The following is a 115,343-nucleotide window of genomic DNA, read 5'->3' on the forward strand; positions in this document are numbered from 1 at the left end:
TACCAGCTGGAAGGCATCAACGCCTCGCTGCGGCTGGTATCGGAACTGCCGTCCGTGAAGACCTGATTTGCAGCAACCAGACCTTGTTTTGTTTGAAAGCGGTGGAGAGAGACAATGCCAATGAAGATTGATGGTTTTCTGAAGGTTCCCGATATCAAGGGCCCAAGCACCCGCGACGGCCACTCGGACGAAATCGAAATCCATGGCGTCGATTACAAGATGGTCGCACCCTATGACCCGAACTCGCTCTCACGCCGCGGGCGCGTGTCCATGGGCATGATCAAGTTCATCAAACATTACGACAAATCCTCGCCCTATCTGAAAAAGGCACTGTTCGAGAACAAGGCGCTCGATGAAGTGGTGTTCTCCGCACGGCGGACCATCGATGGCGAGACCAAGGACTATCTGGTCGTCACGCTCACCGATGCCTCGATCATGGAATACGACATGTCGCAGGCCGAAGATGAGGAAGACCTGATCCAGGAAGAGGTCAGCTTCGCCTACAAGAAGATCAAGTTCGTCTATGACGGCAATGATGAAGCCGAAATGGATGTCTATGTCGGCAAGTGAGGTTCGGCGGCCCGGCGCGGGCAAGCAACAGATCGCGGGCAGCCTGCGGGCGAAAAGCGAGGCGGTCCAGCCGTCGCTGTGGGATCGCCTCGTCAACGACCTGCCGGGCCTGACCTCGGAGATAGACGGGCTGCGCCATGTCCTGCTGGACGAGCTTGGCGCGGACCGTCTCGACACCCTCGTTGCCGGCAGTGCACGGACCATCGACGCCGATGCGGAGCTGACGCCCGATCAGAAACGGCGTCTGCATCGCCTGGCCTTTCAGACCCAGCACCGCGTCGAGATCGAAAGCCGCGGCGTGGTGGTATCGGCCCGCGTGCTCAGGGAAGCGGTGCGGCGCGACATCGAGGCTCTGTTCAACACCGAGCGCTTCGAGGCCACGCCGCTGCTTTCCGACCTGGAAAACGAGCAGATGGCGGACAATCCACCGTCGCTCGCCGATTTTCCGGAGGTGCGTCGAAGCGTGGTCAATTACGGCGTGCCGTCCTTCTCGGGCCGGTCGTCCCGCGACTTCGACCGCGACGTGCTGGCGCGCGAAATCCGCTCGGTACTCGCCACCTTCGAGCCCCGCCTCAAGGAAAGCGCGACGAAGGTTACCGTCACCCTGGGCGACAAGACCGTGGGCCTGAAGATCGAGATCGATGCCGTGCTGATCATGACGCCCACACCGGAACGCATGCGCCTGCGCACCACGATCAATCTCGACAACGGCTTGGCGCGGACCGAAATTAGGGACGCCTGAGATGGATCGGGTCTTCGTCGAATATTACGAGGAGGAACTGACCCATATCCGGGGCCTTGCGGCGGAATTTGCCGACATGCATCCGGCGGTGGCGCGCAACCTTTCCCTCGATACGGTGCCCTGCCCGGATCCCTATGTCGAACGGCTGCTGGACGGCGTCGCCTTCCTCGCCGCGCGCACCCGGCTGAAAGTCGACGCCGAGCGCTCGCGATTTTCGCGCAGCGTGCTCGATGTCCTCTATCCCGATCTGGTCACGCCGGCGCCGGCAACGGCGATGGCCGTGCTGAAACCCGGCCAGCAGGTGCAGACCATGCCCGCCGGCCACGTCGTCAAGCGCAACACGCGGCTGGTGTCCAGCCTGCAACCCGGCCTGTCGACGCGCTGCACTTTCTCCACCGCGCAGGACATGACCCTGTGGCCGATAGCAATCACTTCGGTCAGCTATTTTCAAGATCGCAGTGCGCTGGCGGCGGCCGGCATAGGGCCGATCGGCGGCACCGGCGGCGAGGCGGCGCTGCGTTTGGCGCTGACGCGGACCGGAAAAGGCAAACTCGACGAATTGGCGCTCGACCAGCTTGACCTCTATTTTGCCGGGCGCACCAAGGCGCCGCTTCTGTTCGACGCGATCTTCGGCGCCTGCGTGGCCATTGGCGCACGACCGGAAGGCAAGACCAACCGGCTGTCGCCCCTGCCGGCTCCCGAAATGGTCGGCATCAGCGACGACGAGGCCCTGATGCCGCGCACCCGCCCGACATTCGAAGGGTACCGCCTGCTGCGCGAATACTTCGTCATGCCGGAGCGCTTTCACTATGTGCGGGTCCTGGGGCTGCAGCCGATGGTGCGCAAATGCGAGGCCGGACTGGAGATCATCTTCCTGTTCCGCCGCCCGACGCCCGAACTCGCCGACCTGACGCCGGCGGATTTCGAACTTTTCGCGACGCCGATCATCAATCTGTTCGAGCGTGAGTGCAACGTCGTCGAACTCGATCAGCGCAAGACGCGGCAGGTGCTGCACGCCGACCGCACGCGGGCGCGCGACTTCGAGATCTATCGTGTCCTGCGCGTCGAGGATGCCGACAGTGAAGGCAGCGACGCCGAGATACCGGAGCTGTTCAGCCTCGGGCAGAACCGCGGCAGCGGCTGGGTCTATTCGACGGAACGGCGCCCACGCCGGGCAACGGAGGATGAACGCGGCGACGGCCTGACCCGCACCTCATACACCGGGGACGATGTTTTCCTGGCCGTATCCCGGCCGCTCGCAAATCCGGCGAACCGGCCGTTGAAGCGTCTCGACATCATGGCGCTTTGCACCAACCGTGATCTGCCGATCCTCGATGACAATCCGACCTTGACGCTCGAAGCCGGTGACCCGGTCGAATCGGTCCGGCTGCTCGGTGCGTTGCGTCCGCCGCAGCCGGCCATCCCCGCCGCACTGCCCACCGGGGCCGATGGCGAATCCCGGGCCGACGATCTCGCCTGGCGGCTGGTGGCGCAGTTGGCGCTCAATTTCTTGAGCCTCGCCAAGGAAGGCCGCGGCGTCGACCCTCTGCATGCCCTGCTCGATCTCTACGCCGACCGCGGCGATCCGAGCCTTGCCCGCAACGTGCATTCGATCGTGCGCATCGACTCGCGGTCGGTGATCGAACGGCTGCAGATCGACGGGCCGATGTGCTTCGGGCGTGGCACGGAAGTGACGTTGCATGTCGATCAGTCGGTGCTGGCCGGGCAAAGCACCTTGCTGCTTTCGGCCTTGCTGGCGCGGCTGTTTGCCCGTCATGCCGGAATAAACGGCTTCGTGCGAACCCGCACGCGGCTGCTGCAGAAGCAGGAGGATGTGCCATGGCCGATGACGCCCGGCAATCGCTACCTGATCTAGACAAGGCACCTGATCTAGACAAGGCCAGCCCGGACCGGGCCGAAGGTCTGTCCGAAGCGTTCGACTTTTTCGAACTGCTGCGCCGTCTCGAACAGCGGAGCGGTCTGTTCGGCCATTCCGGACGCCCCGACCGCGAGCCGGCAAGGCTTGGCCAGCATGTTCGCCTCGCCTTTTCCGCGCGGGACCTGGTGCAATTCCGCGAAGCCAGCGACAAGGCGCCGGCTCGGGTCACGGTTGCAAATCTTGGTCTGTTGGGACCTGAGGGCCCGATGCCGCTGCATCTGACGCGCTGGGTGCTCGACCGCCTGTCGCAGCGCTGGTTCGCCGGCGCCGACGCACAGCAGACCAGCGACACGACATTCGTCGACTTCGTCAACATCCTTCAGCACCGCATGATTGCCCTCTACTACCGGGCCTGGGCGGATGCGCATCCGGCGGTCCAGGTCGAGCGCGCGGTCGGTGGCCGCGTCCGCGCCATGCTTGAAGCGATGGCGGGGATCGGGCTTCCCGGCACCCAAAATCCTGATCTCGACACTGTCAAGCTTCGCCAGGCCGCGTCGCTCGCCAGCCAGGTCGACGGCCCGGAACGGCTGACGCTGTTCCTGGCGGAAGCGTTCAAGGTGCCGGTTCAAATCAAGGAGTTCATCGCTGCCTGGATAACCATACCAACCGGACTCCAGACCCGCCTCGCAAAAGCCCATGCGGGGCTCGGCCGGGGGGCGACGATAGGCCCGCGCGTTTTCAACCGCCAAAGCAGGATCGAGCTGCGCGTCGGCCCTCTCGGTTTCGAGGAGTTCAAGGCGTTCCTGCCGGGCGGTCCGCGCCTCAAACTGTTCAAGCAAGCCGTTCGCGACATGGTCGGGGAGACGCTCGACGTCGATTTGCGCATCGTTCTGGCGCGTAAAGCCGTGCCGCCGCCCCGCATCGGAGCGGTCCAGCTTGGCCGGACCTCCTGGCTTGCGCGGCCCGCCGAAAGGGGCGATGCTGACGATCTGCGGCTGCGGACAATTGTCGGATGGCGGCCGGAAATGGCGGGGGTCGCGGCATGAGCCTGCTGCTGACGCTGGAGCAAGGGCCACGCACCCAGGCGGTACGGCAGACCCGGCTGGACGAAGGCGAGCTGGTGATCGGCCGCAGTGCGGATGCGGGCTGGCAGATCAACGATCCCGACATGTTCGTTTCCCGCGCCCATTGCAGGATTTCGGGCGGGCGAGATGGATATTTCGTCACCGACACGTCGAGCAGCGGGCTGTACATAAACGACTCCGACAGCCCGCTCGGTGCCGGCCAGTCGACGCGCCTTCAAAGCGGCATGCGGCTGAGACTTGGCGACTATGTCGTCTATGTCGACCTGCAGACGCCAACCGCCCAGGCACAAGCAGCCAGCCAGCCGGTTCCGGAACGCCTGCCGCCGGGATCGCGGGCGCCGCTGAACATCGGCAGTGACGACTTCTTTTCCGCCAAGGTCAAGGAAGAGCCGCGACGGCCGCGTCCGGCCGATCTGCCGAACCCGTTCGAGCAGCCGGTTGCGGGCGCGTTCGAGCGTGCCGCCTCCAGCCAGCGCAGCTCGCCTGCTTTCGATGATCCGTTCAGCCTCGACCCGGTTTCGACACCTGTGTCGACGGGTGTTGCCCCTTATCCCGAACCTGGCGCGCCAAGCTTCGCGGACCCGTTCAGCCTCGACTCGGTACCTCCCCTCAACGGGTCCACCGAACCTGCCGCCGGAAAGCCATCCGAATTCAAGGACGACTTTGGCTTCGGGCCAGCCGCGGCACCCAGTTCGGCAAACGGCGCCGGCGCGACCGGTCAGCGCGAACGAGCCCCCCTAAGGCCGCAATCCGCCAATCCCTGGGATCTGCCTGTGCAGGCAGCGGATGCTCCTCCTCCAATGCGGACGGGCGCTGCTCCCAAACCCGCCCGCCCGCCGGCAGCGGCGCGGCCGGGAGACATGGCGCTTCGCTCCGCATTCCTGCACGGCATGGGCGTCGAGGAAGCCGATTTCCCCGGGCGCGACAGCATCGCGGAAATGGAGAAGTTCGGCCGCGAATACCGGCTGATGATGGAAGGCCTGATGCAGCTTCTGCGCAAGCGCGCCGAGGAAAAGGGAAACGCGCGCGTCGCCCAGACCATGGTCGGGGCTTCCGAAGTCAATCCGCTCAAGTTCCTGCCGACGGTCGACGATGCCATCGTCACGCTTATCGCCGAGCGCAGCCCCGGATTTCTCGCCGGCGAAGCGGCTATCGCCGACGCGGTCCGCGATCTCGCGCAACACCACGTGCGCGCCTGGCGCGGCGTGCAGGCCGCCTTGCGTCGGATGGTCGACCGTTTTGATCCGGCAGTGATCGAGGCAGAGCTGAAATCGAATTCGGCGATCGGCACCCTGTTTTCGGGCGGGCGCGGCGCCAAGCTGTGGGAGCTCTACCAGAAACGCCATCGTGAAATCGCCGAGAGCGCGGAGAAAAGCTTTCTCGGCGAAATCGGCGCCGATTTTCGGGACGCATATGAGGAGGAGTGAGACATGATCGACCGACGCGAATTTATCGTTGCCCTGGGCGCGACCGGGCTGCTTACGGCTTGCCAGAGCGGCCCGCCAAAACCATCGGTGATCACGGTCAACGTGACCGGTGGGGCCGGCATGAACCCGGGACCAGGCGGCGGCGACCGGCCGGTGACAGTTCTCGTGATGCGGTTGCGCAGCACCGGCAAATTCAATTCCGCCGACTATTTTGCCCTGCAGGGCGATGCCGGCTCCGCGCTGGGCGGCGATCTCATCGGATCCGACCAGATCGCTGTAGGGCCGGGAAAATCCGCGTCCAAGACCATCACCGTCGAGCCGGACGCCACGGCGCTGGGCTTCGTTGCGCTGATCCGCGAGCCGACCGGCAAGAACTGGCGGACGACCAAGTCGGTGTCGCCGGGATCAAAGTTCACGATCAATGTCACGCTTGGCAGCGGCGGTATTTCCGCCTAGCGGCCGGGGCAAGGGGAGCTCAATGCAGAGAGTAGCGGCATGAGCGATGCAAACAGGGTGCTGTGGTCCGAAGGCCTTTTCCTGCGGACCCAGCATTTCCAGCAGCAGGATCGCTTTTTCGAGGCGACGGTGCGCGGCGCGTTGCAGGCCGGGCAGTTGCATACGTTCGGCTTCCAACAGCTGACGCTGGACCAGGCGTTGCTCGATGCCGGCCAGGTCGCGATCCTGTCCGCTCGTGGCATCTTCCCGGACGGGACACCTTTCGCCATTCCCGAGATGATGGACGCGCCGCGACCGTTGCCGGTTACGCCAGACATGGGCGCCGGACCGGTGCTGGTCGCCTTGCCGCTGGAGCCTCCCGGTGGTGTCGGCTTCGATCCCGCACACGCCGCCGCCTCGGGAGCGCGCTATCATGGGCGGATCGTTTCGGTGCGCGACGCCGTCCAGGGCGGTTCAGACCCGGAAGAAATCGAAATCGCCCGTCCGCAGGCGCTGCTGCTGGCGCCCGGCAGGTCGGTCGGCGGCTACACGGCCTTGCCGATCGCCGACCTCAAGGGGGTTCGAGCCGATGGTGGCGTCTCGCTGGACGAGACCTTCCTGCCGCCGACGCTGGTGACCGGCGCTGTGGCCTGGTACCGGCAATTGCTTCTGGAAGTCGTCACGGGGCTCGACCAGATCGCCGAGGCGCATGGCAAGATGGTCATGGGCGGGCCGGGGCGCAGCGTCGAAGACCTGCTGATGCTCAACCTCGCCAATGCGGCGCGGCCGCGGCTGGCCCACATGCTGGCGCAGGATGTCTTCCATCCGGCCGAGCTTTACCTGGAGCTTGCCGGGCTCGCCGGTTCGATGGCGACCTACGGATCGAGCGCGCGGCGGCTGGGCGAATTGCCCGCCTACGATCACATGGCGCCGGGACCTGCATACATGGCGCTGGCGGATGCGCTGCGCTCGCTCATCCTCAGCTTGCGCTACATCGAGCCGAAATCGCGTGCGCTGCCGGTCATGCGGCATTCGACCAATGTCTGGAAAATCCGCATCGACAATCCGAAGCTGCTGGTGGCCAGCCGCATCGTCATCCGGGTCGGTTCGGAGCTGTCGGAAGACGCGCTGCGCAAGATATTCGTCAACCAGGCGACTGTTGGCTCGGCTGACCAGTTCGAGGGCTTGTGGAAATCGCGCTTGCCCGGCATTCCGCTGAAACCGCTTCATTCCCAGCCGCGCGAAATCCCTTACGACGGCGATCGGCTATGCCTCGAGCTGGACCAGAAAAGCGAGCACTGGGCGTCGCTGCTCGATGCCCCCGGCTTCGTCATCGGCGTTTCGGGCGTGTTGCCAAGCGAGCCGCAGGTGGACTGCTACTCGGTGAACAGGTGAGATGATGAGCCGCGATGATCCTTTCGGACTGTCGGAGGATCGCGAACGCACCCGCATACGGCTGACCGGCGCGCCGACGCCGCGGCCGATGGCGCCGCTCTTGCCGGGCGCGGCGGTAAAGCGGTCTCGCACCCACCCGAACGCGCTCGTCAACGCATTCGCGCCCTTGCTCGAATTCGCGCCCGAGCTTGAAAGCGCGCTGGCGCCGGAGAACCCGGAAGCGCTGCGCACCCGTCTGCTTGAAGAACTGGTTCGGGCACGCGACACGGCAATGTCGACGGGGTCCTCCATGGAGCGGGCCGATCAGGCGGCCTGGGTGGTGGCGGCGTTGCTCGACGATCTCGCCCTGAACACGCCCTGGGGCGGGGCCAGCGCCTGGCCGCGCCAGCCGCTTGTGGTGATGCTGCGCGGCGATGTCGATGCCGGCACGCAGTTCTTCACGCGCCTCGACGAACTGGAACGCCATCCCAACCGCGATCGGGAATTGCTGGAACTGCAATATGATTGCATGGCGCTCGGCTTCCGCGGCAAATATCGCGTGCCTGGCCGCTCAGGCGACCGCTCGCTCAACGCCGTTCGCGTCGCGGCGGCACGCTTCCTGCGCGATGCCGACGCTGAAGGCGCGCCACTGTCGCCAAACTGGAAGGGCGTGATCGCCTCCGACGAGCCGCAGCGCTTCATCGTGCCGATCTGGGTCATGGCGCTCGGCGCGGCAGTCATCGCCACCGCAATCCATGTCGGGCTGTCGATGGGACTGAGCAGCCAGGCGGTCGAGCTTTCTGCCCTCGTGCGCGCATTGCCGCCGCCTGAACGCGGCGATGTCAGCCGGACCTCGCCCAAGGTCGACGCCCCGCCGCCGGAAAAAGTGGATTTTGCGCTGTTGCCGGAATTCCAGGCCGGCGCGCCGGCCGGCCTCAAATCCGCCCTCAGCGGCACCGAGAGCGTTTCGCTGGCCAAGCTGATCATCCAGGCTTCCAATCCCGAACTGTTCCAGTCGTCGCGGCCACAACTGACCGACGGCTTCGAGCCCCTGATCGCTTCGATCGCCAAGGTGATCCTCGCCAATCAGGAGCTGATCGGGAACATCACGGTGATCGGTCATACGGACGGCGTTCCCCTGCAGAAGACCAACCCGCTGTCGACCAACCAGCGGCTGTCGGAGGCGCGCGCCCAGACGATCGCCGACATGCTGGTCCAGAACGGCGTGCCGCAGGATCGCGTCCATTCCGAGGGCCGCGCGGCCACGGACCCGGTGGCCAGCGACAGCACGCGCGAGGGGCGAGCCTTGAACCGCCGCGTCGAGGTGCTCGTCGAAAAGAGGCTGTGAGATGTTCATCCTGCGCTTCCTCTGGGCGGTTCTGACATCGCGCTGGCTGTGGACGCTGATCGGCATCACGCTGCTTTCCCTGGTCATCTGGGTGTTCGGTCCGATCGTCAGGGTCGGTCCCTACGAACCCTTCGCTTCGGAAAATGTGCGCATCGTCATCATCGCGCTGCTGGTCATCTTCTGGCTGATCTGGCTGATCGTCGCCCAACGCCGGGCGATCCGCGCCAACCGCATGTTCGTCGCCGAGATTGCAGCGCCCGTGGCGGAAAAGCCGCTCAGTCCCGGCGAAGAGAACGTCGCCGCCGTGGGTGCCAAATTCGCCGAGGTGATGGCCGAACTGAAGCGCCGCAAGCTCGGCGGACGCAAGTTCCTGCGCGAGATGCCATGGTACGTGATCGTCGGCCCGCCGGCCACCGGCAAGACCACGGCCTTGCGGCAGTCCGGACTGAATTTTCCGATCGACCTCACCGACGATCTGCAAGGGGTCGGCGGCACGCGCAACTGCGACTGGTTCTTTTCCGAGAACGCGGTTCTGATCGACACCGCCGGCCGCTATGTCCAGCAGGAGAGCCAGCCTGACGTCGACGCGGCGGAATGGCTGGGCTTCCTCGACCTTCTGAAGAAGCATCGCGGCCGCCGCGCGCTCAACGGCGTGATCGTCGCGCTTTCGATCGACGTGCTTTCGGAGGGCGACGAAGCGATAAAGGCGCATGGCCGCAAGATCCGCCGCCGGCTGGCCGAGCTCAACGACCGGCTCGAAATCCGCCTTCCGGTCTATCTGATGCTGACCAAGGCCGATCTGATCAAGGGTTTCGAGGCTTTCTTCGGCGGCCTGTCGACCGCCTCGCGCGAACAGGTCTGGGGAACGACCTTCGCGCTGGATGCGCGTGTCGATGCCAAGACCATCGAACGCGAAATTTCGACGCTGGCGACGGAACTGGAGCGGCGGCTGGTGCCGCGCCTGGAGGACGAAGACAAGCTCGCCGCCCGCGCCGAGATCTTCAGGTTTCCAGCCCAGCTGTCCAGCCTGTCCGAACCGATCCAGGTGCTGGTCGAGGCGATGTTCGGCGAAAGCCGCTATGAGGAGGCCGCCTGGCTGCGTGGCCTCTATCTGACATCGGCGACGCAGGAAGGGGCGCCCATCGACCGGCTGACCGCGGCGCTGTCGTCGTCCTTCGGCCTGCCGCCACGGCGAGCCCTGCCCGCGCCAAGGGTCGAGAAACGCAGCTTCTTCCTGAAGAACCTGCTCACCGACGTCATCTTCAGGGAAGCCGGCCTCGGCACGTTCGATCCGCTGGCGCAGCGTCGCCGCGCCTGGATCTGGCGCGGTGCCGCGGCTGCATGCGCTGTGGTGGCCTTGCTGGCCGGCGGGCTGTTCACGTGGTCTTATTTTGACAACCGTAACGCGATCACGGCCCAGGCAGGCCAGTTCGAAGCGCTGCAGACGCCGCTGACCGCCGTTGCCGCCAGCCCGGCATCGGTGCAGCAGCCCGCCATCGACAGCGCGCTCGAAGCGATGGACGCGGTCGCGAATGCCCGGACAGCATCGCCGGGCGCCCCCCAGGATCTGCTGGGACCATCGGCCTCGGCGGAACTGGTGCGGGCGCAGACCGACACCTACGACCACGCCCTGCGCAACGTGCTCGAGCCACGGATGGTCGCGCTGCTCGAGGCGACCATGTGGCGGCAGATCCGCGATCCGGATTTCATGCTCGGAGCGCTCAAGACCTATCGCATGATGACCGGCCTGTCGCAGATGGATGCCGATTTCGCCCAGAACTGGTGGGTCAACAGCCTGCCGGAATTCGCGGCAGCGGCACCCTTTCCGACCGCCGATGCCGAGGAGCATCAGCTTGCCGCCATCCGCCGCATGGCGGTCGACGAAAGCTATGTCGCGCCCGACCAGGCCCTGGTCGCCGAAGCGCTGAAAACCGTGTGCACGATCTCTTTGCCGGCACGCGCCTACAAGCAGTTGCTGGCCGATCCTGAGGTGGCCGGGCTCAAGGAGTGGATCCCGGCCAATTTCGCCGGTCCCAATGGCGGCAAGGTGTTTGCGCGGCGTTCCGACAAGACGCTTCGCGTCGGCATTGCCGGAGCCTTCACCTACGCCGGCTTCCACGACGCCATTCTCGACCGCATCGACGATGTCGCCGCCCAGGCGGCGCTCGATCGTGCGGTTTTCGCCGGCGGCTGCTCGGAGAATTCCGAGACCTCGGTCTCGGCGCTGTCCGAGGACATTCTGAAGCTCTACTATGACGACTACATCGCACAATGGGACAGCTTCCTGCGAGACATGCGGCTCGCGCCACTGACCGATCTCAATGTCGCCAGTGAAAACCTGAAGGACCTCTCGAGTGCCGATTCAGCGCTGAAACGGCTGCTGACGGCGATCGTACAGGAGACCGAACTGACGCGCTCCGACGAGGCGCCCGCTGACGACAAGGCGGCGGCCAAGGGCGCCTCGAAACTGCTCGGCAAGCTGGGAAAACTCGGCAAGCTGGCGACAAGCGGTGCGAAGCTGCTTCCCCGCGCCGGGTCAGCCAGCGAGGTGGACCTGACCGGCAATCTGGTAGCCGAACATTTCAAGCCGCTGAAGAGCACCATTGCCGAGGTCGACGGCCAGCCGCCGGCACTGGATGCCGCCGTTGTCGCGCTGACCGCGCTGTCGAACGTGCTGCAGACGGTCACCGCGAACCCCAATCCGCAGGATGCCATCAAGAAGCAGGGCGGCCTTGCCGAGTTGACCGGCGCGGTCGCCAGGCAAGCACAGATCCTGCCCGACCCGATCAACGCCTGGCTCGGTGGCATTGCCGGTGACACCAGCAATTTGACGCAGAAGGCGGTCACTTCGGAGCTCAACGCCATCTGGCGGGCGGACATACTGCCGTTCTGCCAGGCCGCGCTGAACGACCGCTATCCATTCAGCGCCGACAGCGCGGTGGACGTCAATGTGCGTGATTTCGCCCGCCTGTTCGGACCGGCCGGGCTGATCGACGGTTTCATCAACGACCACCTGATCAACTATGTCGACACCACCAGCCAGCCGTGGAAATGGCGCGCCGATTTCGGCCTCGATCCTTCGGCGCTGGCGGCGTTCGAGCAGGCCAGGCATATCCGCGACGATCTCTTTCCCGGCGGTACCGGACCGGTGATGAGCTTCACGCTCGAACCGAAGGATCTGTCTCCCAACGTCACGCGCGTCACGCTCAATCTCGATGGCCAGACCCTCGTCTACTTCAACAACGCGACGCGGCCGCAACCGATGACCTGGCCCGGCAAGGATGGCACCGGCGTCATTTCGCTCGCCTTCCAGCCCATCGACGGATCGCCCGAAATCATGCTCAACGAGACCGGCAGTTGGGCTTGGCTGAGGATGCTGCGCAGCGGCCGTTTCGCCGGTACAGCGCTCTCCGATGTCTACAGCCTGCGACTGGGCACGAAAGGCATGTATGCCGATTTCGAGCTCAAGGCGGCCAGCGTCGAGAACCCCTACAATCTGCAGATGTTCAAGAAATTCTCATGTCCGCCGCAGATATGATCTTACCCGGCTTCTACGGCAAAATGCCCGCCACCGGCGATTTCGTGACGCGGCGGCTGTCGGGCGACTTTGTTCGCGGCTGGGACCGCTGGCTGGCGCAGCATCTCGTGCCGCTGTTTGGCTCGGAATTTTGGCCGAGCACAACCGCGCTGCGCTTTCTGGCTGGCCCGGCTTCCTTCGGCGCATCGGCAGGCATCATTGTGCAAAGCGCCGACAGGGTCGGCAGGAAGTTCCCTCTGAGTGTCGTTGCGCTGCTTTCTGAAGCTCCCGTTTTGCTGGCTGACGCCGAAGCGTGGTTTTCCCGGATCGAAGAAGTGGCCATCGCCGCCCAGAACGGCGCGCTGACGCCCGACGAACTGGATGCCGCGCTGGCCGGACTGCCGGTGCCATCCGTCGAGCCGGGCGAAGAGGTCATCAGCGGCATGGTGATGTGGACGGCCCGTTCGGACATTTTCGACCTCGATCCGCAATCGCCGCAAACGACGCTGGAACAAATCCTCGCCGCCAGTTGGGAGACCAGCTGATGCGGATCTGGAACCAGTTGGGTTACCAGCACGAGTTCAGCGTCAGCGCGGACACGACCGGGCGTGATTGGGTCGTCGTGGTGGTCAAGGGCACGTTCGACTTTCCCGTGACGGCTGGCGGGTTGGTGCAAAGATCAGCAGAACAGGTGCCGCTGGTATTTGCCGACACACATACCGGTGAACCCGGCTACTCCGCCACACTATGGGAAACCGATTTCGCCTTCCGCAAACCGCGCTGCGACGTGATCGCAAATGGCTACGCCTACGCGCCGGGCGGGCGCCCGGCCGAGCGCGTGCCGGTCGGCATCAAGGTTGGCAATTGGTCAAAACTGTTCGAGGTCGTCGGCCACCGCGAATGGCGCGCCATCGGTCCGGTTTTTACCGCCACATCGCCGCAACCCTTCCTGAAACTGCCCATCTCCTATGACGTCGCCTGGGGTGGCGTCGACAGGCTGGATGCGGAGGACAAGCTCCCCGCCAGCTACAAATACAACCCGGTCGGAACCGGGTGGTCGCGCACCAGGAACCAGCGCCTCATCCCCGGCCTGCGTCTACCGAACACGCAAGCTGTCGGCGAAGAGATCCGCTCACCGTTCGGCGACTACAAGCCGATGAGCTTTGGCCCGATGGGCCGCGGTTGGCCGGGCCGCATCGAATATGGCGGCACCTATGACGACAACTGGGCCAACAACATTTTCCCGTTTCTGCCGCCGGACTTCGACGAACGCTACTTTCAGGTGGCCCCGTCCGACCAGCAAATCGATCCGCCGCGCGGTGGCGAGGAAATGCAGCTCATCAATTTGACGCCAAGCGGGCGCGAACATTTTAGAATGCCAGCCACGGCCATCAAAGTTGCAATGTTCAAGGGCTACACCAAGGCATTCGAGGCCGATATTCATCCGGACACTGTTTTGTTCGACACCGAAAATCGGCGCTTTTCATTGGTCTGGCGCGTGTCGCAACGCCTCCAGCGCACGATCCTCGACTTTACAGAATGCTGGGTCGGGCCGCCGACGCCAGGCATGCTCCACGCCAAAGCCGTCAAGAAGCCCTACGTGCGGCCGATCGCGGAGCCGATTCAGCGGGAGGCAGAGGACGCATGACGGCTGCGCTCGACATCGTGGCGACCGGGATGGTGACGGCTGTCGGCCTTGATGCGCCGTCGTCTTGTGCGGCGCTCCGCGCCCGCCTGGACGGCTTCAAGGAGACTCAGTACGCCGACGATGAAGGCGAGTGGCTGCTTGGCTCCCCTGTCACCATGCCACGAAAATGGATCGGCCAGAAGCGTATGACCCATATGCTGGCGGCTGCGATAAGCGAGATATGCACCGCGGTGCCACAAGCACGCGAACGGACGCCGATGTTGTTGTGCCTTCCGGAGGCGTCGCGGCCTGGTTCACCCGTCCAGGATGCCTCTGCGTTCTTGCGGAATGTATGTGCTATCCTTGAGATGGCCGTCGACCCACGATCGCGCACCATATCGCATGGCCGGCCATCCGGTCTGGTAGCACTTGAGCAGGCGCGCCGGCTGCTGGCCGAAGGGGGAACGTCAGCAGTCATTGTTGCAGGGGTAGACAGCTACCTCACTCCCGAAGCGATAGGCTTCTATCTGGCGAACCGTCGCTTGCTGGCCACCAACAATCCGAACGGTTTTATTCCCGGCGAGGCCGCGGCCGCTGTGCTGTGCACCCATGCTGGTCATGGATCCGGACTAAGGCTGCACGGTCTGGGCCTCGCCCGAGAGAATGCATACATCTACAATGAGGCTGACGAACCGCTGCGCGGGGACGGATTGACGACCGCCTATCGGCACGCGCTGAAGGAGGCCGGCATCGAGATGAACCAGTTGGGGTTCCGTATTTCGGACCTTATCGGCGAGCAGTACTGGTTCAAGCAAACGGCCCTGGCAAGCCTTCGGCTCGTGCGGGGTGCCCACGACTTTCAGGACCTGTGGTCGCCGGGTGAATCGCTTGGAAATATCGGAGCGGCGGCGGTGCCCGTGATGATCGGCATGGCGTTTGCGGCGGCAAGGAAGGGCTACGCGGCGGGCAATCCGGTCCTGATCGAGGCGTCCGAAGACTCCGGCGCGTGCGGCGCAGCCATCTTTGCTGCGAGGGCCGCATAGATGACAGTCTACGCCAACAGTCTCGAAGTCGCATGCAAGGCGCAGGGCAACAAGGTCATAGCGGCCTTTCCTGATGTCTGCTTCACGCCGCCGGAGAATCCGGCAACGCCCCCTGGCGTTCCGATTCCCTATCCTTCTTTCGGCTTCGACAGCGACACGGACAAGGGCACCAGCACCGTCAAGATCGGCGGCCAGACGATCACGCAGAAAAACAAATCCTACTACACCAAGACAAGCGGCACTGAAGCGGGCTGCGCGACCAAGAAAGGCATCATCACATCGAAGAATACCGGCAAGGAATACGCCGTCGCCTGGTCGAGCAATGTCAAGGCCGACGGCGAGCCCGTCAACCGGATGACGGACCTGTCGACCAACAATCATGCTTCACCGCAGGGAAATACGCTGACCTTTCCGAAACTGGCCACCGGCGCCGGAGTCATCTACAGCACGGAAAAATGCCTGATTGGCTCTTATGACGCGATCGCCGCGGTCTGCAACGACAATGGCGGCGAGGCACATCATATCGTACCGGACAAGTGTTTCCGAACGGGCAGTCGGGCGGACGCGGATGTTGCATCGACGCGCATCGCCAATGCTCCGACGCTCGGAGAGGGGGTATGCATCTGTCTCAGTCCTGATGATCACGAACGGATTCATGAGGCTGACCGTGAGCAGATCGTTACGCTGGGCCGACCCGGTCTGGCCAAACTCAAAGGCAAAAAACTAGCGGATGCGAAAGCTAAGTTGAAAACCCAGGGCAAACTCGGCGTTGCGCCGATGAGCAAGATTACCGAAGCAACCATTTCATGTCTCGACGACCTTCAGGATCTCAATGCGAATTGCATCAAGAAGGCAAAGGAAGCGGTGGAGGCGCAGCAAAGCGCATTCGGGGCCAGCCAGAAGGGTAGAACCTCCAACCCATTGCCCGGCAAGGAAGCCAAGAAGACGATGAAGCCGCCAAAGCCCAGAAAATAGACCGACACACCAGGAGTACGCAGATGAAGATTCGAGCGTCGGGCTACATTGCTCCAGATCTTATCGCCGCGGTCCCAACCGAGCTTGACGACGAGGATCCGTATTCGCGTTTCCTCATGTTTCAGGACACGACAGAGCAACAGGTCGCGGATGTCGACATCCCTCGAACAGTCGTTTCCGTTTGCGCCTACCCATTCGAGAGCGACAACGAGAATGTGTTCGTCGCTCTAACCAATGAGGGCGACCTCTACTTTCTTACCGAGGACGTGGACTACGAAAAGATCCCCGGTGCCGGCGTCCTCAGCGAGGATGCCGAGGATCTTGGTTCGACGCTTGGCATCACCCAAAAAGCGGGCATCCTCTATGTTTGCGGCGACGGTTCCCAAGTCTATTTTAGACCCAGGAAGGATGAATGGGTCCGGATTTGTGAGCGTGACGTCGATGGGATGGCAAACAATTTCTTGGAGGGCATCGCCGCGATCAGCCCGAACAAACTGGCGGTCTGCGGATACACCCACAGCCGCCCCAAGCATGCCGCGCGAGGTTGCCTTTACTTCTACAACGATGGGGAATGGGGCCAGGCAGAACTCCCAAACAATCAGTCCTTGTATGATCTTGTCTTTGTGGACGCATCGCGTCTCGTTGCCGTGGGCGGCGGCGGTACTATTGTTACGGGAACAGGACCTGGCACGATGGAGGACGCCTCCGTCGAAGGTTTGCTCGAGAAGTTCCTCCGTATCCGCTTGGACAGATCGAAACTCTATGTGTTGGGTAAGACGGCAATCTTCGTATTCGACACGAAGCTGACCCTGTTGGACACCATACCCCTGCCCGCCGAGTATCGCAGCCCGAAGAACATCGAGGTCAAGGAAGGCATCATCTGGTACTTCGATCGTGAAGGCTTGGCTCGTCACGACGGCATAGGCTGGACTCTCATGCCTGTGCCTCCCGAACTCCTCGAAAGATCGGAATAGTCTGCCTCGGAACGTTACTTGTAGAGGGTCGCCTCAGGCTTTTCCCAAATTGACTTCGATAAAGCGCTGCACCTTGGCAAGATCAAGGTCGATGATGCGGATCGGCTTTTGAGCGGAGAGCATCTGAACCACGAACAGTTCTCCCGCTTCCGGGAACTCTTCGAAGCGCTGTTGCGCGATCTTTCGGCCGGCCTCACCCGCGACCCTGGCTCCATCAAGAAAAGCTTCAAGGCGCTCTATCAACCTCGCAAGGCGCTCATCATCCATGTCCGGGTTTTCATCAGGATGCAGCAAATGGTAATGGTACACGGTCCACAGGAACGCTGCCTGTTCAACATGCTGGCGCACGATCTCGTACAGGATTGGCGCCGGCATCAGTTCAGGTTCACGGAGCCGCCGCGGATTCGATTGGCCGCGCTGGCGTGGCTGGTGACATAGGTTCCTCGGATGGTGATGTGGCCATCCTTCTCCATGATAATTACGGACTTGCCGCAACGCAGTTCGATGCGCTCATTGCCGACAATATGGACCAACTCACCGTCGCGCACGATCTGCTGCGCGTGAGCCCGACGTGAAGGCTCCACAAGTTTACCCACGATCAGCGGGTGCAAGGGATCGCCCTCCTGAAAGAGCAGCGCAACTTCGGCGCCGATCATGCTGGCGTCGAGTTTGGTCAGGCTTCGCGCGGCGATCGCTGTCTCGACAGGGTTTCCAGGAAAGACCACCAGCGGCGATGTGTCGTCAAATCCCAGGAAAATGCCGATTACGACACCATCGATGCGATCACGAACTTCGGCCATGCTTCGTCCCTCTAATTCTGGTGGATCTTGCTACCCTTGAATTTGATATCGCTGGATGCCTTGCCGCTGATCTTTCCGGAAGCATCAATGGAAATATCCTTGCCTTTGATGTCGATCGTCCCATCCTTCTTCATGATGATCTCCGCACTTCCGCACTTCAGCGTGATCGAGTCCTTCGCCTCAAGCGTATAATTCTTGCCTACGTTGAAGGCCGAGTCGTCGGCGATCTGGACCAGGCTCTTTTTTCCGACCTTCAGCTCATGTGCGCCCGCCACCTGTGTGCTGTCGTCGGCGCCTATCTCTGTCTTGCGGGTCTTGGTGATCTCGGCCATCTGGGCACCGCCAATTTTTATGCCCTGGTCCGCGCCGATCTCGATGCTCTGGCTGGCGGATATGTTCCAGCTGTCGCTGGCCCCGATCGTATGGCTCTGCGCCGCGCCGACCGTGACCGACCGTGTCGCACCGATTGTATTCTCTTGCGGGCCGCCAACGCTTCGTGTCTCGGACGCCCCGACCGTATCAATGCGAGCCGCGCCAACAGTCACCGTCTGGACAATCCCCACCGTCTGCGAGTGGTTGGAGCCGATCGTCTCCGTCGAGTTCGAACCGATACCTATCGTTTCATTCGCCCCCACCGTCAGTGAGCGGTTCTTGCCCACCGTCTCGGTGTCGTTCGAGCCGATATTCGTGGTCTGGTCGACGCCGACCTTGACCGTCTTGTTGTTGCCGACGTCCTCGTCGAGGTTGTGGCCGACGGAATGCTTGGCGTCGTGGTCGATGCGGTCGGACTGGTCGTGCTGGACGAGCTTGGTGCGGTCGTGCTTGATCAGAAGGTTGTGGTCCTTCTGCGCCTGGAAATTGACCAGCTCGGAGCCGGCCTTGTCCTCGAACATCAGCTCGTTGTAACCGCCGCCGCCTTTCGAGGAGTTGGATTTCCAGCCCGATTGCGTTGCGTTGCCCGGCAGGCCGTAGGGCGGCATCTGTGAGGCATTGTAGACCCTGCCGGTGATGATCGGCAGGTCAGGGTCACCTTCGAGGAAGTCGACGATCACCTCCTGGCCGATGCGCGGTATCTGGATAAAGCCCCAGCCGCTGCCGGCCCAGGTCTGCGAGACACGCACGAAGCAGGAACTGTTTTCGTTCTTCTTGCCCAGGCGGTCCCAGTGGAACTGCACCTTCACCCGGGCATATTTGTCGGTGAATATCTCCTCGCCGGAAGGGCCGACCACCGTCGCCGTCTGCGGCCCGCGCATGATCGGCCGTGCCGTGATCCGCGGCGGGCGATAGGGCAAGGCAGTCGGCGCGACACCCAGAACGATCTTGTAATTCTCGATGTGGGCCTCGTTCTGGGTTCGGTAGCCCGGATCGAACAGCCGATATTCGGCGCTGACCACCAGATATTCCTGGTTCTGGTCGTCGCGCGGAAAGCTTTCCAGCTTGAAAGTACAGCCGGAATGGAGGCCGCGCACGGTGCCAACGGCCGTGATGCGCTGGTGCACGGCCTGGAGTTCCTCGCGCCGGATGCCGGCCAGGGTGTCGCCGCGCCCGACATCGAGATGCGCCCCAGGCTGGCGATAATTCTCGCCGGAGGCTTCCTTGTGGCCGAACGGCTGGGCGGACTTCGCCATCAGGTCAGCGCCAGGCTTCTGGAAATCATAGTCGGTATGGGCATAGGCCCCCGGCCGCACCGAACTGCCCGGAATCCATTCGGTGATGTACTCGACGTCGCGCCGCGAGCCCTGTCCCTCGAAATTATAGAGTATCTTCTCGTAGCCCGGCGCCGGCTTCAGCTTGCTCATCGCGTCGCACAGCACCAGCGTGTGCTTGCCCTCGTCATGCTCGAAGAAATAGAAGATGCCTTCGTGCTCGAGCAGGCGCTGCACAAAATCCAGGTCGCTCTCGTCGTACTGCACGCAGTATTCGCGCGAGGGGTACGACCCTTGCAGCCGCTTCTCGAATTTCGCCGTACCGTATTTCGAGAAGATTTTTTCGACGATCTCGACAGCGGTCATGTTCTGAAAGATCCGGCAATCGGTGGTGTTGCCGAGAAACCAGAGCCACGGCCTGACGACCGCTTCGTAGTAGGCCAGCCGGTCCTCGATGCGGGTCAGGCGAAACTCCGACACCAGGCCGCTGAACCATCGTTTCGGATCGGATTCCCCTTCGACCGAAACCGCGCCCCCCAGCATCTTCGCCGGATCGATGTCGGAGCTGGGTCCGACGAACCCGACCGTATAGGCAAAGCAGCGGCTGATCTCGTCGCGCCCGACAAGATGCGTGAAGGTCAGTTCGGCGCCGACCGGCGTCTGCACAACCGTGGCACGTTCGTTCGGCATGGGTCGAGCCCCTCCTGGACGCGGCCGCCGGCGCGGTGGATTTGAAGTTCCCGCCATCTCATAGGAACTTTTCGACCCGCCGCACCAGGCCATGTTGAGCCTACCACATGTTGTCCCGCCGACCAAAGAGGAGGCACGGCGGAAAAACCTTGCCCTGCCGATGCATCGGCACGAAACGCTGCTGTCCTGTTGCATGTGCAAACTGCTAGAATGTGGAGTATCGGTCAGTGTTCGACGGCGATCCTGGATGTACATCAGTCTGCAAATCAACAATGTCGACGCCTTACCTCCAGGCATCTCGACCGGTTACGCGGCGCGGGATCGCAGCTTCGAAATCGGACGCGATGCTTGCGACTGGACCTTGTCGGACCCCGACAAGTTCATCTCGGGCCGGCATTGCGAGGTCCGCTACGAGGCAGGCGCGTTCTGGCTGCACGATGTCTCGCGCAACGGAACCTATATCAACGGATCAAACCAGCGCATGACCGGCCCGCATCGGATGGCCAACGGCGACCGGATGCTGATCGGCCGCTATGTCATCTTCGTGTCGATCGACGAGGAGCGCGTCGCGACCGGCCATCCCAGTCACGGTTCGACGCAGCGAGAAATGCCCGTCGCGACAAGCCGGTCGCTGGAATTCGGAGATGGGCCGTTCTTCGACCCCGCGGGGCAACGGTCCGGGCAGCGAGGCCCAGCATCGACGTTCCCGTCGCAACCGTCCCTGCCGTCGACAAGAGATGAAGTGCTGCGGGAAATCGCGATCGCGGCCGGCATCTCGCCGGAATTGCTGCAATCGCGCGACCCACATGAAGTTGCCGCCGAAATCGGCACTGTCCTGCGGACGGTGGTCGAGGAACTGACCGTGCTGCTGAAGGCGCGCGCGGCGGCGAAAATGCTGGCCAAGAGCACACAGCGAACGATGATCAGCGTCGCCGACAACAATCCCCTGAAGTTCGTTCCAGGAACCGACGACATCCTCGAAATCATGTTCGCACGGCGCCGGGCCGGCTATCTCGATGCCAGGCGCAGCATCGAGGATGCATTCCGCGATCTCAAGACGCACGAATTCGCCACCTATGCCGCCATGCAGGCCGCGCTTTCGCGGCTGCTTGACGACCTGTCTCCCGAAGCGATCGGAAGAAAGCTTCCGCCGACGTCGTTCTCGTCGAAAAAGAACCAGGCTTGGGACGCTTTTGTCGCGACCTGGCGAACCATGGAGGAAGCACACGAGAACGGCATGTTGGACATATTCCTGGCCTATTTCAGCGAAGCCTATGCCAAGGCCGACAAGCAGAAATAGGCGCTTCAGGGGAGCGTTGCAGCCGACGAAGATACCTCTTCGGTGCGCGGCATCCGGTTCCAATCGAGAGTTTCTGAGATTACGATCGCATACGACAATTCGCCAAGCGGGTAAGGCTGATCGACCTGGGGGTCTGCGGCAAATGTCATCTTACGGCGGGATAGCAAGATATAGCCGACCTTCCTCAAGACACTGCCCTGCCCCGCAGGGCTCGCCTTTGCTTTACCTGGCCGCGAAAAGCTTTGCGCCTGCCCGGCAAGAACGCGGGCGTCAGGCGCGGACGGACGATCGGCCATGAACTCGAAGGACGATCCTTTCGGCCCGGTGGGCAAGACCGTCATTCGCGCCACGCCAAGACGTGAGCGAAAGCCGGCCCCGGTCGCTCAGGAGCCCGTCGCGGAGGGCGGACAATCCGCTCAGGTCAAGGATTCGACCGTGTTCGACCCCGGCGTCGGCCGGCATACACCGCCGGGCTGGACATCCGGCACCGTGATTTATCAAGGGACTCCTCCCGCGGCGGCGCCGACGTCGGCTCTGCGGCAGGAGGCCCTGCTCAATGTCACGGACAGTGTCCGATATTCCGCGGCAAACCCGATCCTTGCCGCGGCCGCACCGTTGCTGATGCTGTTCGGCCAGCTCAGGCTTATCCCGGTCGAGAGACAGGCGGAGCCGTTGGCCGAATATATCACTGAGGCGATCGACAAGTTCGACAGGGCACTGGAGAAAGCAGGCGTTGCCGAAGAGGATGCGCGGATTGCGAAATTTGTCCTGTGCGAAACCACCGACGATCTCGTCGGCAACCTGCCTTGGCCACGCAAAGACGCCTGGGCGCAGCACAGCATGCTGTCGCAGTTCTTCCACGTCGAGCCCGACGGCACGGGCTTTTTCGAAGCGCTGAACAAGGTCCTGGCCAGTCCGGAGGCACATTACGACCTGCTTGAACTGATGCATGCCTGCCTGTCGCTGGGGTTCGAGGGCCAGTATCGCGGCCTGATACGAGAAGACACCAATCTCGAACGCGTTCGGCGCGACGTCTACGAAACGCTTCGCTATTTCAAGCCTCGCGCCGACGAGGACATCTCGCCTCGCTGGCAGGGCCTGGCGGCGACGGTGACGCAGTCGTCGACACGCCTGCCGCTCTGGGTCGTCGCGGCAGCCGCGTCTGCACTGCTGACGGCGGCATTCTTCGCGTTGCGGGTCTTCATCACCAATGAAGGCGATGCCACCGCCGGCGAATTGCTGGCGCTCAACCCGTCGACGCCGATCGCCATCGAACGGGCCAGCGTGGCGCCGTTGGCGGAGCCGGTGAAAGTCACCCCGCCCGCAGCCACGACCACGCAGATCGATCGCATCCGCTCGGCACTGGCCAAGGACGTCGAAGCCGGCGGGCTGACCGTGGGCACGAAGGGCGACTTCATCGTGGTGGAAATCAACAATCTCCTGCTGTTCCAGTCCGGCAGGGCCGACGCGAAACCAGAGTTCCAGCCCATAGCCGCAGATATCGCAGCCGCCCTGGAATCCGAGCGCGGACCGATCAGGATCGTCGGCCATACCGACAATGTGAAGCCGCGAAAATCGAGCCCGTTCAAGTCCAACTTCGACCTTTCCGTCGCCCGGGCGAAGGCCGTCGAAACAATGATGGCGCCGAAGTTCAGCGATCCTTCGCGGCTGACGGTCGACGGCAAGGGCGAGGACGAGCCGATCGCCGACAATGCGACAGCGGAAGGCCGCGCCAAGAACCGCCGTGTCGATGTGATGATCGCCAAGGAGGGAACATTGTGAGCACGGCCGGTTGGAAGCGGCCATGACGCGTTGGCTGCTGCGGATATTCAGCATGATCGCGCTGGCCGGTTTTTCGGCGGCAGTGTGGTTTGCCGGACCTTTGATCCGCTTCGCCGACGCCCGTCCTCTCGGGCCTGCCTGGCCGCGCGCGGCAATCATCGCTGTGATCGTGGCGGCCGTGGCGCTCTTCTATGGATTGCGTTTCTGGCGGATGCGCAAGGCGCAAAAGGCGCTGGAGACCGCCGTTGCCCGCAACGACGACAGGGATGACGACTCGCAGGTGCTCGAGGCGCGCATGAACGAGGCGATCGCCGCGCTCAAACGGTCGAGCGGCAAGCGCAATTTCCTCTATGAGATCCCCTGGTACATCATCATCGGTCCGCCCGGCGCGGGCAAGACAACGGCACTGGTCAATTCCGGCCTGAATTTTCCGCTGGCCGGTTCGGGCGATGCCCAGCCGGTCGCCGGTGTTGGCGGAACACGCGCCTGCGACTGGTGGTTTACCGACGAGGCCGTGCTGATCGACACCGCCGGACGCTACACGACGCAGGATTCCAATGCCGAGAGCGACAGTAAGAGCTGGCTGGCCTTCCTGACGCTGCTCAAGAAATACCGCACACGGCAACCAATCAACGGCGTCATCCTGGCCATCAGCCTTGCCGATCTCATCGGCCTTGACGATCAGCAGCTTGACGCCCACGTCGTCGAGATACGCAGCCGTCTGCGGGAAATCCACGAGACGCTGAAAATCCAGTTTCCGGTGTATCTGCTTTTCACCAAGGCCGATCTTGTTTCCGGCTTCATGGATTATTTCGGTGGTTTCGACGAGCCGCGCCGGCGCAAGGTCTGGGGCGCGACATTCCAGACCAGCGATCGCACCAAGAACATGGCGGCCGAGGCTCCGGCCGAATTCGATGCACTGGCAAGACGCCTGGTCGAGGAGATGCCCGACCGGCTTCAAGAAGAGGCTGATCCGGTCGCGCGCATATCCGTCTTTGGCTTCCCGGCGCAGTTTGGCGCGCTGAAGGGCCGAATTGCGAATTTCATCGCCAGCCTGTTCGATCCGGGCCGCAGCCAGGTGAATGTCAGCCTGCGGGGGCTTTATTTCTCGTCAGGCACGCAAGAGGGGACGCCAATCGATCAGGTGTTGGGTGCGATCGGCCGCAGCTTCGGCAGCAATTCCCGCGCCCATCTTTCCGGAACCGGCAAAAGCTTCTTCTTGCATGATCTGCTGACCGGCGTCATCTTTGCCGAATCCGGATGGGTCTCGTATGACAAGTCGGCGGCAAGGCATGCGGCGATCGCCAGGTTTGCCGGGCTTAGCGCCATCGCGTTGATCGCCGCGGCGGCTCTCGGAACGCTCGCCCTGAGCTTCACGGCCAACAGGTCGCTGATCGCCTCGACCACGCAGGCCATGAGCCAGTATCGCACGACGGCGGATGCGCTGCTCAAAAGCACCGAGGTCACCGATGTCGACCTCGAAAATGTCATTGGTCCGCTCGACCAGTTGCGCGATCTGCCCGCCGGTTTCGAAACCAGCGACGTGCCGACACCGATCGAGGAGACGTTCGGTCTCAGCCAGCGCGAGAGACTGCTTTCGGCGTCCAGGACGGCCTACCGGCAAGCGCTGGAACGCATGTTCCGATCGCGCCTGCTGATCCAGGCCGAGCGGACGATCCAGACCAAGATGGCCGATCCCGCCGCGCTCTACGAGCCGTTGAAAATCTATCTGATGCTTGGCGGCAAGGCGCCGAAGGTCGACGACGCGTTGATCGTTTCGTGGATGAAGCAGGATTGGGAGCAAAACCGCTATCCAGGCGAAAACAACCGCGCAGGACGCGAGCAGCTCGAAAAGCACCTGCGCGCCATGCTTGCCCTGGACGATGCCTATGACCCGGTTTTCGAACTGAACCAGCCGCTCATCGAAGCCGCCCAACGCTCGCTCGGGCGCATGAGCCTTGCCGACCGCGCCTCCGCATTGATCAAGTCGGCCGTATATGCGGCAGCGCTGGATGATTTTTCTGTTTCCGTCAAAGGCGGCCCGGAAGCGCAGCTGCTGTTCGAGCGTGTCGACGGCGGCGATCTGTCAGGTCTGCGTGTTCCCGGCCTCTATAGCTGGGCCGGCTTCAACCATTTCTATCTCGGACAACTCTCGCATATTGCGCAGATGCTCGTCGACGACCAGTGGGTTCTCGGCGGCGGAGGCGAGCAAGGCGGCATCGATCAGGAACTGCTCAAGCTCGGCCCCGAACTTCTCGACCGTTATGGCAAGGAGTTCGCAACAGCTTGGAACAGCGTTCTCGACGCGTTGAAATTCAAAGCGATGCTGAAGGACAAGCCGCACTATGTCGTGCTTTCCGCCGTCGCCTCGCCCAGTTCGCCGATCGAACAGCTGTTTACGGCAATCGCCGACGAAACAGCCCTGACGCGGGACGCTGCTTCCGGCAAGGAGCCAGGTACCGGGGTTGAAGGAGGCACGGTTGAAGGCCAGTCGGAGGACGCAGCAAAGATGGCCAAGGGTCTGGCTCGCATCGGCATACAAATCGCCACCGGAAAATCGCAAAGCCGCGCCGGAACGGGATCCGCGGCAGCGCAAAACCAGGGCCCCGGGGCTAACATCGAAGCGCAGTTCAGGTCGTTCCAGGCCCTGGTGAGCGGTCCTGTCGGACGCCGACCGATCGATGCCTTGACCCAGAATTTCCGCGACATCTACCAGAGCCTGCAACTGGCGACCGACATGCCGTCGCAGACGGAACGCGTCAACGCCAATCTGCAGCTGCAGATAGCCACCCTTCGCGCCAATGCCTCGCGACTGCCCAAGCAGCTCGCCAGAATGATCGATGCGACGGCGAACGAGTTTGAAGGCAACGTCACCGAGACTTCGGTGGCGAATTTGAACCAGATGCTCGATAAGGCGGTCACGGCTCCTTGCGAGGCGGCGGTCAACGGCCGTTATCCCTTCGCTGCCAATGGCACCGAGGACATGGCGATGGCGGATTTCGCGAAACTGTTCGCTCCGGGTGGGCTGCTGGACCGGTTCTTCGCGCAAAACCTCGCATCGCTGATCGACATGAGCGGTCAGGACTGGAGCTGGAAACAGGATGCGCGCTTCGGCCGCGACCTGTCGAAATCGACGCTGAAAAACTTCCAGCTGGCGGCCGAAATCCGCAGCGCCTTCTTTCCCCAGGGCGGTTCGGCACCTTCGGTCAGCATCACCTTCACGCCGTTCTCACTGCATGGCGATGCCGATGCGGCGGTGCTCGATGTCGATGGTCAGACGGTCCAGAGCAACCAGGCGAGCAACGCGCCGAGCATAGTGACCTGGCCGAGCGGAGCAGCCTCCGGGTCCGCCAGTCTGAGCCTGACGCCGGAGATGCCGGGCCGTGAATCCAGCATCAAGTTCGAAGGGCCATGGGCGCTGAAGCGGCTCATGGACAAGGCGACCATCACCGGCACCGACAGCAATGTCCAGGCGCGCTTCGTGATCGGCGGGCGCGACGTCACCTATACGATCCAGACCGGCTCCGGCCCCAGCCCCTTCCTGCTCCCGGCACTTTACAATTTCAGCTGTCCGAAGGCGTTTTGAGATGGGCGTCGCGCTTTTCAATGCGTTGACACCCAGTAGTGGCCGCAGGCGTCCGGACCTTAATTTCGATACTTTAATGGCCGAGCCTGTGGCAGACTGGCACGAGCGAGCGCCCGGGAGTGCGCCGCAGAGGACGCTTGAGAAGCGTTTGGTGGCAAGGTGAGCGATGTCGCCCTTCCCTTTGACAGCTTTGGCGTGAGCCACAAGGGCTGTGTCCGCGAGGTCAACGAAGACAACTATCTGCTCGAGCCACGAACCGGGCTTTGGGTGGTGGCCGACGGAATGGGCGGGCATGACGCCGGAGAGGTCGCCTCGGCCAGCATTGTCGACCACCTGGCCACGATCGGCATCGCAAGCTCGGCTCCGGATCTGCGGGCGCGCTTCGAGGACAGGCTGAGTCGGGCCAATGCCGAAATCCGCCGGATATCGGAATCGCGCGGCATCACCATCGGCTCCACGGTCGCCGCCCTGTTGGCGATGGACGGACGGTTTGCCTGCCTGTGGGCGGGCGACAGCCGGGTCTACCTGATCCGCAACGCCGCGATCTCGCAGATTTCGAAGGACCACACCGAGGTGCAGGAACTCTTGGACCGAGGCATGATCAGCGCGGCCGAGGCACTCACCTGGCCACGCCGCAATGTCATCACGCATGCGGTCGGCGTCAGCGACGACTTCGTCATCGATTTCCAGCAGGGCGAACTGATACCGGGGGACATTTTCGTGCTGGCCACCGACGGGCTGACGGCACATGTCACCGACGCGGAGATCGAGGCCGCGGTGGTGTCGGCAACGCCTCAGGCGGCCTGCGAAAATCTTTTGGAAACGGTGCTGGCGCGAGGCGGAACCGACAATGTCACCATTGTGCTGGTGAAGATCGCAAACGAGCGCAATGGACAGTCGCTCCACCCTGATCTGTCCAGAGCGGAGGGCCGAGGCTGATGAGCGCCGACGACAAGACGCGAATATCGCCGCAGGTGGCCAACACCGCCGTGGGCACGCAGCTCAGCGGCATCTACGAACTTGACGAGCGCATCGCATTCGGCGGCATGGGCGAGGTCTACCGTGGCCATAACATCCAGACCGGAGACCACGTCGCCATCAAGATCGTGCTGCCCGAGTTTGCCCGTGACCAGACGATCCTGTCCTTGTTCCGCAAGGAGGCCTCGATCCTCAATCATTTGTCGCATGACGCGGTCGTGCGATACCACGTCTTCACCATCGACCCCGGGATCGGCCGGCCCTACCTCGCCATGGAGTTCGTCGACGGCGAGTCGCTATTCGATATCATGCGACGTGGGCCGATGCCGACGGAAGCGGTGCGCAAGCTCTGTCATCGCCTCGCATCCGGCCTGAGCGCCGTGCATCAGGCGGGAGCAATCCATCGTGACCTGTCGCCCGACAACATCATCCTGCCGGGAGGCCGGGTCGACCGCGCAAAGATCATCGATTTCGGCATCGCGCGATCGGCGACCGTGGGCGGGGAGACGCTGATCGGCGGAAAGTTCGCGGGAAAATACAACTACGTGTCACCCGAACAGCTCGGGCTGTACAGCGGCGACGTCAGCGAGCAGTCCGACATCTACAGCCTTGGGCTGGTGCTGGCCGCCGCTCTGCGCGGCAAGCCGATCGACATGAGCGGATCGCAGTACGAGATCATCGAAAAACGCCGGACCGTTCCTGATCTCTCAGACATCGACGAGGATTTTCGGGGCATTGTCGAAGCCATGCTGCAACCGGATCCGCAAGACCGGCCGGCCAGCATGGCTGATATCGCCAGGATGACGCGCGACGAAGACGAAGCAACAACACCGCCGCCATCCAGGACACCCCGCGACCGGCCGGCTTTGCCAGCGGCGGGGCATACCCTTGTCCCTGATCCTCGGGCGCAGCCATCCAATGTCGCGGGGCACACCGTGCCGACGGCAACGGGCCCCGGAGAGCAACGCTTCGTCCCGCATGTCCGGCCCGCGCATCTGTCGGAACCGCAGTCTCCGGCTCGCCCCATCCCGCCCCGTGCGGCCGCACCTAATGTCGCCGGAAAACCCGCGAAGACCCGAACCATCGCTATTGCTGCCTTGGCGACGCTGGCTGTTGCCTCAGGCGCGGGCCTTTACCTCAGCGGCTTCATGACGCCTCCGACGCCGACTGTCGGCAAGACATCACTTTCCGCGCCGGAACCATCAAAGCCCGAACCGGAATCGCCAAAGCCGGCTCCGCCCGTACAGCCGGAGGCCAGCGTGGCGCCGGCTGAAAATCCGCCAGAGGCAGAGGCGGCTCAAAAGCCGCAGCCAGCCAAGCCCGCCGAAGCCCCACCACCGGCCGAGGAACCCGCGAAGCCGCCGGCAATGGCAACGCAACCGCAAACGGAGGCGAGCGCGCCATCGGCTGCCAGCCAGGCAGATGCCCAGGCCGTGCAGCCGCCGGAGCCGGCGAAGCCCGCTGTTCCCCAGCAAACCGAGGCGCCCCCGAAGCCGCCGGCAATGGCAGCGCAACCACAAACAGAGGCGAGCGCGCCGCCGGCTGGAAGCCAGGCAGATGCCAAGCCAGTGCAGACGCCGGAGCCGGCGAAGCCCATCGTTCCCCCGCAAACCGAGGCCGCCCCGAAGCCGTCCGTAACGACCACGCAGCCGTCCGAAAAGACATCGCCGGCACCGCAGCCAGATGCGATGGCCAGCAACAGTCAAATGTCGGCTCCGGCGCCTGAGATGACCGCTCCAACCCCGCCAGCCCCGAAAGTCTCAACGCCGCCGCCGGCCCAGCCAGAGGCCGTGGAGATCCCGAAGCCCAAGCCTCAGATCAGCCAGCCGGCAGCGCCCAAGGCGACCGTGCCGGCGCCCAAACCCACTGCGAGCCAGACGGATACCACGAATGCCGAGAGCCAAAACGCCTCGTCACCGCCGGCCAAACAGCCTGACCAGGCTGTCATCGCGTTGAACGTGCCCAAACCGGCGATCCCCCCGGTCGTCGATGACATCGCGCAACGGGTCTCCTGGGTTCGCGACTTCGGCGGCGGCGACTGTTTCTACGCCACCATGACGTCGTCAACCGACAAGGCCGCAGCGATCGAAGGTTTTGGCACGGCGGTGCAGCCATTCGAGCGGATGCTCAGTGATTTCCAGGCAAAATTCCATGTCGAGCCGGACATCAGCGTCCGCCTCATCGAGCCGAGCCAATGCGAAGTCACCAACTTTCTGCGCTTTCTCGGGCAGACCACGGCCGACAAGCCGCAGCTTGTTCTCGACCGGACTTCGGTGCCTGACGGTACGCCGATCAGCGGCACGCTGGTGACGCGTGGCGGGCTCATTTCCAGCGTGCTGCTGATCGATCACAAGGGCATGGTGTTCAATCTCGACGACCGCATCGTCGCGCAATCGGACAAGGCTACCTTCAGCATCCCGATTGGCCTCGGCGCCGCCGACAAGGCCACCGGGAAGGCCGTGCCGCAGATCATAATGGTGATCACGGGCCCGCAGGATATCCAGGCGGCTGCGTTTTCGACGCCGACGCCAGCCTCGGTGCTGCTGCCCAAGATTCTCGAAGAGATCGAGACCGACGGATCGCAATTTTCAGCCACTGCCAAGTATTTCCGGCTCGGCGGATAGCATGGGCGCCCGATGGAACTCCGCCGCGCGTGTTTGCCCTCCTCGTCTGCCGACCTGCCCATAGAGCAGCGTGATCCGGCTCGAGCGCTGCTTGCCCTGACGGGCCGCATGAAGCTTGCGCTCATGGCAGGGGCGGCACTGCTGGCCGTTCTGACGTCCAGCGAAGCGCGCGCCGAATTCACGGTCTGCAACCAGACACTCGACGTCGTCAATCTCGCGGTCGGCCAGAAGGTCGACAATGCGGACCAGACCGACGGCTGGTGGACCATCGGCGCCAACCAATGCGTGAACGTCATCCGCGAGGAACTGACGAACCGCTACATCTACATCTATGCGACTGATGTGTTCGGCCATGCGATCCTGACCGGGTCGACCGAGATGTGCATCGAGCGGCGGCGTTTTTCGATCCGCGGCATCGACGAGTGCTGGCCGCGCGGCCATATCGCGGCGCAATTTCTCGAAGTCGATACGCTTGAACAGGTGCGGTGGACCTTCTTCCTGACCGGAAGCAACCCGTGACGCACAGTATCGACACCAGCTTCAGAGAGAAAAAACAGGCGCGCGCCGCACTGCGCAGGCGCACGCTTTGGCGCCGGCTGATTGCCGGGTTCGCTGTGATCGTCCTGCTTTCGATCGCCGCAGGCTTCTACCTTACCGCGGATTATTGGTCGTTCGGTGACGAAAACGAGGAATTGCACGCAGTCGAAGGTGCCGACGATGTGCCGGCCGATGCATCCGTCTATGTGCCTGCCATTATCGACCTGGCCGGAGATCCGATGTGGATTACGCTAGCGCCGGATGCCGACACCGCAAGCAAGGGCCATGCGGTAGCGCGCCCGGCCGAGCTCGACAGTTCCGGCGCCTCGCCGCAGATCGAAATCCTCTCCGACGTGATGCTGAGTGCCAGCGAAAAGTTCATGACGACGATCCCGTCGACGCAGGAGGACTTCGCGTTCTTCCAGGCACAGCGGCGGACCGCTCCGACATCTCCGGCTGCCGCACCCACCGAGCAGGCCGCTCCGCCTGCACCGGCGGCGGCACCGGACGACCAGCAGGGCGACCTGGATAATGACTTGGCGGCACCCGATGCGAGCGAGGCCCCGGCCGGTTCGGCGCCCAAGGCGGATGCCGACGACCCGGAGGCCGGCTGGGGAGAGACCATCGATCAGGGCGAGGCAGCGCTGCCCGCCTTCAAGAAGACCCAGATCGAGAACAATACGACCGTCGCAACCGCGACCAGCGAATACCAGCGCTTCGCGGCGACCGAAGACACCTTCGTGAAGATCCTCAACGACCGCAGCCTGGACAGCGTTGCGCTCGACGCGCATTTCTCCGCCGACGATGCCAAACTGGCCGGCGAAGCCCTGAAGGCGCTCTTCAACCGGGACGGTCTGGAAGCGGGTTATGTCGTCGCCATGCGCGGATTCCGGCCGAACCGCGAGGCGACGACGATGTCGCTCATGCAGGTTTCGATCTACGCCAAGAATGTCTTTGTCGGCACGCTGACGCGCAACGCCGCGGGCGCCTTCGTGTCGGGTGTCGATCCCTGGGTTCGCGAGGACCTATTCAACTATTCCGGTACCGATCAAGGCGGGCCCAAGCGGCAATACCGCCTGCTCGACGCGATCTATTCGACGGCTGCGCGCAACAAGGTTCCAACCGGCGTCATCGGCGAGGCGATCATGTACCTGTCGCGAGGACAGGACCTCGACGCCTTCGCCAGCGAGGACCAGCGCCTGGTGCTGATCTACTCGCAGACGCCGCGCGGCAAGGACGAGACGTCCGGACGGGTCCTTTATGTCGGTGTCCAGGGCGGTGAGAAGACCATCGACTGTTTCGTCTTCCAGCAGAGCGACGGCCAGTTTGCCTGCGTCACGGGTGATGACCAGGTGCGCTCGCTGACTGTCGCCAACGGCATGGTGACGCCGGTGAACGGGGTCATGACCTCGACCTTCGGCCCGCGCAAGCACCCGATCCTCGGCGTCGTTCGTATCCACAAGGGTGTCGATTGGGCAGCCCCTGTCGGCACGCCGATCATGGCGGCCTTCGACGGCGAGATCAGCTTCCAGGGCGATGGCGGCAGCTATGGCAATCTGGTGAAGATTTCGCATGCGAACGGGCGCGAGACGCGCTACGCGCATATGCAAAAATTCGCCATTGCGAGCGGCGTCGGCACCAAGGTGAAGGCCGGCGACGTCATTGGCTATATCGGCACCACCGGGCTTTCGACCGGCCCGCACCTGCATTTCGAGCTCTACCAGAACGGCGAGGCGATCGATCCGCTGGGAACGGTCACCACGGTCGCCACCTCTGACACTGGCAATTCTGGCAATTCCGGCGATGTCGCTGTCGAAACGCTCACCGAGCGTATCGTTCATGTCGAAAGCGGCGGCAGCGCCCGTGCCAAGAACCCGAATTCCTCGGCGACCGGCGCCGGCCAGTTCATAACCAAGACCTGGATCCGGATGATGAACACCTACCGCCCGGAACTTGCGCGCACACTGTCGACCGCCGACCTGCTGGCTCTGCGCTACGATGCCACGATCTCGCGTGAAATGGTGCGCAATCTGGCGCGCGAAGGCGAGGCCTATCTGCGGGCGCGCGGCCACCAGATCACAGCCGGCCGGCTCTATCTCTGTCATTTCCTGGGCATGGAAGGCGCGCATCAGGTGCTGTCGGCGCCAGGTTCGGCACAACTGAGCGCCGTGCTGGGGTCCGCCGTCATCCAGGCCAACCCGTTTCTCACCGGCAAGACAGCCAGCTATGTGGTGGACTGGGCCGAACGGAAAATGGGCCAGAAGCTGAGCCGTGTGGCCACCGACGCCAGCCCGCAGACGACGACCACGGAGATCCGGCAGACGTCGCCGGAGTTCGAAAAATACAAGCAGGCCGTCACCGCCCTCATCAGCTCGATTCAGACCACGCTTTGAGCCTGCCGGCCACGGCATCAGCCGCTCAGGCTATTGGAATCACCATAGGCACCTTTTTTCAGGCCCTCCGTGAACCAAAACCGCGGTCAGGACCACATACGTCCAGGAGCCATTTTTGGCACAAGCGACCCAGTCGCTGACGAAATTTAGCACCCTGGTAAGTGGAGGGCTGGTCCATGAAAACGTTCGCGGTCTTTCTGAGTGGGATTATCCTGGTTTTCCTTGCCGCCTTCGGCGCCGAGGCCGCCGCGCCTGAAGCCAAACGCGTCGCGCTGGTGATCGGCAACAGCAACTATGTCCATGCGGTCACCTTGCCCAATCCCGCCAACGATGCCCGCCTCATAGCGTCGACGCTGCGCAATGCCGGCTTCGAGGTGATCGAAGGGGTCGATCAGGACAATGCAGGCATGCACAGCCTCATCAGCCGGTTCACCGAGCAAGCCTACGACGCCGACCTCGCGGTCATTTTCTATGCCGGTCACGGCATGCAGGTCGACGGCAAGAACTACCTGATACCGGTCGACGCCGATTTGACGTCGCCGGCCTATCTCAAGACCCGGACCATTCAGATCGATGATTTCATGGCTGCGTTGCCGCCCGACCCGGCGATTGGTGTCATCATCCTCGATGCCTGCCGCGACAATCCGCTGGCAAGGACGCTGGCGGCCTCACTGCCGAAAAGCCGCTCCACCTCGCTGGGCACCGGCCTGGCGCCGGTTGAAGCGAGATCGGACGGCGTCGGTACTGGCGGCCTGCTGATTGCCTATGCAACGGATCCTGGCGCCATCGCTTTCGACGGAGACGGGGTCGACAGTCCTTACTCCACGGCGCTCGCCAGGCATCTGACCGAACCTGGCGTCGAAATCCAGAGCGCGCTGACGCGCGTGCGCGGCGAAGTGACCGAAACCACGCAAGGCCGCCAGCGGCCGTGGCACAACGCATCGTTGGGACGCGAGGTTTTCCTGGGAAAACCCGTCGCCGCAGCAGCGCCGGCCGCAAATCCCGCGGCCGACGCATCGAGCGCAGCCGCGACATCCGCCCCTGCCCCTGTCGCCAGTGACTCTCCTTCCTGGGAAGTCGAGCAACGTCTTTGGGATGAGGCTTCGAAGCACAATTCCGGTCCGTTCTACCAAGCCTATCTCGACCAGTTCCCGAACGGTCGCTTCGCCACCGTGGCGCGGCTGAATATCGACGAACTGAACGACCCGAACGCTCAGAACCGGCAGGTCGCGGCACTCGATACGAACCAGGCGAACGCCGGTTCCGGCTCTGCCGTGCGGACCTCTGTCAGCGTTCCGGACGAGATGAAGCAGACGCCGGGCACCGAGTTGACGGAAAGTGCGATCGGCCTCGACCGCCAGGGCCGCATCGACCTGCAATTGCGGATCGAAGCGTTGGGCAACGAGCTTGGGCGCATCGACGGAACCCTGGGCTCCCAGACCCGTGAGGCGATCGGCATCTGGCAAGCCGATAACGGACTGCCGCAAACCACCTATCTGACGCGCGAGCAACTGGCGTTCCTCGTGATCCAGTCAGATCCGATGATGGAAGCCGTGCGTGCCAGATATGCCGCCGATCAAGCCCGTACGGCGCAGCCGAAGAAGCCCGTTGTGCAAAAGGTCCGCACGATGAGGCCGATGGCACAGAAACCCCGCAAGCAGCAGCAGGTCGTTTCGAAGTGGCGCAACCGCGAGACCATGGCGCGGCTGGATGATCCTCCACCACGCCGGCGCAACAACGACTTCCTGACAAGGGCACTGATCTTCGGCGCCGGTGTGGCCGTGGGCAGCGTGCTCAAACAGTGACAGCCGCGCGTTATTGCGTCTTTATCCGCATTTCCACGCGTCGGTTGACCGGATCGTACGGGTTGGGGCTGCGCGGATTCTTTTCGCCCATGCCGATGGCGTTGATGCGGGCGGGATCGACACCACTGGCCGTCAGGAAGGCTGCCACCGATTTCGCTCGCCGTTGCGACAGGCCTTCATTGTAATGCACCGTGCCGGTGGCGTCGGTGTAGCCTTCGACGACGAAGCTGAATGTGCTCAGCCGGCTGTCCTTCAGCGCCTTGGCGAACTCTTCGAGTTCAGCGCGCGCGGTGGTGTCGAGCGCGGCCGAATCCAGGCCGAAATTGATCAGCATATCGAGGCTGGATTTTTCTCCCGGCGCGTCCTTTGCCTTGGTCTTGCTCTTGCACTCTTCCTCGGTGCCGACGCAAATTCCCCGCGACTTGCCGAGATCGGCCGCGCCGGTAAAAAACTTCACGATGTCTTCTGATTTCTGAACGGGATCGGCGGAAGCGTGGGTCGAGAAAAACACGACCGCCAACACAAAGGCTGACTTGCCCCACTGCATAGCGGTTACTCCTGTTTGAGCATCCGATTTCGACGATCGTGACGATACCAAATTTCATGGCAATTGTCTGTCTATAAACGCTCGTGGACATGATTGTGCCGAGGGGTGTTGCAGCAGCAAGGTTCAGACTTGACCCGCGCCGCGCCCGGGGCTTGAGTGGCCAAGGCTTCTCGATGAAAGCGTGGCGATCATGGCCAATGGGCTCCGATTCAAGACGGCAGGAGATCTTTTCACGGCTTGCCCCGCCATTGCCCGGGACATGAGAACCCTTCCAACCGAACAAGAATCTATCGCGTTTTGCCGCGAGCTCCTCGCCGGGCGCGTTCCCGAAGAAGCGATTACATTCTGTGCCTACCTGCTTCCCGAGCGGGCCGCGGTCTGGTGGGCGCATGAATGCCTGAGCCATCTGACCGAGCTGTTCGATGGAACCGATCAGGAATTGCTCGCGCGTGTTGGCGACTGGGTGGGTGAGCCGGACAATCCTCGACATCGGGCAGCCGTCAGCGCAGTCGCGGCGATACCGCCAACAACGCCGGTCGGCTGGATTGCGCTCGCTGCCGGATGGCGTGACAATGGTTCGGCCATGGCCGCGACGATGGCACCGGCCTTGCAACCATTTCCTGCGCAACCATTTCCTGCCGCCCATGCGGTCAATGCCGGGATTCTGGCCGGACTGGCCCGTGTCGCTCTCGCGGACCGGTTTGCCGTTCTTTCGGCATTTGTCGAAATGGGCATCCAGATGGCCGAGATCGAGGCGCGCCAATCGGCGGATGCCTACTAGAGCAATTTCAGGAAAAGTGTGAAGCGGTTTTCCGCCCGGAATTGCGTGAAAACAAAGAGTTAGAGCGGTTCTCCGTTTCCGTGAAACGGTGAACTGCTCTGGAGCCGCCTACTTGCAGCCGCCTTGCGCCCATTTGGCCAGCGCCACCTTGAAGCGTGTTCCCAAGGGATGTTGCAGGCGCAGAACGGAGACATCGTTGGCGGCGAAATTTTTCGCCTGATCGCACAGCCGGGCCTCGTTCCATTCATGGCAGCCGTCGCAGTGCTTGTCCTCCCAGACCGACTTGTCCAACCCCTCCACAGGGCTGAACAGGGGCTTGCCCTTGATCAGTTCGGCGATGCTCTTGCCGTCGATTGCCGCATCGCCGAAGTCGACCGGGTGGTTGAAAAGGATCGGGGCATCCGACGCCAATTTGGGGATTTTCTGGCGCAGCACATCGAGCGCAAGCTGGTCGTTGCTTTGGCCTGACGCGCTTGCCGCGCCGGTGTTGCGCGCGTCGGAGCCGCCTTCGGCCTGAGGTGTGGCCGCTTCGCCGACAATCAATGGCGCATTGAGATCAACCTTGTGCAGGACGACCTCCGTGGTCAGCGAAACGTTGATCCAGGGGCGCTGCTTGCCGGCGGTTGCCTTGAAGACGTCACCGGTCACCCTGTTCATCGCCTCGGCGATGGAGACGTTGGATTCGCCGATGTGCTGAAGCAGTGCGGCGGTGAACGGCGAATATTCGCCCGACCCGTCATAGGCGAGTTGATTGGGACCGGCGGCGAAAGCGACGAGCGTGCCGGCGCCGCCATTCTCGATCGGGATCTCGGCCAGGCCGCTACTGGCGCCGTGGACGCCCGCGGTCTTGGCCAGCACGTCGACGAGGGGATTGTCGCGGCAAGCGTCGAGAAACACCAGCCTGATGCTGGTCTCCCGCGACATCTGGCGCAGAACGAAATCAACCGACACGGCCTCGAAGTCGAGGGAGTTCTCGTCCTCCAGTGCGGCGTCGACCGGAAGCAGATAGTTCCTGCCCGAAACCTGCAAGCCGTGGCCGGCGTAGAAGAACAGCGCGATATCGGCACCACGCACCTGTTTTGCGAACTGGGCGATCGTCGCCTGCGTCTGCGGCTTGGTCAGGTCGAAGCCCGAAATCACCTCGAAGTCGAGCTTCTTCAGGCGATCGGCCATGGCCTGGGCGTCGCGCACCGGATTGGCGAGCGGCGCGGCGTGCTGATACTGGGCGTTGCCGAGGACAAGGGCGACGCGGCGCTCGGCGCTGGCGGCCGTCACAGTCAACAGCAAGGCGAGCACCGCGAGACCGGCGGCGCGAAAGAGGCCACCGCAACGGGCGATCAGATCAGACCTCACCGCACCCTCAGAGCTTGGTAGCGGAAAACTCGATCCGCCGGTTGAGCGCCTTGTTCTTGGGCGTATCGTTGGCAGCAACCGGCCGCTCCTCGCCATAGCCGGCGGAACTGACCTGGTTGCGCGGGATGCCCGCGGCAATCAACGCGTCGGCAACCGCCTGGGCCCGGCGTTCCGACAACTGCTTGTTCGCCTCCGGCGAGCCGTCGGAATCGGTATAACCGGAGACCTCGACCTTCAGGCTCGGGCATTTTCCGACGACACCTTCGACCTCGGTCAGCAAGGGACGGCTTTTCGCATCGAGCCGCGCACTGGCAGGCCGGAAGTAGATGGCGCCGGTGCGCGAGAGCACGGCGAACCTGTTCAGGCATTCCTCGTCGCTGAAATTCGCCTTGGCGGCATCGGTGGCAACGGGTCCGACATCGGCTGAATTCGCCGCGGCGGTCTGGGTGGCGGCCGGCTTGCTGCCATCGGCGGTGAAGACGAAATCGAACGATACCGACGCGGTGGGCACGATGTTGGTGACATTGGCGGCCTGCTGCAGCTTGTCGATGTTCGGCAGCAAGCCGAAATCCTCGACATGGACAGCGACCGGAGCCTCCGAGGCGACCGACACCATGTTGTCGCTGATCATGGTGACGACGACGCTGGCCTCGAGATCCTTGTCGACACCGTGCAGATTGAGGCGGAACGGCAAGGTTGCCTTCACCCTGCGCTTTGTCGCCAGATCGGCGAATGCGGCGGGATCCACTTTCGCCGTCAGCTCGGCGGTCGGGTACTTGAATGTCTCGAAGAACAGGAAGCGCATGCGCACGTTGCGCAGGTCAACGCCGGTATCGACCGAATTGAGATCGAACGTGACCTTGGCATCACCCGCCGCGCTAAGCGTGCCGGTGATGTTCCTGATCTTGTTGGTCTCGACGATCGTGTTCTTCTTGACCGACTGGTAGGTGATCACCGAAGCGGCGGGATCGAGCGTCCAGTTCGGCGCGGCGCTGGCGGCTTGCGATCCTAGCAACAGCAATGGCACAACGATCAGACCAAGAGCTCTTGCAGCAGGGCCTTTCGACGTTGTCTTCCACCAGAATGCGACTTCGAACATGGACCGCCCCTGCCCAGGACTACCGTATCGACACCGACACCGGGAAGGGACAATAGAGCACTCGCGGCCGCTTGGCGAGCACGTCCGGAAATCTTGAGAAATTTCGGAAGCCGGCGCCAACGCCGCTTCCCGCCACATCCAAGCTCTAACCCGACAAGCTCGTCACCAACTGCTGCCCCCACCACCGCTGTTGCCTGTGCCTCCGCCGAGAGCGGGGATGACTGGCGGCTTTTTAGGGGCTTCCTCGGCCGGCTTTATCACTTTCTTGGCGACCGTCCTTTTGTACTTGGTCACCTTCGGCGTAGGCGTCGTGCGAACCACCCTGTGATGCTTGACCGGCGCAGGCGCCGGTTCGACTTTGGGTGCGATGGAGATGCAGCCCGTGAGTCCCGTCAAGAAGCTGGACAAAACCGCTCCGATAAATATTCGCTTCAATGCCCTGCCCACCATTGCCTCCTCGTTGCTCAAAACAGGTCCCGACGTGGATTGGCTTCTTCCCAGATCCCCCTGGCCGCATTGACCAGTTGAGTGTCCAGTGAACCGGAGGCGGGGATCTTCGCCTTGAGTTGTTGGCGCAGCTCTTTCAATGCCGTCGTCTTCGCCTTTGCGCCGAATTTCGCCAAGCTCGCTGAGGCGCCAGGGAGCTCATTGCGAAGATCGAGGGCAACGGCGAATGCAAGGAAACGTACGGCAACGGCTTGATCGGCCTTGTCGCCCTTTGCCATTTCGAGGGCCGCGCGATCATAGGCGCCGGAGTGATCGCCTCGCAAAGTCGCCAGTTCAAACAGCCTTTGCGCTTCGTCTAGGTTCTTTTCCAGGCCCACGCCGTCTCGGTACATGCGCCCAAGGCTGGCCGGGGCATATGGCTGGCCGAGATCCATGGCTTTCTGAAAAAGCGCCATCGCCGCCTTCGGGTCCTTCTCGACGCCCAGGCCGCTGGCATAGTTGCGACCGAGCAGGTTCATCGAATACATGTCCTGCCGCTCGACACCAGCCTGCAGGAAGGCAACGGCACGGGCTGGGTCGGCGTGCACGCCGTTGCGACCCTCGGTGAAGATCGCGGCAAGCTCGTTCATGGCATAGGTGTGCCCCATCGCCGCTGCCTTCAGCAGCAGGTCGAGACCCTTGCCGGTATCGCGTTCGACATCGTAGCCGTTGAACAAGGCACGGCCCCACGCCATCATGCCATAAGGATCGCCCTTGTCGGCCGCGGCCTTGTAGAGGGCGTTGGCTTGCTTGCGGTCGATGGCCATCCCGGTTCCCGTCGCGTGCAAGTAGCCGAGTTCGTAGACGGCGCGCACATGTCCCTTTTTGGCGGCGTCTTCGATGACTGGCTTGGCTTCATCGACCTTGCCGGCCGCGAGCAGCGCCCGGCCCAGTTCGTAGCGGAAGCGGGCGACATCGGGATAGGCCTTCACCGCCGCCTCGCAGGCCTTCACCGCCTCGGCGCCGATTTCATTCGGCAGCAGGCCTGGGACGACGCCTTGCAGGTCGAGCGGCTCGCCGGCGGCCTGGTCGCAAGGATCGACGCTTGGCGACAGCTTCATGGTGGCGGGCTTGGATGAGCTGCTGTCGGCGCGGATCTCGAAGCCGACCTCGACCGGCTGGGCGGCACCGATCTGGGGTTCGTAGCGCAGCTGGTCGACCTCATCGGCCATCAGGCTCGACTCCGGCGACAGGGCACGATCCGGCAGGGACAGGGTCCCGGTTGCCGGATAGCTCGCGAGTTTCAGGCTGACCGCGGGATCGTTTGTCGGGAAGTCCAGCTTCAGTGGAACCGGGCCGACACCGACCGGGACGCTGATCTGACGGTTTTCGATCGCCTCGGCGGCGCCGGTGATATGGATGCCCCGCTCCAGCACCTGCTGTTTCTGCTCGGTCTCGAGCGAGGCCACGATCTGTTCGCCTTGGGCGCCCTGGCCATCTTTGACACGGAACACCATGATGCCCTGGGCCTGGCCACCCCAATTGTCATGCGTGGCGTAGGCCAGCATGTCCACCTCTTCGGGCGCACCGGCACCCTTGGGCACATCCATCTTCAGGCGCGGCAGGTCCTTGCCCTCGATCGGTTCGCCGACCGCGACGGCCTTGCCGTCCAGCAGCAGGCGTCCGAGCGCAGGCGGCCTTTCGATGCTGACGGTTATCGATCCGCCATCGACATCGACCGGTTCCGGCAGGTCCAGGGCAACAGGTCCGACACCCGACGGCACCACCTTCTCCAGGACCGGCGGCAGCGAAGGCCGGCTGGCGCGGCGCATCAGGACAACCTCGTCGATGAGTGAGGAGTTTTCCCAGGGAACCTGCTTGCCGTCGGTGGCCTCGACCACATCGCGGCGCACCGCGGCCATGACCGAGCGTATCTCCTGGTTCGGCGCCAGCGCGCGACGCGAGAATGCGGATGAAAACGGGCTGAGGTCTCCCGCGCCATCATAGGCGACCGCCCCCGGCTCGGTGGCAAAGGCAATCAGCGTGTTCAACGAGCTTTTGACCTGCGCAAGGCCGGTGTTGCCCGCCGTGATCAGCTGGTCCCTCAGCCAATAATCCTTGCGCGGAAACGGATTGTTGCGACAGGCATCGAGGATGATCACCTGGATCTTCGATTTGGCGCGCAATTGCTGCAGGACATCGTCCAGCTTGACCGCCTGGACCTCTATGTCGGCCGCATTCTTCAGCGAGGCATCGACGGGGATCAGGAAATTCTCGCCACCGATCTGAAAGCCATGGCCGGAATAATAGACGACGGAAAGATCGGCGCCGTCGGCCGCCGCGAGGTAGTTGCGGAACTGCTCCTCGAACTGCAGCTTTGTGAGATCCTTGGCAACGAACACTTCGAAGCCGGCAAGCCGAAACGTCTTGGATACGTCCTCGGCATCCTTGTCGGGGTTCTTGAGAGCGGGGATTTCCCGGTACTCGGAATTACCGATCACCAGGGCGACCCTTCGATCGGCCGACGCATCGAAGCTCGTCAGGGCCGCTACGAGGAAGACCGCAATCAATCCGCAAAGTCGGAGCATGGCAACTGCCTCAACCGCCGCGACCTGACGACCACAAGCTCCCCAGATTGCGGTATCAAGATCTGTTGAAGAACTCACAATCCGCCGAGACATAACGAGAACAAGAGTGAAAATCCGTCCCGCCAGCAGGCACCTTCCTCATCCGAGTGTGTAAACTACCTCAGAGCCGAACCATCCGCAATGAGTGTCGAACCGCGTGGGTGTCAGGCTCGAGTCACAACTTTTTGAAACAGAAGGGGCCAGCAGGGCATCTCGTGTAGCAGCCACCTGCTACCAACGATGTGAATTTCGGCGCTACCTAATGTGAATGGCGGATCTGGCGATGGCAGTGTAGGGTCCGCTGCAAATAAGAATGACCGTACCCACGGCACTGCCAAGCCAACGAATCTGGGAGGATTCATGGTCGAGATCATCTCCAAGCGGGACGGCCCGCGGCGCGAGGATGTTCAGGTCAAGCGACTGATCGAGCAGAACCGCTCCACTATCACTCGCATTGCCGACCAGATCAGCGGCGGCGGCTACTCGGCCTCCAGGCAGCCGCGCCAGCAACCCAAGGCGGAAGGGCTGATCATCCATGTCGGCGGCAGCGCTGCAACCGCCACTGAAGCAAGCCCGTCCATCCGCGTCACCATGAACGGCCGTGTGATCTCCAAGGATCAGAACACGGGCCGCCAACTTCATCATATCGGCGATGTCCGCAACCGCGATGGCGACCAGGTCTTCGTGCTGGCAACGAAGCAGAACGGCTTCTTCTCGCCGGTCGACGAAACCATCGCCGAGGTGCTCGCCGGGCTGGATGGATTCCGGCTGACCGCGAGCTATACCGAAGAACAGCTGGCAGCCGACATCGGCGCGAAACTCGGCATCGCCTGACGGCAGCTGTTGGGCGTCGCTGCGCACGTCCAATCCGCGACGGCATACAGAAATGGCATACCTCAAAAGGTACTGTGATGACTGAATGAGACACGCGAGCGGCCCCAATCCGATGAAAACCGATGCTCTTGCGACGCATGCGTCGATGGCCACCGGACGACTGGTTCTGGACAGGATCGACTATGACGAGCGCGCGACGATGCGGGCGTGGGAGAGTTTTCTTTCCGACGAACCGACATCCGCGCGCGATCCGGTCCATGTACGCTCGCTGATCCACGATTCCTGGTATCGCAGCGCCACCGGCGGCATCAATGCGCAAGGCATCGAAGCGCCGCTGAGCAGCGATCGCGACGAGATCGAATATCTGACCCGCGCCAATGCCGAGCTACTTTCGGCGGCGCGCCGGTCGTTCGCCTCGCTTGGCCAGCTGCTGGACGGGACAGGCGCGATGCTGGTGCTCGCCGACAGCGACGGCGTGCTGATCGACGCCATCGGTGACAAGAAGACGCTGCATGACGGCATGGATATCCACCTCGCCATCGGCGGCAAATGGAACGAGGGCGCCGTCGGCACCAACGGCATCGGCACGGCGCTGTGGACCGGTGAGCCCACTTTCGTTCACGCGGCCGAGCATTTCTGCGCCGGCATCAAATCCTGGACCTGCGCCGGCGCGCCGATCCGCGATCCGCTGGACGGCAAGATCATCGGCGTCGTCGACCTGTCGGGCTATTCGCCGATCTTCCGGCCGCACAACACCGCACTTGTCGCCGCCACTGCCAGGCAGATCGAAAAGGCGCTGGCCGAGCAGCAGCAGGAGCAGCGCACGCGCCTGCTCGAGGCCTTCATTTCCTCGGCGCCCAGCTATCGTCGGAAAGACGGCTTGGTGATCGTCGATCATCGCGGCCGCGCCATCTTCTGCAACAATGTGCCCAATGGCGACACGACGGAGATGATGGACGGCCCGATGGAACCAGGGCGTGGCCGCTGGCTCATGAACCTGCCGGCCTCCGGCTCGGACACCGATCTGGCCAACGCACTGCCGCCGCACCTGCGCTCCTGCCACGTCACGCCGCTGAAGCTCGACGGCGACCTGCGGGGTGCCGCCCTGGTGTTCCCCTCGGTGCCGGCCGTCTCCAGCATGACGGTGATCCGCCGGGAGGAGAACAAACACCTGCGAACAGCCGCGGCGATGATTGTCGGCGAAAGCGAAAAGCTGCTGGCTGCCGTCGACATCGCCTCCCGGGTGGCCGGGTCGAATGGTGTCACCTCGCTGCTGATCGAAGGCGAAACCGGCGTCGGAAAGGAGCTGTTCGCGCGGCTTGTGCATGCCGGCAGCCGGCGCAGCGAAAACGACCCGTTCATCGCCATGAACTGTGGCGCGATCACCAAGGAATTGTTCGGCAGCGAATTGTTCGGCCACGTCGCCGGCGCCTTTACCGGCGCTTCGCGCGACGGCAAGCCGGGCATCTTCGAACTCGCCAATGGCGGCGTGCTCAGCCTTGACGAAATCGGCGAGTTGCCGCTCGAAATCCAGCCTTTCCTGTTGCGTGTCCTGGAAGAGCGCGTGGTCCACCGCATCGGCGACTCCAGGGGACGGCCGGTGGATGTGCGACTGGTCGCCTCGACCAATCGCGACCTCAAGCAAGAGGTGGCGGCCGGGCGCTTCCGCAGCGATCTCTACTACCGCATCGGCGCGGTCTCGATTCATGTCCCGGCGCTGCGCGAGCGTGGCGACGACGTGCTGCTGCTGATCGAGCATTTCAATCGGCAGATCGCGAAGCTGGCCGGCAATGACCCGCTGGAGTTTTCGAACGAAGCGCTCGACGCGCTGCTGGCCTATCGCTGGCCGGGCAATGTGCGCGAACTGAAGAACCTGGTCGAGCGCCTGCACATACTGGCGCGCGGCGGCACGATCGAACTCCAGGATCTTCCCGGGGAAATCAGTGCCGGCGATCGCGGCGGCATGCCCACGCACAGCGACCATCCCGCCACCATGCTCGAAGCCCCTGTATGTACCTTCGAGGATGCGGAGCGCCAGGCGATCAAGAATGCGCTTGCCGCCGAGAGCGGCAATCTCAGCAAGGTTGCGCTGCGGCTCGGCATTTCACGGCCGACGCTCTATCGCAAGCTCGGCCAATACGGCATCCGACGCGGCTTTCTCTGAAACGCAGCACAAAAGAAACCCATGGCATTTGCGCCATGGGTTGGGGAATGGTGGCCGATAGATCAGGCTGGTGGCCCGCCTCCGGATGCCTCAGGGCACGATGACACCGCGACCGGTGAACCGGCGGTTCTTGAAATCATCGAGCGCGGTGTTGATGCTGGCGAGGTTGTACTCGGTGTAGTGCATCTTCACCTTGCCGTCGGCGTTGAGCTCCATCAGTTCGACAAGCTCGGTGAAATTGCCGACCAGGCTGCCGCCGATGTTGATCTCCTCGATAACGAGATGCGCGGTCGGCACGTTGATGTTGCCGCCATAGCCGACGACGAACAGCTGACCGCCCTTGCGCACCATCTTCCAGCAGATGTTCTCGACGCCGAGTTCACCGACGAAGTCGATGACCACATGGGCGCCACCGCCGGTGATCTGGCTGACCTCTTCGATAACATTCGGTCCGCCATCGAGGATGAAATCGGCGCCGAGATCCTTGGCCAGCACCCGCGCCGCCGGCTCGCGATCGACGGCGATGATGCGGCAGCCTGAAATCGCGTGCAGCGATTGCAGCGCGATGTGGCCGAGCCCGCCTATACCGAGCAGCACGCAGTAACTCCCCGGCCGCAGCAGCTTTGCAGCGCGCTTGGCGGCGCGGTAAGCGGTTATGCCGGCGTCCGCCAGCGGCGCCACTTCGATCGGCGTGATGTTGGCATTGAGCTTGATCAGCGAGCGCTCGCTGGTGATGAAGTACTCGGCAAAACCGCCATTCATGCCGAGGCCGGGGAATTGGCCGTTGTCGCAATACATGTCCTCGCCATGGCGGCAGTTGAGGCAGATGCCGCATGAGCGGAAGGGATGGCAGATCACCGCGTCGCCGCGCTTGACCGACCTGACGCCGCTGCCGACCTCCTCGACCCAGCCGGCATTTTCGTGACCCATGATGTAGGGCAACAGCGTGCCCTCGGGATCCATGGTCGGCTTCCACACGCCCTCGATGATGTGCAGGTCGGTGCGGCAAAGACCGGCGGCCCCCACCCGCACAATCACCTCGTCGGGCGCGGTGATGGTCGGCGCCTTGACCTCCTCGATCTTGAGCTGGACGTTCATCTTCGGGTCGTATTCGTAGAGTCTGGCAGCTTTCATCGTCGTATCCCTTCAACGTCGAGATTGTCTGGATTGCTTCAGGCGCGGCCGAGCTTTTCGGAACCGCCGCCACGCGCCGGACCGGCCGTCGGATCCTCATCCTCGGCAAGATCGCCAATCAGCGTTTCGGTGGTCAGGATCAGCGTCGCCACGGAAGCCGCGTTGGCGAGCGCTGTGTAGGTGACACGAACGGGATCGATGATCCCTGCCTCGAACATGTTCTGATACGCACCGGTCGATGCGTTGTAGCCGTAGCCGCCATTGATGCGGGTAACCTCGATCACCACAGCTTCGGGATCGGCGCCGGCATTGGCGGCGATGCGCCACAGCGGCCGCGACAGCACCGACCGCACCAGGCGCACCCCCTCGGCGACATCGCCGTCGACGCCGGCCGCCACCTTGTCGAGCAGCGGCGCGATCTGGGCGAGTGCCGAGCCGCCGCCGGCGACCACGCCCTCTTCGGATGCTGCGCGCACCGCGTTCAGCGAATCCTCGATCAGCTGGATGGTCCGCTTCTGCTCGACCGGCGTGACGCCGCCGGCATAGAGGATCGCGGTGCCACCGGAGAGCTTGGCAAGGCGTTCGCGCAGCTTGTCCTGGTCGATGTTCGGCGGCGAGGCTTCATACTGCCGCTGCACCTGGGCGCGGCGCGAGGCGATGGCCGCATGGTCGCCGCCGCCACGAATGATCGAGGTGTAGGACGAACTGGTCTTCACCCGGTCGGCCGTACCAAGATCCTCAGCGGTGACATCCTCCAGCCGGCCGCCGAGATCGCGCGCAATCACCTTGCCGCCGGTGATGATGGCCAGATCCTCCATCATCGCCTTGCGCCAATGGCCATATTCCGGTGGGTGGACGACGAGGTATCGTCCCGGCCCCTGCTTGCCGAGCAGCGTCACCACCACTTCCGGCGACATTTCCTCGGACACGATCAGCAGCGGCCGACCGGCCTCGTCGGCGATGCGGCGGACCGCATCGAGCTGCTCGGGTTCCTTGATCTTGAGATCGGTCATCAGGATGTACGGCCGCTCGAGCACGGCCTCCATCTTCTCCTGGTCGGTCACCATGTGATGCGAGAGATAGCCGCGTTCGAAGGACATGCCCTCAACGACATCGAGCGTGGTCTCGGTGGTGACGCTGAAGTCGGTGGTGATGACGCCTTCGGCGCCGACCCGCTGATGGGCTTCCGCCACCAGCGCGCCAAGCTTGGTATTGGTCGCGGCGATATTAGCGACCGAGGCCAGGATGCCATTGCCCTTTGCCGGCTTGGCGGAAGCCTTGAGTGCCGCCACCACCGCCGCCACGGCCAGGTCGATGCCCTTGCAAAGATCGACGGATTTCACGCCGCGCTCATTCGCCTCGACGCCACCCTGGATGAGCGCGTTGGCCAGCACGATGGCCGTCGTGGTGCCGTCGCCGGCGATCTCGTTGGTCTGCATCGACACTTCGCGGACCACTTGCGCGCCCATGTTTTCGAAACGGTCATGCAGCTCGATCTCGGAAGCGATGCTGACGCCGTCGCGGGTCACCATCGGCGTGCCGATCGGCCGGTCGATCATGGCGTTCATGCCTTTGGGGCCGAGCGTCGGCTCGACGGCGGCGGCGAGCCGGAAGACACCGCGGGCGAGCGCACGGCGGGCCTCGGAATTGTGAAGCATTATCTTGGGCATGATTCCTCCTTCCGCCTTACGGGCGGGTTGTTGGTTAGGGGCCTCGTGCAAGGGAGGCCGTTGCTGTCGGCTCTGCTTCAGGCGGTCGGCGCGGTTCGTGCCGGCACGCGATCCATGATGAAATCGACCAGCGTCGGTTCGCCGTCGACCACATCCAGTTCCTTGTATCGGGTCTGCTTGAGCCCCCGGCACAGCGCGCCGTTGAACTCCATGTTGATGCGCACACCGCGCAGTTCGGCGAGATGGGCGCTGAGCGCGCCAGGCGGGATGCGCTGCCCGTCCCAGGTCACGAACACGGGATCATCCGCCCGCCGGTCGGGAAACCGCTCGAGCAGAGCCGCCCGGTATCGCGGCTTCTGCTTAGCCGCCTCGCCCGGCTCGAACCGGGCGACGTCGTAGGCCGGCAGGTCCATGCCGACAATTTCGCGATCCGTCAGGCCGTGCGCCTTGAGGCCGCGCAGGATTGCCTCCTGGCGCCGCTTGAAGGCCTTCATCGCAAAGGTTTCGCGCAAGCCGCCGAGATCCTGATCCTCGGCAAGCACGGCGAAGATGTCGCCGAATGTCTTGCCTTCCGCCATGCCGCGATTGACCTCGTCCGCGCACATGTGGTCATGCAGCTTGACGCGATAGGCCGGCGCCCAGGAGAGCTGGTCGAGCGCCTTGCGCACACCGTCCAGCATCAGGAACGCGAAGTTGGGCGAGCACCAGTAGGTCGGCAGGCGGAAGTCTATCTCCACGCTGCCATCGCCCTTCACTTCGCCCCGCTCGACGAAGCCCATCTCGGTGATGGGTTCGTCGAGTTCCGGGTCGTTGACCTCACCAAGGCGCCGCCAGAGTTCCTTCTGGCAGTCGCCGGAAACATTGGCGGTTGCCATGGCCCCTACTCCGCCGCGATGCTGAAGGGCGAGCTGGCGAGCGCCTTCTTCTTGGCTTCGATGTTGATGTTGTAGAGGCGCGCGGCGTTGAGGCCGAGGATCTTCTCCTTGATCTCGTCGGTCAGCTGCACGCCGCGTTCGGCGGCGATATCTTCAGGGATCTGGTAGGCCCAGAACTTCTCGACCAGCCAGCGCGGCGTCCAGATCGCGTAGTCGGAACCGAACAGGATCTTCTCCGGCCCGAGCCAGAACAAAAGCTCGGCGATGACCTCGCCGAAATAACGCGGGCGCGCATGGATGAAGGGCAGCGCCACCGCCAGGCCGCCATAGACATTGGTTTCCTGCGTCGCGATCCAGCAGAAATCGTCGAGGCGCGGCAGGCCACAATGTTCGACAATCCAGTTGAGGTTTTGGAAATCCGTCGCCGCGTGGTCGACGTCATGGACGTCGAACGCATCCTTCGAGAGCGGGATGATCGTTGGGCCCTTGTGGACGTGGATATTCCTGATGCCGAGCTTGTCGCAGAGTTCGAAGCATTTGTAGGCATCGGGATCGGTGAGCTTCCAGCCCTTGGAAGCGCCGTTCCATTCGGCCGTGTACATCTTCACGCCCTTGACGTTGTAGGTCTCCTTGAGGAAGTGGATGTATTCCAGCGCCTTCTCGCCGTCGCGCGGATCGAAGGCGCCGTTGACGATGAAGCGTTCGGGATAGCGCTTGGCCACCTCAGCGTTGCGCTCGATCGTGTTGAAGCCGGTCTTGTAGAAATCCTTGAGGTAGGTCGACTGAACGATCGCCACATCGTCGGGACCGTCGATGAACAGGTCGCGATAGAGATCGTCGGCGCTGTATTTCTCGAACTTGCTCTTCTCCCACAGCTGGTCCTTCGGGCTCAAGCCCGTGTGATAGGCATAGAAGCACTCGATGAACTGCTTGCCGTGGATGTTCTTCTGGTTTTCCGGGCTGCCGTCCCAGAAATGGGTGTGGCCGTCGACCACGAAAATGTCCTTGCCTTCCGGTGTTCTGTACATGGTTGCCTCCGCAGCAATCGCGTTGATCGGTTGGGCGCGCCGCACTTGGCGGCGCGCCGGATTTTCGTGGTGGCTATTCGATGTACTCGAACATCTCGTCCATGTTGCCGAACAGGATCACGGTGTTGTCGTCGACGCGCACCATGCGGCCGTAATGGGTGGAGGTGTTGACCTCGAAGGTCTCGGCCGAAATCTCGCGGCCGAGATATTCGCCGATCGCGTCCATCTTGAAGATCAGCTTGCCGTCGCCGTCGATGCGGATCAGCGCCGGCTGGTAAGTGATGGTCACCCCCGGCTTCTGGCCCATGAATTCGGCGATGGCGCGAGCCTCGACCGAGTCGTTCATGGTGACGCCGCACTGGTGCGAAATCGTCTGCTCGAAGGTGATGTCCTTCATCGCCTTGAAGATGTTGGAATGCGTTGCGTCGCGTGCAGATAGTGACATGACGATTTCTCCTGTTTCAGCGCTTGAGACCGAGTTCGCCGAGGATCTGGCCAATCCGCTCTTCGGATTTGGCGCGGACATCGGCGAAAGCGACCGGCTTGGAATGCGGCATCGACCAGATCGGCTGCAGGCCGGTGGCTGCCTTGTCGGCGAGCGCGCCGTGCTTCTTGACCCAGCCCTGGAAGAGCTTCTTGTTGGCGGCACCATGCTTCTCGTCATTGGCGAGGAGATGCATGAGGTCGATCGTGTTGGCGAGGTTGCGCTCGTAATCGGCTTCGGCGGCCGAAATCACCGCCGGCGTGATGAAGTCATGGTTGGCGGCGGCGATCTGCATCAGGAAGCCGGAGCGGAACATTTCGCCGACCAGCGGCTCGAAGACGATGTTGATGGCGAAATACTGCTCGAGATAGTCGGTCGCGCCCATGATGGTCTCGACCGCTTCGCGCGTGCCTTGCCAGTTCTTGTCCTCGAGCCAGGCCTTCTTGCCGAGTTCGTCGTCCCAGCCGGGCAGGTCCATGCCGATCTCGGCAAGGTAGAGCGTGATGTCCTGGGCGAGCCGCAGCTTGTAGGACGAGTTGGTCAGCGTCGCGTTGTTGATCATCTGGGTGTAGCCGTAGCGCTGCGCCTGCATCAGCGAGGTGCCGAGCCCGAATTCGGCATGTTTCCAGGCGCCGAGCTGCGTCTGCAGGATCTTGACCCAGGCCTTGTCGAAGGTCTTCGGAGTGCCCGACTTGCGGGCATTGTTGATGACGCTCTGCACCATCGTCTCGATCTTCGACTGGCGCTGGTAGTGGGTGCGCTCCCATTCCTGGTCGGGGGCGCGGAAGGCGTGCCAGTTGGAGCTCTGCGCGGCGGTGTTCTGCTTGACATAGGCGCCCTTGCCATCGGCGAAGGAGATGATCCAGTCCTGGATCAAATAGCGTTCCGGGTCGGGCTGGACGTCGACCGTCATGTCCTCATAGTGAGTGGCGCGCTGGCCTTTCGGGTCGAAATACCGGTATTTCCGGCTGTCGGAGTCGGCGAAGATTGCCGCGCCGGCGGCTCCGGATCCGACTGAGCTCGAGGTTGCAGGCATAGTCTCTCTCCCTTGTTGCAGTTGTGGTTGGCTGTGTGTCCGCCGCCCTCAATGGGCCGGCGTTGCACCTGCCGATGTGGTGAACTTGTCGAAGAAGATCCGCTCCGTTTCGAAGCCGTTCATGAACAGGACTGGCTGCAGCGCATCGATCATCGGCGGCGGACCGCAGGCATGGACATCGCCCTGCCCGTCGACCGCCAGTTGCTTGAGCATGGCGTCGACGCTCTGGTGCACGAAGCCGCGCTCGCCTTGCCATTCGGCGTCGTCATTGGCGTGCGACAGCACGGGAATGAAGGTGACGTCGGAATGATTGCCGACCAGCTCGGCGATCCTGTCGAGATAGAACAGGTCGTTGCGGGTGCGGGCGCCGTAGAAGAAATAGACCGGACGTTTCTCGCCGCTCTTCAGGTGGTCGTTGAGGATCGACCAGATCGGCGACATGCCCGAGCCGGCGCCGACCAGTATCAGGGGTCCTTGCCGCTCGTCGCGGCGGAAACAGGTTCCATAAGGTCCGACGACGGTGACTTCGGCTCCGGCCCTGATGCCTCCGGAATCGAGTTCACCTGAGAACTTTCCCTCAGGATATTTTTTGATGATGAAGGAGAGTTTTTGGGTTTGGTCCGGCGTATTTGCCATGGAGAACGAGCGCGTAATCGTCTCCCCTTTTTGCGTGGTAACCGTGATGTCGACATATTGCCCCGCCCAGAACTTCATTGGGGAGCCGAGTTCGATCTCGATGCCGCGAATGTCGTGGGTCAGGTGCTCGATGCGAGCAATCCTGCCCTTGTACGTTTTCACGGCGATCGCTTTCGCCAGAATCTCCTCGTCGTAGTTGAGAAGCTCGACTTCCAGGTCGGAGTAGGCGATGCAGCGGCACAACAGCACGTGGCCGCTTTCCTTCTCCATGTCGTTCAGTGCGAAGGTCGAGTATTTCAGCATGTCGACTTCGCCTTCGAGCAACACGCTCTTGCAGGCCGAGCATTGCCCTTCCTTGCAGCCGTGCGGCAGGGCGATGCCCTGGCGAAACGCGGCGTTGAGCACCGTTTCGCCATTCTCGACCTCGAATTCGACGCCGACCGGGCTGAGCCTGACCGTGTGGGTTTCCGACATACGGACCTCCAGTGAAAGGAAGGGGCGGGACGAACCCGCCCCCCTTTGGCCTGATCAGTTGCAGGGATTGATCGTGAAGCCGGCCCGGTATTCCGCCAGGTGCTTCTCACGGTCGGCGGGCGACATGGCACGCAGCGCGTTGAGCGGCGATCCGAGCGTGTTGCCGCGCACATCGTCGAGCGTCCACATCTCCTTGTCGTCGAAGCGCAGATGCGGCTGCGGGACCAGCGTCTTGCCGTCGGAGCGAACGAAGTTCAGGTCCTTGATCGCATCGGCCAGGTCCCAGCCGTCATAGAGCGTCTCCCACTCGCGCTTGCCGCTGAAGCGGCCCATCGCGGGCGTCGGCCGGCCCTGATACTCGTCGGCGAAGGCGACCGTTGCGGTCCACTTGTCGAGCTCGTGGGCGAAGGTGTGGAGCTGACCGTCGATCTCGCCGACCACCATGTCCTCGCGGATCAGGCAGGGAACGAGGCAGGACCAGCAGCGGTGCGGATAGACGTAGCCGACGTCGCTGTTGAACAGCAGCACCTTCTCGCCCTTGTGGCTGAGCTTGGCATACCATTTCCAGAAGTCGCCGAACTCGGCGTACCAGCCCGGATATTTGTGCTCGAACCACTCGAAGTCCTTGTCGGTCTGGGCTTCGATGCGCCAGAAATTGACCGGCCAGCCGACCGCGAAGAATTGCCCGACCTTGTGGACATAGTTCTTCTTGGTGATGCGTTCCCAGGCCGCCTGGACGTCGTCGTGATGGACCTTGATGCCGTATTTCTCGAGCGGCAGCATGTAGGTGCGGTAGTAGTCCTCGTAGATCCAGCGGTGCCACATTTCCGCGTAGGATTCCTTGTTCTTGTCGCGGTTGGTGGTGCCGTATTCGATGAAGGTGCCGATTGCCGCATCGACGATGGCGTGGTTCTGCCAGAAGGCGTAACGCAGATCGCGTTCCAGCAGCAGGTGGTTTTCCGGCTCCTTGAGTGCTGCCATCAGCAGCGAGTGGCCATTGCCGATATGCCGGCTCTCGTCGGACTGCACCGACAGGAACACGGTCGGCAGCGCATAGTCGCCGTTGCGGGCGGCCTCCGAAGGCATGGCGACGAACAGCGTGTTGGTGAAGGCGGTCTCGGCGACCACGGTCAGGTACATGCAAGCGGCGGTCATGGTGTCGCCGGTAATGAAGCCCTCGGCGAACTGGCGGCCGATGGTGGTGGCGTAGCATTTGCCGAAGGCTTCCTCGGTGATGTCGAAGCCGGCCGGATCGATGTAGTTCTCCATGTACCATTTCTTCAGATTCATCTGGATCGTCGAGTGACGGAACTCGTCGATCATCTGCATGGTGAAGCCGGTCCGCAGTTCCTCGCCGGGAGCGATGCGGGCGACCATCGCCATCGAGCGGGCAGCGGAAATTTCCGGGAACGGAATGATGGCCAGGAAGAGCTTCATCCACTCGACCCAGCGCGGCTCGACATTGCGGAACATGTCGCCGCGCAAGGCCGCATCGAGCGCGCCATAGACACGATTGTCCTTCTCTTCCTGCATCGGGAAATAGGACCGCAAAACCTGCTTCATCGGGTCGCGCGGCGTCTTGTTGATCTTGTAGTCGGTCGGAAACGTCATCGCTTCCTGCACGTAGGAAGGATTCCAGCCGAGATCGGCAATCTTCTTGGTCGCCTCGCCGACGGAGATTCCGCGTTGCGAGGTAATCTTGTTGAGCGTCAGAGACGTCATGGTCATAAGCCTCCACCAGGTTTGAGCCGCAGGTCCCTTGACCCCGGCATGAAGCGGCAAAGCACCGCCAGTGAGAGTGCGAGCGGCATGACAAAGCGTTGCGCGTCGAGGCGCGACCCGAGGTCCGGCCGTTCAAGTGGATCGGGGCAAAGGTTTCGAGGCGTCTGGCAGGGATCCGCGACGCCAACCGCATGTGCGATGGGCGTATCGAAGCGGTCCTGCTTCCTCCGTTCCTTCGTTCTTTTGGCACCGCGTCAAGCGCGATGGGCTTCTTGTGGAAATGAACAAAGCAAGCGCCGTGCCAATTTTAAAATAGCGCTCATGGCTGGCATTCAAAACAAGACCGCCGCCCTTTCGGCAGGCGATCCGTCACCCAACTGTAACGTTCTTTTACAATTGTAACTTACGCCTGTAATATTTGCCATATATTCGCATGTGCAACATATTTAGTTAGCATCTGCAGCAAATAATGAAATTCATATTATCTGTTTAATTCTTCGTCTTTCCAGACTATTTGAAGGCGACGGCCCATGGGCGGGCCGGGCGCTGGAGAAAAACCATGCCGAACGACAAGGACAGCCGAAGGTCACCCGAGCCGATGTCCAGCCATGCCGATGGCGTCACCGGCGATCTCGTCAAGCTGATGCCGCGCGATCTGGTCTTCGTCATGCGCTTCATGGGCGAGAGCCAGCACCGCCTGCAGAGCCATTTCCAGGACTTCATCCGGGCCGAGCTTGCTGCTGGTGGCGTCACCCCGGAGACGCATCCGATGATCCATCTGTTCATCGAAAGCCATGCCATCCTGCTGCGCGACTTCGTGTTTTCCGGGGTTTCGCTGACGCGGCAGTTCCGTGTCGACGAGATCGAGCGTCTGACCGGCGACACGACATCGATGATCCGCGTCGACATCTGGGACCAGCTGAAGAGCCACATCGAAACGGCCGAAAAACAGTTCCAGTCGCAGGCCGGCACGCTGCCCAAATTGCTGTCGGCTTTCGAGAAACCACCCGGGCCTTCGGGGAGCGAAAAATGACCCAAGGATCCAAAACGGCCAGGCGTGACGCGCTGCTTGCTCGCCGGCTCGATCTCGTCGCCAGCGTCTCGGCGCTTACTGCGGAGGCGTTGCGGCTCAACCAGAAACGCGCCGGCATCGAAATGGACGTGCTGCGCCTAGAGCTCGAAATCGGCAGAAGCGGCGCCAGCGCGCAACTGGTGCGGGACTTGCATGAGGCTGAAGAGAGCGCCGCGGCAATCATGCAGGCATGCGCGGCTTGCGAGGATCGTATCGTAGCTGCGGAGGGCGATGTCGAGGACGTCGACCGTAAACTTGCCGCAGCGGCGAACGAGGACTGATGGGAGAGACAGCATGAACCAGCAGACGATGCAGAACCTGACCTTGTTCGATCTCTTGACCCGCAGCTGGCAGCGGCCGGCGGCGATCGCCGATCTGCGCTTCAGTGCCGACGGTTCGGCTGTCGCCTTCACTTGCGTTGACGGGACAGTCGCCATTGCCGCGGTCGCGGATCACGAACCGCCGGAAGCGCGGATCAGGGTGAGCAACGATCTCGGCCAGACGACGATCCGTCCCAGGGAAAAGCCGCCAGTGCCATTGATCGCCACATCGGCATTCGGAGATGGCGATGTCCCGCTCGCCGCCGATGCGCATTCCGGCTTTCTGGTCGGCGCGGCAAGCGGCGAAGTGCTGCATCTAACCGCCGGCGGGGACGTTGCGGACGCACTGCTCAAGATCGACGGACCAGTCGTCGCCATCGACCACAGCGCCAAGGCAGGCACGACAGCCGTCAGCAACGGGCATGATGTCTTCCTGTCGCACGGCCAAGGCGATACCATGCGATTGGAACGCGATGTGACATCGTCGACAGACGCCCTTGCCTTCTCGCCAGGCGGGCGACGACTTGCTTGCAGCCTTGGCAACGGACTGTCGATTTGGGCGGTCGAAGGCGACGCTGCCTTGATGCGCAATATCCCCCTTTCCGCGCGCCCGGTGTCGGTCCGCTGGAGCAGAGACGGCACCTGGCTGGCCTGCGGGCTCGAAACCGGCGGCTTTGCTCTGGTCAGTCTGGTTGATGGAAGAGCAGACATCGTCGCAGGGTTTCCATCGCCGGTCCGCACCGTGTGCTGGAGCCAGCCGGCGCATGCGCTGTTTGCCTCGGGCGCCTTCCGGATCGCCGGCTGGTCGATGACCGCCCCGCCTGTTGGCGGCGAAACCTCGGGCGCACTGGAGACGGGTCGCGCCGGGCTGGTTCTGGTCGAGGCGGTGGCGGCGCACCCGGAGAAGAAGCTGATCGCCGCGGGTTACGCCAACGGCCGGATCACCATCGCCCAGATCGGCGCGCGGGACGAGCTGCTCGTCAGGCCCTTGGGCAGTGCGGTCACAGCTTTCGCCTGGTCCGGCGACGGACGGCACCTGGCGATGGGGTCTGTCGATGGCACCGCCGCAATCGTCACTTTTCCCGCGCAGATGTTCAAATAGCGGACGCAGCCCACATGAAACAGGAGGATCACATGCAGACCGAACTCATCGCCGAGGTCGAGAGCAAGGACGAGTTTTTCGAACGGCTGGCCAAGCTGTCGGAAGAGATGGCGGCCAAGCATGGCAAGGATTTCAGCATGGGCGCGCTGGTGCTGGCCGCCCGCTGGATCGCGGAAAACCGCGCCGGCAAGTTGAAGACCAACTAGCCGACGAGATTATCCGTTGCTCAGGCGAAGAGGCGATCCCTATGGGGCGGAGTCTATACTTTAGAAGGTTCGAATATAACATCTGAGAATTATCCATTGAAAACAGCGGGATAGGATACGACTTCGCCGCGGTTGAGACGCGTCCGAGGGCGCGCTCAAGCCGTCACGAAAAGTACCGTCACCGCTCCAGCGGTACCGCAATCTTCGCGGCCGCCGACATCAAGGCAACACAGGGTCGGGCACAATCACCTTCAGTTCACATTTTCAGCGGGCCAAGTGTCAGAAACCCGATAACCGGTGGGAAATGGATCGGTTGGATCAAGCATGTGCTGATGGGTCCCTGTAATCCACGCGCTTCCCGAAATGACCGGAACAATCCCGGCTCGGCCTCCCATCGAGACCTCTGACTCGATATGGCATTCGAACTCGGATCCGATTATGGATCTTCCAACAAAGCGCTGTCCGATGCCCAAGCGACCTTTGGCGTGCAGGATCGCCATCCGTGCCGAGCAGCCGGTTCCACAGGGTGAGCGATCGACTTTTCCAGGCCGAATGGCAACTGCGTTGACACCTGCAAGCGTGTTGTTTTCCGAGAAAACCGGACCGGCAAATTGACAGAACGAAATATGATTCCAGTCCGGATTCTCTGGATGTGAGAAGCCGAGCTGCGCGTCCGCGGCCTGGGTTATCCTGACACCCAATTCCGCGATCTCGCGCGCCTCATCAGGACGCAACGCAAATCCGAGCGCCTCGGCATCGACAACCACGAAGCTGTCACCGCCATAGGCGGTATCGACCGTCAAAGTGCCAATGCCGGCCACTTCGATCTGGGCATCGAGCTTGTCTGCGAACGATGCGACATTGCGCACGCTGATCTTCTCAGCCTTGCCGTTCCGGCACCGTGCCGTCACCTCAATGAGGCCCCCTGGCGGCTCCAGCACCATGCGCGTCTCCGGCTCCTGCATCGTCACCATTCCAGTCTCGAGCAGAACGGTCGCGACGCACATCGAATTTGAGCCCGACATCGGCGGCGTGTCCGCAGGTTCCATGATGATCCACCCGAATTGCGCGCCTGGCGTTTTCGGCGGCACCAACAGGTTCACATGCCTGAAGACGCCACCGCGGGGTTCGTTGAGAACAAAGTTCCGAAGGGTCTGGTCGGCGGCTATGAACTGGGCCTGCTCCCAAACCGTCTCACCGGGCGGCGAAGCCACGCCGCCAACGATCACATCACCGACCTCGCCGGCGGCATGGCAACTCACGACGTGGAGCACTTTCGAGGTGCGCATCAATGACACTCGCTCATTTCAAGATGGTCAAAGGGAATACGCCCGCGTCTGCAGCGGCTGCCGCACCGGAACGCCCGAGGTGGAGGCAATCGGACCTTGCGCCTCTAGGCGGCCTTCCTCATGAAATAGAGGCCCGGAAGCTTGTCGGTGAACCCCCATTTTTCATAGAAAGGCACCATGTCCTGCAGGCAGTAGAGCTCCCGGTGCTTGACATTGACGAGTGCCGGATCGTCCAGCACGGTCTCCATCAACAGGGCGCCCAATCCTGTACCACGCCATGTCGCCTTGACGATGATGTCGAAGATCATCGCCTTGTAGACGCCATCCGTAATGGTACGGGCGAATGCGACGAGATCGTCGCGGTCGGGATCCACGAACGCGAACATCGGCCCGCCCATTTGCAAGGCCCGTTCGGTGTCTGCCCGGGTTCGGCCCTTTGTCCACCATTCGGTCTGAAACAGGGCGACCAGCTGGTCGATCTGCGCGGATGTAAGCGACCGCCTGAGGGCGAGCCGGCTTTTGTCTTGAGTGAGATTGGTCATGGTGTTTCCAGTGACATTGGTTGTGATTCACCCGCCAGGAGATGGTCTCGTCAGGCAGCTAGGGTTTTCAGTCGAACAAGATTGTCCTCTGAGATCGGAATGCCGAAGCGCTCTGCGTTGAGGCGGGTTGCGTAGCGTCGTTGGCCTGGCAATCTGTCCTGACCAGCATCGATCAGTCGCGAGCACAGGTGCGAGACCCTCTGGGCATATCTCGCGTTGCCACCGCGCGAAGGGTCTATGATCACAAGCAGCTGTCCAGCCTTCGGTGTCTGCGCCCCGACGCAGTCGCCAAAGTCGTTTTCGAAAGACAACTGACCGCCCGTCAGCGCACCGGCCATGAGTTCAACCATGAGCGCAATGGACGAGCCCTTGTAGCCGCCGAAGGTGTTAAGTGCTCCGCCCGCCAGGATCGCATGCGGATCTGTGGAGGGTCTTCCGGCGCTATCGATCCCGGTCCCTGGCGGCAGCGGGCTGTTCGCAAGCGCATGAAGTCTGACCTCGCCATTGGCCATCACACTTGTTGCCTGGTCGACGACGAGTGGTTCCCCGCCGGCGACTGGGGTTGCGAAGGCAATGGGATTTGTTCCGTACACCGGCGTGCGGCCACCATGCGGCACGACATTGGCCAAGCCGTTGACGAAGGCGAGCGCCAGGAGGCCTTCACGGGCAAACGGCTCGACATCGGGCCAGAGTGCGCTGAAATGGTGGGAATTTCGAATGGCAACGATAGCAATCCCTGTGCTTTCCACCGCAGTTTTGATGGCCTGCGCGCCTGCGGCCAGCGCTGGTTGAGCGAAACCATTCCGCGCGTCGATACGAATGAAGGAAGAACTGACCGGATTGACGTCCGGCTTGGCCTTGCCGTCGACCCATCCGGTTGCGAGTGATGCCATGTACCCAGGAATTCGGAATATGCCGTGGCTGATCGCACCGTCTCGCTCACAGCCAGCGCAATTCGCGGCGAGACTATCGGCAACCATGCTCGATGTTCCGTTTCGGAGAAAAATGTCCCGAAGGAGAGAGCGGAGTTCATCGAAACTGATATGGACGTCGGCCTGTCCCATTGTCATTGCGACACCTCGAGAAATTTCCGCAGGCAATTTTCGAGAAGCCGCGAAACGTTGTTTTCGTAGCCATTGTGCGAAAGGCTGCCGCAAAAGGTGATGGAGCCGACCGAGAACAGGCCGCCGCCATTCTCCGCCATCCCGTAGACAATGTTCGAGCGGATGCCGCCATAGGGTCGGGGACCGCCATCGAAAACGCCGGGCAGCAGCAGTTCTTCAAACGTGGTTTCGAAAGTTGGCCCATGGCCTTCGGACGCGGCAACGACGCGCACAAAATCTGGCGTCCCAAGATTCGCTGCTGCCTGATCGATCTCAAATCCTGCGGCACCACCACCGGAGAGGCCGAAATCGCCTATTCTCTGATCGCTCGGGATGCCGTCGAACAAGAATGCAAGGCCGGCTTCAAATGACTCCTTGGTGCGGACGTAATACGTGCCTTCAAAGGCGCCTTCGGCGGTGAAGCCGACACCGGCGGCCTTCTGTGGTGCTATGCCGTTGCGCCGCCACAGCCCGCCATACTCGCCGTCAAGCTGATTGTAGTATTCGCCTGCCTCGCTGGCCCAGACCCGCATGCCGCCTTCAGCCCGGCGAATCTCGATCATGTGGGGTTCATCAGGATCGCGGCCGATCTTCCAGTAGAAGCCGTTGCCGCCGAGATACATCAGCCTGCCGCCGCCCTCCCTGTAGGAGATGAGGGCTTCTAGCGTCCGACGGGTGTGGTATTCCGGATGCGTTCCCGTGAGGACCACGTCATATCCGGATAGCGCATCGGCGCCATCGCGATCCAGGTCTTCGTCGGTCAAGACGTCAAACCCGAAGCCTTTGACCCTCAGCCAATCCGTCAGATGGGAATCCGCGGAAAAATGGCGCAGCCCTGAGCCGTTTGCATCGCAGTAGGTGAGATAGTGCGGTCGCATCGTCATGATCGGCCGCAGCCGGGATGACAGGGTTATGCCCGATCCGTCCGGATGGCGATTGTAAGTGGAGTAGCCATAGGCACCGATAGTATCGGGGTTGTGGGGGTAAGCATTCCACTCTCTGACCCGCGCTTGCAGTGGTCGGGAAAAATTACCCCGGGCGTGGTTGGCATAGGCCATGTAGGTGAACGTAGGCGCCAGGTACAGGATTCTTTGCCCGGGCAATTTCGGGTCGCGCAGGACATAAAATGGTATCGTGTCGGTGCCGATTCCGTTGTCGACCAGGAGACCATAGACGCCCGAAGGCATGCCCGCCGGCACCTCGATCGCTATGGTTGTCTTCCACTTGCAGTCGCTCAGATCGTCGGAATGGAAGGTGATTGCCGCATAATCCTGCGGCGCAACCTTCCAATCCATGTTGCGCCCGGTCCAGCCTGACGAGCGCACTGCGCGCATCGGCATGTTGACCAGCGTGAGACGACGCGATCGATCGACATTGTCCTCAACCCATTCTCGGCCGATGGTATTGGCAAAGCTCCAACTGGCGAGGACGTTGCCATTGGCGTCGCTTATATCAGGTGCTTCGATCGATCCATTGAAGCAATCCTCGGCGTGCCCAACCCAGATTGCGCCAAAGCAAATATGATCGACATTGCGAAGCACATCCAAGACATCAGTCGCCACCGCAGCGACTGCTGAGGCTTCGCCGGTGTGAATGGCAGACCTGCCGACGAAAACACCGTTCTTGTCGAAAGTGACATCCAGCCTGGCCCACTCGTTCAGGCGCAGATCGAGCTTCAGGTCGATGGCCGTCCGGGGCCGCCGCAGCGTCTTCAGAAAGAGATTTCCGTCGGCCAGAACCAGGGCCAGGCCCTTTGAGCCATCGGAATTCTGCAGCGAGAAAATTGTCTGGCTGAAGGCACCCGAGAGCTTTGGCTGGACAATCAGGCGAACGACCAGGGCTTGAGCTTCGGGACGTCGCGGGATGGGTCCAATGGCGCAGGAGCCCAAGTAGGCCTTCTGCTCGATCGCCCTATATCGCTGCTCCAATCCAAATTCGACTCTTTCGCTCTTTGGCCCCGGCCCGACCGGATTGGGGTCACAGCAGTCCAATCTGACCACACTTGCCGCCACATCCCGATTGCCCGCGGACGAGATCTTGAACTCAAGAACTTCGCCCGCCTTGGCGCTCAGCGGCGCAACGTAGCCGATAACTGCCGGCAGGGGAGGCTGGGGATTGAGCATGTCGTACCAGTGTTAGAGCAACAAGCCGCTGTTCGACGAACATGGGGTAAGCTTGCAAAGGCGCAGGGCTTACGCTATCTCTAATCGAATATCGTATACGATACGCCTTTGTCAACAGGCCCTGCTTTGCTCATCGTCCGACGCGTTATCCAGAGCCAATTTATCGCGAATATTGTATACGGATGGGTAGTATGTTCGACGAAATCCCGTGATTCCACTCACGCGCAGCAAGTTGCGAAATTGGAGGTATCATTGCCCCTGAACCCCGCTGGTCTGCCCTCTCTCGGCTCGGCGCCGACGGCCTCGGACCTCATTGCCAAGCACATACGGGAAGCCATCATCACAGGCGAGTTCGATGAGGGCGAACCCATTCGCCAGGACGACGTCGCGAAGCTGTTCGACGTCAGCAAGATACCGGTTCGGGAGGCGCTGAAGCGTCTCGAAGCCGAAGGTTTGGTGGAATTCCAGCGCAACCGGGGCGCTGTCGTCAGAAGTGTTTCGGAGCCCGAAATCGCGCAGATCTTCGAAGTAAGAGCCATGCTGGAGTCGAGCGCGTTGAAATTGTCCGTGCCGCACATGACGGCAAAGACGTTCCGGCGGGCCGAAGAATATTGCGATGCGTTCGCGCGCGAGACCAATGTCGCTCGATGGGCCGAGCTCAACTGGCAATTTCACTCATGCCTGTATGAAGATGCCGACCGAACTTTCCTCATGAACCTCATCCGGTCCGTCAACGACCGGATCGAGCGCTATCTGCGCATCCAGCTCACGCTGTCGGGCGGGACCGGCGTCGACGACAGGGAACATCGCGAAATTCTCGCCGCATGTCGTAAGGGCGATGCCGATCGAGCGGCACAATTGCTGCATGACCACATCACCAAGGCATGCGCATCCCTGCTGGCAAACATTCGCAAATAGACGCTTCCGGGCGTCGAAATCACCCCTCCCTCAGCCGGAAAGCCCACAACGGCGACCAAGCTAGCATTTACCCACTTGACGCTTTGCGTTTATCGTATACGATATTCGATGCAAGGGTTCGTTTTGTCTTGGAGACACTTCACTCGAGGTTCGCACCTCCGGTGTTGCGGGCCCTGCCCGCCACTCCACGACGGACTGGCGAGACATACCGTTTTGGGGAGTGAGATGAAGTACGAGAGGTTTTTGAACACCGTCGAGCTACACACCTGCGGTGAGACGTTTCGGCTTGTCACGCAGGGGCTGCCGAAAATCCCCGGCAAGACCATTGTGGAGCGCGCCACCTGGTTGAAGCAAAACGCCGATCATTATCGGCGCGCCGTGATGCTTGAGCCGCGCGGCCACAAGGACCTCTACGGTGGCTACCTGACTTCGCCTGTCAGTGAAGGCGCTGATTTCGGCATCATCTTCCTGAACAACACGGACTACAGCCCGCATTGCGGCCATGGCGTCATAGCACTCGCAACCGCCGCCGTGGAGTTGGGTTGGATCGAGCGGGTGTCCCCGGAAACCCGCGTCGGGATCGATGCTCCCTGCGGTTTCATCGAAGCTTTTGTCGAATGGGATGGCGAGAAGGCGGGTTCCGTCCGGTTTGTGAACGTCCCGTCATTCGTCTTCAAGCGGGACGTCACCGTTGAGACGCCGACCTTTGGGCAGGTCATCGGCGACATTGCCTATGGCGGCGCAACCTACTTCTACGTCGACGGGCGCCGGCATGATGTCGCCATTCGCGAGAAGGATCTGCAAAGGGTCATGCAGCTTGGCTACGAGATCAAGGCTGCCATCAACGCCAAGATGCCTTTTGTTCATCCCGAAATTCCTGAGTTCAACGATGTGTACGGCGTCATGGTCTATGGCGCTCCTCGTCACCAGGGATCAACGCAGGCCAATTGCTGCGTCTACGCCGATCGGGCAATCGATCGGTCTCCGACAGGGTCGGGAACAGCCGGTCGGCTTGCGCAACTGTATCTGCGTGGTGAGTTGTCCGCCGGAGAGACCCTGGTGAACGAGTCGATCATCGGGACGATCTTCAAGGGACGTGTTCTCAGCGAAACCAAGGTCGGGCAGTTCGATGCCGTCATTCCCGAAGTAAGCGGGCGAGCCGCCATCTGCGGCTTCGCGAACTGGGTTATCGATGAGGCCGATCCGCTCACCTATGGCTTCCTTGTTCAATAGTATCGTATACGATATTCTAGATACGATATCAGGGTCGAATCCAGAAACCTGCAACCCAAAACAAAAAGAGAGGAACTGAAAAATGCGCATTTCTCCCTTCATTTTCGCCGCCGCCTTGGCATCGGGGCTCGCGACCGCTGCACATGCCGACCAGCTCGACGACATCATTTCGGCCGGCAAGCTGCGCTGTGCCATCGAGCTCGATTTCCCGCCAAACGGCGCGCGCGACAAGGACAACAAGCCAATCGGCTTTGACGTCGATTACTGCAATGATCTGGCGAAGGCACTTGGCGTGGAGGCCGAGATCGTCGACACGCCGGATCCCGATCGAATTCCCGCCATCCTCTCGGGTCGCGCCGACGTTGGTATTGCCGTGGCCTCCGACACGCTCGAGCGGGCAAAAACGATCGGCTTCTCGATCCCCTATTTCGTGTTCAAGACCATCGTTCTGGTGCGCGAAGATTCCGGCATCAAGAGCCCGACCGACATCAAGGGGCACACCGTAGGCGGGCCGGCAGGAGCCTATGAGACGCTTGCTCTTGGAGACACCGTCAAAGGGTTCAACGACCCGAATGGCAAGATGCTGACCTTCCAGTCTCAGTCGGACACATTCCTGGCGCTGAGCCAGAAGCAGATCGACGCGACCTACACGACATCCACGATCGCGACCGCCATCATCCAGTCGGGCAAATATCCCGGCCTGAAGATCGTCGGCGACGCGCCTGTCGATGCCGACTATTGCGCCATCCTCGTGCAGCGCCACGAGCAGGGATTGCTCAACTACTTGAACCTGTTCCTGAACCGACAGGTCCGTTCCGGTCGCTATGCCGAACTCTACAAGAAATGGGTCGGAACAGAGGGCGGCCCGGCTCCGGACCTCACCGTTGCAAGTGTCTATCGGTAGCAGTCCGCGCTGCCCCGGATGCAGTCTCGTGATTGCATCCGGGATGCTCGGCGACGACGACATTTCTGCTGATCCGCAGTTCAGTATCCGTCGCATGAAGGGGTCCTCGCATGGCATACACCTTCCAGTGGCGTCCCGTGCTCCACTCGCTGCCAGAGATGCTGTGGGGAGCGTTGGTGAGCCTCGAAATTGCCGCCCTGGCGATGGCAATTGGCACGGTTTTCGCCCTTCTGCTGGCGCTTGCAAAGAGATCGGGTGGGAAAACGCTCTCGGGCCTCGCCGACATATGGATCGAGATCGCGCGAAACACCCCTGGCCTGTTTCAAATCTACCTGATCTATTTCGGCCTGGGATCCTTTGGGCTTCGTGTCGACTCTTATTCAGCGCTTTTGCTGGGCATTACCTTCAACAACGCCGGCTATCTCGCTGAAACCTTCCGCGGCGGATTCTCCGCTGTCCCGGAAACCCAGATACGGGCAGCACGCTCCTTGGGATTGGGTCAAGTTCGTACCATGTGGCACGTCGTCCTGCCGCAAATGCTGCGCGCGGTGTTTCACGCCATGACGAACCAGATGGTCTGGTCGATCCTGATGACATCGCTCGGAGTGGTGGTCGGCCTGACAAGTGACCTGACGGGCGTCACGAACCAATTGAATGTCGTGACGTACAGGACATTTGAGTATTTCTTTGTAGCGGCCTGCCTGTACTACCTCATATCCAAAATATTCACCGTAAGCGCACGTCTGCTTGCGTCACGCCTGTTCCGTTATTGAGGAGCTAGAGATGTTTTTTGGCGCCTCATTATCCTGGAACGACATTCTCTTCATGTTGAATGGCGCGGCTACCACGATCGCCATCACCCTGGCCTCCGTGGCCATCGGCACCAGCCTTGGCGTGTTGTTCGGCCTTGCCCGGGCTGGTTCACCCTGGTGGATCAGTTGGCCAATTGGCGGAATTCTGGACGTCTTCCGCTCAGTTCCGTTGCTCATCCAGCTGGTGCTGTTCAATTCGTTCAACAGCATGCTTCGCCTTCATTGGCCGACCTACCTGGTGGCCTGCGTGTGCTTGGGTGTCTATGCCGCCGCGTTTTGCACCGAGATCGTCAGAAGTGGCGTGACAGCAGTCCCGACCACGACGCGGCGAGCCGCCCGATCGCTTGGTTTGACCTGGTTTCAGGAGGTCGTGTCCATCACCTTGCCCATGGCGACCAGGATCGTATTCCCGAGCTGGATCGGTCTGGCGCTCGGGGTGATGAAGGACACTGCCCTGGTACTCTGGATCGGCATCGTCGAGCTCCTGCGAAGCTCCCAGATCGTCACCACCAGGGTGCAGGAGCCGCTGCTGGTCCTGTCCATCGCTGGCCTGATCTATTTCCTGATGAGCTTCCCGATTGCGAGGCTCGGAGCACAGCTCGAGAAGAGGTGGCAGATACAATGATCGAGATAGACAACGTACATAAACACTTCGGCACTCTGCACGTTCTCAAGGGTGTCAGCCTGAATGTGAACAAGGGCGAAGTCCTATCGATGATCGGCGGATCGGGCTCCGGCAAATCGACCATGCTGATGTGCATCAATGGTCTCGAAGGCATTCAGAAGGGGCGCATCAGCGTCGACGGCATCGACGTCCACGCCGAGACCACGGATCTCAACAAGCTTCGTCGCAGGATCGGCATCGTGTTCCAGCAGTGGAACGCCTTTCCACATCTCACCGTCCTCGAAAATGTCATGCTGGCCCCACGAAAGGTGCTGGGCAAGTCGAAGCAGGAGGCGGAGGCCATCGCTGTCCAACAGCTCGGCCATGTCGGGCTCGGTGAAAAGCTCAAGGCGTTTCCCTCGCGCCTTTCGGGCGGACAGCAGCAGAGAATGGCAATCGCACGCGCGCTTGCCATGTCACCCGACTACATGCTGTTCGACGAGGTGACGTCCGCGCTCGATCCGCAATTGGTTGGCGAGGTTTTGGACACTCTGCGTATGCTCTCGAAGGAGGGAATGACGATGATCGTGGTGACGCACGAGATGCGCTTCGCACGAGAAGTGTCAGATCGCGTCGCCTTCTTCTGCCAAGGGCAAATTCATGAACTCGGCACGCCCGAGCAGATTTTCGACAGCCCTCAAAAACCCGAGACGGCCGACTTCCTGCGCTCGGTATTGTGATCATCGGCTGCAGGACACTCGGCACACAATCTACGCACGGCCTGCGGGTGGGCAGCCACCAAGCGTGATGGATTGGCTGCAGGCGCCGCTACCAACCCGTCGGGACAGCGAACTGAAACGATGCCGGCCGCTCTTAACGGAGAAGACATGACAATGCTTAAGGTCGCAGACGCCGGGACAACCTCTTGCACCTGGACTACGGTCGATTGATAGAGGCACTTGATCGCGGGTCCGCGCAGGGCTGTGTTGTTCCGATGCGCCACCGTCTTACCATTGAAAAGGACGGCCCAGCCCGACGCTACTCTGCTGCTGATGCCTGCCTGGAGCAGCGGTTCCGATGAAACCAGCTATCTTGGCGTGAAGCTCGTGACCGTGCTTCCTAGCAACACCTCGGCGCTTGCGATGCGCTACCTTTCCCGGAAGGACTCTAGAAAACTGCTCATCCTAGGCTGCTGACGCTCCCTTTGCCGTAACCGCGCGATGGATCTCCTCGGTCAGTCTGGTGTTGATCTCGATGAGCCGGTGCACCTCGTCCTGGATCTTCAAGAGCGCCTCAGCGTCCTTGTAGGTCTGCAGCGCCTGTTTGTCTGAAGCCGCGGCCGAGACCTTTTGGCCGACCATGATAACGGACAGCAGTACCAGTTGCAGGAAAGTTTGAGCGATCCATGCGATCAGCGTCGCCACCCCGCCCTGGATGGCCGCCGGCAAGCTGATAAGGGCGATCCCCGCAAAAACATAGGCGCACCACATTGTGCCGACAGTATTGGTGATGACGAGGGCAATGCGCCCGTTCAGGCCCACTTGCTCATGCTCGGTAAGGTGCGGTCCGACCTTCTCGCGTTCCTTGATACGCGGATTGGGAATGTGCTCGACCATCCTTGAGTTCCCCCAATTGCAGAGAGCCCAGTAGAGCACGTTATGTGTTTGAAATACACGGACAACGTGTCCATCCAAATTTGGACAAAATGACCGCAACGGTCCGCAGCCAGCGCGTAGATTGTGATATCGCGTCGGGCATGTCTGACAATGCAATGAAGTGAAATCCTCACCCGCTATTCGCGCATTCGCCGACATGACGTTAGAACATGTCGAGGCGGAGCGACGTTCCTTGCGTCGATCATCGCGCACAGCACCGACAATTACGGCGCCTTTGTCGCCTGGCTGACGAATCCGCTGCAGATGGCGCTGATGGCCTTGCTGCTGGTCGCCCTGTTCTATCACACCGCGCTCGGCTTGCAGGTCCTCATCGACGACTATGTTCATTCCGCAAGCAAACCGCTCATCCTGACCACCGTACGGCTGGGATGTCTAGCGCTTGCGGCGATGGGTTGCTTTTGCCGTCGTGGACGCAGCCTTCGGCTGAGGGACGGCACCGCGGCGCAGGACTTGCTGCCCCCGTCGTGGAAGGTGTCGCGGCCGACGGGCATGCGTTTCGCGACATGGACTAGGGTCGTCGGATAGCCAAGGCCAGCATGTTTGACGCGTCTGCGTACGCGATAGGCCGAAGGTGGCGAATTGATCTCGTTGATCTCACATTGCTGACAAGTGTTCCATGGGCCGGGTGCTCGACGGCACGAAAACCGGGGCCTACAAATTGATCTGACATGCCGCGCGTGCGGTGCCGACACTGCACGCCAAACGAACGGATCGAATATGGTTTCAAGCTTACCGCCTCCCGTCTCCCAATCGGTCGCCGCCAGGCTTACGCGGGCGGCGATATTCCTGGTGTTGACGATCAATCCCGGAACGGCGGCCGAAGAAACGGTTCGCGGCGTGTGCGCCGACCTCTCCAGCCTGTTGCGCGGCGTGGGATTCCGCAATCTCAATGGGCAATTGTCATGCGTCATGGGATTTGGCTCCGATGCCTGGGACAGGTTGTTTGGAGCGCCGAGGCCGAAGAACCTGCATCCATTCCGTGAGATACGCGGCGTGCATACCGCCGTCTCGACACCCGGCGACATCCTGTTTCACATCCGCGCGGCAAGCATGGACCTGTGCTTCGAACTGGCGACGCACATCATGTCGCGGCTCGCCGGCGCGGTCACGACCGTGGACGAGGTGCACGGCTTCAAATTTTTCGACGACCGCGATCTGATCGGCTTTGTCGACGGAACCGAAAACCGGTGGGCCAGGCCGCCGAAGCGGCGACCCTTGTCGGCGATGAAGACCCCGACTTTGCCGGCGGCAGCTACGTGATCGTGCAAAAATACCTGCACGACGTGGAGCGGTGGAACAAGGTGCCTGTCGAGGAACAGGAGAACATCATCGGGCGGCACAAGCTGTCCGACATTGAACAACTCGATTCCGCGAAGAAGCCCTACGCGCACAATGTCCTGACGTCGATCGAACAGAACGGCGAGCAGCTTCAGATCGTGCGCGACAACATGCCGTTCGGTGAGGTTGGGAAGGGAGAGTTCGGCACATTTTTCATCGGCTACGCCCGTTCCCCGCAGCGCACCGAGAAGATGCTGGAGAACATGTTCATCGGCAACCCGCCGGGCACTTACGACCATCTGCTGGATTTCAGCCGCGCAGTGACGGGAGCGCTGTTCTTCGTGCCGACGGCGACGTTCCTGGACGACGTCAGCCCCGAGGCGGCTGACGACAGTGGCGCCGATGAGCTGCAGGCCCCCGAGGCGCCCCAGCCGAACGCACTCCCCAACGATGGTTCACTCGGGATCGGATCCCTGAAGGAAAGAGGCAGGACATGAATAATCTCCATCGGCACCTCGCGCCCATCTCTGATGAGGCATGGGAGCAGATCGAACAGGAAGCATCCCGGACGCTCAAGCGCCATCTGGCGGCGCGGCGGGTCGTGGACGTTGTCGGCCCGAAAGGTTTCGACCTTTCGGCTGTCGGCACCGGTCATCTCAGGCAGATTCCCACAGCTGGCGAAGGGGTCCAGTCCGCACAGCGCGAGGTGAAAGCGCTGGTCGAGTTGCGGGTTCCGTTCGTGCTCACACGCCAGGCGATTGACGATGTGGACCGGGGCGCCGCGGATTCGGACTGGTCGCCGGTGAAGGAAGCGGCGCGCAACATCGCCTTCGCCGAGGATCGCTCCGTCTTCGATGGCTATGCCGCCGCCGGCATCCAAGGCATTCGACAAGGCACCAGCAATGCCACTGTCGCGCTGCCCGCCAATGTAATGGGGTATCCGGAAGCTGTCGGACAGGCGGTCAGCCAGTTGCGGCTGGCCGGGTCAATGGACCCTATGCGCTCGTGCTGGGTGCGGCGGCGTATACGGCCGCGAGCGGTGGCAGCGACGAAGGTTACCCAGTCTTCCATCATCTCGAGCGTGTGGTGGACGGAGGGATCATCTGGGCTCCGGCCATCGAGGGTGGGTTCGTGCTCACCACGCGTGGTGGCGATTTCGAGCTGGATATCGGCCAGGACCTTTCCATCGGCTATCTCAGCCACTCCGGCACAGAAGTCGAACTCTACCTGCAGGAGACATTCACCTTCCAGTTGCTGACCGCCGAGGCTTCAGTAGTGCTCGCGCCGCCGAAAAAGTGATTGCGCAGGCAGAGCCGAGATCCAGTGAAATATCTGGGGTGTCCGAGCGTATGGCTGTTAATCCCCCTGTGCAGCATGTCGTGATCATCGGAGCCGGATTCGGTGGTCTTGCGGCTGCGCGCGATCTTGCGAGCGCGCCGTTCCGCATCACACTTGTCGATCGCCGTAACCATCATCTGTTCCAGCCACTGCTCTATCAGGTCGCCACAGCCGCGCTCGCGACGTCGGAAATCGCCTGGCCCATCCGCTATCTTCTTCGCAAACACAAGAATATCACGACGCTGCAAGGCAGCGTCGTCGGCATGGAGGCTCGGGAGCGAAAGGTGCTTCTGGACGGGGAGGAGCCGATCCTTTTCGACACGCTGATTTTGGCGACCGGTGCTCGCCATGCCTATTTCGGTCATGATGGATGGGAACCCTTTGCACCGGGTCTGAAGACCCTGGAGGATGCCACCAAGATCAGAAGGCGGATCGACGCGGGGCGCGCCGTGCCTGGTCATCGCTGATCAAAGAGAGCGAAAGCGGAAGCAGGTAGCATCCACTGATCGGCTATCTATCGGCGGCGGGACGAAGTACTTTAGCTCACCAACGCGGTCACCCGATAACACCCGATGAACCGGCTCTGCTACTCAGATGATTTCTTCAATTTTCACGTTGCGGCCGCCGAACTCGGCCGTGTCGGATTTCCCCAATCCGTCGATCACCTGATAGAATGGGGCGAGCGGTGAGAGGCCTATCAGCTCGATTCCCTCGCAGGTGAAGTGGTCCATAGAGACGCCGATCACGAAGTGGCGGCCATCGACAGTCACGATCGCTCCCGGTTCGACGAATTCCTTCGGCCCGAAGTCGAGCGCGTTCAACTCCGCGACCTTGGCTTCGGCGGCGCGCAGCGTTCGCTCGAGGTCTTCAGCTCCGCCTGCGACCAGGCCTGAGCTTGATCATCAACGACGGTCGCTTCATCTTCGACCGGCTTGCTTGCCCGAAGATGCTCGGCATAGGCCGCCCTCGCGCCGTCAAGTTCGGCCGACGCCAGCTCAATCAACTTGCTGCGCACGCTGACCTTGTTCATTCACCGGATCTCCGTCTTGTTCAGTTGCATTCGGCTTCGGGTAGGAAGGTGTGCGTGCCGTCGCAGAATAGCTTGTTCCGCGACTGGCCGCATCAACACAGCGTGACCCGATTGCGGATTTCGTAAGTGCAGCCGTTCGTCGACTCGATTTTGACCCCACCTTTGGCCCAGATCGAGCCGCTTCCCGCTGCGAGTTAACGCCGATCATCTGTTCGAGGGGCGGCAGGTCTCGGCTCACAAGGTGGGGGTCGATCTTCGTGATTTTTAGAACGGCAACTCCGCACGGGTTTCGATATCCACCAAAGGGGCGGAGAATTCAATCTGGCGATTGTCGGCCGCACTCGCGCCGCGCTAGCTTGCCGACAAAATAGCTGCAACGGAGGACACGCGATGGTGTCGTTGTCGGGCGCGGTTGACCTGGGCATGCAAGCTCTTTTTGGGCTGCCGCTGTTCGTCGTGCACCTGATTGCAGTGGTGCGGGCGATTACCCGAGCCAACCGCACACCTGCTGCCCGTGTAGCCTGGGTGGTTGTCATCATGTTCCTGCCACTGCTTGGTGTCATTGCCTATCTATTCCTTGGCGAGACCAGCATCGGGCGCAAGCGCGCACAGCGGCTCAAGGCGGCGGAAGACCGAACCGCCCTGCCCGATGACGCAGCCTATGCGCCGGAAACCGTTGAGCCGGAAGCAGCCGCCCAATTCGACCTTTGCCGGTCGATCAATGGGCTGCGACCGGTGGCGGGCAATCGCATCCTGCTTCTGGGTGATCCCGAGGCGCCCAACGACCAACCGACATTCGACTCTGATATCGCGATCGACTCGCTGGCAAGGGATATCGAACAGGCAAAGGAGCATGTGCACATCGGCTTCTATATCTGGCTCGACGACGAAAATGGCGGCAAGGTCGCCAACGCCGTCGCTGATGCGGCGAAACGCGGCGTGCATTGCCGCGTGATGGTGGATGCCCTGGGCTCACGTGCCCTTGTCCGCGGTCCACGATGGCGACAGCTGCGCAAAGCGGGTGTGTTGTTGGTTGCCACGTTGAACGACATTCCGCGCCTGGGGCATCTGGCCGTGGGCCGCGCTGACCTGCGCAATCATCGCAAGATCGTCATTATCGACAATCGCATCGCCTATTGCGGCAGCCAGAACTGTGCAGATCCGGCATTCCGGGTAAAGGCGAAGTATGCGCCCTGGGTGGACATTTTCCTGCGTTGCCAAGGACCAGTGGTGCGCCAGGCACAGTATCTGTTTCTATGCGCATGGATCGCCGAAACCGGCGAGCCCCTGGAAGGGCTTGCCGCAGCCCAGCCTGCACCGGAGCATTTCCGGCCGGGAAGCGTGGCGCAGATGTACGGAACCGGACCGACAACGCTCGGCAATGCCATGTCCGAGTCCTTCGTTGGCGCGATCTATTCCGCGCGCAAGGAACTCGTGATCACGACGCCCTACTTCGTACCGGATGAGGCGGTCCTGCGCGCTTTGTGTGCCGCCCCGCGCCGGGGCGTCGAGACGACAATTGTCTTCCCGAACGCAACGATTCATGGTTGGTGCAAAGTACCAGCCGCAGTTGCTATGCGGACTTGCTCTCCAATGGCGTGGGCGTCCACGAGTATCCGCTGGGGCTGCTGCATACCAAATCGATGACCATCGACGGGAAAATCGCACTGGTCGGATCAGCCAACATGGACCGGCGCAGCATGCAGCTCAACTTCGAGAACAACCTGCTGATAGCGGACGAAGACGCAGTCGTCGCGGTCCGCGCTCGCCAGCAGGGTTATCTCGCCGTGTCGCGGCCGGTCGCGCTCGACACGGTCAAGGCCTGGCCGTTTCACAGGCGTCTGGTGCAGAATGCGGTGGGCATGATGGCGCCGATACTCTAGAGGGGCCGCCTCCAATTCGCGGTGTGGAATTGCGCTGCCCTGCTTGCGATAGCGGTGGTGAAATAGACAAGCCAGTTAAGGTTTCAGACGGGACGATGAGACTATTGCCTGAATAGGTCAGACAGTGTGTATGTTTGATCGCGGTTTTTCGTAACCGGCCGAGTTGCTATCTAGCATGGAGACGATAGCCGACTTTGTGCTTGGTCATTTGTACCTCCTACGTTCGACCCGAAGGTTCTGACGATCACGCATCCATGCCGGTCGCCATTTCCGCCATGGTGGACGCCACCCGGTCACGACATGCGGTAAGGTGCGCGCGCGGTTCGGGCGCCATTGCGCGGCTTTAGCGGCAGGACATGCAGGACATCATGCAGGACATAGAGCATCGTTCGTGCCAGTTCCGTGCATCGCGCAATATCAATAGCTTAAGTTGGCCTTCGCTTGGTTCTGGGACATTTTGGCCGGCCGAAAGACAAATTGTCTGTAGATTTCAGCAATGTGGCACAGAAGTTACCCCCGTCAAACCTGGGGCCTTCTTCGCCGATTCCAGTCTGCATATTACGGGATACTACGGGGCTTTGGCGCCCGCGCTGACCGCGCCCTTCCAGATCGTGCTGATCGATAGGCGTCACGCGCCGGGTTAGAATCTTTCATGTTTTGACGGAAGCGTACCCGGCGTCGCGCGCTTCCACTCGAAGGTGATCTCCCCGGAATACGTCGCTGTCACCCCCGCGGCGCCGCAGTGGCCCGCGTCCTGGAATCAACTATCCGAGAGTCTGACTGGCGAGTGCGTAAGTCGTCGGCGCGCCGTCGATGGCAAAATCGGAGAGGCGTTTGCCCAGCGACATGGTGAGCACCGTGTCGAAAACAGGTATTCCGCTGTGCGACAGAAAGGCAGCAAACTCGCCATGGTCCATGTGGGTGTCGATCCGCAGGAAAGACCCCGAATGGTCGGCCACGTGCGGCCGGACGATCGCCACGGCGTCGGCGTCGCTTTCCGCCACGACCGGCCCCACGACGTGGCCCCGTCCGAACGGCCGGCAGAGCGCGAAAGCGGTCAGCGTATCGTCCTTGAAAAGCCCATAGCCGGCCGAGTGCGCGAAAAGCCTTTCGATGAGCGCCGCCCGCCTCACGCCAAATCCGGCCGCGTCGAGCGCGATTATCGCCGGAATATCCCTTGCGTCCAAAATCCGGACATCGTCTCGCGTATTTGCCGGCCTACCCGTCGTCTGCAAGCGGGCAATGCCCTGGCATTGATAGACTGTCTTCTCCGGCTGGAAGTCGAGCGAGAGATAGAGCCGCCTTGCCGCGCGCGTTGCATTGAGGCGCAGATCGCGCCCGGCGACCTTATCGAAGACCCGCTTCATCAGCCATTGCCCCGCCCCCAGCGTCTGCAGCCGCGGCGAGGTGATGACCATACCCACGGTCGCGAAATCGTCGCCATGCGCGAACCACATGGCCGAACCGAGAACCCGGCCGATCTCGTCGAGCGCCACGAACCCCTCTCCCGATTCACGCAGGAATTGCCAGTCCTCGGCGCGATGCGGCCATCCCACGGCGAGCGAGTGCGCGTGCAAGCGGTCCAACTCAACGCCTTCGATGTCGCCGATCCGCATCGAGAAAGTGTCGATTTTCAAGCTTCCGGACGGCTTCAAGTCCATGCCCCTAAAAGATTGTCGCACTGAGCGCGGCACACTGGTGGCCACCCTCTGCCCGCCAACGCTAAACGAGCGGCCCAGTACGATTAGCTCGAAAGCCGCGCAGCAACGCAAGATTCAACTGAAACATTTCAGCTTTCGGCACGCAATCGCGAAAGAATGCACACACTCTCCCTGGAAATCTAGCAGCATATGGTCGACGGCACCGATCCCGGCGAACCCGAACGTTTTGAGGGCTGGAATGGACGTCTTCGACATCCTCGACCGTCTCGTCGCCTTTCCATCGGTCGCCGGCAAACCGAACGGCGATATCGCCGGCTGGATCGAAGCCTATCTCGTGGAACATGGAACCCAGGTCACCCTGCTTCCAGGGCCGGAAGGCGATCGTTCCAATCTTTTCGCGACGATCGGGCCTGCCAATGTCCCGGGCTATATCCTGTCTGGCCATATGGACGTTGTTCCCGCCAGCGAGCCGCAATGGAGTTCGAGCCCTTTCGCGCTACGCCGGGAGGGCGAACGGCTCTATGGACGCGGCACCACGGACATGAAGGGGTTTCTCGCTGCGGTGCTCGCGGCCGTGCCTGCGCTGGCGGGACTGCGCCTTGCCAAGCCAATCCACCTCGCCTTTTCCTACGACGAGGAGGTGGGATGCCGGGGCGTGCCGCATTTGATCGCCCGCCTTCCCGAACTCTGCGCCAGGCCGCTCGGCGTCATCGTCGGTGAGCCGAGCGGGATGCGCGCCGTGCGCGGCCACAAGGGCAAGGCGGCCGCCCGCGTGATCATCAACGGGCGCTCCGGCCATTCCTCCCGGCCCGATCTCGGGCTCAACGCCATCCACGCCATGGCCGCTGCGCTGAGCGCGGCCGTGAGCGAGGCCGAACGGCTGACGCACGGTCCGTTCGACGCCGCCTTCGAGCCGCCCTACTCTTCGTTGCAGGCGGGCGTGGTGGCGGGCGGACATCAGGTCAACATCATCCCCGACACCTGCACTCTGGACCTGGAGGCACGCGCCATACCTGGCGTCGACCCGGCGAGCCTGCTCGCGCCTGTAAGGACACGGGCAGAGGCCCTTGCGGCCCAAGGCTTTCGGGTCGAATGGACGCCGATGAGCGCCTATCCGGCGCTGTCGCTGCCGCAAGACGCGGCACTGGCGGCACAGTTGGCCGAGCTGACCGGCGAAGCGCCGCTTGCCGCAGTCAGCTACGGCACGGAGGCCGGACTTTACCAGGCCGCCGGGCTCGACGCGATCATTTGCGGACCCGGCGACATCGACCGCGCCCACAAGCCCGATGAGTACATTCTCACCAGCGAACTCGCCGCCTGCCAGCGATTGATCGAGGCGCTGGGCGCGCGCTGCGCGGTCTGAAAGGGAACCGGAATGACATTCCTGTTCAATTCCGATGCGCGCCGCGGGGCGATCTTCGCCGATGCCTTCGCGAGAGAACTGCCGGACGTCCCCTTCACGATGGATGCCGCAACGGTCGATCCCGACGCCGTGCGTTACCTGATCAGCTGGACCGTGCCGGATAACCTCGGCCGCTACAGCAACCTGGAAATGCTGTTTTCCATCGGCGCCGGTGTCGACCAGTTCCGCCTCGATGCGGTGCCTGCGAACGTGAAGATCGTGCGCATGATCGAGGAAGGCATCGTGCGCATGATGCAGGAATATGTGACGCTTGCCGTGCTCGCGCTCCACCGCAACCTGCCTGGATATCTGGCGCAGCAGCGCGCCGGCGAATGGCACGACATCCCGCAGCTCCAGGCCGGATCGCGCCGGATCGGCGTGCTCGGCCTCGGGCAGCTTGGCCAGGCCGTCCTCGACCGCCTGAAGCCCTTCGGCTTCCCGCTTGCTGGATGGAGCCGCTCGCCGCGGCGGATCGAGGGCGTGACCTGTCATCATGGCGAGCCCGGGTTGAACGAAATGCTCGTGGCCAGCGACATTTTAATCTGCCTGCTGCCGCTGACCGAGGAGACGCGCGGTTTCCTCGATGCCGACCTGTTTGCGAAACTGCCCAAGGGCGCGGCGCTCGTCCACACCGGCCGCGGGCCGCAGCTCGATCATGAAGCCCTTGTCGCCGCGCTCGACAGCGGCCATCTTTCGGCAGCGATGATTGACGTCACCGATCCCGAACCGCTGCCGGCAGGCCATCCGTTCTGGTCGCATCCGAAGGTCATTCTGACCCCGCATGTCGCCAGCGTCACCCAGCCCGCCAGCGCCGCACAGGCCGTCGTCGAAAACGTCAGGCGTTATCGCGCCGGCCTTGATCCCATCGGGCTCGTCGACCGGTCGCGCGGCTATTGAAGTCCAACGTGAAAGGCCATCCCTTGTCCCTGCTCAAGACCGTCGACACAAACCCGGCCTTCCCGCCGCAAGAATCCACGGCGCTGCCCGAACGGCTGATTACCGGCAGCCCGGCCTTCAAGACCTGGGCGCAGGACGCCGCCAAAGACGATCTCGTCCACACCGGCGTCTGGGAAGCGACGCCTGGGGAAACGCGCTCGATCAAGGGCGAGACTTTCGAGTTCTGCCACATCCTCTCGGGCGTGATCGAAATCACGCCGGACGGCGGCAAGCCAGTGACCTACCGCACCGGCGACAGCTTCGTGATGAAACCTGGCTTCACCGGGATTTGGAAGACCATCGAAACGGTCCGCAAGATCTATGTGATTGTGAGCTGACAGAACCCGCGCGAGGTGCCGGCCGGCGCGGAAGATTTTGCCGTCTCTCGTGCCTGACACGCAACATTCGTCGGTGGCAGATCACCGAACAGCGCATGCTGCGTGCCGGCACGCGCTACGCTCCAGCCGATGCCGCAGAGTGGTTGTCGATGAGCCTGAGCTTCGATCCCGATACAATCCCGCTTCCCGTCGGCCATTTCATTGGCGGGGAGCTGATCGCGGCCGATGGTACGATCGAGATGCACCGACCGTCGGATGGCAGAGCGTATGCCGCCTGTCCGATCGCCGGCCCCGAGGTGATCGACCGCGCAGTGGAAAGCGCCAAGGCCGCGCTGAAGGTCAGCAACTGGGGCGGCGTCCGACCACGCGAGCGCACCAGGGCACTCCAGGCCTGGGCCGACCTGATCGAAGCGGAGGCCGAAACGCTGGCCAGGATCGAGGCGCTGTGCTCCACCCGGCCCGTCGGCCAGCTCATCGCCGGCGACATCGCTATCACCGCCGAGCAGATCCGCTTCTTCGCCGAGTTCGCCGACAAGGAAGGCAGCGAGCTGGTGCCGACCGACGACACCACTCTCGGCATGATCATGAGCGAGCCTTATGGCGTGGTCGGCGCGATCACGCCGTGGAATTTTCCGATCTCGATGGCCGGGTGGAAGCTCGGTCCGGCACTGGCCGCGGGCAATGCGGTCGTGCTGAAGCCGTCGGAAATGACGCCCTTTTCGGCAGTCTACATGGCACAACTCGCCGTCAAAGCAGGCTTGCCGGCAGGGCTTATAAACGTGGTGCTTGGAGACGGTCCGACGACCGGCACGGCACTGACCGGCCATACCGAGATCGCCAAGGTCAGCTTTACCGGCTCGACCCGCGCCGGATCGGCCATCATGGAGAATGTCGCCCGCACCGGCGTCAAGCCGATGACGCTGGAGCTCGGCGGCAAGAGCCCGCAGATCGTCTTTGCCGATGCCGATCTGGACAAGGCCGCAACGGCAATCGCCGGCAGCGTCACCTTCAACGCCGGCCAGGCCTGCGTCGCCGGCACCCGCCTGATCGTAGAGAACAGCGTGGCCGACAGGCTGACGGCCGCGATCCTAGAGAAGATGAAGGCGGTACGACCCGGCCCGACCTGGGACGACGCGATCCAATATTCGCCAATCATCTCGGAGCGGCAGCGGGCGCGTGTCGATGGCATCGTGCGGGCCGCGATCGAGGCAGGCGGCGAATGCCTGACCGGGGGCGGCGTCATGGACAGCCCAGGCTATTTCTACGAGCCGACGCTGATCACAGATGTGGATCAGGCCAATCCGGCGATCGTCGAGGAAATCTTCGGCCCGGTCCTGACCATCCAGACCTTCGAGACCGAGGAAGAGGCGCTGGCGTTGTCCATCCATCCAACCTACGGGCTGGCTTCCGGCCTGTTCACCGCCGACCTGTCCCGCACCATCCGCTTCGCCCGCAAGCTCGAAGCGGGCACCGTCTGGGTCAACCGCTACAGCCGCTCGCGCGACCATATCCTGCCGACCGGCGGCTACAAGCGCTCCGGCATCGGCAAGGACCTCGGCCGCGAGGCCTATCTCGCCAACCGCAGGACCAAGAGCGTCCTGATCAGCCTCTAGAGAGATGCCGATGAAGTCTTACTCGATCGCTCTGATCCCCGGTGACGGCATCGGCCGCGACGTGACCGCCGCCGCCTGGTCCGTGCTGGAGACCGCGGCCAACCACTCAGGCTTTGCCTTGACCGGAACCGAATTCCCCTGGTCCTGCAAATACTACAAGGATACCGGCCGCATGATGCCCGAGGACGGCATCGCGACCTTGCGCGGCTTCGACGCCATCCTTCTCGGCGCGGTCGGCTGGCCGGCGGAGGTACCGGATTCCGTATCTCTGCACGGCCTGCTGCTGCCGATCCGCAAGGCATTCGTGCAATATGCCAACATCCGGCCGCACCGCCTGCTGCCGGGCGTGACGGGCCCGCTACGGGCGGAAAACTTCGACATATTGTGCATCCGCGAGAACACCGAAGGCGAATATTCGGGCGCCGGCGGGCGCGTGCATCAAGGCACGCTGGACGAGGTCGCGGTGGAGACCTCGATCTTCACCCGTGCCGGCGTCGAGCGCATCCTGCGCTTCGGCTTCGAGCAGGCGCGGACAAGGCGCGGCAAACTGGCCTCCGTCACCAAGTCCAACGCGCAGAAATACTCGATGGTGTTCTGGGACGAGATCACGCGCAAGCTGGCGTCGGACTATCCGGACGTTGAAGTGACCAGCTATCATGTCGATGCGCTCGCCGCCCGCATGATCATGGCGCCGGAGAGCCTCGACGTGGTCGTCGCCTCCAACCTGTTCGGCGACATCCTGACCGACATCGGCGCGGCGATCCAGGGCGGGCTCGGTTACGCCGCCTCGGCCAACATCAATCCTGACCGCTCGGCGCCGTCCATGTTCGAGCCGGTGCACGGCTCCGCGCCCGACATCGCCCATCTCGGCATCGCCAATCCGATCGCCGCCATCTGGTCAGGCTCGATGATGCTCGATCATCTCGGTGAGAAGGCCGCGGCCGACGGCATTATGAAGGCGGTCGAGGCCGCAACCGCCAGAGGCATAGGCACCATTCCCGGCAAGGACCGCACGGAGGCCATCACGGCCGCCGTCGTTGCGGCGCTCACCTGATTGCAAGGTCGTTTTCAATGAAAAACCTGAAAGACAAAAGTCTGTTTCGCGAAGCCGGCCTGATCGGTGGCAACTGGGTCGCCGCCGGTTCCGGCAGGACGGTCGACGTCGTCGATCCGGCGACCCAGGCGGCGATCGGCTCGGTGCCCGACATGGTCGGTCCGGAGACCCGTGCGGCCATAGAGGCCGCGGCGTCCGCCTATGGCGACTGGAAGAAGAAGACCAACGCCGAGCGCGCTGCTCTCCTGGAGGCCTGGCATGGGCTGATGCTGGCGCATCTGGACGATCTCGCGCTGATCCTGACGACCGAACAGGGCAAGCCGCTGGACGAGGCCAAAGGTGAGATCCGCTATGGCGCCTCCTTCGTCAAATGGTTCGCGGAGGAGGCGCGCCGCATCAATGGCCACACCATCCCCTCGCCCACGTCCGACCGCCGCATCATCGTGCTGAAGGAACCGGTAGGCGTTTGCGGCATCATCACGCCGTGGAACTTCCCCAACGCGATGATCACCCGCAAGGTCGCGCCGGCGCTGGCCGCGGGCTGCACCGTGGTGATCAAGCCGTCCGAGTTCACCCCCTATTCGGCGCTGGCGCTCGGCGTGCTTGCCGAACGGGCGGGCATCCCTGCCGGCGTCATCAACATCGTCACCGGCATGCCCACGGAGATCGGCAACGAGATCATGGCGAACGAGACCGTTCGCAAGATCTCCTTCACTGGCTCGACGCGCGTCGGCTCGCTGCTGATGCGCGGCGCGGCCGACAGCGTGAAGAGGCTCAGCCTGGAGCTCGGCGGCAACGCCCCCTTCATCGTCTTCGACGACGCCGATCTCGACCTCGCCCTCGAGGGTGCGCTGGTCTCGAAGTTCCGCAATGGCGGCCAGACCTGCGTCTGCGCCAACCGCATCCTCGTCCAGGCCGGAGTCTACGAAGCCTTCGCCGCGAAGCTTTCCGTCCGCGTCAACGCCATGACGGTGGGACCGGGCACGCAGCCCGGCGTCGCCATCGGGCCGATGATCAACATGGCGGCGGTCGAGAAGATCAACCGCCACGTCGAGGACGCGCTCGCCAAGGGTGCTGCGATCATCACCGAGAAGCCGGCATTGCCCGACGGCCCACAGTATGTGGCGCCGCTGGTGCTGAGCGGCGCTACAAAGGACATGCAGCTCGCCGGCGAAGAGACGTTCGGCCCGGTCGCGCCACTTTTCCGGTTCGAGACGGAAGAGGAAGCGATCGCGCTGGCCAATGGCACGCCCTACGGGCTTGCCTCCTACTTCTACACCGAGAATTTGAAACGCGCCTGGCGCGTCGGCGAGGCGCTGGAGTTCGGCATGGTGGGCTTGAACACCGGCTCGGTCTCGATCGAAGTCGCCCCCTTCGGCGGCGTCAAGCTGTCCGGCCTCGGCCGCGAGGGCGCGCAGGCCGGCATCGAGGAATATCTCGAGATGAAAAGCTTTCACATCGGCGGGCTGGGCTGAGGCGGATTTTTGCCAAAGCCGGGCCACGCCAGATCGACGCTCACTGAATCCGGTCGAGCGCCTTGTAGTAGAGGCCGACCATCGGCAGGAACCAGGGCTTGCCGGAATAGCCGGGAATGGAGGGCCATTCGAGCCCCTTCAGCGGATTGCGATCTTGGCGGCCGAGCATGGCATCGGCCAGGATCATGCCGAGATGGGTGGAGAGCTGCGCGCCGTGGCCGGAATAACCCATCGCGTACCAGACACCGTCATGATAGCCGGCGCGCGGAAAGCGGTCCTTGGTCATATCGACCAGTCCGCCCCAGCAATAGTCGATCTCGACCTTGGCGAGTTGCGGGAAGATCGCGGCAAGTCCCGCCCGCAAGATCTGTCCGCTCCTGGCGTCGGAGCGCTGGTCCGATGTCGCCGAAAAGCGTGCGCGACCGCCAAAGATCAGCCGATTGTCCGGCGAAAGCCGGAAGTAATTGCCGATGTTCATCGAAGTCACGCATGTCCGGTTGCCGGGCATGGTCGCGGCGATCTCGGCGTCGCTCAGCGGCCGCGTGGCGATGATGAAGCTACCGACGGAAATGATCCTGCGGCGGAAATAACTGAAATTCGGCGTGGTGTAGGCGCCGGTCGCCACCAGCACATTGTCGGCGCTGATCCGGCCACGCGAGGTGGTCAGCTCATGCCTGCCGCCGGCCTGCTTGCGGTCGGTCACCGCCGTGTTCTCGTAGATGACGGCGCCATGGCGGGCGGCTGAAGTGGCGAGACCCGCCACATAGCGGCCCATATGCATCATGGCGCTCTTCTTCGACAGCATCGCGCCGTGGAAGGGTGAACCGATCTCAGACTTGAGATCCGCCGCCGACAGCAGCGCCGTATCCGGATCCACCTCGGCATGGAGGGCTTCAAAGTTGCGGGCGATCGCATCAAAATGCTGCGGCTTGGAGGCGAGCTTCAGCTTGCCCGCGCGGCGGAAGTTGCAGTCGATGCCTTCCTCGGCGACCAGTGCCTCGATGGTATCGACGGAGTCGTCCAGAGCGCGATATAGCGCGATTGCGCGTTCCTTGCCGAGCTCCGCCTTGGCTGAGAGATAGCTGTGGGCGAGGCCGTTGTTGAGGTGTCCGCCATTGCGCCCGGATGCGCCCCAGCCCACCCGCTCCGCCTCCAGCACGGCCACCTTGGCACCGGCCTTCGCCAGCTGGCGCGCGGCGGCGAGGCCGGTGAAGCCGCCGCCGATGATCGCGGCATCGTAGTGCCCCTCGACCGGGCCTTGCGCCCCGCCGGAAAAGGCCGGAGCGGTGTCGTGCCAGTAGGAGACGAACTTCATCGGCAATCCGCCTGTTTCAGAGCCCAACCACGCCCGCAAGACCCGAAATGTCCGATATCTCGACATAGCCGTAGTACGGGTTGGCCGGTTCGTGGCCGCGATTGACCCATACCTTGTTCTTGATGCCGAGATCGTGTGCCGACATCAGGTCGTAGCGGAACGAAGACGAGCAGTGGAGGATATCCTCCGGGCCGCAACCCAGCCTGTCGAACATATATTCGAAGGCCTTGAAGCGGGGCTTGTAGGCCTGCGCCTGCTCGGCCGTGTAGACGGCATGGAACGGCGCGCCGAGCTTCTCGACATTGGACATGATCTGCACGTTCATGGCGTTGGACAGGATGACCAGCGGAATTTCCTTGGCGACCTTCGCCAGGCCGGCCGGAACGTCGGCGTGGGGTCCCCAGGTCGGAACGCGCTCGTAGACCACCCCAGCATCGTCGGCGCTGAAGGCGACGCCGTTGCGCTTGCAGGTGCGCTCGAGCGCGTTGTGGACGACATCGGCATAGGGCTTCCAGTCGCCCATGATCTCGTCGAGCCGATAGGCCGAGAAATTCTTGATGAATTCCTGCATGCGCGGCTCATCGAGGCGGCTGCCGTAGAGGTCGCGCGCCGCTTCCGCCATCTGGAAATGGATCAACGTGCCGTAGCAGTCGAAGGTGATGTATTTGGGCCTGAAGGAAGCCATGTCCGTCGATCTCCGGTGGAAGCACATCCGCGTGGGATGTATTTCATCATAGGACGGCAGGCAGCGGCCCACCTGACCGAAATCGCCCTCCCGAAAGCAGAAAGTTCCGTATCCGCCATCCGGTTTGGCACGCTGTAGCATATGGCGTGCCGATTGCGGTGCCGGGCGCGGTGTGAGGCGCCTCCATCGCGGACGGTGTCAGCACAAGATGCGGCGCACCCCTCACGCTACGGCGAAAGATACTGTCGAAGCCAAAGCCTTCAGACGATCTGCGGCGCGCCGATGGCCGAGACTTGGGCAGCAGACGGAAGGATGCCTCATGCCGCAGGGCGAGATCGAACTCCAAGCCTTTGGGCCGGACCATATCGAGGGTGCGGTGGCGCTTTCTCGCCAGGAGAATTGGCCGCATCGCCCACAGGACTGGCAGATGGCGCTGCAGCTTTCGAGCGGCGCGGTCGCGCTCGACGGTCAGGGCCGCGTCACCGGAACCATCCTGGTCACGCCCTACGGCATGGATTGCGCCATGATCAACATGGTGATCGTCGACAGGAACGCGCGCGGCAAGGGGCTCGGGCGCCGGCTCATGGATCAGGCCTTCGCCTTGGCCGGGAACCGTCCGCTGCGGCTCGTCGCGACGTCAGACGGCATGCCTCTCTATGAGAAACTGGGCTTCGTGCCCTCCGGCACGATCCTGCAGCATCAGGGCAAGATTGCGGAGCTTAGCGCGCCCGATGGCGTGGAAGCCGCAAGCATCGACGATCTGCCTGACATCAAGGCGCTGGACCGCGACGCTTATGGCGCCGACCGTGAAACTCTGATCGATGCGCTGGCGGAGCGCGGCCAATTCGCGGTCATCCGCCGCGACGGCGCCATCGAGGCCTATGCCGCTATCCGCCCGTTTGGACGCGGCGAGGTGATCGGTCCGGTCATCGCGGGAAGCGTTGACGAGGCGAAGGCCCTGATCGGCTTCTTTGCCGCGCCGCGTCCCGGCGCCTTCCTGCGCGTGGATACCGGCAGCGTGACCGGCATCGCCAGCTGGCTCGAGGAAATCGGCCTCACCCATGTCGGCGGTGGCGTGGCCATGGACCGTCCGCCCAAGAACGGCGCGGAACAGATCAGACCGAAAGTTTACGCCCTCGCCAACCAGGCGCTTGGCTAGTCGGAGGACAACAATGCTCGCCAATTCCCTGATCGAACTCGACCGCGGCCATCTCATTCATCCGGTCGCCTCATATCGCGGCCATGAGGCGCTCGGCGTCCGCGTGCTGAAATCGGCGAAGGGTGCGACCGTGACCGAAGCGTCCGGCCGGCAACTCGTCGACGGCTTCGCGGGGCTGTGGTGCGTCAATGCCGGCTACGGCCACGACAGCATCGTCGAGGCGGCGGCCCGGCAGATGCGCGAGCTTCCCTACGCCACCGCCTATTTCGACCTCGGTTCGGAGCCGGCCATCCGGCTCGCCTCGGAACTGGCCGAGCGCGCGCCGGGCGACCTCAATCACATCTTTTTCACGCTTGGCGGGTCCGACGCGGTCGACAGCACGATCCGTTTCGTCCGCTACTACTGGAATGCCAAGGGCGAGCCGCAACGCGACCAGTTCATTTCCATAGAGCAGGGCTATCACGGCTCGTCTGTAGTCGGCGCGGGCCTGACCGCCCTGCCCGCCTTTCACGCCGGCTTCGGCATTCCCTTCGAATGGCAGCACAAGATCCCTTCCCCCTATCCCTATCGCAACCCGGTCGGCGAGGACGGCAATGCGATCATCGCCGCATCGCTCGCCACGCTGAAGGGCAAGATCGAGGAGCTCGGACCGGAGCGGGTCGCCGCCTTCTATGCCGAGCCGATCCAGGGCTCGGGCGGCGTCATCGTCCCGCCGAAAGGCTGGATCAGGGCCATGCGCGAACTCTGCCGGGAGTACGGCATCCTGTTCATCGCCGACGAGGTGATCACCGGCTTCGGCCGCACAGGACCTCTCTTCGCCTGCACGGACGAGGAGATCGTTCCGGACTTCATGACGACCGCGAAGGGGCTGACCTCGGGCTATGTTCCCATGGGCGCCGTGTTCATGGCCGATCATGTCTACGATGTCATCGCCGACGGTGCGGGCGCCTCGGCCGTCGGCCACGGCTACACCTATTCCGCCCATCCCGTCAGCGCCGCCGTCGCGCTCGAAGTGTTGAAGCTCTATGAAGACGGCCTTCTGGACAATGGCATCAAGGCCGGTGCCCGCCTGATGGCGGGATTGAAGGGCCTCAGAGACCACCCGCTGGTCGGCGACGTGCGCGGGCGCGGCATGCTTGCCGCCATCGAACTGGTGGTCGACAAGGACAAGAAGACGCCGCTTCCGGCGTCGGCGATGCCGGCACGGCGCATCTTCGACAGGGCCTGGGACAACGGCCTGATCATCCGTGCCTTTGCCAACGGGGTTCTCGGCTACGCTCCCCCGCTCTGCTGCACCGACGCCGACATCGACGCGATCATCGAGCGCACGCGCCGGACGCTAGACCAGACGCTGGACGATCCCGATGTCCGCCAGGCTCTGACATGATGGCGGCGAAATATGTCGTGTCTCGAAATATCGCCGGGGCGGACGATTTCGCAATTTTGTGCCGCCCCCTCACGCCTTTTCGGCGAATCCAGCGCGGGGGAAGTGCCAGACTGCAGTTAAGACAAGGCCAGAAAGCCCGGATTTCCGGGCCTTCGAAAAGGGCCGACGCCCCGGACAGCACGGAATTTTGTTCTGTTCAACACATGCAATTCGGCCGTACGCAGAGGAGAGCCAGTCTTGGCCAGGGGCTTTAGCGAATTCAAATACTTGACCTTCGATGTGGTTGGCACGCTGATCGACTTCGAAGGCGGCATCACGACCTGCCTGGCGGAAATTGCCGCCGAGGCCGGCGTTTCGATCGATGCCGAGGAAGCGCTGAGCCTCTACCGGCAGGCCCGCTACATGCCCGATGCGGGCCTATTCCCCGACGATCTCGTACGTGTCTACAAGGTCATCGCGCCGCGGCTCGGCCTGCCGGCTGACGAAAAATACGGCGTCCGCCTGCGGGACTCCGCCAGTGTCTGGCAAGGCTTCCCGGACAGCGCGGCTGCATTGGCGGAGCTTGCGAAGTCGCATAGGCTGATCGCGATGACCAATGCCCGGCGCTGGGCGCTCGATCATTTCGAGAAGCAGCTCGGCTCGCCCTTTTTCGCCACCTTTACGGCCGACGATACAGGCACAGAGAAACCGGACCCGGCCTTCTTCCAGAAGGTCTTCGATTTCGTCGCCTCAAGGGGCGACAGCAAGGACGATATCCTGCACGTCGCGCAAAGCCAGTATCACGACATCGGCATATCCCGGGCGCTTGGCTTGACCAACTGCTGGATCGAGCGCCGGCATGCCCAGAAGGGCTATGGCGGCACGATCGAACCCGAGCGCTTCACCGTGCCGGACTACCACTTCACCTCAATGGCCGCGTTGGCGTCGGCCGTGCGGGAAAGCCTGAAGGAACGAACCTGAGCCCGGAAAGCCGCGTCAAGACGAGCAACCCGGAAAACAAACAGAAAGGGGAATGATATGACCGACAAGATCACGAACTGGACCAGCGCAGACGATGCCATGGTCGAAAATGCCATTCGGCGGGGCGCGAGCCGCCGCGAACTCCTCAAGATGCTGTTGGCTGGCGGCGCCGCGATTGCCGCGGGCAGCGTGGTGCTTGGCCGTGCCACCAATGCCGTCGCCGCCACGCCGGTTTCCGGCGGGACTTTCAAGGCCGCCGGCTGGTCGTCCTCGACCGCCGACACGCTCGATCCGGCAAAGGCGTCGCTGTCGACCGACTATGTCCGCTGCTGCTCGCTCTACAACCGCCTGACTTTCCTCGACAAGGATGGCGTCACGCAGATGGAGCTGGCCGAAAGCTTCGACAGCAAGGACGCCAAGACCTGGACGGTGAAGCTACGCAAGGGCGTCACCTTCCATGATGGCAAAGACCTCACCGCAGACGACGTCGTCTTCTCGCTGAAGCGCCATCTCGACAAGGCTGTCGGTTCCAAGGTCGCCAAGATCGCCGCGCAGATGACCGGCTTCAAGGCCGTCGACAAGTCCACGGTCGAAATCACGCTCGCCGACCCGAATGCCGACCTCCCGACCATCCTGGCGCTGCACCACTTCATGATCGTCCAGGACGGCACTACGGACTTCTCCAAGGGCAATGGCACCGGCGCCTTCGTGCTGCAAACGTTCGAGCCGGGCGTGCGTTCGGTGGTCACCAAGAACAAGAACTACTGGAAGTCGGGCAAGCCCTATCTCGACTCGTTCGAGTTCATCGCCATCAGCGACGACAGCGCCCGCGTCAACGCGCTCCTGTCTGGCGACATCAGTTTCGCCGCCTCGATCAATCCGCGCGCGATGAAGCTCATCGGCGGCCAGCAGGGTTTCGAACTGTCGAAGACGACTTCGGGCAACTACACCGACCTCAACATCCGGCTCGATATGGATCCGGGCAGCAAGGCCGACTTCGTGGCCGGCATGAAGTATCTCGTCAACCGTGAGCAGATCGTCAAATCGGCGCTGCGTGGGCTCGGCGAAATCGGCAACGACCAGCCCGTCTCGCCGGCGAACATCTACCACAACGCCGACGTCAAGCCGAAGGCTTTCGACCCGGACAAGGCGAAGTTCCACTTCCAGAAGGCGGGCCTGCTCGGCCAGTCCATCCCGGTGGTCGCTTCCGACGCGGCGACCTCGTCGATCGACATGGCGGTGATCATCCAGGCCGCCGGAGCGGATATCGGCATGAAGCTCGACGTCCAGCGCGTCCCGTCCGACGGCTATTGGGACAATTACTGGCTCAAGGCGCCGATCCATTTCGGCAACATCAATCCGCGCCCGACGCCGGACATCCTGTTCTCGTTGCTCTACGCCTCCAACGCGCCCTGGAACGAAAGCCAGTACAAGTCCGAGAAATTCGACAAGCTGCTCGTCGAAGCGCGCGGCCTGCTCGACCAGGCCAAGCGCAAGGAGATTTACGGCCAGATGCAGGCCATGGTCTCCGAGGAGGCCGGCACCATCATCCCGGCTTACATTTCCAACGTCGATGCCCTCTCCAGCAAGGTGAAGGGTTTGGAGGCGAACCCGCTCGGTGGCATGATGGGCTACGCAATGGCGGAATATCTCTGGCTCGAAGCCTGAGAGGCGCCTGCCAGGGACCGGATAGCGGGTCCCTGGCACCCTATTGCGCAACATGGCTTGGCCGAACGCAACCGCAGGAGCGCTTCCATGACGTCTGGGGTTCTAAACCTCGTGCTGAAGCGGCTGGCAATCGCGGTTGTCACGCTTTTGATCGTTCTGTTCGCCGTGTTTTTCGCCACCAGCATGCTGCCCGGCGACACCGCGTCGATCCTGCTCGGCCAGGCGGCGACCCCGGAAGCCGTCGCCGGCCTGCGCGATGCCATGCATCTCAACGATCCGGCAATCCTGCGCTTCCTGCGCTGGCTTCTCGGCCTGCTCCACGGCGATCTCGGCACCTCCTATGCCAATCAGATGCCGGTTGCGGCGCTGATCGGCGGGCGCTTCGTCAACACAATGGAGCTCGCCGGCATCACCACGCTGCTCTCGGTGCCGCTGGCGCTGACGCTCGGCATCACCGCCGCCATGTTGCGCGGCTCCCTCTACGACCGCACCGTCACCATTCTTTCGATCGGCGTCATCTCCGTGCCGGAGTTCATGGTCGCGACCCTCGCGGTCCTGCTTTTCGCCGTTTATCTCAAATGGCTGCCGGCATTGTCCTCGGTCAATGAGGCGCATACGCTGACCGACCTCGTGCGCATCTATGCGATGCCGGTGATCACGCTCACCTTCGTCATCTCAGCCCAGATGATCCGCATGACCCGTGCCGCGGTGATCGAAACGCTTTCCACGCCTTATGTCGAGATGGCGCTGCTCAAGGGCGCCTCGCGCAGCCGCATGGTGCTGAGGCATGCGCTTCCCAATGCGCTCGGGCCGATCGTCAACGCGGTTGCGCTGTCGCTGTCCTATCTGGTCGGCGGCGTCATCATCGTGGAGACGATCTTCAACTATCCCGGCATCGCCAAGCTGATGGTCGATGCGGTCGCGACCCGCGACCTGCCGCTGATCCAGAGCTGCGCGATGATCTTCTGCCTCGGCTATCTCTTGCTCATCACCGTCGCCGACATCATCGCCATCATGTCCAACCCGAGGCTCAGGTGACGATGGCGCGCGTGGCAGCTCCCCGGCGGTCCTTCCTGGGTCACAGTTACAATCTCGTGGGCGTCGTGGCCGCGCTGGTCATCCTGGCGTGGACGCTGATCGCCATCTTCGCGCCCACCATCATTCCCCATTCGATCGGCGACATCGTCGACGACGATTATTTCGGCCCGATGCGTCAGGGCCTGTGGCTCGGCTCGGACTATCTGGGGCGCGATATGCTCTCGCGGGTGCTGATGGGCGCGCGCTACACCGTCGGCATTTCGCTCGCCGCCGTCGCCATCGCCTGCTTCTCGGGCGTCGTGCTGGGGATGATCGCAGCCGTCACCGGCGGCTGGCTCGACACCTGCCTCAGCCGCTTCCTCGATGCCCTGAACTCCATTCCCAGCAAGCTGTTCGGCCTTGTGGTCGTCGCCGCGGTCGGCTCGTCGATCCCGGCGCTGATCCTGACGCTCGCCGTCATCTACATACCGGGCGCCTACCGCTTCGCGCGGGCGCTCGCCGTCAACATCAACAGCATGGACTTCATGACCGTCGCCCGTGTCCGCGGCGAAAGCACCGCCTATCTCATCGGGTCCGAGATCCTGCCCAATATCATCCGCCCGGTGCTGGCCGACTTCGGCCTGCGCTTCGTCTTCATCGTGCTTTTGCTCTCCGGCCTGTCCTTCCTCGGGCTCGGCCTGCAACCGCCGCTCGCCGACTGGGGCGCGCTGGTGCGCGAGAACATCGGCGGCCTGCCCTTCGCGGCTCCCGCTGTCATCGTTCCCTCGCTGGCGATCGCCAGCCTCACCATCAGCGTCAACCTGCTGATCGACAACCTGCCGCAGAAGATCAGGGACAGGGACGCATGACCAATCTGGTCCAGGTCAGGAATCTGAGGATCGAGGCGACGACCGACTCCGGACGTGTCGTCGAAATCATCAAGGGCGTCAGCCTCGACATCGCCGACGGCGAGATCGTCGCCCTGATCGGTGAGAGCGGCTCCGGCAAGACGACGGTGGCGCTCTCGCTCATGGGCTATGCGCGGCCCGGCTGCCGGATCATCGGCGGCGAGATCAATGTGAACGGCAAGAACATGGCCGCACTTTCCGAAAAGCAGCGCGCCAAATTGCGCGGCACCGACATTGCCTATGTTCCGCAAAGTGCCGCCGCCTCGTTCAACCCCTCGTCCACCATCATGGAGCAGGTGATCGAGGTTACGCGCATCCACGGCCTGATGCCGCCCGAGCAGGCGCGAAAGCGCGCGGTCGAGCTGTTCAGGGCCTTGTCGCTGCCGGACCCGGAAGGGATCGGCGCGCGTTATCCGCACCAGGTTTCAGGCGGGCAATTGCAGCGGCTGTCGGCGGCCATGGCGCTTATCGGCGATCCCAAGCTGATGATCTTCGACGAGCCGACAACGGCACTCGACGTGACGACGCAGATCGACGTGCTGAAGGCATTCAAGTCGGTCATGCGGGCTGGCGGGATAGCGGGGGTCTACGTTTCGCACGATCTCGCGGTCGTCGCCCAGATCGCCGACCACATTGTGGTGCTGAAGGGCGGCGAAGTGCAGGAGACCGGCACCACCGCTCAGATTCTTTCGGCCGCCCAGCACCCCTATACGCGCGAACTTTTGGCTGCCTTCGAGCCGAAGCCGCGGCAAGCGCATGCGGACGCGGATGCCGGCGCCAAGCCGTTGCTGCGCATCGACAATGTGACGGCCGGCTACGGCGCGGTGCGGGCTGACGGACTGCCGCTTATCCGCGCTGTCAATTCCGTCAGCCTGGTCGTCGAGAAGGGGCGCAATCTCGGCGTCATCGGCGAATCCGGCTGCGGAAAATCGACGCTGGCGCGCGTCATCGCCGGCATCCATCCAGCGGCGGCCGGCGACATCGTCTTCGACGGCAAGCAACTGGAGCGCGCTGCAAGGAAACGCAGCCAGGACCAGCTGCGCGAGATGCAGATCGTGTTCCAGTATGCCGATACCGCGCTCAATCCGGCCAAGCCGGTCGAAGACATCATTGCCCGGCCGCTGGCCTTCTAGCACGGGCTCGACAGGCAGGCGCGCTCGAAGCGTGTCGACGAACTGCTCGACATGGTTCGCCTGCCCAGGACGCTGCGCTATCGTCGCCCGTCGGAGCTCTCGGGCGGCCAGAAGCAGCGCGTGAATTTGGCGCGCGCGCTGGCGGCCGACCCCAAGCTGATCATCTGCGACGAAATCACCTCGGCGCTCGACACGGTGGTGGCGGCCGCCGTGATCGAACTGCTCAAGGAGTTGCAGCGCGAGTTGGGCCTTTCCTACATCTTCATCAGCCACGACCTCTCCGTCGTCGAAGCGATCTGCGACGAGATCATGGTCATGTACAATGGCGAGCGGGTGGAGCAGATCACGCCCGACAAGCTGAAAGTGCCCACCCACCCCTATTCCAAGCTTCTGTTCTCCTCCGTGCCGAAGCTCGATCCGACGTGGCTCGATGGCCTCGTCCGCGACCCCGAGCTTGTCAGCCAGTACGGCCATCGCTGACGAAACGGCAGAGCCTCACCTCGGAAACAGGCTGGGCAACGGCATGTGCGCCTTGACGATGGGAGACTTCAGCACCACGAAGCTGAAATACTTGTCGATGCCGATATCCATGTCGGTCAGCCGCTCCATGATCGCCTGGTACTCGCCGATACCGGCGGCCACGAATTTCATCAAATAGTCGTAACGGGCGGAAACGCGGTGGCATTCGACGGCCGCATCAACCTTGTCGATGGCGGCAAGGAAACGCGCGAAGTCGATCTGACGGTGGTTCTTGAGCGTAATTTCCGTGAAGACGGTGAGTGTCCGCCCCAGCTTTGCAATGTCGATCTGCGCTGAATAGCGCACGATATAGCCTTCGGCCTGCAGCTTCTTTACCCGCATCAGACAGGGGCTGGGGGAGAGATTGACCAGTTCCGCCAGCTCCACATTTGTGATGCGGCCGTTCTTCTGCAGCTCATACAGAATCTTGATGTCAATCCGATCGAGTTTCATGGGGCCCGTCTAAAATTGCGAGCAGAGCCGGTAGGCCTCATAGATCGACGAGTAGATGTCCCTGCTGGCAACTGCGTCTCCAATGCGGTGCAAGACGAACGATCCGGCAGCTTGGGGACCATTGTCCCCCTTCGTTTCCGTTCCCGTCATGAGTGCTATGTCGGTGACGCCGTTATTGGCTGAGCGCGCCCGCAATTCCTGGTAGGTGTCCTCCATGGGCACCGTGCCGCGCTCGACGATGAGTTGGGCTGCCATCATTTCCGTTTCCGCACCGGTGAGTTCATGCCGGAACGTGGCGGCGATCCCATTGCCCTGGCGCGCTGCCTTGACCAAGCGCAAATCGCTGACGACCCGGATGCCGCGTTCCGAGGCGCGTTTGCGAAAACTCGCCCTGTCCGGATAGGGCGTCTCGATCGCCAGCGTGTCGTCCGCTATGGCCAGGCTGACCACGCGCCCCGGACGGGCAAGATGCAAAGCGCAGGAAACTGCGGCCTGGCGACCGGTCTCGTCGTAGATCAGCACATCGTCCTTCGCCGGCACGACCCCGGTCAGGACGTCCCAGACGCTGTCGCAATGTTCGACGCCCTCCAGCCGTTCCATATCGGGAATGCCACCGGTTGCGACGATGACCGCGTCCGGTTTTGCGGCAAGGACGATTTCTGCGTCCGCGTAGGTGTTGAGACGGACGTCCACGCCCAGGCGAGCGAGCTCGCCGGTACGCCAGTCGACTATGCCGATGAGATCCTTGCGATCGGACGCCGAGGCCGCGACGAGCACCTGCCCACCAAGCTGCGCCCCGGCTTCGAGCAGGCTCACTCTGTGGCCGCGCTCGGCGGCGACCCTTGCCGCTTCCATTCCGCCCGGACCACCGCCGACCACGACCACCCGTTTCGGTGTTTCAGCCCGCACGATGGTATGGCTGATGATCGTTTCATGGCCGCTGGCCGGGTTGTGAATGCACTGCACCTTCTTGTACAGGCAGTAGGACGCGCCGACACACGGGCGAATGCGTTCTTCTTCTCCGCGCATCACCTTGTTGACGATATGGGGGTCGGCAATATGCGCCCGGGTCATGCCGACCAGGTCGACAAGGTTCTCGCGGATGGCATGCCGCGCCGTGGCTACGTCCCGGATGGCTGCGGCGTGGATGACGGGCAGCCTGGTTTCCCGTTTGAACTGCCCGACCAGCGGCAGAAACGGCGCGCTGGCGCTGAACATGCCGGGCATGTTCTGCTCGGCCAAGGACAGGTCGGTGTCCATGCGGCCAAAGATGCAATTGAAGAAATCGACATGGCCTTCCCGCTCGAACAGCCTGGCGAAGGCAAGGCATTCCTCGAAATCCGACCCGTCGTCGACCGCCTCGTCGATCACCAACCGGATGCCGACAGCGAAGTCGTCGCCCACCGCACGGCGTACCGCCTCGTGAACCATCAGGCCGAAGCGTGCGCGGTTTTCCAGCGAGCCGCCGAAGCCATCCGTGCGTCTGTTGGTTCTGAGCGAGAGGAATTGCCCGATCAGATGGCCGCCGGTGACGGTCTCGACGCCATCCAGACCGCCGTCCAGGCAGCGCCTGGCGGCACTGGCGTAATCCTTGATGATGCGATCGATGTCCGCGGCATCCATCTCCTTCGGAAAATTCCGGTTTCGCGTCTCGCGAACGCGTGACGGCGCCACAGGCGGCAGCCAATTCCCGGCATAGGCAGTAGCGCGCCGGCCAAGATGCGAGACCTGGCACATGACGGCGGCGCCGTGGCGATGGATTCGCTGCGACAGCGACTGGAGATGGGGGACGATACGGTTGGTCGAAAGGTCCAGCTGACCGCCGCCCCAACTGGAGTCGGGCGAGGTCATGGCCGAGCCGCCCGCCATGGTCATCGCCAGGCCGCCGCGCGCTTTCTCCTCGTGGTAGCGCTGGTAGCGCTCGAGCGGCAGGCCGCCATCGTCCAGCATCGAGGCATGACTGGTGCTGACAACACGGTTGCGCAGCGTCAGACCCTTGAGCCGAAATGGCTGAAGCAGAGGATCGCTGGATGTGCTGCCCGCCTGAGATGCCGCTATCTTCACGTCCTGCTCCACCCCATTCATGGAGCTTATAGTTCGTCATTTGCGGGGCTGGAGAAAGCTTGAAAATTGTTGGGGCGGCTATACGCTGGGCGTATGGCTGGTTTTGCAAAACTCGTTCCCTCCGCGCGCGGACTGCTTGTGTTCGAAGCTGCTGTCCGGTCGGGCAGTTTCACCGCCGCCGCGCGCGAATTCAACGTCACGCAACCATCGATCAGCCGCAGCATTGCCCAGCTCGAGGCCGATTTTGGCGTCGCTCTGTTCACGCGGGGTCCAACTGGGTTGGCGCCGACTGCAGAAGCGCGTGCCCTCTATTCGGCCGTGCGGGAGGGATTTGACGGCATCGCGGAGGTGATCCGGAGAATCAAGCAGAACAGCGCTGCAAAGCCGGTGGTGACCCTTTCCCTTTCGAGTTCTCTGGCAACGTATTGGTTCGTCCCGAGGCTGGGGGCTTTCAACACGAGGTTTCCTGATGTCGACCTGAGGTTCGAACTGATCGCGGGCGTGCTGCGGGGACCTGCCGAAAATGTCGACCTTGCCACGAGAATCCTGGCCGATGACGACACCCACTATCACCACTGGGCATTCTCGCCTGAGATCATCGTTCCGGTGTGCAGCCCATCCTATTTGTCGGCCCACGGTCGGTTGATCCATGCCGGAACCGGGGAAGGCCATGCCCTGCTTCACCTGACCGACGCCAAGGAGCAGTGGCTGGACGCCTGGGGCAGTGTGGCGGACCGCAAGACCAGCAGGGCAAAGTGGCTCGAATTCTCGGACTACGCGGTCGTGCTTCAGGCCGCGATGAACGGGGAAGGCGTGGCGCTCGGCTGGCTCAGCAACGTTTCAAGGGCATTGCTTCAGGGAACGCTTGTCCCGGCCTCGGACAGGCAGATCAAGACGGGCCGTATCCATCAGTTGATTGCGCCGCGCTCACGGCCGGTACGGCCTGTCGTCTCCGATATCCGCGCCTGGATGATTGCCGAGATGCAAGCCGAATTGAAGGCACTGCACCCGATCTTGCGGCCGGACATCCTGTAGCGCGGCGCACGGCGCGGCCATCGCTGACTACCTCGGAAACAGGCTGGGCAGCGGCATGTGCGCCTTGACGATCGGTGACTTCAGCACCACGAAGCTGAAATACTTGTCGATGCCGATATCCATGTCGGTCAGCCGCTCCATGATGGTCTGGTACTCGGCTATGCCGGCGGTCACGAATTTCATCAAATAGTCGTAGCCGCCCGACACGAGGTGGCATTCGATGACCTGGTCAATCTTCTCCACGACGGCGAGAAAGCGGGCGAAGTCCACCTGACGATGGTTCTTCAAGGTGATCTCGGTGAACACGGTCAGCGTCTGGCCGAGCTTGCCGATGTTGACCTGTGCGGAATAGCCTTCGATGTAGCCCTCCGACTGAAGCTTCTTGACCCGCATCAGGCACGGGCTTGGCGACAGATGCACCAGTTCGGCCAGTTCCACATTGGTGATGCGGCCGTTCTTCTGCAATTCGTGAAGAATTTTGATATCGATCCGATCCAGTTTCATGGCCGTCTCCGCAGAACCTATGCCGCAGCACAAAATGCTGCCGTACCAACAGCTATCGACACTACCACAGCCGGTTGGCCTGTCCATCCAAGCGGACAGCGCTTTGGAACGCAGCGGCTCCCGATTTCGACCGAGCTTACGGAATAAAATTCTGCTTCGGCCGCAACTGCGGCAGCGGCTGCCTGCGCAACACGGTAGATTGGCGCTCCAAGGCAGAGAGACCATGCGCGCACCGCTGCAGCAAATCGAGACATCTGGCGAACTGCCACAGTCGGCGGACGCGGTGGTGATCGGCGGCGGCATCGTCGGTGTCTTCGCGGCCTACTACCTTGCGCGGCGCGGCATGAAGGTCGCGCTTGTCGAAAAGGGACGCATCGGCGCCGAGCAGTCCTCGAGGAACTGGGGATGGTGCCGTCAACAGAACCGCGACGCGCGCGAACTACCGATGGCGACCCGCAGCCTCGATCTGTGGCACCGCTTTGCGATGGAAACCGGTGAAGACACCGGCTTTCGTCGCTGCGGCCTGCTCTATCTCAGCAATGACGATGCGGAATTGGTCGGCTGGGTGCGCTGGCGTGATTTTGCCAGAACGGCCGGCGTCACCACCCACATGCTTGACAGCGCCGAGGCCAGCGAGCGGGGCCGTGCCACGGGCCGGACCTGGAAGGGCGGTGTCTTCTCGCCGACCGACGGCACCGCCGATCCATCGCGGGCCGCACCCTCGGTCGCCCGGGCCATCCTCAAGCTCGGGAGCACCGTGCACCAGAATTGCGCCGCGCGCGGCATCGAGACCGAGGGCGGACGCCTGAGCGGCGTGGTCACCGAAAGCGGTACGATCCAGACCAAGGTAGCGGTGCTGGCCGGCGGCGCCTGGGCATCCTCCTTTTGCCGGCAGTTCGGTTTCCGCTTTCCGCAGGCGTCGATCCGCTCCTCCATCCTGTCCGTCTCGCCCGGCGCGGAGGGTCTGCCGGATGCGCTGCACACGGCAGGGATTTCGGTCACGCGTCGCGGCGACGGCGGCTACACGCTCGCCATAAGCGGACGCGGCCGCGTGGACGTGACACCGCAGCAGCTGCGCTTCTCCTCGCAGTTCCTGCCCATGTTCCTGAAGCGGTGGCGAAGCCTCGCACCCGGCGGGCTGCAGGGCGTGCGCTCGGGCCACGAAACGCTCCGGCGCTGGCGGCTCGACCAGCCGACGCCGATGGAGCGGATGCGCATTCTCGATCCGGTCCCGGACCAGGCGACCATCCGCTTGACCCATGCCAGGGCGCTCGCACTTCTGCCCGACCTTCGAAAGACCAGGATCAGCGCGGCCTGGGCCGGCTACATCGACAGCACGCCGGACGGCGTGCCTGCCATCGGCGAGATCAATACCATTCCTGGTTTCTTCCTGGCTGCCGGGTTTTCGGGACATGGCTTCGGCATCGGACCCGGCGCCGGGCATCTCGTCGCCGACCTGATGACGGGGTCGCAACCGATCGTCGATCCGCAATCCTATGATCCCCGGCGCTTCGACACTTCGGCCTGGGGGAAGGTTGCCGATTTCTAGACTGGGACGGGATCCTCATCCATGCGCTGTCGCCGGAATTGCATCAGCCTTCCCGGAGAAAGGCGCCGATAGGCGCAGGCCGTACAGGCGCCTGCCCGCGAAACCGGCCAATGGCGTCCGGCGTGCAGCCGGCCTGCGCCGCTGCGAGTTCGACGGCAGCCAACTGGCAATAGCGTCCCTGACAACGCCCCATACCGACGCGTGAGAGCGACTTCAACCGGTTGGCCTCGCCGCCGCCGAAATCCACACTCTGGCGTACCTCTCCGGCAGTCACGTTCTCGCAGCGGCAGACGATCGCGTCGTCGGGGAGCGCCCGCACCGTCTCGGCAGGCCAGGGAAAAGCGCAAGCCAGGCCGCGCGCAAAGCGCTCGAGCCGTGCAAGTTTGCGCAGATCGGCCGCGGTGGAGGGCGCCGGAAATCCAAGATCGGCAAGGCACGCCGCCGCCGCCAGGCGCCCCGCGATCTCCGCGCCATCTGCTCCCAGAAGGCGAACTCCATCGCCCGCAAGATAGACTCCGTTGCCGGCGCGGCCCATCTCATCGGTCTTTGGCAGCCATTGCCGCCACTGGTCGTCATAAATGAAGGCACATCCCGCCAGGTCTGCCAGATGCGTCTCGGCCCGCAGGTGCCAGCCCATGCCTATCGTGTCGCAAGGCGTGAAGTGCTGCCTTCCGCCGGCGTCGCGCCAGCGCATCGCTATGACACCCTTGCCGTCGGTCTCGATCTGCTCGAGCGTCACGCCCGCATGGTAGCGGCCTCCGAGCTTCGCCCGCAGGGCCACACCGCGCAGCGCGACCAACGGCCGGGCGGCAAGGTCCGAGAGCCCCCGCATCTGCTGGTGCCAGGAAGAGGTATCCAACACCGCCGCCACATCCGCTCCAGCCTTGACGAGCTGGGCGCCGACCAGCGTCAGCAAAGGCCCCGATCCGATCAGCACGATCCGCTGCCCCAGCGCTACGCCCTGCGCCTTGAGCGCGATATGCGCCGCGCCAAGGCTGTAGACGCCGGCGCTCTGCCAGCCCGGGACCGGAGCGACACGGTCGGATGCGCCGGTGGCAAGGATCAGGCGGTCAAAGCTGACTAGCTGCACCCCGCCTTCCCCCAGTACGTGCAGCCGCCCCTCCTGCACAGCGATGACCGAACTGCATGCGTGATGGGTGAGTCGCCCCTCTGCGGCTAGCCGGTCGAAGAGTGCATGCAGCGTGCGTGCCTTCGCCGCCTCCGACCCGTAGAGCTGCTCCGGCGTGCGGACGAACCCGTCAGGCGGGCGACGATAGATCTGGCCGCCGGCGCGATTGCCTTCGTCGATCACAACCGGATGGAGCCCCACATCGACCAGCGTCGTCGCCGCCCTTATGCCGGCGGGGCCGGCGCCCACGATCATAACCCGCGGCGGCAAGGTCTCGCTCACGGCCAGTTCTCCGGCGGCGCAGTGCGCAACCGCATGCCTTCGGCGATCAGGGTTGTGCATGCGCGCAGGCGCGGCCCCTCCTCCTGCCACACCCAGCAATCCTGGCAGGCTCCCATCAGGCAGAACCCGGCGCGCGGCTCGGATCCAAACTCGGAGGTCCGCAGGGCGTATCCCGACGCCAGCATGGCGGTCAGCACGGTGTCGCCCGCTAATGCGCTGCGCATCTGCCCGTCGAGAAAGAAATGCAGCTGCGCCCGCCCTAACTCAGCCAGCCGGACGATGCGGCCGGCGGTGATCATTCCGCGGCCTCCCGCACCGGACCCGGACGAGGCAGTTCGGGGAACCGTTCGCAGACCGCATCGAAAGCCTGCTGGACGCCCTCCGGTCCCGAGCGCCCCTTCATGCGGCGGAAGATCTCCGTCTTGGTGAAGAACCGCCAGTGGATCGGCAAGTCCCCCAGTATGGCAGTGAGCCGGTCATAGGCGGCCGGTGTCCACTGCGCTTCGTAGCCGTCGCGCTCCGGACCGAAATGGAAATGGCCGGCGGCCGGCTCGTGATGCGCGCGCCGCCTTTCCGTCGCCTGCTCATCGACCTCGCCTTCGCGAATGACGACGCCATAGTCGCGTTCGGCCGCGGCCGGCGAGACATAGCCGCGCCGCACATCCTGCGCGACCCGCCATGGCTCGCGCTGACGTGGGTCGCCGCGCCCGCCGCCTCCGGCGGAGCGGATCTCGAGCACGTCGCCGGGCTGCAGCACAGTGGTGTCAATGTTGCCCAGCCGCCGCTCGTGCTCGGTCCCCGGGTTGACGACCATGTCCGACAGGCCGGCCGCCTTGCCGCCGAGCACGCCCCAGGGACGGAAGAAGCTGCGGTCACGGTTGCGCGCCGTGATCCTGGAATCGGGGGCAAAGACGCGGAAGGCCATCTCGGTCGCCAGGCCGCCGCGCCAACGCCCCGCCCCGCCGCTGTCCTTGGCAAGCCCGTATTTCAGGAATTCAACCGGGGTCTCGGTCTCGGTGATCTCGATTGGCGTGTTCTTGAGATAGGCGGCATCCGCGCCTGAGCCGTTGGTCCCATCGCGATGCGGCATCGCGCCGCCGCCGCCGACCACGGGATTCACCGCCGTGATGACGGTCCGGCTGGTGCGCTCGTCCGTGGTCATGACATTGACGATGCAGTTGTTGCCGGCCGGAGCTGCTGGCAGGCGCTCCGGCACCGCTTGCGAGAAGGCGCCGAAGATGACCGACCGCAGCCGGGCGCAGGTGAGCGAGCGCATGCCGACGGCGGCGGGGTGGACCGGATTGAGCACGGAACCCTGGGGCGTGATGCAGGTGAACGGCCGGGTAAGGCCGGTGTTGAGCAGGATCTTCGGGTTCAGCGTGTAGAGCACGTAGTAGACACCCACCAGCAGCATGGTGTGTCGCGGGTCGCCGCCTGAAGGCACGTTGAGCGAGGAACCGAGCTGCGGATCGGAGCCGGTGAAGTCGAGCACCGCCTCGTCGCCCTTGATCGTCAGCATCAGCTTCAGCCGGCACGGATTGGCTTCGACCGAATCCTCATCGGCATAGTCGCAGAATTCCCATGTGCCGTCGGGCATGGAGCGCAGCACGTCGCGCGCCTGCGCTTCCGCCTGGTCGAGAAGCGCGGCAACGCCTTCGATGAAGCCGGCCTTGCCGAACTTCCTCACCATTGCCTGGATCTTGCGCTCGCCGGTGTTGAGTGCGCCGACCAGTGCCTTGATGTCGCCGATGTTGAGGTCGGGCTTGCGCACATTCGTGCTCATGATCCGCAGGATCGCCTCGTCGAAGACGCCTTCCCGCACCAGCTTCATCGGAGGAAAGCGGATGCCTTCCTGGTGGATTTCAGTCAGCGCCCGGCTGAGCGAAGCCGGCACAGCGCCACCCATATCGGTGTTGTGGATGTGCCCTCCGGTCCAGGCGACGATCTCGTCGTCGACGAAAACCGGCTTCCACAGATGCGTGTCGGGTGCGTGCGTGGCGACGTGACCGGAATAGGGATCGTTGGTAAAGGCAACGTCGCCCGGCCGGTAGTCGTCGACCATCGCGATCGCACGGTGATAGGAAAGCCCGGGATACCAGGTGGCGCCGAGTTCCATCGGCACGGCGAAGGTCGCTCCCGATCGATCCATCAGCATCACCGTAAAATCCTGCGTCTCCTTGACGAAGGCCGAGTGCGCGGTGCGGTGCAGCGTATGGGCCATGTTCTCGGCGGCCGCGCGGGCATGGTTGGCCAGAACCTGCAGGTTTGTGCGATCAAACATGGCGTCACTCCGCGAAGGTCAGCAGAAGGTTGAGATGGCGGTCGACCCTTGCCTGCGCTCCCGCGGGAATGGCGAAGGTGGTGTCTTCCTGAACGACCACGGCAGGCCCGTGGAACGTGCTGCCCGGCACCAGGGCTTGCCGGTCGTGGAGGTCGACGGTCTCGACGCTCGCACCCGTGTAGACGGAGAGCCGGCGCGCCGGAATGGCCGGAGCATCGACCTCGTCGATCTCCGGGAAGGAGAGTTTCGGCCCTGCGCCTATGGCCGATAGCCGGACATTCACAAGTTCGATCTCGCCCTCCGGATCGTGGAAATCGTAGAGCCGCTCATGGGTGAGATGGAAGGCCTGCTCGATGGCGGCCACGTTGCCGTCCGCCAGCCATTCCGGCAGAAGGACAACCTCGATCTCATAACTCTGCCCGACATAGCGCATGTCGCAGGTGAGGCTGAGCTCCGCCGCTGTATCGTGCCCCTGCGCCGCAAGCCAGTCGCGGCCCTCACGCGCCAGCGCCTCGAAGGCCTCGCGAATTCCGGCAAGCGACACGCCCGACAGCGGGCTGAAGATGGTGCGAATGAAATCCCCGCGCAAATCCGCCACCAGCCCGCCCAGCGCCGACACCACGCCGGGCCGGCGCGGCGCCATGACACGCTTCATCCCGAGTTCGCGGGCAAGGAAGGCGCCCAGCATCGGGCCGCCGCCGCCGAAAGGCATCAGCGTGAAATCGCGCAAGTCAACGCCGGCGCGCGAGGCAAGCTTCTCGACCTCGACGAACATCTCCGACACCGCGATGTCGAGGATCGCCTGCGCGGTCTGCTCGATGGGACGGCCGAGCCGGGTGGCAAGCTCGCCGACGGCGCGATGCGCCAGGCCGGTGTCGATCCGCAACTGGCCATAGGCCATCTCGCTGTGGCCGAGCCATCCGCACACCACCATGGCGTCCGTCACCGTCGGCCTCTCGCCGCCACGACCGTAGCATGCCGGTCCTGGCGTCGAACCGGCCGACTCCGGCCCGACCCGCAGCACACCCTGCGCATCGACACTGGCGATCGAGCCGCCGCCGACACCGATCGAGCTCACCGACACGGAAGGGATATGGAGCGGGAATTCGCCGATCAGTTCGCCGGTGCCGAACTGCGCCTCGCCGCCGATGATGAGCGCGAAGTCGGCCGAGGTGCCGCCGATGTCGAGGGTAAGAACCTTGTCTTCGCCTGCCTGCCGCGCCAGCCACGAGGCGCCGATGACGCCGGAGGCCGTTCCCGACAAAAGCATGTTGACGCAGGCGCGCTTGCCTTCGGCAGCGTTCATCAGCCCACCGTTCGACTTCGTCAGCATCGGGCGGGCCGGCACGCCACGGCCCTTCAGCCGCTCTTCCAGCGCCGTCAGATAGCCCGAGACACGCGGATGGACATAGCCGTTGAGGATGGCGGTCGAGCTGCGCTCGTATTCGCGGATGACCGGCCACACCTCGGCCGAAGAGAAGACGAACAGGTCGGGCGCAAGACGCGTGATCGTCGCCTTCACCGAAGTTTCCTGAGCGGCATTGCGCCAGGAATGCAGGAAGGACACGATGATGCCTTGCGCGCCGTTCGCTTTCGCCGCTGCCACCGCCCTTTCCACCGCCGCCATATCAGGCGCCCGGGATTCGCTGCCATCGGCACGCGTGCGGGCCGGAATGCCGAACACCATGTCGCGCGAGATCAGCGGGTCCGGTCGCGAGCAGAACAGCGAATACATGTCCGGCATGCGAAGCCGCGCCAGTTCGATCACGTCCTCGAAGCCGGCATTGGTGAACAGCGCTAGTGGTGCGCCCTTGCGTTGGATGATGGTGTTGATGCCGACGGTGGTACCGTGCACGAAGCGCGTCATACGGGCAGGATCAAAGCCTTCGCGTTCGACCAGTAGCCCGAGGCCCGTCATCAGCTCTGCACCCGGGTCTTCCGGCGTCGTCAGCACTTTCAGCGAGGCGACCCGTCCGGAACGAGCTTCCAGCGCGCAGAAATCGATGAACGTCCCGCCGATATCGACGCCGACCTTCCAGTCGGCTTCGCTTTGCGCCTTATCCGCCGCGATGGCACCATCCATGATGCGTCCCTTCCTGTCTGCCAACCAAAGCTGACACGATGGGATGGCCGGGGTCCAAGACGGATGACGCGGAACGATATAAGTCTTGCTTATGCCCTTGCTCTGTCTCCGCCCAGCACGGCGGAACAGGCCGTGCGGATCTGGTCGCGCATCATCTCATCGGCCCGCGAAAGCGCCCGTGTGCGCGAAGTCAGCAGCGCGATCGGAAATTCCGGCCCCGCTGCGAGCGGCCTGACGGCAAGTCCGGCAAACTGATGCCATGGCAGCAGCGCGTCGACGAGCGCGACACCCAGGCCGGCCTGGACGAAGCCGACTGCTGAGATGGAGACATCGATCTCGAGCGACGGCGAAAGCACCACACCCTGCGCGCGCGCCGCATGGGCCAGTTCGTCGGCGGGACGGGTGTTTGCGCGATAGGATATCAAGTCCTCGCCGGCGAGATCGGCAAGCGTCAGCTCGGTCTTCCCGGCCAACGTATGCCCGGTGGGCAGCAGGCAAGCGAAGCCGACGCTGCCAATCACTTCCGCTTCGATATCGGGTGGCAAGCGGTCGTCCAAGGCGACGCCAAGGCTGGCATCGCCGGCGCGCAGCATGTCGATGATGGCGGCGATCGGCGCCATATGGGAGCGCAGCAAAATGTCGGGATGCTGCGCCCGGAAGCTGGTGAAGGCGCGCGGCAGGATCGCCATGGCTGGCGGCGGCGAGGCCGCGACCCGCACCAGCCCCGTTCGACCCAGCCGCAGGTCTGTGGTCTTGCGACGAAGGCCCTCCAGCCCCGCCGACAGCCGCTCGGCATCGGCGAAGATCTCGAGCGCCTCCGGGGTCGGCCGCAGCCGGCCCTTGACGCGCTCGAACAGCGTGAAGCCGAGTTCGTCCTCGGTGTGGAGCAGGATCTGGCTGAGCGCAGGCTGGGAAATGTTCAGCATCCGCGCCGCGGCGGTCACGGTACCCGCGCGCATCACGGCGATGAACACTTCGAGCTGCCGGGCCCGCATTGCCACTCCATAGGTTAAGCTTATGGCTGTTGTCCAAACCCATCTTTGACGCAATGAAGCGGCGCCGACAAGATGGGCATCCAAGGATCAGCCGCTCTGCGCTAGGGACCAACTATGGATGTGATCGTGCTGGGCGGCGGGCTGATGGGGACGGCTTGCGCCTATTTCCTCGCCAGGCGCGGCGCGCGCGTGACGTTGATCGAGCGCAACCGGGTCGGCACCGGAGCAACAGTCGCCTCCTTCGGCAACATCAGGCGCACGGGGCGCCATCTGTCCCAGCTTCCACTGGCCCACCGCTCGCTCCGGTTGTGGGGCGAAGCTGAAAAGATGCTTGGCCGTGACGTCGAGTTCCGCGCCACTGGGCATATCCGGCTGATCTTCGATGAGGGCGGCCTCGCCGACATGCGGGCCTATGCCCAGGCCGCACGGCCGTGGGGGTTCGAGCTGGAAGAACTCGGCCCGCGTGAGATCCGTTCCCGGTTTCCCGGCCTCGGTCCCGACGCGATCGCGGCGTCGTTCTCGCCACAGGATGGCAGCGGCAATCCACGGCTGATCGCGCCTGCCTTTGCCGAGGCGGCCCGCAAGCTCGGCGCGCAAATCGTCGAGGACGCTGAAGTCGACGGGATCAGGCACACGGGTTCTGGTTTCCTTGTCACCAGTTCGAAAGGCGCATTTGCCGCCGAGTGCCTGCTCAACACCGCCGGTGCCTGGGGCGCGCGCATCGCCGCGCGGTTCGGCGAAGAGGTCCCTCTCGACGCTCGCGGCCCACAGATGGGCGTGACGGAGCCGCTGCCGCATCGGATCCTGCCGGTGGTCGGCATCTGGACGCGCGACAAGGACCATGGCGCCTATCTGCGTCAGGTCGAGCGCGGCAACATCGTTTTCGGCGGCGCCGCCGAAAGGGTGTCGGTGGACCTCGATCCAGGCCACGCGGTCACCGACCCCTTGCGCCTCCCGTTGCAATTGCGCGCCGTCGCGCGGCTGCTGCCGGCAATCACAGAGGTCGCGGTCATCCGCACGTGGTCCGGCTGCGAGGGCTATGTGCGGGACATGCTGCCGGTCATGGGGCGCTCGGCGACGATGCCAGGCCTGTTCCACGCCTTCGGCTTCAGCGGACATGGCTTCCAGCTTGGTCCGGGCGTGGGCGACGCCATGGCCGAGCTCATCACGACCGACCGTTGCGAAACACCACTCGACGATTTCAGGATCGATCGCTTCGGCCGCGCAGCCTCGAGCCGGTTGCGATACGGCGCAACATTCGCGGATTGAACGACGCCGCTTCAAGCGATCGCAGCTCGGCTTCCGACCGGATTACGGCAAGCGTCGCCAGCGACCTGCCGCGCGTCAGTCGCGCGATACGGACAGTCCCGCGAGAAGCGGCGCGTACGCGGCGAGCCTGCGGGATACGAACTCGGTGAAGAGCCGCACGCGCTTCGTCTTGCGTGTCTCGCCCTGTGTGAGAAGCCAAACCGTTCCGTACATGTGCAGGTCGGTACCCGGCACCCTCACCAGCAGGGGGTCGGCATCGCCAATGAAGCACGGCAGTGTCGTCATTCCGAGCCCTTGCCGTACAGCAACGATCTGCGCCTCGCCGTCCGTGGTCCTGAATGGAACCGCTGTGGTGCGAACCTCCCCCTCGCTGGCCCATTGCGGAATTCCATGACTGCTTATGACGATCCACCGGATGGGATCAGGCGCGCCCGCACGCCACGCGGCTAGTCGATCCCGGGACATGTAGACGCCGCCGAACAGCTCCGATCCCTTCAGGCCGTGAAGATTGAGCGGCAGGGTTTTGCGGTCGTAGACGACGCGGATCGCGACGTCGGCGTCTCGATTGGTCAGATTTGCCAGCTCGCCGGACGACAAGATTTCCATCTCGATGTCCGGATGGAGACGCGCGAAATCGGCGAAGTCCGGCATGAGCAGGTGTGTCGCGAGGGTCGGTGCCAGTGTCACCCGCAGAAGCCCGCGCACGCTCTGGTCGCGACCGAAGACGCGCGTCTCCAGCTGGTGCGACGACGCTTCCATCCGCTCCGCGAGCTCGAGGACCTCCTCCCCCGCAGCCGTCAGGCGGTAGCCCGAAGGCAGCTTTTCGAACATGTGCGCCCCAAGGCGTTCCTCGAGCTGGGCGATGCGTCGCAGCACGGTTGAATGATTCACCCCGAGGTGCACGGCGGCAGCCCGCACCGAGCCTCCGCGTGCGACGGCAAGAAAGTAGCGAACGTCATCCCAGTCGATCATGGTGCAATCCCGCACCGCGCGGTGCGCCTTCCAAAGCCCTAGCTTATCGTACAACAAGCGCGGCCATCACAACCCTTGTCGACGAGCGGAGCCCAATTCCGAACGGCGGAACCTTATCGTCGCGGCTGCGGTTAATAGCCGTAGCGGATCGATTTCGCACCACTGATGTGCGCGCTTCCGCACTGAACGCCTCACTCCGGCGGACCCATCTTCAACGTCTACTCGAGCAACAAGAGACTTGAGACGGCGAAACAAGGAGACTGCACGACATGACCAGATTGAATGGAATGACCGCCGTCATCACCGGCGGCGCCACCGGCATCGGCCGCGCCGCAGCAAAGCGATTCGTCGAGGAAGGCGCCTTCGTCTTCATCTTCGGCCGCCGACAGGAAGCGCTCGACGCCGCTGTGGCGGACCTCGGGCCCAATGCCCGCGCGGTGAAGGGCTCGGTCTCGGATGAGGCCGACCTCGACCGGCCCTACGCGGCTGTGAAGGCCGAGCGCGGAAGCCTCGATATCGTCTTCGCCAATGCCGGGGCCGGAGGCCCGCTTCCGCTCGGCAAGATCACTGCCGAGCACATTGACGAAACCTTCGACACCAATGTGAAGGGCACGATCTTCACGGTCCAGAAGGCGTTGCCGCTCATGGGCCCGGGCGGTTCGATCATACTGACCGGATCGAGCGCCGGCACCACGGGCGCCCCGGGATTCACTGCCTACAGCGCGAGCAAGGCGGCAGTGCGCAATCTCGCGCGGACCTGGGCGGAGGACCTGAAGGGCACCGGCATCCGGGTAAATGTGTTGTCGCCCGGGGCGACGGCGACTGAACTCGCGAAGGAAGCGCTGGGCGAGGAGGGCCAGAAGGCCTACGGCGCGATGACTCCGCTCCAGCGCATGGCCGATCCGGCGGAGATCGGGGCAGTGGCTGCCTTTCTCGCTTCGTCGGACAGCAGCTTCATGACCGCTAGCGAGGTCGCCGTCGACGGCGGCCTGGCGCAGCTCTGACCCCGATGCGGGCCACGCTTCTCAAACTTTACGAAAAACCAAAACACACGACCAAAGGCGAAAGATTATGAAAAAACTCGAAGGTAAGGTTGCAGTCATCACAGGCGGAAGCAGCGGGATTGGCTTGGCGACGGCCAAGCGCTTTGTAGAAGAAGGTGCACACGTCGTAATCACTGGGCGACGAGAGAAAGAGCTGAAGGAGGCCGCAGCCTCCATCAAGAGTAATATTACGACGGTCGTGGGCGACGTGTCACGCTTGGAAGATCTGGACCGGCTCTATGCCATCGTGAAAGAGAAACATGGTCACATCGACGTTCTCTTCGCGAACGCTGGCGCGGGGACAATCGCACCGCTCGCAGTAGCTACTGAGGCCCACTTCGATCAGACCTTCGACGTGAACGTGAAGGGGCTGTTCTTCACGGTGCAGAAGGCCCTTCCCCTCTTCAAAGACGGCGGTTCGATTATTCTGAATTCTTCGGTTTCGAACGTGTTGGGGTTGCCGGGGTTTAGCACATACGCCGCGAGTAAGGCGGCAGTGCGCAACTTCTCGCGCGCTTGGACTCTAGAGCTGAAAGACCGCAAAATCCGAGTGAATACGATGAGCCCCGGAGCCATCGAGACCCCCGCCTTGGAGACAACGACGGGCCTTACCCCTGAGCAAGCCGAGCAAGCGGTCGCCCAGTTTGCTTCACAGATCCCAATGGGTCGCAGAGGCAAACCAGAGGAAATCGCGGCTGCTGTCACGTTCCTCGCCTCCGATGATAGTTCTTACATCACCGGTGTGGATCTCGCCGTCGACGGAGGCATGGCGCAGGTCTGACCCCGACGTTAAAACAAGATCGGAGAAGCATTATGACCTATTCAATTATAGGATTCGGCAATATCGGCAAGGCATTGGCCAAGGCATTTGCCCGCAACGGCATCGAAGTATCCGTGGCAACCACGCGCGACCCGGAAAGCTTTGCAGCCGACGCGGCCGCGATCGGGCCCACGGTCATTCCCAAGAAGCTGGCGGACGCCCTCAAGGCGGACATCATCTTTTTGGCTGTCCGTTTCGAATCGCACCCGGAAATCGCGAAGGCGCTCGCCACCTGGCAGGGGAAGACCATCGTCGATGTGACCAATGCCTACGGCGTGCCTCCTGAAAAACTGGGGGGACAGCCTTCTTCCAAGTTCGTCGCAAAGGCCTTCAGTGGCGCAAGACTGGTCAAGGGCTTCAACCATTTGATCGCTGCCACCCTTGACCAAGACCCGGCCGTGCATGGTGGCAGGAGGGTCGTGTTCCTGGCGAGCGACGAAGACGCCGCAGCAGCGGAGATTGGTGCGCTCGCGGAAAAGCTCGGTTTCTCGCCGATCAAACTTGGCGGGCTGTCGGAAGGTGGGCTGCTGGTCCAGGCGCGCGGAAATAGCTGGGGTCAACTGATTTTAAGGACCTGGTCAAGTTCGACTGATGAACACGACATGCCAACCGGCAGGGCCACGATGCACGGATCGGATCGAGCGCGATGCGATCCGTGCGAAATGGAGAAATTCCCATGAGTATCGAGAAGAACATCCAGACCGTGAAGGACTTCTTCGCCGCGATCGGGCGGCGGCGACAGGGAGGCTCTGCTGGCGCTGGTCGCCGAAGACATCGAGTGGATCATCCCCGGCAAAGACTGGCCACTGGCCGGAACGCGCAACGGACACGCCGGGCTGGCGGATTTGCTTGAGACGGCATCCAAGTCGATAGAAACGTCCACGGAACCCCGGGAGTTCGTGGCGCAAGGAGACCGGGTCCTCGTCGTCGGCTTTGCCAAGGGGAAGGTCAAAGCCACGAACAAGACGTTCGAGGACGACTGGATCTTCGCCATCACGGTCCGGGACGGCAGACTGACCAACATCCGGGAATACGTCGACACACAAGCACTGGCGCGCGCCGCGCAGATGGGCGCGGCCGGGCCTGCATAGCGATGGCCATATTCGGCCATCGGTTCGGGGTAGACGGCAGATCAGCCGAAAATCGCCCCATTGTACGCCGCGCGCTCGTCTAATGCCCAACCGTAAAGGAGATTCCGATGTACGACCAATCCAAACTATCCGAATTGATCCGGTTCGCACGAGTTGATGCGGGCTCCACCGTCATCGACGTTTACCCAGGCGACGGCGACTGGACCCGTCTCTTCTCCGACATCGTGGGACCCAAAGGACGGGTCTACAGCTTCGTGCCGGCCGAAGTCGCCGACTTCAAGAACGATCCGGTCGGCCGCATGCGGACGCTCGCGAAGGAGCCGGGCCGAGAGAACGTCGAAGCGGTCTCGGCGGACCTCGTCGCGATGCCGGAGGTCGCGCAGCCAGCGGATGTCCTGTGGCTGCACCTGTTTTACCACGATCTTCACACCGCGCTGATCCAGAAGAAGGGTGCGACGGCGGCCCAGTTCAATCGAGCTGTCTACAAGCGGCTGAAGCCCGGTGGGTCCTACGTCATCGTCGACCACGCCGCCGCCGCTGGGTCGGGCACGAGCGACACCCAGTCGCTGCATCGGATCGACCCTGCCTCCGTCCGCGAGGAGGTGGAGGCAGCCGGCTTCGTACTGGACGCAGAAAGCACCATGCTCGCGAACAAGGATGATGCGCACTCGACCAAGGTGTTCGATCCCTCGATCAAAGGCGAGACCGATCGCTTCGCCTATAGGTTCGTGAAGCCCTGACAGGTCCCGGAACCGACTTCATGTCGACCTCGCCGATGGGTGCAAACAAGCCCATCGAAGACATCGAGGCAAGCCTGCTTGCCGCCATGAGCAGGCGGCCAAACCCAAGACCTCGCCAGGCCTCCACAATGAGGAAGTCATCCGCCATCATTCGGTCACGGTGTCGCCATGGCGGTGGACGACTCTCCACTGGCCGTCCTCCCGGCGATAGACCTGAGTGACGCGCAACGTGTATGTGCGCGGCTTGCCGTCGACCGAGACGGACGTGCGCTCCAGTCCAGCTGTGTAGGCCATGTCGCCGATCACGTCGTACGCCTGCACCTCGAAGACGAAGAACGTGCAGTTCGAGAAGCTCTTTCCCAGATAGACGAAGAGGTCATCAATCTCGGCTTGACCGTTGGCGTTGCGCCACGCACCGAGAACGGTGACCGGCTCACGATGGGACCAGAGCGCCCGGCGTGGCGCCGGGTCACCATTGTGGAGGGCAAGCTCGGCCTGGTACAGCGGGTTCTTCACCCACGCCAGGAAGTCTTCACGGTCCTTCATCTTCCTAGCGTCCTCCCTGTGCAGCGCCTTGTCACAATCCGGTAGATTGAATTTCGAAGCTTTTGGGCGTTTGGCATGATCGAACCGCTACTAAGGATGTTTCGACTTATCCGGAGGCTGAAATCAGCAATCGGTAAAATGATTTTACAAACCGCCTACAGGCTGGTGCAGATGGGAGGCCGATCGGAGATCAGGTCTTCCTGAGCGCGACCGACCTCGCGACGAAGAAGGGCCCGATCGAGCAGCCCAGCGCCGCCAAATGACGCGATGGTCAAGGCGCTAATCTATGAATCGGTGTCGGGCAGACGTCGGAAGAAATCATCCTTACAGTCTGGTGGCGGAAGATAGCCCGCCACCAGAACGTTAGCGAAAGCCGTGGCTTATTTGGAGCCGCCAAGTGCCTTCAATTTCTCGCAGAACTGGGCATGCGGCTTGCTCATCGCCGCGTCGTTGCATTCCTTCATCATCTTGTCCTGATCGGCCTTAGCCATGCCGGCCCAGGCTTTTTTCATATCGGCGTCCGGCTTCATCGTCTTCATGCTCGCGTCGGTGAAGAACGGCGCCATCATCTTGGGCTCGTCAAGCGCGCCGGCAAGCGCCGCGCCGCCGACAATGGTGAAAGCAAGTGCGCCGAAACACGCAGTTTTGAAGCTCATGGAATTATCCTTCCCTACTCATTTGCCCCGACCGTCGCTTGCGATCAGGTGCGGTTTCTAGTGCCATATAAGCGACATCTAAAAGATGGCGGATATTAGGACGCCGCTTCACAAATCGATGCATCCTTGAAATAGCATTGCGGCAAAAGGCACTTTTCCGACAAAGCGTTGCTGGCATGCTCGGCGCATGCGCCCTAGCCGCTTGGGGGAAGGCATGGATGCATGGGCTCCAAAATCAGGCAGTAAAAGCTATCACCCCCATTCATGCAATTTTCCGAGCCCTTCATCAGGCGCACTTCCTGCTCCAAGCTGGATATCGAGGAGGCAATGTAGGTCGGCGCTGAACGGTCACCAGCCAAGCGAGCCGCCGGCGCCGAGCAATGAATACCTCGGGGTTCGAGTTACCAGCCGTAGCTGAAGGTAGCGCCGACACCGCCATCGCCGCTCTGCGCGACATTGGCGTGGGTATTCCTTCCGAACTGGAAAATACCGTAGGCGTTGTCATTGCCGTGCTGCTGCAGGGTGGCGGAATGGCCGTTGTCCTCTTGCTGGATGATGCCCAGATTGCCGCGGTCGTTCTGGCCGATGCCGGCTGCGTTGCCATGTCCGGACTGACGGATGCTGGCGCCGTGCAGGCCGCGATACAGCGAATAGAAGCCGAGTCCAGTCGACATGGCCCCGACGTCCACACGATACGCCGGGGCATTCCCATCCTTCTGGCCTATATCGAGCGCCTAGGACGCTGGGCAGATGCCCACGATACTTGGACGAGCCGTCAAATCCGCTCATTACTCGATCCGGCCCGGAAGGAAACGAAAATCCTCGCGGCCCTGGCACTGCTGCTCGTCGCAGCCGCCTGGACCTTCTTCGGCATCCTCGAGGATATCGTCAGCGGCGATCCGCTGGTACGCACCGACGCCGTGTTCCAGCGAACGTGGATCCCCTGCTGCCCCGGGAGAGTGATCCAAAGGCTCTGGAAAGGCAATCAAGGCAGATGGGCGTCGAACCGCAGTGACCAGAAAACAATCGGTTCCAGGCATTAGCCGAGAAAGTAAGATTCAAAAGCGTGGCCGAAGGGCTAACCAAACGAAAAAAGCCCGCCCCGGCGTTAGCGGGCCTCTGTCGCTTCTCACTTACCTGCAAGGAAACAGGCGCCTCTAAAACTTCGCCCCCTATCGGAGAGGCTTTAAACCCAAATCAAAAAGGCTGCCGACGCGGTGTCACGAATTAGTGTTCACACCTGGCGGCACAGGCTGCACCGTGACTTCGAAAGGCGCTTGTTTAATCAGTGTCGGCTTCTCGCAACGGCGGGACGGGTCGCGGCGTTCTTTCGGTAGCTGTCGAGCGGTCCGGCCGGCTTCGGCAAGATTGGTCATGTCTCGACCCTCGACCAGCTTCCATTCGGCAAGCATCGGTGACGACAACAGTCGGACCAGCAGCAGAAAGCCGGCCGGCTGTTTTCATGCGCACATCCGTAAGCTGCTGCAGGCGAAGCTTCCCCGGCTATTCCTTGTTGAGGTAGTTCTTTTCCAGGAATTCGGACCTGAAGTTCTGTGGCGGCGTGGGAATATCCGGCCGCCCCTCCGGCGTAAAGTCCATGAGATTCCAATACGGCCAGACCGTGTCGACATGGTTCCCCGACAACTCGGTTCCCCAGAAATGAAAGATCTTTCCATCCCGCCTGCTGAATACATGCATCACCGGCCATTGCATATCATCGGAATCTCCCTGGCATTTGTAATCGGCTTGATAGGCAGAGTCCGAGCCTGAGACCAATGCGATCTGCGACCATCCGCGTTTTTTGGCCCAGGCGTTGATCCGTTCGGCCGAGGCTTTGGCAATGGCGACAAACGCAGCGTTTTCAGTGACCTGATACCAGCTGCGATCGAAGCCATCGACCAGTGACGTACAGGAGGGACAGGGATTGTCCCAGTTCGGACCATACATGAAGGAGTAAAGCAGCAGGGTGTCCTTGTCCCCGAAGAGCTCGGAGAATTTCACACGCTTCCCTACTTTCCCATCGTTGGCCCATTGGAAGACGTAGTCCTCCTTCAACTGTCCGCCGAGAGGGAGATTGCGGCGCTTTTCCGCCACGGATTTTACTTTGTCGACAAGCTCTTGTTCGTCTTTGAGCAACGCGTCGCGCGCATCGCGATACGCTCTGCTTTCGTTTGGATAGCGCAGTTCACTCATGACCGTCTCTCCTCCTGAAGCCAGCACTCAAGTGCACTCTAGACGGCTGGCTGCGGCACATTGCAACACTACCAGCGCAGGCTCGCCTGAACTGACAAGTTTCGCGCCGCCTGCAGCGGCACGGGAAGATCCGTCGTTGCGCCAGCAGGCTGGTTCAACGGGCGATCATACGTCGCAGCCAGCCAAAGATCCTGTTCCCGCTAATCGCCGCCCGGACTCGCGTGGCAGCCCATCGCGCTCGCATCGTAGCACCGACGTGGCAACTGCAGACGATTTCGTGCAATTGCCAGTCGGCGATTTCGAAAAAGCGCTTGGCCTCACCATATGTGTCGTCCTTCAGACCCAACGTCCGAAATACCGGATCCTCAAAAGCTACGCTGATTGCCGACCCGTCGCCACGCGCCACATCACGTGCTTCCCAATCAAGATATTCAGTACCCGTTAGCGTTCCAAGGCATCGCTCGGGATGTCGTTCGAGAAGCTCTGCCCAACGTTCGATCCGTTGGTTTCGAGTCAATGTTGAGTATGGCGCCGAGGGTTCGACCTCTGCGATTGCATGCAGTTGATCGAGTGTTTGGTGTTTCATCGTCTGCTCCTTTCGATAGGTTGAAGCGACCACCGCTTAACGCTAATTATCGCGCCGTAACCCGCCGACAAGGCCAGGATCGGCGGCATAACGGGCGCGGCGTCACCCGATCCAGAGACCCTGCCGATTCTGTAAGCGACAACCGGACCGATAAGGTTGTTGGCGCGGCGCGAAAGGCGCCCGGCGAAGCCCCTCGGACGCGACGGGGTTTCACGCGACAGTGATGCGTCTTTGTGAAACCTCCGGCGAGAAAGACTTCTTGGGGTTTAAGTGTCGTCACCCCGATCAGGACGGCGGCGGATGGCAGAACTGACACCAATCGCGGTCCAAGGACCACAGCGGCAGCGACGGTCGCGCCCTGG

At 62.7% G+C, this 115,343-nt stretch carries 93 protein-coding genes and 8 pseudogenes (1 of these 101 only partly in view); 62 read left to right on the forward strand and 39 right to left on the reverse strand.

From position 1 onward, the window contains the following. The 15 genes in view from tssC to DBIPINDM_RS08975 are tightly spaced (at most 54 nt apart) and all read left to right on the forward strand, a layout consistent with a single transcriptional unit that may run on beyond the window. Window positions 1-66, forward strand: partial view of a type VI secretion system contractile sheath large subunit gene (gene tssC / locus DBIPINDM_RS08905; RefSeq protein WP_258585390.1) — the 3' portion only. The gene continues 1,440 nt to the left of window position 1, outside the view; the window shows 66 of its 1,506 coding nt (coding positions 1,441-1,506); the start codon falls outside the window, past its left edge; it ends in the stop codon at window positions 64-66. Between the two features lie 54 nt (window positions 67-120). Then, window positions 121-570, forward strand: coding sequence for an Hcp family type VI secretion system effector (locus tag DBIPINDM_RS08910; RefSeq protein ID WP_416361774.1), 450 nt, complete (start codon window positions 121-123; stop codon window positions 568-570). Beyond that, window positions 557-1,312 carry a type VI secretion system baseplate subunit TssE gene (gene tssE, locus DBIPINDM_RS08915; protein WP_172234890.1) on the forward strand — a complete coding sequence of 252 codons (756 nt, stop codon included), beginning with the start codon at window positions 557-559 and terminating at the stop codon, window positions 1,310-1,312. The genes DBIPINDM_RS08910 and tssE overlap by 14 nt, the downstream gene beginning before the upstream one ends. Before the next feature lies 1 nt (window position 1,313). Next, window positions 1,314-3,188, forward strand: coding sequence for a type VI secretion system baseplate subunit TssF (gene tssF / locus DBIPINDM_RS08920; RefSeq protein WP_258585391.1), 1,875 nt, complete (start codon window positions 1,314-1,316; stop codon window positions 3,186-3,188). Then, a complete protein-coding gene (tssG, locus tag DBIPINDM_RS08925; RefSeq protein ID WP_258585392.1) occupies window positions 3,152-4,237 on the forward strand; it encodes a type VI secretion system baseplate subunit TssG in 1,086 nt (361 codons plus the stop codon). Before tssF ends, tssG begins: the two co-directional genes overlap by 37 nt. Next, window positions 4,234-5,703: a type VI secretion system-associated FHA domain protein TagH gene (gene tagH / locus DBIPINDM_RS08930; RefSeq protein ID WP_258585393.1), complete on the forward strand. Its 1,470-nt coding sequence runs from the start codon at window positions 4,234-4,236 to the stop codon at window positions 5,701-5,703. The genes tssG and tagH (DBIPINDM_RS08930) overlap by 4 nt, the downstream gene beginning before the upstream one ends. Before the next feature lie 3 nt (window positions 5,704-5,706). Continuing rightward, window positions 5,707-6,159, forward strand: a complete 453-nt coding sequence (gene tssJ, locus DBIPINDM_RS08935; RefSeq protein WP_258585394.1) for a type VI secretion system lipoprotein TssJ — start codon at window positions 5,707-5,709, stop codon at window positions 6,157-6,159. Window positions 6,160-6,198: 39 nt separating this feature from the next. Continuing rightward, complete coding sequence (tssK, locus tag DBIPINDM_RS08940; RefSeq protein WP_258585395.1) at window positions 6,199-7,533, forward strand: type VI secretion system baseplate subunit TssK; 1,335 nt, start codon at window positions 6,199-6,201, stop codon at window positions 7,531-7,533. A 4-nt stretch (window positions 7,534-7,537) separates the two neighbouring features. Further along, window positions 7,538-8,860: a type IVB secretion system protein IcmH/DotU gene (icmH, locus tag DBIPINDM_RS08945; RefSeq protein ID WP_258585396.1), complete on the forward strand. Its 1,323-nt coding sequence runs from the start codon at window positions 7,538-7,540 to the stop codon at window positions 8,858-8,860. 1 nt (window position 8,861) lies between these two features. Then, complete coding sequence (gene tssM / locus DBIPINDM_RS08950; protein WP_258585397.1) at window positions 8,862-12,398, forward strand: type VI secretion system membrane subunit TssM; 3,537 nt, start codon at window positions 8,862-8,864, stop codon at window positions 12,396-12,398. Window positions 12,399-12,421: 23 nt separating this feature from the next. Continuing rightward, on the forward strand, window positions 12,422-12,922 hold the full coding sequence (tagF, locus tag DBIPINDM_RS08955) for a type VI secretion system-associated protein TagF (protein WP_258585398.1): 501 nt from the start codon (window positions 12,422-12,424) through the stop codon (window positions 12,920-12,922). Beyond that, complete coding sequence (locus tag DBIPINDM_RS08960) at window positions 12,922-14,025, forward strand: DUF2169 family type VI secretion system accessory protein (protein WP_258585399.1); 1,104 nt, start codon at window positions 12,922-12,924, stop codon at window positions 14,023-14,025. The genes tagF and DBIPINDM_RS08960 overlap by 1 nt, the downstream gene beginning before the upstream one ends. Then, complete coding sequence (locus DBIPINDM_RS08965; RefSeq protein ID WP_258585400.1) at window positions 14,022-15,047, forward strand: beta-ketoacyl synthase N-terminal-like domain-containing protein; 1,026 nt, start codon at window positions 14,022-14,024, stop codon at window positions 15,045-15,047. Before DBIPINDM_RS08960 ends, DBIPINDM_RS08965 begins: the two co-directional genes overlap by 4 nt. Then, window positions 15,048-16,022: a DUF4150 domain-containing protein gene (locus DBIPINDM_RS08970; RefSeq protein WP_258585401.1), complete on the forward strand. Its 975-nt coding sequence runs from the start codon at window positions 15,048-15,050 to the stop codon at window positions 16,020-16,022. A gap of 23 nt (window positions 16,023-16,045) precedes the next feature. After that, window positions 16,046-16,996: a hypothetical protein gene (locus DBIPINDM_RS08975; RefSeq protein WP_258585402.1), complete on the forward strand. Its 951-nt coding sequence runs from the start codon at window positions 16,046-16,048 to the stop codon at window positions 16,994-16,996. Window positions 16,997-17,029: 33 nt separating this feature from the next. On the opposite strand, the gene DBIPINDM_RS08980 is transcribed toward DBIPINDM_RS08975, so the two are convergent. Genes DBIPINDM_RS08980 through tssI form a run of 3 tightly spaced genes read right to left on the reverse strand, consistent with a single transcriptional unit; the run spans window position 17,030 to window position 20,132 of the window. Continuing rightward, window positions 17,030-17,371, reverse strand: coding sequence for a hypothetical protein (locus DBIPINDM_RS08980; protein WP_258585403.1), 342 nt, complete (start codon window positions 17,369-17,371; stop codon window positions 17,030-17,032). Next, window positions 17,371-17,796, reverse strand: a complete 426-nt coding sequence (locus DBIPINDM_RS08985; RefSeq protein ID WP_127254921.1) for a DUF6484 domain-containing protein — start codon at window positions 17,794-17,796, stop codon at window positions 17,371-17,373. The genes DBIPINDM_RS08980 and DBIPINDM_RS08985 overlap by 1 nt, the downstream gene beginning before the upstream one ends. 11 nt (window positions 17,797-17,807) lie before the next feature. Beyond that, window positions 17,808-20,132, reverse strand: coding sequence for a type VI secretion system tip protein TssI/VgrG (tssI, locus tag DBIPINDM_RS08990; RefSeq protein WP_258585404.1), 2,325 nt, complete (start codon window positions 20,130-20,132; stop codon window positions 17,808-17,810). Between the two features lie 247 nt (window positions 20,133-20,379). On the opposite strand from tssI, the gene tagH (DBIPINDM_RS08995) reads away from it, so the two are divergent. The 8 genes from tagH (DBIPINDM_RS08995) to DBIPINDM_RS09030 all read left to right on the forward strand — a co-directional run bounded on the left by tagH (DBIPINDM_RS08995) (window position 20,380) and on the right by DBIPINDM_RS09030 (window position 35,137). Further along, complete coding sequence (gene tagH, locus DBIPINDM_RS08995) at window positions 20,380-21,432, forward strand: type VI secretion system-associated FHA domain protein TagH (RefSeq protein WP_258585405.1); 1,053 nt, start codon at window positions 20,380-20,382, stop codon at window positions 21,430-21,432. A 294-nt stretch (window positions 21,433-21,726) separates the two neighbouring features. Continuing rightward, on the forward strand, window positions 21,727-23,214 hold the full coding sequence (gene tssL / locus DBIPINDM_RS09000; protein ID WP_258585406.1) for a type VI secretion system protein TssL, long form: 1,488 nt from the start codon (window positions 21,727-21,729) through the stop codon (window positions 23,212-23,214). A 22-nt stretch (window positions 23,215-23,236) separates the two neighbouring features. Further along, the gene (gene tssM, locus DBIPINDM_RS09005) at window positions 23,237-26,800 is read left to right on the forward strand and encodes a type VI secretion system membrane subunit TssM (protein ID WP_258585407.1); all 3,564 of its coding nucleotides are present in this window, start codon (window positions 23,237-23,239) and stop codon (window positions 26,798-26,800) included. Between the two features lie 159 nt (window positions 26,801-26,959). Beyond that, window positions 26,960-27,739 (forward strand): PP2C family protein-serine/threonine phosphatase, encoded by a 780-nt coding sequence (locus tag DBIPINDM_RS09010; protein WP_258585408.1) that lies wholly within the window; start codon window positions 26,960-26,962, stop codon window positions 27,737-27,739. Further along, entirely contained in the window at window positions 27,739-30,402 is a 2,664-nt protein-coding gene (locus tag DBIPINDM_RS09015) for a serine/threonine-protein kinase (protein WP_258585409.1), read from the forward strand. Before DBIPINDM_RS09010 ends, DBIPINDM_RS09015 begins: the two co-directional genes overlap by 1 nt. A 12-nt stretch (window positions 30,403-30,414) precedes the next feature. After that, a complete protein-coding gene (locus tag DBIPINDM_RS09020; RefSeq protein WP_416361747.1) occupies window positions 30,415-30,921 on the forward strand; it encodes a DUF1036 domain-containing protein in 507 nt (168 codons plus the stop codon). After that, complete coding sequence (locus tag DBIPINDM_RS09025; RefSeq protein ID WP_258585411.1) at window positions 30,918-33,332, forward strand: M23 family metallopeptidase; 2,415 nt, start codon at window positions 30,918-30,920, stop codon at window positions 33,330-33,332. Before DBIPINDM_RS09020 ends, DBIPINDM_RS09025 begins: the two co-directional genes overlap by 4 nt. A gap of 176 nt (window positions 33,333-33,508) precedes the next feature. Next, window positions 33,509-35,137: a caspase family protein gene (locus DBIPINDM_RS09030; protein WP_258585412.1), complete on the forward strand. Its 1,629-nt coding sequence runs from the start codon at window positions 33,509-33,511 to the stop codon at window positions 35,135-35,137. 10 nt (window positions 35,138-35,147) lie between these two features. On the opposite strand, the gene DBIPINDM_RS09035 is transcribed toward DBIPINDM_RS09030, so the two are convergent. Continuing rightward, complete coding sequence (locus DBIPINDM_RS09035) at window positions 35,148-35,684, reverse strand: OmpA family protein (RefSeq protein WP_258585413.1); 537 nt, start codon at window positions 35,682-35,684, stop codon at window positions 35,148-35,150. 190 nt (window positions 35,685-35,874) lie between these two features. On the opposite strand from DBIPINDM_RS09035, the gene DBIPINDM_RS09040 reads away from it, so the two are divergent. Next, window positions 35,875-36,465, forward strand: a complete 591-nt coding sequence (locus DBIPINDM_RS09040; protein WP_258589228.1) for a DUF6931 family protein — start codon at window positions 35,875-35,877, stop codon at window positions 36,463-36,465. Window positions 36,466-36,573: 108 nt separating this feature from the next. Here DBIPINDM_RS09040 and DBIPINDM_RS09045 read toward each other — a convergent pair whose 3' ends face one another. The 3 genes from DBIPINDM_RS09045 to DBIPINDM_RS09055 all read right to left on the reverse strand — a co-directional run bounded on the left by DBIPINDM_RS09045 (window position 36,574) and on the right by DBIPINDM_RS09055 (window position 41,931). Further along, complete coding sequence (locus tag DBIPINDM_RS09045) at window positions 36,574-37,818, reverse strand: caspase family protein (RefSeq protein WP_258585414.1); 1,245 nt, start codon at window positions 37,816-37,818, stop codon at window positions 36,574-36,576. A 7-nt stretch (window positions 37,819-37,825) separates the two neighbouring features. Further along, window positions 37,826-38,917, reverse strand: a complete 1,092-nt coding sequence (locus DBIPINDM_RS09050) for an OmpA family protein (RefSeq protein WP_258585415.1) — start codon at window positions 38,915-38,917, stop codon at window positions 37,826-37,828. Between the two features lie 464 nt (window positions 38,918-39,381). After that, window positions 39,382-41,931, reverse strand: a complete 2,550-nt coding sequence (locus DBIPINDM_RS09055; protein ID WP_258585416.1) for a caspase family protein — start codon at window positions 41,929-41,931, stop codon at window positions 39,382-39,384. Between the two features lie 399 nt (window positions 41,932-42,330). Between DBIPINDM_RS09055 and DBIPINDM_RS09060 the strand changes: the two genes are divergently transcribed. Further along, complete coding sequence (locus tag DBIPINDM_RS09060; RefSeq protein ID WP_258585417.1) at window positions 42,331-42,804, forward strand: hypothetical protein; 474 nt, start codon at window positions 42,331-42,333, stop codon at window positions 42,802-42,804. Window positions 42,805-42,889: 85 nt separating this feature from the next. Continuing rightward, complete coding sequence (locus DBIPINDM_RS09065) at window positions 42,890-44,968, forward strand: sigma-54-dependent Fis family transcriptional regulator (protein ID WP_258585418.1); 2,079 nt, start codon at window positions 42,890-42,892, stop codon at window positions 44,966-44,968. Window positions 44,969-45,058: 90 nt separating this feature from the next. Here DBIPINDM_RS09065 and DBIPINDM_RS09070 read toward each other — a convergent pair whose 3' ends face one another. From DBIPINDM_RS09070 to DBIPINDM_RS09105, 8 genes are all read right to left on the reverse strand, one after another. Next, a complete protein-coding gene (locus DBIPINDM_RS09070; RefSeq protein WP_258585419.1) occupies window positions 45,059-46,102 on the reverse strand; it encodes an NAD(P)-dependent alcohol dehydrogenase in 1,044 nt (347 codons plus the stop codon). A 38-nt stretch (window positions 46,103-46,140) separates the two neighbouring features. Next, complete coding sequence (locus tag DBIPINDM_RS09075) at window positions 46,141-47,772, reverse strand: molecular chaperone GroEL (protein ID WP_258585420.1); 1,632 nt, start codon at window positions 47,770-47,772, stop codon at window positions 46,141-46,143. Window positions 47,773-47,849: 77 nt separating this feature from the next. Beyond that, complete coding sequence (locus DBIPINDM_RS09080) at window positions 47,850-48,647, reverse strand: iron-sulfur cluster assembly protein (protein ID WP_258585421.1); 798 nt, start codon at window positions 48,645-48,647, stop codon at window positions 47,850-47,852. A 5-nt stretch (window positions 48,648-48,652) separates the two neighbouring features. Then, entirely contained in the window at window positions 48,653-49,675 is a 1,023-nt protein-coding gene (locus tag DBIPINDM_RS09085) for an amidohydrolase family protein (RefSeq protein WP_258585422.1), read from the reverse strand. A 73-nt stretch (window positions 49,676-49,748) separates the two neighbouring features. Beyond that, window positions 49,749-50,120 (reverse strand): MmoB/DmpM family protein, encoded by a 372-nt coding sequence (locus DBIPINDM_RS09090; RefSeq protein ID WP_027045792.1) that lies wholly within the window; start codon window positions 50,118-50,120, stop codon window positions 49,749-49,751. 16 nt (window positions 50,121-50,136) lie between these two features. Further along, on the reverse strand, window positions 50,137-51,195 hold the full coding sequence (locus DBIPINDM_RS09095) for an aromatic/alkene monooxygenase hydroxylase subunit beta (protein ID WP_258585423.1): 1,059 nt from the start codon (window positions 51,193-51,195) through the stop codon (window positions 50,137-50,139). 48 nt (window positions 51,196-51,243) lie between these two features. Beyond that, complete coding sequence (locus DBIPINDM_RS09100; protein ID WP_192259858.1) at window positions 51,244-52,305, reverse strand: NADH:ubiquinone reductase (Na(+)-transporting) subunit F; 1,062 nt, start codon at window positions 52,303-52,305, stop codon at window positions 51,244-51,246. A 54-nt stretch (window positions 52,306-52,359) separates the two neighbouring features. Next, a complete protein-coding gene (locus DBIPINDM_RS09105) occupies window positions 52,360-54,033 on the reverse strand; it encodes an aromatic/alkene/methane monooxygenase hydroxylase/oxygenase subunit alpha (RefSeq protein ID WP_197033322.1) in 1,674 nt (557 codons plus the stop codon). Between the two features lie 553 nt (window positions 54,034-54,586). Between DBIPINDM_RS09105 and DBIPINDM_RS09110 the strand changes: the two genes are divergently transcribed. Genes DBIPINDM_RS09110 through DBIPINDM_RS09125 form a run of 4 tightly spaced genes read left to right on the forward strand, consistent with a single transcriptional unit; the run spans window position 54,587 to window position 56,727 of the window. Beyond that, window positions 54,587-55,060 (forward strand): hypothetical protein, encoded by a 474-nt coding sequence (locus DBIPINDM_RS09110; protein WP_258585424.1) that lies wholly within the window; start codon window positions 54,587-54,589, stop codon window positions 55,058-55,060. Then, window positions 55,057-55,380, forward strand: a complete 324-nt coding sequence (locus DBIPINDM_RS09115) for a hypothetical protein (RefSeq protein WP_258585425.1) — start codon at window positions 55,057-55,059, stop codon at window positions 55,378-55,380. The genes DBIPINDM_RS09110 and DBIPINDM_RS09115 overlap by 4 nt, the downstream gene beginning before the upstream one ends. A 13-nt stretch (window positions 55,381-55,393) precedes the next feature. Beyond that, a complete protein-coding gene (locus DBIPINDM_RS09120; RefSeq protein WP_258585426.1) occupies window positions 55,394-56,521 on the forward strand; it encodes a WD40 repeat domain-containing protein in 1,128 nt (375 codons plus the stop codon). 32 nt (window positions 56,522-56,553) lie between these two features. After that, the gene (locus DBIPINDM_RS09125) at window positions 56,554-56,727 is read left to right on the forward strand and encodes a hypothetical protein (RefSeq protein WP_258585427.1); all 174 of its coding nucleotides are present in this window, start codon (window positions 56,554-56,556) and stop codon (window positions 56,725-56,727) included. 251 nt (window positions 56,728-56,978) lie between these two features. Here DBIPINDM_RS09125 and DBIPINDM_RS09130 read toward each other — a convergent pair whose 3' ends face one another. The 4 genes from DBIPINDM_RS09130 to DBIPINDM_RS09145 form a co-directional block, all read right to left on the reverse strand. Further along, window positions 56,979-58,016 carry a trans-3-hydroxy-L-proline dehydratase gene (locus tag DBIPINDM_RS09130; protein WP_258589229.1) on the reverse strand — a complete coding sequence of 346 codons (1,038 nt, stop codon included), beginning with the start codon at window positions 58,014-58,016 and terminating at the stop codon, window positions 56,979-56,981. A gap of 104 nt (window positions 58,017-58,120) precedes the next feature. After that, window positions 58,121-58,558, reverse strand: a complete 438-nt coding sequence (locus DBIPINDM_RS09135) for a GNAT family N-acetyltransferase (RefSeq protein WP_258585428.1) — start codon at window positions 58,556-58,558, stop codon at window positions 58,121-58,123. A 50-nt stretch (window positions 58,559-58,608) separates the two neighbouring features. Next, window positions 58,609-59,622 carry an Ldh family oxidoreductase gene (locus DBIPINDM_RS09140; RefSeq protein ID WP_258585429.1) on the reverse strand — a complete coding sequence of 338 codons (1,014 nt, stop codon included), beginning with the start codon at window positions 59,620-59,622 and terminating at the stop codon, window positions 58,609-58,611. 2 nt (window positions 59,623-59,624) lie between these two features. Beyond that, window positions 59,625-61,784: a N,N-dimethylformamidase beta subunit family domain-containing protein gene (locus DBIPINDM_RS09145; protein WP_258585430.1), complete on the reverse strand. Its 2,160-nt coding sequence runs from the start codon at window positions 61,782-61,784 to the stop codon at window positions 59,625-59,627. Window positions 61,785-62,036: 252 nt separating this feature from the next. Between DBIPINDM_RS09145 and DBIPINDM_RS09150 the strand changes: the two genes are divergently transcribed. The 6 genes from DBIPINDM_RS09150 (at window position 62,037) to DBIPINDM_RS09175 (ending at window position 66,995) form a co-directional block, all read left to right on the forward strand. Beyond that, window positions 62,037-62,702: a GntR family transcriptional regulator gene (locus tag DBIPINDM_RS09150; RefSeq protein WP_258589230.1), complete on the forward strand. Its 666-nt coding sequence runs from the start codon at window positions 62,037-62,039 to the stop codon at window positions 62,700-62,702. Between the two features lie 225 nt (window positions 62,703-62,927). After that, window positions 62,928-63,935, forward strand: coding sequence for a trans-3-hydroxy-L-proline dehydratase (lhpH, locus tag DBIPINDM_RS09155; RefSeq protein WP_258585431.1), 1,008 nt, complete (start codon window positions 62,928-62,930; stop codon window positions 63,933-63,935). Between the two features lie 82 nt (window positions 63,936-64,017). After that, window positions 64,018-64,839: a transporter substrate-binding domain-containing protein gene (locus DBIPINDM_RS09160; protein WP_258585432.1), complete on the forward strand. Its 822-nt coding sequence runs from the start codon at window positions 64,018-64,020 to the stop codon at window positions 64,837-64,839. A 110-nt stretch (window positions 64,840-64,949) separates the two neighbouring features. Further along, window positions 64,950-65,612, forward strand: a complete 663-nt coding sequence (locus tag DBIPINDM_RS09165; protein ID WP_258585433.1) for an amino acid ABC transporter permease — start codon at window positions 64,950-64,952, stop codon at window positions 65,610-65,612. A gap of 10 nt (window positions 65,613-65,622) precedes the next feature. After that, window positions 65,623-66,276: an amino acid ABC transporter permease gene (locus tag DBIPINDM_RS09170; RefSeq protein ID WP_258585434.1), complete on the forward strand. Its 654-nt coding sequence runs from the start codon at window positions 65,623-65,625 to the stop codon at window positions 66,274-66,276. After that, a complete protein-coding gene (locus DBIPINDM_RS09175) occupies window positions 66,273-66,995 on the forward strand; it encodes an amino acid ABC transporter ATP-binding protein (RefSeq protein ID WP_258585435.1) in 723 nt (240 codons plus the stop codon). The genes DBIPINDM_RS09170 and DBIPINDM_RS09175 overlap by 4 nt, the downstream gene beginning before the upstream one ends. A gap of 444 nt (window positions 66,996-67,439) precedes the next feature. Here DBIPINDM_RS09175 and DBIPINDM_RS09180 read toward each other — a convergent pair whose 3' ends face one another. Beyond that, on the reverse strand, window positions 67,440-67,871 hold the full coding sequence (locus DBIPINDM_RS09180) for a hypothetical protein (protein ID WP_258585436.1): 432 nt from the start codon (window positions 67,869-67,871) through the stop codon (window positions 67,440-67,442). A gap of 285 nt (window positions 67,872-68,156) precedes the next feature. On the opposite strand from DBIPINDM_RS09180, the gene DBIPINDM_RS09185 reads away from it, so the two are divergent. The 4 genes and pseudogenes from DBIPINDM_RS09185 to DBIPINDM_RS09200 all read left to right on the forward strand — a co-directional run. Next, complete coding sequence (locus tag DBIPINDM_RS09185) at window positions 68,157-68,456, forward strand: hypothetical protein (RefSeq protein ID WP_258589231.1); 300 nt, start codon at window positions 68,157-68,159, stop codon at window positions 68,454-68,456. A gap of 192 nt (window positions 68,457-68,648) precedes the next feature. After that, window positions 68,649-69,710 (forward strand): annotated as a pseudogene (locus tag DBIPINDM_RS09190) (Dyp-type peroxidase). Further along, window positions 69,703-70,508, forward strand: a pseudogene (locus DBIPINDM_RS09195) (family 1 encapsulin nanocompartment shell protein). The pseudogenes DBIPINDM_RS09190 and DBIPINDM_RS09195 overlap by 8 nt, the downstream one beginning before the upstream one ends. A 50-nt stretch (window positions 70,509-70,558) precedes the next feature. Continuing rightward, window positions 70,559-70,981 (forward strand): annotated as a pseudogene (locus DBIPINDM_RS09200) (NAD(P)/FAD-dependent oxidoreductase); the annotation flags it as partial. A gap of 156 nt (window positions 70,982-71,137) precedes the next feature. Here DBIPINDM_RS09200 and DBIPINDM_RS09205 read toward each other — a convergent pair. Beyond that, window positions 71,138-71,368: a hypothetical protein gene (locus tag DBIPINDM_RS09205; RefSeq protein WP_258585437.1), complete on the reverse strand. Its 231-nt coding sequence runs from the start codon at window positions 71,366-71,368 to the stop codon at window positions 71,138-71,140. After that, on the reverse strand, window positions 71,365-71,577 hold the full coding sequence (locus tag DBIPINDM_RS09210; RefSeq protein WP_258585438.1) for a hypothetical protein: 213 nt from the start codon (window positions 71,575-71,577) through the stop codon (window positions 71,365-71,367). The genes DBIPINDM_RS09205 and DBIPINDM_RS09210 overlap by 4 nt, the downstream gene beginning before the upstream one ends. A 423-nt stretch (window positions 71,578-72,000) precedes the next feature. Here DBIPINDM_RS09210 and cls point away from each other — a divergent pair. Further along, window positions 72,001-73,460: pseudogene (gene cls, locus DBIPINDM_RS09215) on the forward strand (cardiolipin synthase). A 764-nt stretch (window positions 73,461-74,224) separates the two neighbouring features. On the opposite strand, the gene DBIPINDM_RS09225 reads toward cls, so the two are convergent. After that, complete coding sequence (locus DBIPINDM_RS09225; protein WP_258585441.1) at window positions 74,225-75,121, reverse strand: GNAT family N-acetyltransferase; 897 nt, start codon at window positions 75,119-75,121, stop codon at window positions 74,225-74,227. A gap of 238 nt (window positions 75,122-75,359) precedes the next feature. Here DBIPINDM_RS09225 and argE point away from each other — a divergent pair, with 238 nt between their 5' ends. The 6 genes from argE to DBIPINDM_RS09255 all read left to right on the forward strand — a co-directional run bounded on the left by argE (window position 75,360) and on the right by DBIPINDM_RS09255 (window position 81,939). After that, entirely contained in the window at window positions 75,360-76,484 is a 1,125-nt protein-coding gene (gene argE / locus DBIPINDM_RS09230) for an acetylornithine deacetylase (RefSeq protein ID WP_258585442.1), read from the forward strand. A gap of 12 nt (window positions 76,485-76,496) precedes the next feature. Further along, a complete protein-coding gene (locus tag DBIPINDM_RS09235; protein WP_258585443.1) occupies window positions 76,497-77,420 on the forward strand; it encodes a 2-hydroxyacid dehydrogenase in 924 nt (307 codons plus the stop codon). A 23-nt stretch (window positions 77,421-77,443) separates the two neighbouring features. Continuing rightward, window positions 77,444-77,797, forward strand: coding sequence for a cupin domain-containing protein (locus tag DBIPINDM_RS09240; protein WP_258589232.1), 354 nt, complete (start codon window positions 77,444-77,446; stop codon window positions 77,795-77,797). A 149-nt stretch (window positions 77,798-77,946) separates the two neighbouring features. Next, on the forward strand, window positions 77,947-79,410 hold the full coding sequence (locus tag DBIPINDM_RS09245) for an aldehyde dehydrogenase family protein (protein WP_258589233.1): 1,464 nt from the start codon (window positions 77,947-77,949) through the stop codon (window positions 79,408-79,410). Between the two features lie 10 nt (window positions 79,411-79,420). Next, entirely contained in the window at window positions 79,421-80,464 is a 1,044-nt protein-coding gene (locus tag DBIPINDM_RS09250; protein WP_258585444.1) for a tartrate dehydrogenase, read from the forward strand. Window positions 80,465-80,481: 17 nt separating this feature from the next. Beyond that, on the forward strand, window positions 80,482-81,939 hold the full coding sequence (locus tag DBIPINDM_RS09255) for an NAD-dependent succinate-semialdehyde dehydrogenase (protein ID WP_258585445.1): 1,458 nt from the start codon (window positions 80,482-80,484) through the stop codon (window positions 81,937-81,939). Window positions 81,940-81,979: 40 nt separating this feature from the next. Here the strand turns inward: DBIPINDM_RS09255 and DBIPINDM_RS09260 are convergent, their stop codons facing one another. Together DBIPINDM_RS09260 and DBIPINDM_RS09265 are read right to left on the reverse strand one after the other, a co-directional pair. After that, complete coding sequence (locus DBIPINDM_RS09260; protein ID WP_258585446.1) at window positions 81,980-83,254, reverse strand: NAD(P)/FAD-dependent oxidoreductase; 1,275 nt, start codon at window positions 83,252-83,254, stop codon at window positions 81,980-81,982. Between the two features lie 16 nt (window positions 83,255-83,270). After that, window positions 83,271-83,939 carry a haloacid dehalogenase type II gene (locus DBIPINDM_RS09265; protein ID WP_258585447.1) on the reverse strand — a complete coding sequence of 223 codons (669 nt, stop codon included), beginning with the start codon at window positions 83,937-83,939 and terminating at the stop codon, window positions 83,271-83,273. Window positions 83,940-84,258: 319 nt separating this feature from the next. Here DBIPINDM_RS09265 and DBIPINDM_RS09270 point away from each other — a divergent pair, with 319 nt between their 5' ends. The 7 genes and pseudogenes from DBIPINDM_RS09270 (at window position 84,259) to DBIPINDM_RS09300 (ending at window position 92,651) form a co-directional block, all read left to right on the forward strand. Then, window positions 84,259-85,098, forward strand: coding sequence for a GNAT family N-acetyltransferase (locus DBIPINDM_RS09270; RefSeq protein WP_258585448.1), 840 nt, complete (start codon window positions 84,259-84,261; stop codon window positions 85,096-85,098). Between the two features lie 13 nt (window positions 85,099-85,111). After that, window positions 85,112-86,485 (forward strand): aspartate aminotransferase family protein, encoded by a 1,374-nt coding sequence (locus tag DBIPINDM_RS09275; protein ID WP_258585449.1) that lies wholly within the window; start codon window positions 85,112-85,114, stop codon window positions 86,483-86,485. Window positions 86,486-86,722: 237 nt separating this feature from the next. Continuing rightward, window positions 86,723-87,445 (forward strand): HAD-IA family hydrolase, encoded by a 723-nt coding sequence (locus DBIPINDM_RS09280; protein WP_258585450.1) that lies wholly within the window; start codon window positions 86,723-86,725, stop codon window positions 87,443-87,445. Window positions 87,446-87,502: 57 nt separating this feature from the next. Further along, entirely contained in the window at window positions 87,503-89,113 is a 1,611-nt protein-coding gene (locus tag DBIPINDM_RS09285; RefSeq protein ID WP_258585451.1) for an ABC transporter substrate-binding protein, read from the forward strand. Window positions 89,114-89,200: 87 nt separating this feature from the next. Next, entirely contained in the window at window positions 89,201-90,151 is a 951-nt protein-coding gene (locus DBIPINDM_RS09290; RefSeq protein WP_258585452.1) for an ABC transporter permease, read from the forward strand. Between the two features lie 2 nt (window positions 90,152-90,153). Continuing rightward, window positions 90,154-90,999 carry an ABC transporter permease gene (locus DBIPINDM_RS09295; protein WP_258589234.1) on the forward strand — a complete coding sequence of 282 codons (846 nt, stop codon included), beginning with the start codon at window positions 90,154-90,156 and terminating at the stop codon, window positions 90,997-90,999. Further along, window positions 90,996-92,651, forward strand: a pseudogene (locus DBIPINDM_RS09300) (ABC transporter ATP-binding protein). The gene DBIPINDM_RS09295 and the pseudogene DBIPINDM_RS09300 overlap by 4 nt, the downstream one beginning before the upstream one ends. Before the next feature lie 15 nt (window positions 92,652-92,666). On the opposite strand, the gene DBIPINDM_RS09305 reads toward DBIPINDM_RS09300, so the two are convergent. Continuing rightward, window positions 92,667-93,143 (reverse strand): Lrp/AsnC family transcriptional regulator, encoded by a 477-nt coding sequence (locus DBIPINDM_RS09305; RefSeq protein ID WP_258585453.1) that lies wholly within the window; start codon window positions 93,141-93,143, stop codon window positions 92,667-92,669. Window positions 93,144-93,152: 9 nt separating this feature from the next. Then, on the reverse strand, window positions 93,153-95,228 hold the full coding sequence (locus DBIPINDM_RS09310) for an NADH:flavin oxidoreductase (RefSeq protein WP_258585454.1): 2,076 nt from the start codon (window positions 95,226-95,228) through the stop codon (window positions 93,153-93,155). A 72-nt stretch (window positions 95,229-95,300) separates the two neighbouring features. On the opposite strand from DBIPINDM_RS09310, the gene DBIPINDM_RS09315 reads away from it, so the two are divergent. Further along, window positions 95,301-96,242, forward strand: coding sequence for a LysR substrate-binding domain-containing protein (locus DBIPINDM_RS09315; protein WP_258585455.1), 942 nt, complete (start codon window positions 95,301-95,303; stop codon window positions 96,240-96,242). Between the two features lie 27 nt (window positions 96,243-96,269). Here the strand turns inward: DBIPINDM_RS09315 and DBIPINDM_RS09320 are convergent, their stop codons facing one another. Beyond that, on the reverse strand, window positions 96,270-96,746 hold the full coding sequence (locus DBIPINDM_RS09320; RefSeq protein WP_258585456.1) for an Lrp/AsnC family transcriptional regulator: 477 nt from the start codon (window positions 96,744-96,746) through the stop codon (window positions 96,270-96,272). A 223-nt stretch (window positions 96,747-96,969) separates the two neighbouring features. Between DBIPINDM_RS09320 and DBIPINDM_RS09325 the strand changes: the two genes are divergently transcribed. Beyond that, complete coding sequence (locus DBIPINDM_RS09325) at window positions 96,970-98,295, forward strand: NAD(P)/FAD-dependent oxidoreductase (protein WP_258585457.1); 1,326 nt, start codon at window positions 96,970-96,972, stop codon at window positions 98,293-98,295. A 43-nt stretch (window positions 98,296-98,338) separates the two neighbouring features. On the opposite strand, the gene DBIPINDM_RS09330 is transcribed toward DBIPINDM_RS09325, so the two are convergent. The 5 genes from DBIPINDM_RS09330 to DBIPINDM_RS09350 form a co-directional block, all read right to left on the reverse strand. After that, entirely contained in the window at window positions 98,339-99,679 is a 1,341-nt protein-coding gene (locus DBIPINDM_RS09330) for an NAD(P)/FAD-dependent oxidoreductase (protein ID WP_258589235.1), read from the reverse strand. A gap of 23 nt (window positions 99,680-99,702) precedes the next feature. Then, window positions 99,703-100,005 (reverse strand): (2Fe-2S)-binding protein, encoded by a 303-nt coding sequence (locus DBIPINDM_RS09335; protein WP_258585458.1) that lies wholly within the window; start codon window positions 100,003-100,005, stop codon window positions 99,703-99,705. Beyond that, window positions 100,002-101,987 carry a hydantoinase B/oxoprolinase family protein gene (locus DBIPINDM_RS09340; protein ID WP_258585459.1) on the reverse strand — a complete coding sequence of 662 codons (1,986 nt, stop codon included), beginning with the start codon at window positions 101,985-101,987 and terminating at the stop codon, window positions 100,002-100,004. The genes DBIPINDM_RS09335 and DBIPINDM_RS09340 overlap by 4 nt, the downstream gene beginning before the upstream one ends. 4 nt (window positions 101,988-101,991) lie before the next feature. Next, window positions 101,992-104,070 carry a hydantoinase/oxoprolinase family protein gene (locus DBIPINDM_RS09345; RefSeq protein ID WP_258585460.1) on the reverse strand — a complete coding sequence of 693 codons (2,079 nt, stop codon included), beginning with the start codon at window positions 104,068-104,070 and terminating at the stop codon, window positions 101,992-101,994. Window positions 104,071-104,159: 89 nt separating this feature from the next. Then, on the reverse strand, window positions 104,160-105,065 hold the full coding sequence (locus tag DBIPINDM_RS09350; RefSeq protein WP_258585461.1) for a LysR family transcriptional regulator: 906 nt from the start codon (window positions 105,063-105,065) through the stop codon (window positions 104,160-104,162). A 114-nt stretch (window positions 105,066-105,179) separates the two neighbouring features. On the opposite strand from DBIPINDM_RS09350, the gene DBIPINDM_RS09355 reads away from it, so the two are divergent. After that, entirely contained in the window at window positions 105,180-106,334 is a 1,155-nt protein-coding gene (locus DBIPINDM_RS09355; RefSeq protein ID WP_258585462.1) for an NAD(P)/FAD-dependent oxidoreductase, read from the forward strand. Between the two features lie 75 nt (window positions 106,335-106,409). Here the strand turns inward: DBIPINDM_RS09355 and DBIPINDM_RS09360 are convergent, their stop codons facing one another. Then, window positions 106,410-107,306 (reverse strand): LysR family transcriptional regulator, encoded by an 897-nt coding sequence (locus tag DBIPINDM_RS09360; protein ID WP_258585463.1) that lies wholly within the window; start codon window positions 107,304-107,306, stop codon window positions 106,410-106,412. A gap of 269 nt (window positions 107,307-107,575) precedes the next feature. Here DBIPINDM_RS09360 and DBIPINDM_RS09365 point away from each other — a divergent pair, with 269 nt between their 5' ends. The 5 genes and pseudogenes from DBIPINDM_RS09365 to DBIPINDM_RS09385 all read left to right on the forward strand — a co-directional run bounded on the left by DBIPINDM_RS09365 (window position 107,576) and on the right by DBIPINDM_RS09385 (window position 111,000). After that, on the forward strand, window positions 107,576-108,310 hold the full coding sequence (locus tag DBIPINDM_RS09365) for an SDR family NAD(P)-dependent oxidoreductase (RefSeq protein ID WP_258585464.1): 735 nt from the start codon (window positions 107,576-107,578) through the stop codon (window positions 108,308-108,310). 67 nt (window positions 108,311-108,377) lie between these two features. Further along, the gene (locus tag DBIPINDM_RS09370; protein ID WP_258585465.1) at window positions 108,378-109,130 is read left to right on the forward strand and encodes an SDR family NAD(P)-dependent oxidoreductase; all 753 of its coding nucleotides are present in this window, start codon (window positions 108,378-108,380) and stop codon (window positions 109,128-109,130) included. Window positions 109,131-109,162: 32 nt separating this feature from the next. Next, a pseudogene (locus tag DBIPINDM_RS09375) lies at window positions 109,163-109,761 on the forward strand (NADPH-dependent F420 reductase). A gap of 84 nt (window positions 109,762-109,845) precedes the next feature. Continuing rightward, a pseudogene (locus DBIPINDM_RS09380) lies at window positions 109,846-110,260 on the forward strand (nuclear transport factor 2 family protein). A 107-nt stretch (window positions 110,261-110,367) separates the two neighbouring features. Next, window positions 110,368-111,000 carry a class I SAM-dependent methyltransferase gene (locus DBIPINDM_RS09385; RefSeq protein ID WP_258585466.1) on the forward strand — a complete coding sequence of 211 codons (633 nt, stop codon included), beginning with the start codon at window positions 110,368-110,370 and terminating at the stop codon, window positions 110,998-111,000. 147 nt (window positions 111,001-111,147) lie between these two features. On the opposite strand, the gene DBIPINDM_RS09390 is transcribed toward DBIPINDM_RS09385, so the two are convergent. From DBIPINDM_RS09390 to DBIPINDM_RS09410, 5 genes and pseudogenes are all read right to left on the reverse strand, one after another. Continuing rightward, window positions 111,148-111,546 (reverse strand): nuclear transport factor 2 family protein, encoded by a 399-nt coding sequence (locus DBIPINDM_RS09390; protein WP_258585467.1) that lies wholly within the window; start codon window positions 111,544-111,546, stop codon window positions 111,148-111,150. 380 nt (window positions 111,547-111,926) lie between these two features. Beyond that, a complete protein-coding gene (locus DBIPINDM_RS09395) occupies window positions 111,927-112,202 on the reverse strand; it encodes a hypothetical protein (RefSeq protein WP_258585468.1) in 276 nt (91 codons plus the stop codon). A gap of 401 nt (window positions 112,203-112,603) precedes the next feature. Further along, window positions 112,604-112,879, reverse strand: a pseudogene (locus DBIPINDM_RS43310) (curlin); the annotation flags it as partial. A gap of 826 nt (window positions 112,880-113,705) precedes the next feature. Continuing rightward, window positions 113,706-114,395 carry a DUF899 family protein gene (locus DBIPINDM_RS09405; protein WP_258585470.1) on the reverse strand — a complete coding sequence of 230 codons (690 nt, stop codon included), beginning with the start codon at window positions 114,393-114,395 and terminating at the stop codon, window positions 113,706-113,708. A gap of 154 nt (window positions 114,396-114,549) precedes the next feature. Beyond that, entirely contained in the window at window positions 114,550-114,981 is a 432-nt protein-coding gene (locus DBIPINDM_RS09410) for a hypothetical protein (protein ID WP_258585471.1), read from the reverse strand. Between the last annotated feature and the right edge of the window lie 362 nt (window positions 114,982-115,343).

The organism is Mesorhizobium sp. AR02 (assembly GCF_024746835.1).
Lineage (GTDB): Bacteria > Pseudomonadota > Alphaproteobacteria > Rhizobiales > Rhizobiaceae > Mesorhizobium.

Coding starts and splice junctions, on each gene's coding strand:
- DBIPINDM_RS08910 (WP_416361774.1), top strand. CDS start 121: ATGAAGATTGATGGTTTTCTGAAGGTTCCCGATATCAAGGGCCCAAGC.
- tssE (WP_172234890.1), top strand. CDS start 557: ATGTCGGCAAGTGAGGTTCGGCGGCCCGGCGCGGGCAAGCAACAGATC.
- tssF (WP_258585391.1), top strand. CDS start 1,314: ATGGATCGGGTCTTCGTCGAATATTACGAGGAGGAACTGACCCATATC.
- tssG (WP_258585392.1), top strand. CDS start 3,152: ATGGCCGATGACGCCCGGCAATCGCTACCTGATCTAGACAAGGCACCT.
- tagH (WP_258585393.1), top strand. CDS start 4,234: ATGAGCCTGCTGCTGACGCTGGAGCAAGGGCCACGCACCCAGGCGGTA.
- tssJ (WP_258585394.1), top strand. CDS start 5,707: ATGATCGACCGACGCGAATTTATCGTTGCCCTGGGCGCGACCGGGCTG.
- tssK (WP_258585395.1), top strand. CDS start 6,199: ATGAGCGATGCAAACAGGGTGCTGTGGTCCGAAGGCCTTTTCCTGCGG.
- icmH (WP_258585396.1), top strand. CDS start 7,538: ATGAGCCGCGATGATCCTTTCGGACTGTCGGAGGATCGCGAACGCACC.
- tssM (WP_258585397.1), top strand. CDS start 8,862: ATGTTCATCCTGCGCTTCCTCTGGGCGGTTCTGACATCGCGCTGGCTG.
- tagF (WP_258585398.1), top strand. CDS start 12,422: ATGCCCGCCACCGGCGATTTCGTGACGCGGCGGCTGTCGGGCGACTTT.
- DBIPINDM_RS08960 (WP_258585399.1), top strand. CDS start 12,922: ATGCGGATCTGGAACCAGTTGGGTTACCAGCACGAGTTCAGCGTCAGC.
- DBIPINDM_RS08965 (WP_258585400.1), top strand. CDS start 14,022: ATGACGGCTGCGCTCGACATCGTGGCGACCGGGATGGTGACGGCTGTC.
- DBIPINDM_RS08970 (WP_258585401.1), top strand. CDS start 15,048: ATGACAGTCTACGCCAACAGTCTCGAAGTCGCATGCAAGGCGCAGGGC.
- DBIPINDM_RS08975 (WP_258585402.1), top strand. CDS start 16,046: ATGAAGATTCGAGCGTCGGGCTACATTGCTCCAGATCTTATCGCCGCG.
- DBIPINDM_RS08980 (WP_258585403.1), bottom strand. CDS start 17,371: ATGCCGGCGCCAATCCTGTACGAGATCGTGCGCCAGCATGTTGAACAG.
- DBIPINDM_RS08985 (WP_127254921.1), bottom strand. CDS start 17,796: ATGGCCGAAGTTCGTGATCGCATCGATGGTGTCGTAATCGGCATTTTC.
- tssI (WP_258585404.1), bottom strand. CDS start 20,132: ATGCCGAACGAACGTGCCACGGTTGTGCAGACGCCGGTCGGCGCCGAA.
- tagH (WP_258585405.1), top strand. CDS start 20,380: ATGTACATCAGTCTGCAAATCAACAATGTCGACGCCTTACCTCCAGGC.
- tssL (WP_258585406.1), top strand. CDS start 21,727: ATGAACTCGAAGGACGATCCTTTCGGCCCGGTGGGCAAGACCGTCATT.
- tssM (WP_258585407.1), top strand. CDS start 23,237: ATGACGCGTTGGCTGCTGCGGATATTCAGCATGATCGCGCTGGCCGGT.
- DBIPINDM_RS09015 (WP_258585409.1), top strand. CDS start 27,739: ATGAGCGCCGACGACAAGACGCGAATATCGCCGCAGGTGGCCAACACC.
- DBIPINDM_RS09020 (WP_416361747.1), top strand. CDS start 30,415: ATGGAACTCCGCCGCGCGTGTTTGCCCTCCTCGTCTGCCGACCTGCCC.
- DBIPINDM_RS09030 (WP_258585412.1), top strand. CDS start 33,509: ATGAAAACGTTCGCGGTCTTTCTGAGTGGGATTATCCTGGTTTTCCTT.
- DBIPINDM_RS09035 (WP_258585413.1), bottom strand. CDS start 35,684: ATGCAGTGGGGCAAGTCAGCCTTTGTGTTGGCGGTCGTGTTTTTCTCG.
- DBIPINDM_RS09040 (WP_258589228.1), top strand. CDS start 35,875: ATGGCCAATGGGCTCCGATTCAAGACGGCAGGAGATCTTTTCACGGCT.
- DBIPINDM_RS09050 (WP_258585415.1), bottom strand. CDS start 38,917: ATGTTCGAAGTCGCATTCTGGTGGAAGACAACGTCGAAAGGCCCTGCT.
- DBIPINDM_RS09055 (WP_258585416.1), bottom strand. CDS start 41,931: ATGCTCCGACTTTGCGGATTGATTGCGGTCTTCCTCGTAGCGGCCCTG.
- DBIPINDM_RS09060 (WP_258585417.1), top strand. CDS start 42,331: ATGGTCGAGATCATCTCCAAGCGGGACGGCCCGCGGCGCGAGGATGTT.
- DBIPINDM_RS09065 (WP_258585418.1), top strand. CDS start 42,890: ATGAGACACGCGAGCGGCCCCAATCCGATGAAAACCGATGCTCTTGCG.
- DBIPINDM_RS09070 (WP_258585419.1), bottom strand. CDS start 46,102: ATGAAAGCTGCCAGACTCTACGAATACGACCCGAAGATGAACGTCCAG.
- DBIPINDM_RS09075 (WP_258585420.1), bottom strand. CDS start 47,772: ATGCCCAAGATAATGCTTCACAATTCCGAGGCCCGCCGTGCGCTCGCC.
- DBIPINDM_RS09080 (WP_258585421.1), bottom strand. CDS start 48,647: ATGGCAACCGCCAATGTTTCCGGCGACTGCCAGAAGGAACTCTGGCGG.
- DBIPINDM_RS09085 (WP_258585422.1), bottom strand. CDS start 49,675: ATGTACAGAACACCGGAAGGCAAGGACATTTTCGTGGTCGACGGCCAC.
- DBIPINDM_RS09090 (WP_027045792.1), bottom strand. CDS start 50,120: ATGTCACTATCTGCACGCGACGCAACGCATTCCAACATCTTCAAGGCG.
- DBIPINDM_RS09095 (WP_258585423.1), bottom strand. CDS start 51,195: ATGCCTGCAACCTCGAGCTCAGTCGGATCCGGAGCCGCCGGCGCGGCA.
- DBIPINDM_RS09100 (WP_192259858.1), bottom strand. CDS start 52,305: ATGTCGGAAACCCACACGGTCAGGCTCAGCCCGGTCGGCGTCGAATTC.
- DBIPINDM_RS09105 (WP_197033322.1), bottom strand. CDS start 54,033: ATGACCATGACGTCTCTGACGCTCAACAAGATTACCTCGCAACGCGGA.
- DBIPINDM_RS09110 (WP_258585424.1), top strand. CDS start 54,587: ATGCCGAACGACAAGGACAGCCGAAGGTCACCCGAGCCGATGTCCAGC.
- DBIPINDM_RS09115 (WP_258585425.1), top strand. CDS start 55,057: ATGACCCAAGGATCCAAAACGGCCAGGCGTGACGCGCTGCTTGCTCGC.
- DBIPINDM_RS09120 (WP_258585426.1), top strand. CDS start 55,394: ATGAACCAGCAGACGATGCAGAACCTGACCTTGTTCGATCTCTTGACC.
- DBIPINDM_RS09125 (WP_258585427.1), top strand. CDS start 56,554: ATGCAGACCGAACTCATCGCCGAGGTCGAGAGCAAGGACGAGTTTTTC.
- DBIPINDM_RS09130 (WP_258589229.1), bottom strand. CDS start 58,016: ATGCGCACCTCGAAAGTGCTCCACGTCGTGAGTTGCCATGCCGCCGGC.
- DBIPINDM_RS09135 (WP_258585428.1), bottom strand. CDS start 58,558: ATGACCAATCTCACTCAAGACAAAAGCCGGCTCGCCCTCAGGCGGTCG.
- DBIPINDM_RS09140 (WP_258585429.1), bottom strand. CDS start 59,622: ATGGGACAGGCCGACGTCCATATCAGTTTCGATGAACTCCGCTCTCTC.
- DBIPINDM_RS09145 (WP_258585430.1), bottom strand. CDS start 61,784: ATGCTCAATCCCCAGCCTCCCCTGCCGGCAGTTATCGGCTACGTTGCG.
- lhpH (WP_258585431.1), top strand. CDS start 62,928: ATGAAGTACGAGAGGTTTTTGAACACCGTCGAGCTACACACCTGCGGT.
- DBIPINDM_RS09160 (WP_258585432.1), top strand. CDS start 64,018: ATGCGCATTTCTCCCTTCATTTTCGCCGCCGCCTTGGCATCGGGGCTC.
- DBIPINDM_RS09165 (WP_258585433.1), top strand. CDS start 64,950: ATGGCATACACCTTCCAGTGGCGTCCCGTGCTCCACTCGCTGCCAGAG.
- DBIPINDM_RS09170 (WP_258585434.1), top strand. CDS start 65,623: ATGTTTTTTGGCGCCTCATTATCCTGGAACGACATTCTCTTCATGTTG.
- DBIPINDM_RS09175 (WP_258585435.1), top strand. CDS start 66,273: ATGATCGAGATAGACAACGTACATAAACACTTCGGCACTCTGCACGTT.
- DBIPINDM_RS09180 (WP_258585436.1), bottom strand. CDS start 67,871: ATGGTCGAGCACATTCCCAATCCGCGTATCAAGGAACGCGAGAAGGTC.
- DBIPINDM_RS09210 (WP_258585438.1), bottom strand. CDS start 71,577: ATGAACAAGGTCAGCGTGCGCAGCAAGTTGATTGAGCTGGCGTCGGCC.
- DBIPINDM_RS09225 (WP_258585441.1), bottom strand. CDS start 75,121: ATGGACTTGAAGCCGTCCGGAAGCTTGAAAATCGACACTTTCTCGATG.
- argE (WP_258585442.1), top strand. CDS start 75,360: ATGGACGTCTTCGACATCCTCGACCGTCTCGTCGCCTTTCCATCGGTC.
- DBIPINDM_RS09235 (WP_258585443.1), top strand. CDS start 76,497: ATGACATTCCTGTTCAATTCCGATGCGCGCCGCGGGGCGATCTTCGCC.
- DBIPINDM_RS09245 (WP_258589233.1), top strand. CDS start 77,947: ATGAGCCTGAGCTTCGATCCCGATACAATCCCGCTTCCCGTCGGCCAT.
- DBIPINDM_RS09250 (WP_258585444.1), top strand. CDS start 79,421: ATGAAGTCTTACTCGATCGCTCTGATCCCCGGTGACGGCATCGGCCGC.
- DBIPINDM_RS09255 (WP_258585445.1), top strand. CDS start 80,482: ATGAAAAACCTGAAAGACAAAAGTCTGTTTCGCGAAGCCGGCCTGATC.
- DBIPINDM_RS09260 (WP_258585446.1), bottom strand. CDS start 83,254: ATGAAGTTCGTCTCCTACTGGCACGACACCGCTCCGGCCTTTTCCGGC.
- DBIPINDM_RS09265 (WP_258585447.1), bottom strand. CDS start 83,939: ATGGCTTCCTTCAGGCCCAAATACATCACCTTCGACTGCTACGGCACG.
- DBIPINDM_RS09270 (WP_258585448.1), top strand. CDS start 84,259: ATGCCGCAGGGCGAGATCGAACTCCAAGCCTTTGGGCCGGACCATATC.
- DBIPINDM_RS09275 (WP_258585449.1), top strand. CDS start 85,112: ATGCTCGCCAATTCCCTGATCGAACTCGACCGCGGCCATCTCATTCAT.
- DBIPINDM_RS09285 (WP_258585451.1), top strand. CDS start 87,503: ATGACCGACAAGATCACGAACTGGACCAGCGCAGACGATGCCATGGTC.
- DBIPINDM_RS09290 (WP_258585452.1), top strand. CDS start 89,201: ATGACGTCTGGGGTTCTAAACCTCGTGCTGAAGCGGCTGGCAATCGCG.
- DBIPINDM_RS09295 (WP_258589234.1), top strand. CDS start 90,154: ATGGCGCGCGTGGCAGCTCCCCGGCGGTCCTTCCTGGGTCACAGTTAC.
- DBIPINDM_RS09305 (WP_258585453.1), bottom strand. CDS start 93,143: ATGAAACTCGATCGGATTGACATCAAGATTCTGTATGAGCTGCAGAAG.
- DBIPINDM_RS09310 (WP_258585454.1), bottom strand. CDS start 95,228: ATGAATGGGGTGGAGCAGGACGTGAAGATAGCGGCATCTCAGGCGGGC.
- DBIPINDM_RS09315 (WP_258585455.1), top strand. CDS start 95,301: ATGGCTGGTTTTGCAAAACTCGTTCCCTCCGCGCGCGGACTGCTTGTG.
- DBIPINDM_RS09320 (WP_258585456.1), bottom strand. CDS start 96,746: ATGAAACTGGATCGGATCGATATCAAAATTCTTCACGAATTGCAGAAG.
- DBIPINDM_RS09325 (WP_258585457.1), top strand. CDS start 96,970: ATGCGCGCACCGCTGCAGCAAATCGAGACATCTGGCGAACTGCCACAG.
- DBIPINDM_RS09330 (WP_258589235.1), bottom strand. CDS start 99,679: ATGATCGTGGGCGCCGGCCCCGCCGGCATAAGGGCGGCGACGACGCTG.
- DBIPINDM_RS09335 (WP_258585458.1), bottom strand. CDS start 100,005: ATGATCACCGCCGGCCGCATCGTCCGGCTGGCTGAGTTAGGGCGGGCG.
- DBIPINDM_RS09340 (WP_258585459.1), bottom strand. CDS start 101,987: ATGTTTGATCGCACAAACCTGCAGGTTCTGGCCAACCATGCCCGCGCG.
- DBIPINDM_RS09345 (WP_258585460.1), bottom strand. CDS start 104,070: ATGGATGGTGCCATCGCGGCGGATAAGGCGCAAAGCGAAGCCGACTGG.
- DBIPINDM_RS09350 (WP_258585461.1), bottom strand. CDS start 105,065: ATGCGGGCCCGGCAGCTCGAAGTGTTCATCGCCGTGATGCGCGCGGGT.
- DBIPINDM_RS09355 (WP_258585462.1), top strand. CDS start 105,180: ATGGATGTGATCGTGCTGGGCGGCGGGCTGATGGGGACGGCTTGCGCC.
- DBIPINDM_RS09360 (WP_258585463.1), bottom strand. CDS start 107,306: ATGATCGACTGGGATGACGTTCGCTACTTTCTTGCCGTCGCACGCGGA.
- DBIPINDM_RS09365 (WP_258585464.1), top strand. CDS start 107,576: ATGACCAGATTGAATGGAATGACCGCCGTCATCACCGGCGGCGCCACC.
- DBIPINDM_RS09370 (WP_258585465.1), top strand. CDS start 108,378: ATGAAAAAACTCGAAGGTAAGGTTGCAGTCATCACAGGCGGAAGCAGC.
- DBIPINDM_RS09385 (WP_258585466.1), top strand. CDS start 110,368: ATGTACGACCAATCCAAACTATCCGAATTGATCCGGTTCGCACGAGTT.
- DBIPINDM_RS09390 (WP_258585467.1), bottom strand. CDS start 111,546: ATGAAGGACCGTGAAGACTTCCTGGCGTGGGTGAAGAACCCGCTGTAC.
- DBIPINDM_RS09395 (WP_258585468.1), bottom strand. CDS start 112,202: ATGAGCTTCAAAACTGCGTGTTTCGGCGCACTTGCTTTCACCATTGTC.
- DBIPINDM_RS09405 (WP_258585470.1), bottom strand. CDS start 114,395: ATGAGTGAACTGCGCTATCCAAACGAAAGCAGAGCGTATCGCGATGCG.
- DBIPINDM_RS09410 (WP_258585471.1), bottom strand. CDS start 114,981: ATGAAACACCAAACACTCGATCAACTGCATGCAATCGCAGAGGTCGAA.